This is a genomic window from Gracilibacillus sp. HCP3S3_G5_2, assembly GCF_052063305.1.
Lineage (GTDB): Bacteria > Bacillota > Bacilli > Bacillales > Amphibacillaceae > Gracilibacillus.
The window spans coordinates 1-94,222 of the sequence record NZ_JBQHXU010000013.1 but is presented as its reverse complement, the minus strand read 5'-3'; the positions used below and the strand labels follow the sequence as shown (position 1 = coordinate 94,222).

104 protein-coding genes, 1 rRNA gene and 2 other annotated features are annotated in these 94,222 nt (G+C 37.4%); of the genes, 91 read left to right on the top strand and 14 right to left on the bottom strand.

Annotated elements, in window-relative coordinates:
- The 62 genes from rrf to rplQ all read left to right on the top strand — a co-directional run.
- Positions 1-105 (top strand): 5S ribosomal RNA (rrf, locus tag ACTNEP_RS17505); the annotation flags it as partial.
- A 194-nt stretch (positions 106-299) separates the two neighbouring features.
- Positions 300-995: an MgtC/SapB family protein gene (locus tag ACTNEP_RS17500; protein ID WP_441163265.1), complete on the top strand. Its 696-nt coding sequence runs from the start codon at positions 300-302 to the stop codon at positions 993-995.
- A 122-nt stretch (positions 996-1,117) separates the two neighbouring features.
- The gene (locus ACTNEP_RS17495; protein ID WP_441163264.1) at positions 1,118-1,582 is read left to right on the top strand and encodes a CtsR family transcriptional regulator; all 465 of its coding nucleotides are present in this window, start codon (positions 1,118-1,120) and stop codon (positions 1,580-1,582) included.
- Between the two features lie 12 nt (positions 1,583-1,594).
- A complete protein-coding gene (locus ACTNEP_RS17490) occupies positions 1,595-2,137 on the top strand; it encodes a UvrB/UvrC motif-containing protein (protein WP_441163263.1) in 543 nt (180 codons plus the stop codon).
- On the top strand, positions 2,134-3,210 hold the full coding sequence (locus ACTNEP_RS17485) for a protein arginine kinase (RefSeq protein ID WP_441163262.1): 1,077 nt from the start codon (positions 2,134-2,136) through the stop codon (positions 3,208-3,210). Before ACTNEP_RS17490 ends, ACTNEP_RS17485 begins: the two co-directional genes overlap by 4 nt.
- A 1-nt stretch (position 3,211) precedes the next feature.
- A complete protein-coding gene (gene clpC, locus ACTNEP_RS17480) occupies positions 3,212-5,641 on the top strand; it encodes an ATP-dependent protease ATP-binding subunit ClpC (protein WP_441163261.1) in 2,430 nt (809 codons plus the stop codon).
- A gap of 339 nt (positions 5,642-5,980) precedes the next feature.
- A complete protein-coding gene (gene radA / locus ACTNEP_RS17475) occupies positions 5,981-7,351 on the top strand; it encodes a DNA repair protein RadA (protein ID WP_441163260.1) in 1,371 nt (456 codons plus the stop codon).
- Positions 7,352-7,488: 137 nt separating this feature from the next.
- The gene (locus ACTNEP_RS17470) at positions 7,489-8,592 is read left to right on the top strand and encodes a PIN/TRAM domain-containing protein (protein WP_441163259.1); all 1,104 of its coding nucleotides are present in this window, start codon (positions 7,489-7,491) and stop codon (positions 8,590-8,592) included.
- 264 nt (positions 8,593-8,856) lie between these two features.
- Positions 8,857-9,552 (top strand): 2-C-methyl-D-erythritol 4-phosphate cytidylyltransferase, encoded by a 696-nt coding sequence (ispD, locus tag ACTNEP_RS17465; protein ID WP_441163258.1) that lies wholly within the window; start codon positions 8,857-8,859, stop codon positions 9,550-9,552.
- Positions 9,552-10,028 carry a 2-C-methyl-D-erythritol 2,4-cyclodiphosphate synthase gene (ispF, locus tag ACTNEP_RS17460; protein ID WP_441163257.1) on the top strand — a complete coding sequence of 159 codons (477 nt, stop codon included), beginning with the start codon at positions 9,552-9,554 and terminating at the stop codon, positions 10,026-10,028. Before ispD ends, ispF begins: the two co-directional genes overlap by 1 nt.
- Before the next feature lie 85 nt (positions 10,029-10,113).
- Positions 10,114-11,580, top strand: coding sequence for a glutamate--tRNA ligase (gene gltX / locus ACTNEP_RS17455; protein ID WP_441163256.1), 1,467 nt, complete (start codon positions 10,114-10,116; stop codon positions 11,578-11,580).
- A gap of 38 nt (positions 11,581-11,618) precedes the next feature.
- Positions 11,619-11,834, top strand: a binding site (T-box leader).
- 164 nt (positions 11,835-11,998) lie between these two features.
- Positions 11,999-12,658: a serine O-acetyltransferase gene (gene cysE, locus ACTNEP_RS17450; protein ID WP_441163255.1), complete on the top strand. Its 660-nt coding sequence runs from the start codon at positions 11,999-12,001 to the stop codon at positions 12,656-12,658.
- Positions 12,648-14,048, top strand: coding sequence for a cysteine--tRNA ligase (gene cysS, locus ACTNEP_RS17445; RefSeq protein WP_441163254.1), 1,401 nt, complete (start codon positions 12,648-12,650; stop codon positions 14,046-14,048). The genes cysE and cysS overlap by 11 nt, the downstream gene beginning before the upstream one ends.
- Positions 14,049-14,050: 2 nt before the next feature.
- Positions 14,051-14,458, top strand: coding sequence for a Mini-ribonuclease 3 (locus ACTNEP_RS17440; protein WP_441163253.1), 408 nt, complete (start codon positions 14,051-14,053; stop codon positions 14,456-14,458).
- The gene (rlmB, locus tag ACTNEP_RS17435) at positions 14,455-15,201 is read left to right on the top strand and encodes a 23S rRNA (guanosine(2251)-2'-O)-methyltransferase RlmB (protein ID WP_441163252.1); all 747 of its coding nucleotides are present in this window, start codon (positions 14,455-14,457) and stop codon (positions 15,199-15,201) included. The genes ACTNEP_RS17440 and rlmB overlap by 4 nt, the downstream gene beginning before the upstream one ends.
- Positions 15,201-15,710 carry an NYN domain-containing protein gene (locus ACTNEP_RS17430; protein WP_441163251.1) on the top strand — a complete coding sequence of 170 codons (510 nt, stop codon included), beginning with the start codon at positions 15,201-15,203 and terminating at the stop codon, positions 15,708-15,710. The genes rlmB and ACTNEP_RS17430 overlap by 1 nt, the downstream gene beginning before the upstream one ends.
- A gap of 109 nt (positions 15,711-15,819) precedes the next feature.
- Positions 15,820-16,464 (top strand): RNA polymerase sporulation sigma factor SigH, encoded by a 645-nt coding sequence (gene sigH / locus ACTNEP_RS17425; protein ID WP_441163250.1) that lies wholly within the window; start codon positions 15,820-15,822, stop codon positions 16,462-16,464.
- An 85-nt stretch (positions 16,465-16,549) separates the two neighbouring features.
- On the top strand, positions 16,550-16,696 hold the full coding sequence (rpmG, locus tag ACTNEP_RS17420; protein ID WP_083939084.1) for a 50S ribosomal protein L33: 147 nt from the start codon (positions 16,550-16,552) through the stop codon (positions 16,694-16,696).
- 40 nt (positions 16,697-16,736) lie between these two features.
- Positions 16,737-16,916, top strand: coding sequence for a preprotein translocase subunit SecE (gene secE, locus ACTNEP_RS17415; protein ID WP_100362639.1), 180 nt, complete (start codon positions 16,737-16,739; stop codon positions 16,914-16,916).
- Between the two features lie 137 nt (positions 16,917-17,053).
- Positions 17,054-17,590, top strand: coding sequence for a transcription termination/antitermination protein NusG (gene nusG, locus ACTNEP_RS17410; RefSeq protein WP_441163249.1), 537 nt, complete (start codon positions 17,054-17,056; stop codon positions 17,588-17,590).
- A 168-nt stretch (positions 17,591-17,758) separates the two neighbouring features.
- Positions 17,759-18,184, top strand: a complete 426-nt coding sequence (rplK, locus tag ACTNEP_RS17405) for a 50S ribosomal protein L11 (RefSeq protein ID WP_441163248.1) — start codon at positions 17,759-17,761, stop codon at positions 18,182-18,184.
- 261 nt (positions 18,185-18,445) lie between these two features.
- Complete coding sequence (gene rplA, locus ACTNEP_RS17400) at positions 18,446-19,141, top strand: 50S ribosomal protein L1 (protein ID WP_441163247.1); 696 nt, start codon at positions 18,446-18,448, stop codon at positions 19,139-19,141.
- 61 nt (positions 19,142-19,202) lie between these two features.
- Positions 19,203-19,362, top strand: a sequence feature (ribosomal protein L10 leader region).
- 35 nt (positions 19,363-19,397) lie between these two features.
- Positions 19,398-19,898 carry a 50S ribosomal protein L10 gene (gene rplJ, locus ACTNEP_RS17395; protein WP_441163246.1) on the top strand — a complete coding sequence of 167 codons (501 nt, stop codon included), beginning with the start codon at positions 19,398-19,400 and terminating at the stop codon, positions 19,896-19,898.
- Positions 19,899-19,962: 64 nt separating this feature from the next.
- Complete coding sequence (gene rplL / locus ACTNEP_RS17390; RefSeq protein WP_441163245.1) at positions 19,963-20,328, top strand: 50S ribosomal protein L7/L12; 366 nt, start codon at positions 19,963-19,965, stop codon at positions 20,326-20,328.
- Between the two features lie 536 nt (positions 20,329-20,864).
- Positions 20,865-21,458 carry a class I SAM-dependent methyltransferase gene (locus ACTNEP_RS17385; protein WP_441163244.1) on the top strand — a complete coding sequence of 198 codons (594 nt, stop codon included), beginning with the start codon at positions 20,865-20,867 and terminating at the stop codon, positions 21,456-21,458.
- 462 nt (positions 21,459-21,920) lie between these two features.
- Positions 21,921-25,463: a DNA-directed RNA polymerase subunit beta gene (rpoB, locus tag ACTNEP_RS17380; protein WP_441163243.1), complete on the top strand. Its 3,543-nt coding sequence runs from the start codon at positions 21,921-21,923 to the stop codon at positions 25,461-25,463.
- A 247-nt stretch (positions 25,464-25,710) separates the two neighbouring features.
- Positions 25,711-29,322 (top strand): DNA-directed RNA polymerase subunit beta', encoded by a 3,612-nt coding sequence (rpoC, locus tag ACTNEP_RS17375; RefSeq protein WP_441163242.1) that lies wholly within the window; start codon positions 25,711-25,713, stop codon positions 29,320-29,322.
- 210 nt (positions 29,323-29,532) lie between these two features.
- Positions 29,533-29,784, top strand: a complete 252-nt coding sequence (locus tag ACTNEP_RS17370) for a 50S ribosomal protein L7ae-like protein (RefSeq protein ID WP_441163241.1) — start codon at positions 29,533-29,535, stop codon at positions 29,782-29,784.
- 99 nt (positions 29,785-29,883) lie between these two features.
- Positions 29,884-30,297, top strand: a complete 414-nt coding sequence (gene rpsL / locus ACTNEP_RS17365; protein ID WP_441163240.1) for a 30S ribosomal protein S12 — start codon at positions 29,884-29,886, stop codon at positions 30,295-30,297.
- 41 nt (positions 30,298-30,338) lie between these two features.
- Positions 30,339-30,809, top strand: a complete 471-nt coding sequence (rpsG, locus tag ACTNEP_RS17360; RefSeq protein WP_018934207.1) for a 30S ribosomal protein S7 — start codon at positions 30,339-30,341, stop codon at positions 30,807-30,809.
- A 42-nt stretch (positions 30,810-30,851) separates the two neighbouring features.
- Entirely contained in the window at positions 30,852-32,930 is a 2,079-nt protein-coding gene (gene fusA / locus ACTNEP_RS17355; protein WP_441163239.1) for an elongation factor G, read from the top strand.
- Positions 32,931-33,046: 116 nt separating this feature from the next.
- Positions 33,047-34,237 carry an elongation factor Tu gene (tuf, locus tag ACTNEP_RS17350; protein WP_441163238.1) on the top strand — a complete coding sequence of 397 codons (1,191 nt, stop codon included), beginning with the start codon at positions 33,047-33,049 and terminating at the stop codon, positions 34,235-34,237.
- A gap of 838 nt (positions 34,238-35,075) precedes the next feature.
- Positions 35,076-35,384, top strand: coding sequence for a 30S ribosomal protein S10 (gene rpsJ, locus ACTNEP_RS17345; RefSeq protein WP_441163237.1), 309 nt, complete (start codon positions 35,076-35,078; stop codon positions 35,382-35,384).
- A 31-nt stretch (positions 35,385-35,415) separates the two neighbouring features.
- Positions 35,416-36,048, top strand: coding sequence for a 50S ribosomal protein L3 (gene rplC, locus ACTNEP_RS17340; protein WP_441163236.1), 633 nt, complete (start codon positions 35,416-35,418; stop codon positions 36,046-36,048).
- Between the two features lie 25 nt (positions 36,049-36,073).
- Positions 36,074-36,697 (top strand): 50S ribosomal protein L4, encoded by a 624-nt coding sequence (rplD, locus tag ACTNEP_RS17335; protein ID WP_441163235.1) that lies wholly within the window; start codon positions 36,074-36,076, stop codon positions 36,695-36,697.
- Complete coding sequence (rplW, locus tag ACTNEP_RS17330; RefSeq protein WP_441163234.1) at positions 36,697-36,987, top strand: 50S ribosomal protein L23; 291 nt, start codon at positions 36,697-36,699, stop codon at positions 36,985-36,987. The genes rplD and rplW overlap by 1 nt, the downstream gene beginning before the upstream one ends.
- Positions 36,988-37,013: 26 nt before the next feature.
- Positions 37,014-37,844: a 50S ribosomal protein L2 gene (gene rplB, locus ACTNEP_RS17325; RefSeq protein WP_441163233.1), complete on the top strand. Its 831-nt coding sequence runs from the start codon at positions 37,014-37,016 to the stop codon at positions 37,842-37,844.
- 57 nt (positions 37,845-37,901) lie between these two features.
- Positions 37,902-38,180, top strand: a complete 279-nt coding sequence (gene rpsS / locus ACTNEP_RS17320) for a 30S ribosomal protein S19 (RefSeq protein WP_441163232.1) — start codon at positions 37,902-37,904, stop codon at positions 38,178-38,180.
- Positions 38,181-38,199: 19 nt separating this feature from the next.
- Complete coding sequence (rplV, locus tag ACTNEP_RS17315; protein ID WP_441163231.1) at positions 38,200-38,541, top strand: 50S ribosomal protein L22; 342 nt, start codon at positions 38,200-38,202, stop codon at positions 38,539-38,541.
- A 3-nt stretch (positions 38,542-38,544) separates the two neighbouring features.
- Positions 38,545-39,186 (top strand): 30S ribosomal protein S3, encoded by a 642-nt coding sequence (gene rpsC / locus ACTNEP_RS17310; RefSeq protein ID WP_244741192.1) that lies wholly within the window; start codon positions 38,545-38,547, stop codon positions 39,184-39,186.
- Between the two features lie 17 nt (positions 39,187-39,203).
- Positions 39,204-39,638 carry a 50S ribosomal protein L16 gene (rplP, locus tag ACTNEP_RS17305; protein ID WP_441163230.1) on the top strand — a complete coding sequence of 145 codons (435 nt, stop codon included), beginning with the start codon at positions 39,204-39,206 and terminating at the stop codon, positions 39,636-39,638.
- Positions 39,628-39,831, top strand: a complete 204-nt coding sequence (gene rpmC, locus ACTNEP_RS17300) for a 50S ribosomal protein L29 (protein WP_035724125.1) — start codon at positions 39,628-39,630, stop codon at positions 39,829-39,831. Before rplP ends, rpmC begins: the two co-directional genes overlap by 11 nt.
- Positions 39,832-39,850: 19 nt before the next feature.
- Positions 39,851-40,114 carry a 30S ribosomal protein S17 gene (gene rpsQ, locus ACTNEP_RS17295; RefSeq protein WP_441163229.1) on the top strand — a complete coding sequence of 88 codons (264 nt, stop codon included), beginning with the start codon at positions 39,851-39,853 and terminating at the stop codon, positions 40,112-40,114.
- 42 nt (positions 40,115-40,156) lie between these two features.
- Entirely contained in the window at positions 40,157-40,525 is a 369-nt protein-coding gene (gene rplN, locus ACTNEP_RS17290) for a 50S ribosomal protein L14 (RefSeq protein WP_441163228.1), read from the top strand.
- Between the two features lie 39 nt (positions 40,526-40,564).
- A complete protein-coding gene (rplX, locus tag ACTNEP_RS17285) occupies positions 40,565-40,876 on the top strand; it encodes a 50S ribosomal protein L24 (RefSeq protein WP_441163227.1) in 312 nt (103 codons plus the stop codon).
- A 27-nt stretch (positions 40,877-40,903) separates the two neighbouring features.
- Positions 40,904-41,443, top strand: a complete 540-nt coding sequence (gene rplE, locus ACTNEP_RS17280; protein ID WP_441163226.1) for a 50S ribosomal protein L5 — start codon at positions 40,904-40,906, stop codon at positions 41,441-41,443.
- Between the two features lie 29 nt (positions 41,444-41,472).
- Entirely contained in the window at positions 41,473-41,658 is a 186-nt protein-coding gene (rpsN, locus tag ACTNEP_RS17275) for a 30S ribosomal protein S14 (RefSeq protein ID WP_441163225.1), read from the top strand.
- A 30-nt stretch (positions 41,659-41,688) separates the two neighbouring features.
- Positions 41,689-42,087: a 30S ribosomal protein S8 gene (gene rpsH / locus ACTNEP_RS17270; protein WP_441163224.1), complete on the top strand. Its 399-nt coding sequence runs from the start codon at positions 41,689-41,691 to the stop codon at positions 42,085-42,087.
- A gap of 30 nt (positions 42,088-42,117) precedes the next feature.
- Positions 42,118-42,654 carry a 50S ribosomal protein L6 gene (gene rplF, locus ACTNEP_RS17265; RefSeq protein ID WP_441163223.1) on the top strand — a complete coding sequence of 179 codons (537 nt, stop codon included), beginning with the start codon at positions 42,118-42,120 and terminating at the stop codon, positions 42,652-42,654.
- A 32-nt stretch (positions 42,655-42,686) separates the two neighbouring features.
- Positions 42,687-43,049, top strand: coding sequence for a 50S ribosomal protein L18 (gene rplR, locus ACTNEP_RS17260; protein WP_441163222.1), 363 nt, complete (start codon positions 42,687-42,689; stop codon positions 43,047-43,049).
- 18 nt (positions 43,050-43,067) lie between these two features.
- Positions 43,068-43,574: a 30S ribosomal protein S5 gene (rpsE, locus tag ACTNEP_RS17255; protein WP_441163221.1), complete on the top strand. Its 507-nt coding sequence runs from the start codon at positions 43,068-43,070 to the stop codon at positions 43,572-43,574.
- A 13-nt stretch (positions 43,575-43,587) separates the two neighbouring features.
- Positions 43,588-43,770, top strand: a complete 183-nt coding sequence (gene rpmD / locus ACTNEP_RS17250) for a 50S ribosomal protein L30 (protein ID WP_441163220.1) — start codon at positions 43,588-43,590, stop codon at positions 43,768-43,770.
- A 29-nt stretch (positions 43,771-43,799) separates the two neighbouring features.
- Positions 43,800-44,237 (top strand): 50S ribosomal protein L15, encoded by a 438-nt coding sequence (gene rplO, locus ACTNEP_RS17245; protein ID WP_441163219.1) that lies wholly within the window; start codon positions 43,800-43,802, stop codon positions 44,235-44,237.
- A complete protein-coding gene (secY, locus tag ACTNEP_RS17240) occupies positions 44,237-45,532 on the top strand; it encodes a preprotein translocase subunit SecY (protein ID WP_441163218.1) in 1,296 nt (431 codons plus the stop codon). Before rplO ends, secY begins: the two co-directional genes overlap by 1 nt.
- Before the next feature lie 44 nt (positions 45,533-45,576).
- Positions 45,577-46,227: an adenylate kinase gene (locus ACTNEP_RS17235; RefSeq protein WP_441163217.1), complete on the top strand. Its 651-nt coding sequence runs from the start codon at positions 45,577-45,579 to the stop codon at positions 46,225-46,227.
- An 87-nt stretch (positions 46,228-46,314) separates the two neighbouring features.
- A complete protein-coding gene (locus ACTNEP_RS17230; protein ID WP_441163216.1) occupies positions 46,315-46,650 on the top strand; it encodes a KOW domain-containing RNA-binding protein in 336 nt (111 codons plus the stop codon).
- Positions 46,628-46,846 (top strand): translation initiation factor IF-1, encoded by a 219-nt coding sequence (gene infA, locus ACTNEP_RS17225; RefSeq protein WP_018934234.1) that lies wholly within the window; start codon positions 46,628-46,630, stop codon positions 46,844-46,846. The genes ACTNEP_RS17230 and infA overlap by 23 nt, the downstream gene beginning before the upstream one ends.
- Before the next feature lie 30 nt (positions 46,847-46,876).
- Positions 46,877-46,990, top strand: coding sequence for a 50S ribosomal protein L36 (rpmJ, locus tag ACTNEP_RS17220; RefSeq protein WP_003156543.1), 114 nt, complete (start codon positions 46,877-46,879; stop codon positions 46,988-46,990).
- Positions 46,991-47,007: 17 nt separating this feature from the next.
- Entirely contained in the window at positions 47,008-47,373 is a 366-nt protein-coding gene (gene rpsM, locus ACTNEP_RS17215) for a 30S ribosomal protein S13 (RefSeq protein WP_441163215.1), read from the top strand.
- Positions 47,374-47,396: 23 nt separating this feature from the next.
- Positions 47,397-47,786, top strand: a complete 390-nt coding sequence (rpsK, locus tag ACTNEP_RS17210) for a 30S ribosomal protein S11 (protein ID WP_441163214.1) — start codon at positions 47,397-47,399, stop codon at positions 47,784-47,786.
- A gap of 206 nt (positions 47,787-47,992) precedes the next feature.
- Positions 47,993-48,937 carry a DNA-directed RNA polymerase subunit alpha gene (locus ACTNEP_RS17205; protein WP_441163213.1) on the top strand — a complete coding sequence of 315 codons (945 nt, stop codon included), beginning with the start codon at positions 47,993-47,995 and terminating at the stop codon, positions 48,935-48,937.
- Positions 48,938-48,980: 43 nt separating this feature from the next.
- The gene (rplQ, locus tag ACTNEP_RS17200; RefSeq protein ID WP_441163212.1) at positions 48,981-49,334 is read left to right on the top strand and encodes a 50S ribosomal protein L17; all 354 of its coding nucleotides are present in this window, start codon (positions 48,981-48,983) and stop codon (positions 49,332-49,334) included.
- 379 nt (positions 49,335-49,713) lie between these two features.
- Here the strand turns inward: rplQ and ACTNEP_RS17195 are convergent, their stop codons facing one another.
- On the bottom strand, positions 49,714-51,093 hold the full coding sequence (locus tag ACTNEP_RS17195) for a VWA domain-containing protein (RefSeq protein WP_441163211.1): 1,380 nt from the start codon (positions 51,091-51,093) through the stop codon (positions 49,714-49,716).
- Between the two features lie 238 nt (positions 51,094-51,331).
- Between ACTNEP_RS17195 and ACTNEP_RS17190 the strand changes: the two genes are divergently transcribed.
- The 6 genes from ACTNEP_RS17190 (at position 51,332) to rpsI (ending at position 55,660) form a co-directional block, all read left to right on the top strand.
- Positions 51,332-52,165 (top strand): energy-coupling factor transporter ATPase, encoded by an 834-nt coding sequence (locus tag ACTNEP_RS17190; RefSeq protein WP_441163210.1) that lies wholly within the window; start codon positions 51,332-51,334, stop codon positions 52,163-52,165.
- The gene (locus ACTNEP_RS17185) at positions 52,141-53,010 is read left to right on the top strand and encodes an energy-coupling factor transporter ATPase (RefSeq protein ID WP_441163209.1); all 870 of its coding nucleotides are present in this window, start codon (positions 52,141-52,143) and stop codon (positions 53,008-53,010) included. The genes ACTNEP_RS17190 and ACTNEP_RS17185 overlap by 25 nt, the downstream gene beginning before the upstream one ends.
- On the top strand, positions 53,007-53,807 hold the full coding sequence (locus ACTNEP_RS17180; protein WP_441163208.1) for an energy-coupling factor transporter transmembrane component T family protein: 801 nt from the start codon (positions 53,007-53,009) through the stop codon (positions 53,805-53,807). Before ACTNEP_RS17185 ends, ACTNEP_RS17180 begins: the two co-directional genes overlap by 4 nt.
- A 12-nt stretch (positions 53,808-53,819) precedes the next feature.
- The gene (truA, locus tag ACTNEP_RS17175; protein WP_441163207.1) at positions 53,820-54,572 is read left to right on the top strand and encodes a tRNA pseudouridine(38-40) synthase TruA; all 753 of its coding nucleotides are present in this window, start codon (positions 53,820-53,822) and stop codon (positions 54,570-54,572) included.
- Positions 54,573-54,809: 237 nt separating this feature from the next.
- On the top strand, positions 54,810-55,247 hold the full coding sequence (gene rplM, locus ACTNEP_RS17170; RefSeq protein WP_441163206.1) for a 50S ribosomal protein L13: 438 nt from the start codon (positions 54,810-54,812) through the stop codon (positions 55,245-55,247).
- Between the two features lie 20 nt (positions 55,248-55,267).
- Positions 55,268-55,660 carry a 30S ribosomal protein S9 gene (gene rpsI / locus ACTNEP_RS17165; RefSeq protein WP_441163205.1) on the top strand — a complete coding sequence of 131 codons (393 nt, stop codon included), beginning with the start codon at positions 55,268-55,270 and terminating at the stop codon, positions 55,658-55,660.
- Positions 55,661-55,728: 68 nt separating this feature from the next.
- Here rpsI and ACTNEP_RS17160 read toward each other — a convergent pair whose 3' ends face one another.
- The 5 genes from ACTNEP_RS17160 to ACTNEP_RS17140 form a co-directional block, all read right to left on the bottom strand.
- On the bottom strand, positions 55,729-56,793 hold the full coding sequence (locus tag ACTNEP_RS17160) for a tyrosine-type recombinase/integrase (protein WP_441163204.1): 1,065 nt from the start codon (positions 56,791-56,793) through the stop codon (positions 55,729-55,731).
- A gap of 79 nt (positions 56,794-56,872) precedes the next feature.
- Entirely contained in the window at positions 56,873-57,067 is a 195-nt protein-coding gene (locus tag ACTNEP_RS17155) for a helix-turn-helix domain-containing protein (RefSeq protein WP_067844239.1), read from the bottom strand.
- Between the two features lie 5 nt (positions 57,068-57,072).
- Positions 57,073-57,906 (bottom strand): rolling circle replication-associated protein, encoded by an 834-nt coding sequence (locus ACTNEP_RS17150; RefSeq protein WP_441163203.1) that lies wholly within the window; start codon positions 57,904-57,906, stop codon positions 57,073-57,075.
- A gap of 116 nt (positions 57,907-58,022) precedes the next feature.
- Positions 58,023-59,285 carry an FtsK/SpoIIIE domain-containing protein gene (locus ACTNEP_RS17145; protein WP_441163202.1) on the bottom strand — a complete coding sequence of 421 codons (1,263 nt, stop codon included), beginning with the start codon at positions 59,283-59,285 and terminating at the stop codon, positions 58,023-58,025.
- A 35-nt stretch (positions 59,286-59,320) separates the two neighbouring features.
- Positions 59,321-59,647, bottom strand: coding sequence for a hypothetical protein (locus ACTNEP_RS17140; RefSeq protein ID WP_441163201.1), 327 nt, complete (start codon positions 59,645-59,647; stop codon positions 59,321-59,323).
- 190 nt (positions 59,648-59,837) lie between these two features.
- On the opposite strand from ACTNEP_RS17140, the gene ACTNEP_RS17135 reads away from it, so the two are divergent.
- From ACTNEP_RS17135 to ACTNEP_RS17090, 10 genes are all read left to right on the top strand, one after another.
- Entirely contained in the window at positions 59,838-60,683 is an 846-nt protein-coding gene (locus tag ACTNEP_RS17135) for a helix-turn-helix domain-containing protein (RefSeq protein WP_441163200.1), read from the top strand.
- A 151-nt stretch (positions 60,684-60,834) separates the two neighbouring features.
- Positions 60,835-62,760: a DNA methyltransferase gene (locus tag ACTNEP_RS17130; RefSeq protein WP_441163199.1), complete on the top strand. Its 1,926-nt coding sequence runs from the start codon at positions 60,835-60,837 to the stop codon at positions 62,758-62,760.
- Between the two features lie 2 nt (positions 62,761-62,762).
- Entirely contained in the window at positions 62,763-65,462 is a 2,700-nt protein-coding gene (locus ACTNEP_RS17125) for a DEAD/DEAH box helicase family protein (RefSeq protein ID WP_441163198.1), read from the top strand.
- 166 nt (positions 65,463-65,628) lie between these two features.
- Positions 65,629-66,906 (top strand): AlbA family DNA-binding domain-containing protein, encoded by a 1,278-nt coding sequence (locus tag ACTNEP_RS17120; RefSeq protein ID WP_441163197.1) that lies wholly within the window; start codon positions 65,629-65,631, stop codon positions 66,904-66,906.
- 810 nt (positions 66,907-67,716) lie between these two features.
- Positions 67,717-68,247, top strand: a complete 531-nt coding sequence (gene sigY / locus ACTNEP_RS17115) for an RNA polymerase sigma factor SigY (protein WP_441163196.1) — start codon at positions 67,717-67,719, stop codon at positions 68,245-68,247.
- Positions 68,234-68,572 carry a YxlC family protein gene (locus ACTNEP_RS17110; RefSeq protein WP_441163195.1) on the top strand — a complete coding sequence of 113 codons (339 nt, stop codon included), beginning with the start codon at positions 68,234-68,236 and terminating at the stop codon, positions 68,570-68,572. The genes sigY and ACTNEP_RS17110 overlap by 14 nt, the downstream gene beginning before the upstream one ends.
- 302 nt (positions 68,573-68,874) lie before the next feature.
- A complete protein-coding gene (locus tag ACTNEP_RS17105; protein ID WP_441163194.1) occupies positions 68,875-69,078 on the top strand; it encodes a PLDc N-terminal domain-containing protein in 204 nt (67 codons plus the stop codon).
- Positions 69,078-69,983 (top strand): ABC transporter ATP-binding protein, encoded by a 906-nt coding sequence (locus tag ACTNEP_RS17100; protein ID WP_441163193.1) that lies wholly within the window; start codon positions 69,078-69,080, stop codon positions 69,981-69,983. The genes ACTNEP_RS17105 and ACTNEP_RS17100 overlap by 1 nt, the downstream gene beginning before the upstream one ends.
- Positions 69,980-70,759, top strand: a complete 780-nt coding sequence (locus ACTNEP_RS17095; RefSeq protein WP_441163192.1) for an ABC transporter permease — start codon at positions 69,980-69,982, stop codon at positions 70,757-70,759. The genes ACTNEP_RS17100 and ACTNEP_RS17095 overlap by 4 nt, the downstream gene beginning before the upstream one ends.
- A 523-nt stretch (positions 70,760-71,282) precedes the next feature.
- A complete protein-coding gene (locus ACTNEP_RS17090; RefSeq protein WP_441163191.1) occupies positions 71,283-74,273 on the top strand; it encodes a phosphatase PAP2 family protein in 2,991 nt (996 codons plus the stop codon).
- A 399-nt stretch (positions 74,274-74,672) separates the two neighbouring features.
- Here ACTNEP_RS17090 and ACTNEP_RS17085 read toward each other — a convergent pair whose 3' ends face one another.
- Both ACTNEP_RS17085 and ACTNEP_RS17080 read right to left on the bottom strand, forming a co-directional pair.
- Positions 74,673-75,449 (bottom strand): SDR family NAD(P)-dependent oxidoreductase, encoded by a 777-nt coding sequence (locus tag ACTNEP_RS17085; RefSeq protein WP_441163190.1) that lies wholly within the window; start codon positions 75,447-75,449, stop codon positions 74,673-74,675.
- 110 nt (positions 75,450-75,559) lie between these two features.
- Positions 75,560-75,928, bottom strand: a complete 369-nt coding sequence (locus ACTNEP_RS17080; RefSeq protein WP_441163189.1) for an ArsR/SmtB family transcription factor — start codon at positions 75,926-75,928, stop codon at positions 75,560-75,562.
- A 271-nt stretch (positions 75,929-76,199) separates the two neighbouring features.
- On the opposite strand from ACTNEP_RS17080, the gene ACTNEP_RS17075 reads away from it, so the two are divergent.
- Positions 76,200-76,916, top strand: a complete 717-nt coding sequence (locus ACTNEP_RS17075; RefSeq protein ID WP_441163188.1) for a dihydropteridine reductase — start codon at positions 76,200-76,202, stop codon at positions 76,914-76,916.
- A 597-nt stretch (positions 76,917-77,513) separates the two neighbouring features.
- Positions 77,514-78,365, top strand: a complete 852-nt coding sequence (locus ACTNEP_RS17070) for an AraC family transcriptional regulator (RefSeq protein ID WP_441163187.1) — start codon at positions 77,514-77,516, stop codon at positions 78,363-78,365.
- A gap of 252 nt (positions 78,366-78,617) precedes the next feature.
- Here ACTNEP_RS17070 and ACTNEP_RS17065 read toward each other — a convergent pair whose 3' ends face one another.
- Positions 78,618-79,349, bottom strand: a complete 732-nt coding sequence (locus ACTNEP_RS17065) for an SDR family oxidoreductase (protein ID WP_441163186.1) — start codon at positions 79,347-79,349, stop codon at positions 78,618-78,620.
- On the bottom strand, positions 79,349-79,624 hold the full coding sequence (locus ACTNEP_RS17060; protein ID WP_441163185.1) for an Atu4866 domain-containing protein: 276 nt from the start codon (positions 79,622-79,624) through the stop codon (positions 79,349-79,351). Before ACTNEP_RS17060 ends, ACTNEP_RS17065 begins: the two co-directional genes overlap by 1 nt.
- Before the next feature lie 264 nt (positions 79,625-79,888).
- On the opposite strand from ACTNEP_RS17060, the gene ACTNEP_RS17055 reads away from it, so the two are divergent.
- Both ACTNEP_RS17055 and ACTNEP_RS17050 read left to right on the top strand, forming a co-directional pair.
- Positions 79,889-80,770, top strand: a complete 882-nt coding sequence (locus tag ACTNEP_RS17055) for an AraC family transcriptional regulator (protein ID WP_441163184.1) — start codon at positions 79,889-79,891, stop codon at positions 80,768-80,770.
- Between the two features lie 190 nt (positions 80,771-80,960).
- On the top strand, positions 80,961-81,473 hold the full coding sequence (locus ACTNEP_RS17050) for a type 1 glutamine amidotransferase domain-containing protein (RefSeq protein WP_441163183.1): 513 nt from the start codon (positions 80,961-80,963) through the stop codon (positions 81,471-81,473).
- Between the two features lie 74 nt (positions 81,474-81,547).
- Here ACTNEP_RS17050 and ACTNEP_RS17045 read toward each other — a convergent pair whose 3' ends face one another.
- Both ACTNEP_RS17045 and ACTNEP_RS17040 read right to left on the bottom strand, forming a co-directional pair.
- Positions 81,548-82,459 carry a VanW family protein gene (locus tag ACTNEP_RS17045; protein WP_441163182.1) on the bottom strand — a complete coding sequence of 304 codons (912 nt, stop codon included), beginning with the start codon at positions 82,457-82,459 and terminating at the stop codon, positions 81,548-81,550.
- An 89-nt stretch (positions 82,460-82,548) separates the two neighbouring features.
- Positions 82,549-82,896, bottom strand: a complete 348-nt coding sequence (locus ACTNEP_RS17040) for a winged helix-turn-helix transcriptional regulator (RefSeq protein WP_441163181.1) — start codon at positions 82,894-82,896, stop codon at positions 82,549-82,551.
- Between the two features lie 185 nt (positions 82,897-83,081).
- Here ACTNEP_RS17040 and ACTNEP_RS17035 point away from each other — a divergent pair, with 185 nt between their 5' ends.
- From ACTNEP_RS17035 to ACTNEP_RS17005, 7 genes are all read left to right on the top strand, one after another.
- Positions 83,082-84,137, top strand: coding sequence for an LLM class flavin-dependent oxidoreductase (locus ACTNEP_RS17035; protein ID WP_441163180.1), 1,056 nt, complete (start codon positions 83,082-83,084; stop codon positions 84,135-84,137).
- A 13-nt stretch (positions 84,138-84,150) separates the two neighbouring features.
- Positions 84,151-84,717 (top strand): NADPH-dependent FMN reductase, encoded by a 567-nt coding sequence (locus ACTNEP_RS17030; protein ID WP_441163179.1) that lies wholly within the window; start codon positions 84,151-84,153, stop codon positions 84,715-84,717.
- Positions 84,718-84,888: 171 nt separating this feature from the next.
- On the top strand, positions 84,889-85,929 hold the full coding sequence (locus tag ACTNEP_RS17025; RefSeq protein ID WP_441163178.1) for a TAXI family TRAP transporter solute-binding subunit: 1,041 nt from the start codon (positions 84,889-84,891) through the stop codon (positions 85,927-85,929).
- Positions 85,919-86,491, top strand: coding sequence for a DUF1850 domain-containing protein (locus tag ACTNEP_RS17020; RefSeq protein ID WP_441163177.1), 573 nt, complete (start codon positions 85,919-85,921; stop codon positions 86,489-86,491). Before ACTNEP_RS17025 ends, ACTNEP_RS17020 begins: the two co-directional genes overlap by 11 nt.
- A 25-nt stretch (positions 86,492-86,516) precedes the next feature.
- Positions 86,517-88,739, top strand: a complete 2,223-nt coding sequence (locus ACTNEP_RS17015) for a TRAP transporter permease (protein WP_441163176.1) — start codon at positions 86,517-86,519, stop codon at positions 88,737-88,739.
- Between the two features lie 575 nt (positions 88,740-89,314).
- Positions 89,315-90,031, top strand: coding sequence for an N-acetylmuramoyl-L-alanine amidase CwlD (gene cwlD, locus ACTNEP_RS17010; protein WP_441163175.1), 717 nt, complete (start codon positions 89,315-89,317; stop codon positions 90,029-90,031).
- A gap of 78 nt (positions 90,032-90,109) precedes the next feature.
- Positions 90,110-91,156: a P-loop NTPase gene (locus ACTNEP_RS17005; RefSeq protein ID WP_441163174.1), complete on the top strand. Its 1,047-nt coding sequence runs from the start codon at positions 90,110-90,112 to the stop codon at positions 91,154-91,156.
- A gap of 156 nt (positions 91,157-91,312) precedes the next feature.
- Here ACTNEP_RS17005 and gerD read toward each other — a convergent pair whose 3' ends face one another.
- Positions 91,313-91,984: a spore germination lipoprotein GerD gene (gene gerD, locus ACTNEP_RS17000; protein ID WP_441163173.1), complete on the bottom strand. Its 672-nt coding sequence runs from the start codon at positions 91,982-91,984 to the stop codon at positions 91,313-91,315.
- Between the two features lie 142 nt (positions 91,985-92,126).
- Here gerD and ACTNEP_RS16995 point away from each other — a divergent pair, with 142 nt between their 5' ends.
- Positions 92,127-92,714, top strand: coding sequence for a KinB-signaling pathway activation protein (locus tag ACTNEP_RS16995; protein ID WP_441163172.1), 588 nt, complete (start codon positions 92,127-92,129; stop codon positions 92,712-92,714).
- An 18-nt stretch (positions 92,715-92,732) separates the two neighbouring features.
- Here the strand turns inward: ACTNEP_RS16995 and ACTNEP_RS16990 are convergent, their stop codons facing one another.
- Positions 92,733-93,503: a polysaccharide deacetylase family protein gene (locus ACTNEP_RS16990; protein WP_441163171.1), complete on the bottom strand. Its 771-nt coding sequence runs from the start codon at positions 93,501-93,503 to the stop codon at positions 92,733-92,735.
- A 161-nt stretch (positions 93,504-93,664) separates the two neighbouring features.
- Between ACTNEP_RS16990 and ACTNEP_RS16985 the strand changes: the two genes are divergently transcribed.
- Positions 93,665-93,886 (top strand): hypothetical protein, encoded by a 222-nt coding sequence (locus ACTNEP_RS16985; protein WP_441163170.1) that lies wholly within the window; start codon positions 93,665-93,667, stop codon positions 93,884-93,886.
- The last annotated feature ends 336 nt before the right edge of the window (positions 93,887-94,222 follow it).

Below are 94,222 nucleotides of genomic sequence, written 5' to 3'. Positions count from 1 at the left end.
AGCGGAGAGGTCACACCTGTTCCCATGCCGAACACAGTAGTTAAGCTCTCCAGCGCCCATGGTAGTTGGGGCTCGCGCCCCTGCGAGAGTAGGACGTTGCCAGGCAATTGAAAGACTTCTTAGTCATAGGACTAGGGAGTTTTTTTGTATGTTAAAATAGGGTAACTATTTCAAGGAAGGGATATTCATGAGTAATATTCTGCTATATACTCTTTATTCTATTTATTAATTATTTTACGCAAGTTAAGATGTGTGAATTAATTGTGTTGATAAAAAATCTTGTACAGGGGTGTGTTTTTATGTGGAGTAATTTCTTTGACCCGGAATTTTTAGAGTCTGTTACCAAGCTAATGATTGCACTAGTTTTATCAGGTTTAATTGGTTTTGAGAGGGAAGTTAATAAGCATTCCGCTGGTTTTCGTACTCATATTTTAGTTGGTGTCAGTTCTTGCTTAATGATGCTTCTTTCCATAAATGGTTTTCAGCATTTTATCGAAAATTACGATAATATTCAGTTTGATCCGGCTCGGATACCTTCCTATGTAATCAGTGGTATTGGTTTTCTTGGAGCAGGTACCATAATTGTAAATGGTGGAACTATTCGCGGACTGACCACGGCCGCTTCTATTTGGGCTGTTGCCGGACTAGGACTGATTGTTGGAATTGGCATGTATAAAGAGGCTGTTGTGACTACACTCATAATCCTTATAAGTTTGGTTGTTTTAAATAAATTTGAAAAAAGACTTCATAGGAAGAATCATCATATTATTTTTGAAGTAAAACTTACGAAGGAAAATAACACTTCTTCTTTTATTGAACGGGTACAATCCTATCCAATCGAAATTCGTGAATTTGATATTTCTAACGAGAGTCCAGAAATAACTAAAATAAAAATGTATATTGACGCGATTCATCAAAAGAAACGAGATAATTTATATGAATGGTTGTTAAAACAGGAAGAGGTAAAAAAAATTAAGATCCGTTTTCGAGCGTAAAGGGTTTGAGACAGCGTAAGAAAGGTTATAATAATGAAGACCAAATAGTTTTCAACCAAGCTGATATACAGTATAATAAATATATAGTCAAATATAGTCAAAGTCAGATTGGAGGAGGGAAAATGCGTAATATTTCAGATATTATAGAAGAATATTTGAAGGAAATCATGCATAACAATCAGCACAAAATCATTGAGATAAAGCGTAGTGAAATTGCCGATCGCTTCGAATGTGTTCCTTCTCAAATTAATTATGTCATCAATACACGGTTTACTTTAGAGAAAGGGTACTTAGTGGAAAGTAAACGTGGTGGCGGGGGCTATATTCGTATTAGTCGCATTACTAACGAAGATAAAGCTAAATTAATAGATGAAATTATTGAAATGATTCAGCCAAAGATCTCACAGCAAAAGGCAGTGAATATCCTAGAACGCCTTTTGGAAGAGGAATTAATTACGGAACGCGAAGCGAAGTTAATGGTTGGTGCGATTGATCGAAATACGCTCTCCTTTCAGTTGCCAATTCGTGATGAGATTCGAGCCAGAATTTTGTCCGCAATGCTTAATACCTTAAAATATCAATTTTAGGAGGTGTGCGGTATGGAGTGCCAAGAGTGCAAACAAAATCCGGCCACCGTTCATTTTGCACAAGTGATAAACGGTGAGAAAACAGAAATTCATGTCTGCCAGCGATGTGCAAAGGAAAAAGGTTATGTATCTCAAGAAGAAGATGCCTATTCCTTGCACCACCTTTTATCAGGACTGTTTAATCCAAAATCTAATGCAATGCACCACCAATCACTACAATCAAAAGAAAAAGAGCTACAATGTGAAAAATGCGGGATGACGTATCAACAATTTGCTAGAATTGGGAAGTTTGGATGTGCCTCATGCTATCATACTTTCTCCGAACATTTAAATCCGCTATTTCGCAAAGTGCATAGTGGTAACACGACACATGAGGGGAAAGTCCCAAAACGTGTAGGTTCTGATATTTATCAACGCAAAAAGCTAAGAGATTTAAAGATTAGGTTACAACAAGCAATCGCGGAGGAAGCCTTTGAATCTGCTGCGGAAATTCGCGATGAAATAAGGTCATTGGAAAAGAATCTAAATCGCTATGAGGAGCGTGATGATTCGTGAGTTTAGAGCAATTTATGAATGAAGCGATTAGCCCTTGGCTGAAAGAGAATGGACCTGACAGTGATATTGTTATGAGCAGCCGCGTTCGGTTAGCCCGAAATTTTGAACAGTCACCTTTTCCATTAATTGCTGAAGAAGAACAAATGGATAACATCCTCTATTTTATGGAAAAGGAATTTAACCATCGCTCTTATTTACAATATAAGGATTTCGAATTTGTTAAAATGTCTGATTTAAAACAAGTAGAAAAGCAAGTATTGGTGGAAAAGCATTTAATCAGCCCACACTTAGCCGAAAAGTCAAAAAATGGTGGAGCGTTAATCTCTAAGAATGAACAGGTATCGATTATGATTAATGAAGAAGACCATATTCGAGCGCAGTTATATTTTCCTGGTTTACAATTAGAGAAAGCATTGGAACAGGCTTTTCAATTAGATGACTGGCTAGAAGAAAAAATCGATTATGCCTTTGATGAAAATAGAGGTTACCTCACCAGTTGTCCTACAAACGTTGGTACCGGATTAAGGGCTTCTGTCATGATGCATTTACCTGCACTTGCATTAACACGAAAAATTAATAGAATGATCCCGGCAATTAATCAGTTAGGATTAGTGGTCCGCGGTATTTATGGTGAAGGTAGTGAAGCTTTAGGGAACATTTTTCAAATTTCCAACCAGATAACGTTGGGACGTTCTGAAGAGGATATTATCGAAGATTTAAAAGGTGTGGTTGATAAGTTAATTGAACATGAGAGGCATGCTCGAAACTTACTTATGGAACAATCAGAGTTGGAATTAGAGGATCGAGTATTTCGTTCCTATGGTATTTTACAGCATAGTCGAATTATTGAATCAAAAGAAACGGCAAAGTGTTTGTCCGATGTCCGTCTAGGTATTGACCTCGGATTCATTGAGAATATATCTAAATCGATTCTGAATGAATTGGTTGTCTTAACACAGCCGGCATTTTTACAACAATATGCCAAAAAAATACTGACACCGAATGAGCGGGATATATTTCGTGCATCCTTAATTAGGGAACGATTTACATTGGAGCAGAAGGAGGAATACTAATATGATGTTTGGACGCTTTACAGAAAGAGCACAAAAAGTATTAGCATTATCACAGGAAGAAGCGGTACGTCTTGGTCATAATAATATTGGCACTGAACATATTTTATTAGGACTGGTAAGTGAAGGGGAAGGAATTGCAGCAAAAGCACTTCATGCGATTGGACTTGGTGCTGATAAAATTAGAGCTGAAGTCGAATCTTTAATCGGAAAAGGTAACGAAGTATCTCAAACGATTCATTATACACCAAGGGCGAAGAAAGTTATTGAGTTATCAATGGATGAAGCTAGAAAATTAGGTCATTCGTATGTAGGTACTGAGCATATTTTATTAGGTCTTATTCGTGAAGGAGAAGGAGTAGCTGCTCGAGTTTTAAATAACCTTGGCGTCAGCCTCAATAAAGCACGCCAACAAGTCTTACAGCTGTTAGGGAGTTCAGAATCCGGGGGTTCTCAAAACGGACGGAATACGCAAAGTAATAACAATGCCAGTACTCCTACGTTAGATTCACTAGCACGTGATTTAACGTCGATTGCCAAAGAAGGCAATATCGATCCTGTTATTGGTCGAGAAAAAGAAATTGAGCGAGTCATTCAAGTTTTAAGTCGTCGTACAAAAAATAACCCTGTTTTGATTGGAGAGCCAGGTGTTGGTAAAACTGCAGTAGCGGAAGGCTTGGCGCAGCAGATCGTTCAAAATGAGGTACCGGAGATACTTCGCGATAAACGGGTAATGACACTTGATATGGGTACAGTAGTTGCTGGTACGAAATATCGTGGTGAATTTGAAGATCGCTTGAAAAAAGTAATGGAAGAAATTCGCCAGGCTAATAATGTGATCCTTTTTATTGACGAATTACACACCTTAATTGGAGCTGGTGGTGCTGAAGGTGCTATTGATGCTTCAAATATTTTAAAACCATCGTTAGCACGTGGTGAATTACAATGTATCGGTGCAACAACATTAGATGAATATCGCAAATATATTGAAAAAGACGCTGCATTAGAACGTCGTTTTCAACCAATTCAAGTGGATGAACCATCTGTTGAAGAATCGGTACAAATTTTGCAAGGCCTAAGAGATCGTTATGAAGCACATCACCGTGTGACGATTACAGATGAAGCAATTGAAGCAGCAGCAAAGCTGTCAGACCGTTATATCACAGACCGCTTCTTGCCGGATAAAGCAATTGATTTAATCGATGAGGCTGCCTCTAAGGTACGCTTGCGTTCTTACACTACTCCTCCTAATTTAAAGGAATTAGAACAGCAATTAGAAGAAGTACGCAAAGAAAAGGATGCCGCCGTTCAAAGTCAAGAATTCGAAAAGGCTGCGGCATTACGAGATGATGAACAAAAATTAAAAAAGGAACTAGAAGAAACAGAAACAAAGTGGAAAGAAAAACAGGGCCAAGAGAATTCTGAAGTAACAGTAGAAGATATTGCTAGCGTTGTATCAACATGGACGGGAGTACCGGTATCAGCGCTTACTAAGGATGAGAGTGAAAGATTATTGCATATGGAAGATATTTTGCATGATCGGTTAATTGGCCAGGAAGAGGCTGTTAAGGCAGTTTCCAAGGCAATCCGCCGTGCAAGAGCCGGTTTAAAAGATCCTAAACGCCCAATTGGTTCATTTATTTTCTTAGGCCCGACTGGTGTTGGGAAAACAGAACTTGCACGTGCATTAGCAGAATCCATGTTTGGTGATGAAGATGCCATGATTCGAATCGATATGTCAGAGTATATGGAGAAGCATGCAACCTCACGACTTGTTGGTTCACCGCCGGGATATGTCGGCTATGAAGAAGGCGGACAGCTAACAGAGAAAGTACGTAGAAAGCCATATTCTGTTGTCTTGTTAGACGAGGTAGAGAAGGCACACCCAGAAGTATTTAATATATTACTCCAAGTATTAGAAGATGGTCGTTTAACCGATTCTAAAGGACGTACCGTTGACTTTAGAAATACTGTTTTAATTATGACATCCAATGTCGGCGCAAATGAACTAAAACGCAATAAATATGTTGGTTTTAGTCTTGGGGATGAAGAACAGAATTATAAAGATATGCGTTCAAAAGTAACGACAGAATTAAAGAAAGCCTTTCGTCCGGAGTTCTTAAACCGTATTGACGAAACCATTGTTTTCCATTCACTAGAGAAAAAACATATGAAAAACATTGTTGAGCTAATGGTAAAAGAGTTACAGAAGCGTTTAACTGAACAGGAAATAGACTTTGTATTATCAGATAAGGCAATCGAAAAGATCGCAAATGAAGGATTTGACCCTGAATATGGTGCTAGACCATTACGTAGATCCATTCAAAAGAATGTGGAAGACTTATTATCAGAAGAGTTGTTAAAAGAAACCATCAAAAAAGGCGAAAAAGTAACGATTGACCTTGATGAATCAGGCGAATTCAAAGTCGTGTAAAAGCTAAAAATCGGAAGGATACCCCTTCCGATTTTTTCAACATTTACACTTGATGAAAATGACAAGTAGTTAGATGTAGTACTCACTCCTACTCCGAGCTCTCGGTTTCTTTGCTATTATCCATGGGAAACAGCACGTAGATCAAAGGTAGTAAATGGGACTTTTATGGAGATGCGGTTTGTGTGATATGAGGCAAGAATACCATCACCGTATAAGTAAGGAAGGAGATTTAAAGATTATCCTTTTTTTACACTTTTTACATACATCTTTAACTAAATTGATAGATCTCTGTAACTTATAAGAGGGTCTTTTCGTATATAATGAAAGGGAGCGATACTTTTGGCTAAGCGGAAATCTAAATTTGTTTGTCAATCCTGTGGTTATGAATCAGCTAAATGGATGGGGAAATGCCCAGGGTGTAACGAGTGGAATACATTAGTAGAAGAAGTGGCAGCTGCAAAAACAGTACGAGGTAATTGGGCAACAGGCACTGTCACAGCTCAAAAACCGGAAAAAATATCTAGTATTCAATCACAGGAAGAACCAAGAATTAAAACGAAAATGCAAGAGTTAAATCGTGTCCTCGGTGGCGGTATCGTGCAAGGTTCTTTAGTTTTAATCGGTGGTGACCCTGGAATCGGTAAATCTACGCTATTACTTCAGGTTTCCAGTCAATTAGCACAGCGCGACGTAGATGTGTTATACATTTCTGGAGAAGAATCAGCAAGACAGACAAAACTGAGAGCAGACAGATTAGCTATTTCTTCAGAAAGACTATATGTACTTTCTGAAACGAATCTAGTAGATATTGGAAATCAAATTGATCAATTAAAACCAGGGTTTGTGGTGATTGACTCTATTCAAACCATTTATAAAGAAGAAGTGACAAGTGCACCTGGTAGTGTTTCACAAGTACGAGAATGTACTAGTGAATTGATGCGTATTGCTAAGCAAAACCATATACCTATTTTTATAGTTGGGCATGTTACAAAGGAAGGATCTATTGCCGGTCCACGATTACTTGAGCATATGGTAGATGCCGTCTTATATTTCGAAGGGGAAAGGCACCATACTTTTCGGATATTGCGAGGTGTAAAAAATCGATTTGGCAGTACCAACGAAATGGGCATATTTGAAATGAGAGAAGAAGGATTGGCAGAAGTATTAAACCCTTCTGAGATCTTCCTAGAAGAACGATCACAAGGTGTTGCAGGTTCAACAATTGTTGCATCAATGGAAGGAACGAGACCGGTCTTAGTTGAGATACAAGCATTAATATCCCCTACGAGTTTCGGTAACCCTCGACGAATGGCAACAGGAATTGATCATAATCGAGTGCCGCTATTAATGGCTGTTTTAGAAAAAAGAGTTGGCTTAATGTTGCAAAATCAAGATGCATATGTGAAAGTAGCGGGTGGTGTAAAATTAGATGAACCTGCGATAGATTTAGCAGTTGCGATTAGTATTGCTTCAAGCTTTAGAGATAGAGCGCCACATACAGATGATGTGTTAGTTGGTGAGGTAGGACTTACCGGTGAAGTACGCAGAGTATCTCGAATTGAACAACGTGTACAAGAAGCAGCTAAATTAGGATTTAAGAGAGCGATCATTCCTGCAAAAAATATAGATGGATGGACGGCCCCTTCATCTATTGAACTTATTGGGGTAAACTCTGTCCAAGAAGCAATCAAGATAGCTTTGGGAGATTAAAAGTTATATGTTTATCTTTTTATATATATCATTTTCATTTGCGCTCTCCTTACGAGTAATGGCAGTTTAATAAAAAGCATAAACAATGTTTAAAATGTTAATAAATAGGAGAGACTAAATTATAGGAGGTGACTGTGGTGCTAAAACGATTCGTGCAACTATTTTTTATTATTGCAGGTGGTACCGCTGGATATTTATATATTCCAAGATTGTTGGAATTAATAGGGTTTGCTGAAGGTACATGGCTGATGTCTGACTATGTAGCGCCTTATGTTGGGTTAGTAGTAGGAGCAATTATTTTATTTATTGTGTCTATATGGATTTCTGATTATATTTTGAGTTTCTTTGCTTGGATTGAAGAGATGTTAATGAAAGCCCCAGTATCGGATTTATTATTTGGCAGTTTAGGTATTATTATTGGTTTAATTATTGCATATTTCTTAAATGATCCGATTCAATCGATTGATATACGAGTTGTTTCACAGGTAGTGCCAATTTTCTTAAGTTTCTTACTTGCCTATTTTGGATTCCAAGTTGGGTTTAAAAGAAGAGATGAATTTTTGCAATTATTTACGCTACCTAAAAGGGAAAAGAAAAAGTCCTTGATACCTGAAGAAGCTCATCTTGAATTGCCAAAACCAAAAATATTAGATACGAGTGTAATCATTGATGGACGAATTGCGGACATATGTCAAACGAGTTTTTTAGAAGGGACAATTATTATTCCTCAATTTGTTTTAGAAGAATTGCAGCATATTGCTGATTCTTCAGACGCATTAAAACGAAATCGTGGGCGCCGAGGTTTAGATATTCTAAATCGCATCCAGAAGGACTTACCGATAAATGTGGAGATTTATGAAGGGGATTTTGAGGAAATTCAAGAAGTTGACAGCAAATTGGTGAAACTAGCAAAAGTAATGAACGGTATTGTGGTAACGAATGATTTTAACTTAAATAAAGTATGTGAATTTCAAAAAGTACCTGTTTTAAATATTAACGATTTAGCTAATGCTGTTAAACCGATTGTATTGCCAGGTGAGGAACTGGCAGTACAGGTAATTAAAGACGGTAAAGAACAGAACCAAGGTGTCGCATACTTGGATGATGGTACTATGATTGTAGTCGAAGAAGGTAAAAACTATATCGGACAGAATATCGAAGTCGTGATTACAAGTGTACTGCAAACATCAGCAGGTCGAATGATCTTCGCCAAACCAAAATTGCTTGAAAAAGCACTCTAAAAAAGGTATAACTTATAAAGGATAGACAAAAGTGATAACATGATTGTTATCACTTTTTGTTAGTTTATTATTGCATTTTCAGACTTTCGAACAAATAGTATTTTCACTAGTTCGCAGTTGTTATCTACCTTAGAAGGGGAAAGTGAAGTCAGATTCATTTTGGTCTTTGAAGATGTTACCATTAATGGAGTAAAATCACAAAAACCTCTGTTACGAGATTGGAATAGAACTATAAGCTAGTTAATTAGAGATTGGGGTGGCCGCATGGTAAAATATAATGTGATCGTGTTAGCGGCAGGTCAAGGAAAACGCATGAATGCAGGCAAGAATAAACAATTTATTGAACTACTAAATGAACCTTTGATTATACATACTTTAAAGAAATTTATTCAGGACAACTGGTGCCAACATATTTACTTAGTCATCAACCCAAATGAGCAGGAACAAATGGAACATTTAATAGCTGCCTACCAGTGGCAAAACCAAATTACATTTGTTCACGGTGGGAGAGAACGACAAGAGAGCGGCTATAAAGGGTTACAGGCGATCAGCGTTAAATGTCAAGACATGGTTGTCATGATCCATGATGGAGCAAGACCATTTGTTGGAGAAGCACAATTACACGAGCTTGCTCAGGTAGCAAAAGAGAAAAAAGCAGCATTGCTGGCCGTGCCAGTTACCGATACAATAAAAAGAAAAAATGGGGACAAAATAGAGACATTGGATCGCTCATTATTGTGGGCTGCACAAACACCGCAAGCTTTTGACTATCAATTAATTAAAAAAGCTCATGAAAAGGCAATAGCAGCAGAATATCTTGGAACGGATGATGTGTCACTTGTGGAGGCTTTAGGAGAACCGGTAGCTATCGTCCAAGGTACTTATCAGAACGTTAAATTAACTACGCCAGAAGATATTATGCGAGCAGAGATGATCTTAGAAAGACAGGAGGAGAAATGATGTTTCGTATCGGACAAGGTTTTGACGTACATCAATTGGTCGAAGGAAGGCCTTGTATTATTGGAGGGATCGAGATACCGTATGAATATGGTCTATTAGGGCATTCTGATGCAGATGTGTTATTACACACAATTGCGGACGCTTGCCTTGGAGCCATTGGTGAAGGAGATATCGGCAAGCATTTTCCTGACACAGATCCGGCATTTAAGGACGCTGATTCCCAGACGTTATTACAGGAGGTATGGGAAATCGTTGAACAGAAAGGGTATAAGCTCGGCAACTTGGATTGTACGGTGATAGCCCAAGCACCTAAGCTTGCGCCATATGTTGCACCAATCCAGGAAAATATAGCTCGACTTTTGAAATGTGACAAAGAGCAAATTAATGTTAAAGCGACGACAACAGAACAGCTTGGTTTTACTGGTAGAAAAGAAGGAATAGCTGCACAAGCTGTTGTACTCCTAATGAAGAAATAAAAACGTAACACTTTGTCGAAAATAATGATAAAATAAAGATAATTGGTGAAAAAGACCGTTAAACAATAATGGAGGGACAATGACAATGGGAAATGAAGTACGTGTTCGTTATGCACCAAGTCCAACAGGGCATTTGCATATCGGTAACGCAAGAACAGCTCTTTTTAATTATTTATATGCGAAACACCTAGGTGGATCATTCATTATTCGAACTGAAGATACGGATGAAAAGCGTAACGTAGAAGGTGGCGAAGAGAGTCAATTACGCTATTTGAAGTGGCTTGGATTAGAATGGGATGAAGGTGCTGATATCGGTGGTGAATATGGTCCCTACCGTCAAACAGAACGTTTAGACATCTATCAAAAATATGTGGATGAGCTACTAGAGCGTGGTTTAGCATATAAATGTTATATGACAGAGGACGAATTGGAAGCAGAACGTGAAGAACAACGTGCTAATGGCCAGGTACCGAAGTATTCTGGGGCACACCGTGATCTAACTGAGGAGCAAATAAAGCAATTTGAAGCGGAAGGAAGAAAGCCTAGTATCCGATTCCGTGTACCAGATAACAAAACATATACGTTTAATGATATTGTACGTGGTAACATCACATTCGAATCCGGAGATTTCGGTGACTGGGTTATGGTGAAGAAAAACGGGATTCCAACTTATAACTTTGCCGTAGCGATTGATGATTATCATATGAAAATAAGCCATGTATTACGTGGGGAAGAGCATATATCGAATACACCAAAGCAGATGATGATCTTTGAAGCTTTTGGCTGGGATACTCCCCAATATGGTCATATGACATTAATTTTAAACGAAAACCGTAAGAAATTAAGTAAACGTGATGAGCACATCTTGCAATTTATTGAACAATATAAAAATCTTGGCTACCTACCAGAGGCTTTGTTTAACTTTATTACATTGCTTGGTTGGTCACCGGTAGGCGAGGAAGAACTATTTACACAGGAAGAGTTTATCAAAATGTTTGATCCGGCTCGTTTATCCACATCACCTGCGATCTTTGACCCAGCAAAGTTAAAATGGATGAACAATCAGTATATTAAGCAAGCTTCTTTAGACGAAGTGGTAGAATTAAGCTTGCCACACTTGATAGAAGCGGGAAAACTCCCTGCAGAGATGAGCGAAGAACAAAAAGAGTGGGCAGTAAACGTAATTAGTTTATACCATGAACAACTATCCTATGGTGCTGAGATTGTCGAGTTAACAGAGCTTTTCTTTAAAACCGATATTGACTATAAGGAAGAGGCAATGGCGGTACTAAAAGAAGAGCAGGTACCAGAAGTTTTGGAAGGCTTTTTGGAACAGTTCAGTAATATAGAGGAATTATCGCCGGAAGCAATTAAAGCTAGTATTAAAGACACACAAAAAGCAACAAAACAAAAGGGTAAAAAGCTATTTATGCCAATTCGTGTGGCGACAACAGGAGAAGTCCATGGTCCTGAATTACCGAATGCGATCTATCTTTTAGGAGAAGATATTGTCAAAGCAAGACTGAAAAATGTATTAGAGCTAATCAAATAAGTAGCAAATTTTAACAAATATACTATAATAGTAAGTAATAAGGTACGTTGACGAGGAGAAGTAAAAGAAATCTTGCTTGTTCAGAGAAAACCATCACAGGCTGAGAATGGTTGAAGCACATTTCTTTGAAATGCACCTCAGAGTTTCTTCCTGAATGAAGTACGGAAGAACGGTTTACCACCGTTATCGGTCAAAGTTGAGGGAAGAATCATTCCCTAAACAGAGTGGAACCGCGCAGCAAAAGCGTCTCTGAGTTATCAAACCCAGAGACGCTTTTTTTATTTTAAAAAAACTGTTTTAATCCTACTATATCTTTTCTTAGGGAGTGCTTGATTATCGCTCCGGCAGAGCACTCAACAAAATCAGAGTCTGTCTAGTTCGTAGTTTGACTTATATACAATAGGGGGAATGATAGTCCGTGGGTTTTTTCAAGTTACTTAAAGAAGACATCGAAGTCATCTTTGATCAAGACCCAGCAGCACGCACCTATATCGAAGTTTGTTTAACTTATTCCGGATTACATGCGATCTGGTCACATCGAATCGCACATGCATTTTATCGAAAAAAATTCTTTTTTATCGCGAGAGTTATCTCTCAAATCAGCCGTTTCTTTACTGGAATTGAAATTCATCCAGGTGCTAAAATAGGCAGACGATTCTTCATAGACCATGGAATGGGAGTTGTCATAGGTGAAACATGTGAAATCGGCGATAATGTGACGATATATCAAGGTGTTACATTAGGAGGGACAGGAAAAGAAAAAGGAAAACGACACCCGACTATTAAAGATAATGCACTGGTTGCTACAGGAGCGAAAGTACTAGGATCGATTACAATTGGAGAAAGCTCAAAAATCGGTGCCGGTTCAGTAGTATTAAGAGATGTTCCGGATCATTCAACGGTTGTCGGCATCCCTGGAAGAGTCGTTATTCAAAATGGTGAGAAAGTACGTAAGGATTTAGATCACCACAAGCTTCCTGATCCAATCAGTGAAGTGTTAAAGGAAATGGAAGATGAGATACAACGATTAAAAAACGAGGTAAAAGATTTAAAAGGAGAGAATCAACATGACCATTAGGATATACAATACACTTACACGAAAAAAAGAATTATTTAAATCGATAGAAGCCAATCGTGTCAAAATGTATGTTTGTGGTCCAACAGTGTATAACTACATTCATATTGGAAATGCACGTCCTGCTATTGTTTTTGATACGGTAAGAAGGTATTTTGAATATAAAGGCTATCAAGTAGACTATGTGCTCAACTTCACCGATGTCGATGATAAACTGATCAAGGCTGCTAATGAATTAGGAGAAGAAGTGCCAACCATTGCAGAACGCTTTATTAAAGCTTATAAAGAAGATGTCGGCGTGCTTGGAGTAAAAGAAGCCGTTCACCATCCTAGAGTTACTGAAACAATGGATGATATTATCAAATTCATTTCTACCTTAATAGATAAAGGTCATGCTTATGAAGCAGACGGAGATGTGTACTTTAAAACGAGATCGTTTGATGAGTATGGAAAGCTGTCACATCAATCAATAGATGAATTACGATCAGGTGCACGTATTCAAGTAGGGGAGAAAAAACAAGATCCGTTAGATTTTGCCTTATGGAAGCAAGCGAAAGGTGGAGAAATATCTTGGGATTCGCCATGGGGGAAAGGGCGTCCGGGCTGGCATATTGAATGCTCAGCAATGGCTAAAAAATATCTTGGTGATACGATTGATATACATGCTGGTGGTCAAGACTTAACATTCCCTCATCACGAAAATGAGATTGCTCAATCTGAGGCATGTAATGGCACCTCATTCGCAAATTATTGGATGCATAATGGGTATATTAACATCGATAATGAAAAAATGTCGAAATCACTCGGTAATTTTGTTTTAGCACATGATCTTATACAAAAACACGATCCGAAAGTTTTACGTTTCTTTATGCTAAGTGTACATTATCGTAACCCGATCAATTTTAGTGATACGTTATTAGAGAGTGCCAAAAATAGTTATGACCGAATTGAAAATGCGTTAACTAATCTGGAGCATCGTAAAGAGTCAAGTGTTAATTTAGCAGACGATAACGAAAATTGGTTGATAAAAATCGAAGAGTTGAAACAACAGTTTGAAAAAGAAATGGATGATGACTTCAATACAGCTAATGCCATAGCAGTTATCTTCGATTTAGTGAAAGAAGCGAATGTATACTTGCAATCAGACCATACGCATGTTGAAGTCCTAGATGCGTTTATTGCTACACTAACCACTTGGTTAAACGTGCTAGGCATTCCGGAGACAGATGAAGATGAATTACTCGATGAAGAGATTGAAGCCTTAATAGAGAAAAGAATCGAAGCAAGAAAAAACAAAGACTTTCAAATGGCAGATAAAATTCGGGATGATCTGAAAGAACGCAATATCATTCTGGAGGATACACCACAAGGCACAAGATGGAAGCGAGGTTAATAATGACAACACAGCAACCGCGAGAAATGAAAAGTCTTGCCCTCGCTTATATGGGGGATGCAATTTATGAAAAATATGTAAGAGAATATGTGATCAATAAAGGGACTGTGAAAGTGCAAGAATTGCATCAGCATGCTGTCAAGTTTGTAAAAGCAACAGCACAGGCAAAGGTAGTTCATGAATGGATGGAAACAAACGAGCTCACTACAGAAGAATTAGCTATTGTGAAAAGGGGGCGGAATGCCAAATCTGGTTCCGTTCCTAAGAACACAAGTGTACAAGCATACAGGTACAGCACAGCATTTGAAACACTGATTGGTTTTCTGTATTTGGACCAGCAGCATCAACGGTTAGAATTACTTATCAAACAAGCAATTAACATTACGGAGAAAGGAGATGGTCAAGCATGAGCGGAGAATGGATTATTGGAAAAAACACAGTATTGGAAGCTTTGGAATCTGACCGTTCTATCCAAAAATTATATCTGGCAGAAAATCTGAATGCTTCTTTAGTAAAGAAAATTCAAGGTTTAGCTAAGGCAAAAAACGCACCAGTCCAACGAGTACCAAAAAAGAAACTTGATCAATTGGTTGATGGTAATCATCAAGGTATCGCAGCAATGGTTGCTGCTTATGACTATGCCTCATTGGATCAGTTATTCGATATAGCAGAAAAAAGGGATGAACCGCCATTCTTTTTAATTTTAGATGAAATCGAAGACCCGCATAATTTAGGCTCTATTCTTCGTAGTGCAGATGCAACAGGTGTTCATGGCGTTATTATCCCAAAACGAAGAGCAGTAGGTTTAACCGCTACTGTGGCCAAAACATCAGTTGGTGCAATTGAACATATACCAGTAGTGAGGGTAACCAATATTGCACAAACAATTGAGGAATTAAAGACACGTAGTGTGTGGGTTGTCGGAACAGAAGCAGAAGCAACAGAGGACTATCGCAAGTTAGATGGTCAACTACCGATTGCGCTTGTTATTGGCAATGAAGGAAAAGGAATTAGCCGTTTAGTGAAGCAAAAGTGTGATTGGACAGTTAGTTTACCAATGGTAGGCTCCGTTTCATCGTTAAATGCATCGGTTGCAGCAAGTATACTAATGTATGAAGTATTTAGAAAAAGAGACGAACATGGTGAATCCTGATGGATGTACTGTTAGTGGATGGGTACAACATGATTGGTGCCTGGGAGGAATTAAAATCTTTAAAGGAAACGGATTTAGAGCAAGCTAGGTTGTTACTGATTGACAAAATGGCGGAATATCAAGCATACCGTAAAAGAAAAGTAATTGTTGTCTTTGATGCTTATGAGGTAAGAGGTTTAGAAAATAGGCAACAACAATATAAAGTAGAGGTTATTTTCACGAAAGAAAATGAAACAGCTGACCAATGTATTGAACGACTTGTCAAAGAATTTAAAAATGTACGGACAAAGGTGTTTGTAGCGACTTCTGATTATACAGAACAACGTACGATTTTCGCACAAGGCGCATTCCGAATTTCTGCTAGAGAACTGGATATTGAATTGAAAAATATTCAAAAAGAAATAGAGGTAGATATAATAGAACATCAGCAAAATAAAAGAAAAAGTAAGATCCCTTTGGACGATAAGGTGTTGAAAGTATTCGAGGAATGGAGACGTGGTAATAAATAAAAACAAAAAGACCAGTTGACGTAAATTAAGCGCTTCCTGTATAATGTTGCTAATGTAGTCTGCAATACCTAATTTTTGGCAATAAGCCGGGAGGAGTCCCAATAATCACATGCGAGTAGAAAATGGAGATACTGACTTTCAGCAATTAGACGATAATGAATTAGTATTGCTAGTGCAGAGCGGAGACACCCAAGCGCTCGAATTTTTAATTCACCGATATAAATCATTCGTTCGAGCCAAAGCCAAAACGTATTTTCTAGTAGGAGCTGATCATGAGGATATTGCACAAGAAGGAATGATCGGGCTGTATAAAGCCATTCGTGATTTTCAAGAGGACAAGCTATCTTCCTTTAAAGCATTTGCAGAATTATGTATTACCAGACAAATTATCACCGCTATTAAAACAGCAACAAGGCAAAAGCATATGCCATTGAACTCTTATGTTTCTTTGGATAAACCTATCTATAGTGATGATTCCGAGAGAACATTATTAGATGTTCTAGAAGCTACTATCGCAATGGACCCACAAGAATTGCTAGTAAATAGAGAGCGTTATGGAGATATGGAAAATAAACTTGCAGAGCTCCTGAGTAAATTAGAGCGTGAAGTGTTATTGCTTTACCTTGAAGGAAAATCCTATCAGGAAATTTCTTCTGAATTAAATCGCCACGCTAAATCAATTGATAATGCCCTTCAGAGAGTAAAGAGAAAACTGGAGAAATATTTAGAAGCGAGTGGTATACATATAACATAGTCCATTCTAGTATTAGGACATTGACAGTATTCATTAACCATGCTACATTATAAGAGTTGTAATAACCCATTAAGAGGTGGGAAGATTGGGTAAAAAAATAGCACTTGCGTGCGAGGTTTGTCATAGTAGAAATTATAGTACAGAAAAGAATCCATCGATTTCTGATCGAATTGAAATAAAGAAATTTTGTAAGAGATGCAATCGGCATACCATTCATCGCGAAACAAAGTAGACTTTGACGGTAGTTAGTAGATAGTTTGGAGGTACCTTCTGTGAAACCAGTTACTTTTTTAAAGAATGTCAACCGGGAAATGAAGAAAGTTTCATGGCCAAGGGGTCGTGAATTAACTCGTTATACCATTACAGTAGTTTTTACCGTTGCTTTTGTAACAGTTTTTTTTGCGCTAATTGATTTAGGTATTACTCAACTTCTTAATATGTTATTTGAATAATTCACTATTATATATGTTATACTGTAACTAAATATGTAAGAGAAGAACCCGTTTGGCGGGTTTTTTAAATGCAAAGAAATCGACCAAAGGAGAAGTTAAATTAAGGGAGGGAAGGGCGAACAAAAGCCCTCGATATTATGGAAAAAAGATGGTATGTCGTGCATACTTATTCAGGTTACGAAAACAAAGTAAAAACCAATTTAGAAAAACGTTTAGAATCTATGGGGATGGAAGATAAGATTTTCCGTGTATTAGTCCCTGAAGATGAAGAAACAGAAATTAAGAACGGAAAAAAGAAAGTGGCGAAAAAGAAAGTATTTCCAGGGTATGTGTTAGCGGAAATGGTTATGACGGATGACTCTTGGTATGTTGTGCGCAATACACCGGGAGTTACAGGATTCGTAGGGTCTGCTGGTTCAGGTTCCAAACCTACGCCGTTGCTTGAAGAAGAGGTAGAAGCTATTTTGAAGCGAATGGGTTATGATGAGCCTGTTACAGAAGTAGACTTCGAAATGAAAGAAACAGTGGAAGTAACAGATGGTCCATTTAACGGTTTTTCTGGTACGATTGAAAACATAGATTTAGATAAACAAAAAGTAAAAGTCCATGTTAATATGTTTGGTAGAGAAACACCAGTGGAATTGGACTTTTCACAAATAAAGAGGCTATCCTAAGATTGCTCACTGTGTAAAAATATTGGAAAACCACTTGCATTTTTATTTATATAATGCTAAAATTCTTATGTTCTTTATGCCTCGAGTATAAGGTTATTTTTGCATATGTAATCGAGTGGGAGGGCAATAGCCCTATTACCACATCACGGACTTAAGGAGGTGTGTCTCGTGGCTAAAAAAGTAGATTCAGTTGTAAAACTTCAAATTCCAGCAGGAAAAGCAAATCCCGCACCACCAGTTGGACCGGCATTAGGTCAAGCAGGTATTAATATCATGGGATTTTGTAAAGAGTTTAACGCTCAAACCCAGGATCAAGCTGGTATGATTATTCCAGTAGAAATCACGGTGTATGAAGACCGTTCATTTACATTTATTACGAAAACTCCACCAGCAGCAGTGTTGCTTAAAAAAGCAGCTGGTATTGAAACTGCGTCAGGTGAACCAAATCGTAACAAAGTGGCAACACTTAAACGCGATAAGGTTAAAGAAATCGCAGAATTAAAAATGCCAGACTTAAATGCTGCTGATGTTGAAGCTGCAATGCGTATGGTCGAAGGTACTGCACGTAGTATGGGTATCGTTATCGAAGACTAATCTCACAGCGTTGTACAAAAGCGTAAGGTTGCGGTAGTGGAGAAATGCTTCATCCCCCCGCAACCTTTATCTTTGAGGTTTAGTTAGGAAGAATGGAACGAGTCTGCAGGATGTCAATCGTTTCAGCGGTTTGAGTCGGGTAATCTTACGTAATGAGATTGTCCTCCAACCGCACGGGAGAAATCCCGTTTAATAATCTAACTTTTCCGCTTAAGTAAGTGGGAGGTATAACCGTTAAAACCACAAAAGGAGGAAATAAAAATGGCAAAGAAAACAAAAAAACAACAAGAAGCATTAAAACTTGTTGACCGTACAAAATTGTACGATGCAAAAGAAGCTTTAGAATTAGTACAAAAAGCTTCTACAGCAAATTTTGACGAAACAGTTGAAGCTGCATTCCGTCTTGGAGTAGATCCGAAGAAAGCAGACCAGCAAATCCGTGGAGCGATGGTGCTACCACACGGTACAGGTAAAACACAAACAGTTCTTGTATTCGCAAAAGGGGATAAAGCGAAAGAAGCAGAAGCTGCTGGAGCTGATTATGTAGGAGATCAAGACTTAATCAACAAAATCAACCAAGGTTGGTTCGAATTTGATGTAGTTGTAGCAACTCCGGACATGATGGCTGAAGTAGGTAAGCTTGGTCGTGTATTAGGACCAAAAGGACTTATGCCAAACCCTAAAACAGGAACAGTTACTTTCGAAGTAGAAAAAGCTGTTAATGAAATTAAAGCAGGTAAAGTAGAATACCGTGTAGATAAGCAATCAAATATTCACGTACCAATCGGTAAAGTATCATTTGATCTTGATAAGCTTGTTGACAACTTTAATGCATTAGCAGAGACTGTTGTAAAAGCAAAACCACAAGCTGCAAAAGGTACGTATATTCGTAATGTAGCAGTTTCATCTACTATGGGGCCTGGTGTTAAAGTAGATTCATCCACATTTGCTAAATAATTTACTTGACTTTCGTTAAAAGGTTTATTATAATTCTTAAGGGTCAAGTTGACTATTTTTTAAAAAATAATACATTATACCGTAGACAGTAGGTGCTTCTTGAGCTTAATATCCTACCGAGGTGTGTCTGATATAATTAACAGAAACCCACTTATGGGTTTACTGTGTACAGTCATAAACCTCCATGTCTACTATAGGCATGGAGGTTTTCGTTTTGTACGGACGGTATAATGATCGCGTTCTAGGAGGTGGAATCATGTCAAAGGTTATTGAACAAAAGAAACAAGTTGTTTCTGAAATTGCGGAAAAACTTCGCGAAAGCCAATCAACGATCCTTGTAGACTACAGAGGTCTTGATGTTGCAGAGGTAACAGAATTGCGTTCACAATTACGTGAAGCAGGCGTGGAATTTAAAGTGTATAAAAACACAATGACTCGTCGTGCGGTTGAAGAGGCTGAACTTACAGGTTTGAACGATATTTTAGTAGGACCTACAGCTATCGCATTCAGTAAAGACGATGTTGTCGCTCCGGCAAAAGTTATAAATAACTTTGCGAAAGAGCATGAAGCATTAGAAATTAAAGGTGGCGTGGTTGAAGGATCAGTGGCAACTCTTGATCAAATTAAAGAACTTGCAGATCTTCCAAACTACGAAGGAATGCTTTCTATGCTACTCAGCGTACTACAAGCACCAGTACGAAACTTTGCATATGCGACAAAAGCTGTTGCAGAGCAAAAAGAAGAGCAAGGTGCGTAAGAGTTTTTTATCAGAAGACAAATTATGTTCGTAAAATAATATAAACAATTAGGAGGAATTGAACATGTCTAAAGAGCAAATTATTGAAGCAATCAAAGAAATGTCTGTTCTTGAATTAAATGACTTAGTAAAAGCAATCGAAGAAGAATTTGGAGTAACTGCAGCAGCTCCTGTAGCTGTAGCAGGTGGAGCAGCTGGTGGAGATGCAGCAGCTGAACAAACTGAATTTGATGTAGTACTTGAAAGTGCTGGATCTTCTAAAATCAAAGTGGTTAAAGCAGTTCGTGAAATCACTGGTCTTGGACTTAAAGATGCTAAAGATCTTGTAGACAACGCACCAGGAGCAATCAAAGAAGGCGTTGCTAAAGAAGAAGCAGAAGAAATGAAAGCTAAGCTAGAAGAAGCTGGCGCATCAGTAGAATTAAAATAAGAATGACTCACAAAAAAGCTCGCTATGAATAATGGCGAGCTTTTCTTTAACAACAAAGGATTTTTTTAATCTGTATACAAAACATACACTGGGGACTAACTCTCCCGAGGATTTACACATTACTGTCCAAGAGAGTGCTCTAATACCGCTCCGGCAGAATATTCCGCTTTCCGTGGGCACGGCTTCAGCTCGTGCTGTTCTCACAGGAGTCTCCATATTCTGCCTCCGCTAATTTTAGTGTTCTGACTATGATAAGAATAGGATTTAGGAAACTATACTTTCGGATTTCCTGTTATTTTATTAGAATACTATGTTAAGCAGCGGAAAAAATGCGAGACTCCTGTGGGAAAGGAACAGTCTGAGGACCCCGCAGTCAAGCGTACTTTGCTTGTTGAGGAGGCTGAAGCGTTCCCCTGCGGAAAGCGAGTATTTTTTCCGCTGCGACGGGTTAGCACTCGGTTATAATCCACGGGAGAAATCCTTTCGCGGTTTGTATCTAAAGAAATGAGATTTAAGAATGGAAGGTTGGTGTGGAAATGGATCAGTATTTTTCGCAGTCACCTGATGTAGAGAGTGATCCGCAAACGTGGAGTTATCAACTAAGGGGACAGACATTTACTTTTACAACAGATAATGGTGTTTTTTCGAAGAACGAAGTCGACTTCGGTTCGTGGGTTCTTATTGAAGCCTTTCGTCCACCTGATTTAGATGGCCCTATATTAGATATCGGTTGTGGTTATGGTCCCATTAGTATTTCTTTAGCTGCAGCATTTCCCGAGCGAACAGTTATCGGAGTAGATGTAAATAAAAGGGCATTGAAATTAGCAGAAAAGAATGCCGAACAAAATAAAATTGCCAATGTTTCCTTTAAAGAAAGTGATATATTATCCAATGTAACAGATCGATCATTTGCAGCTATTTTGACAAATCCGCCGATCCGAGCAGGTAAACAGGTGGTACACAAAATGTTTGAAGAAGCTAAAAAAGCATTATTACCAAATGGTGAGTTGTGGGTTGTTATTCAAAAGAAACAAGGAGCGCCTTCCGCAAAGAAGAAGTTGATGGCTTTATTTAAAGAGGTGGAGGTAGTAACGAAAGAAAAAGGATATTTTATTTTTTGTGCAAAATAATTTGACTCTGAAAGGTGTTTGTGGTAGTATTGAAAAATGCCAATAGGACGGAAGGTTTGTCAAGGGAAAAATTGAAAAATGTATATTTTTTTAAAAAATAGGCAAAACTACTCAATATGATGATTTTTTTATAGCTTGACATCTTTGTGTTACTATCAACGGCTATTAGCTAATAGAGATTATCTACTTAACCTTTTTAGAATCCTTTTATTATTCTCCACAGTACTATTAGTAATTGAATAACATTTGCACCTTGCAAATGTCTATATAAAACTTGTGTCATATATGTTCACAAGTTTGTTCGGTATGTTAGCCGAACGAGTGTTTAACACTTACTAAATTTATACGATCTATAGAAAAATGTCAAATGCCTATAGTAAGTTTTGTATAAATGGTAAGTGTGGTTTCATTTGTGCTATTTTTATAGCAACTATCTTTAATATTGATCGAGGGGTGAATCAGTTGACAGGTCAACTAGTTCAATATGGACGACACCGCCAACGCAGAAGCTATGCGCGTATCAGCGAGGTATTAGAATTACCAAATTTAATTGAGATTCAAACTGCATCCTATCAATGGTTCTTAGATGAGGGCTTAAGAGAAATGTTCCAGGATATTTCTCCGATTGAGGATTTTGCCGGCAATTTGTCACTAGAATTTGTTGATTACAGCCTTGGAGAGCCAAAGTATCCAGTCGATGAATCCAAAGAAAGAGATGTAACATACAACGCTCCTCTTCGAGTAAAGGTTCGTTTATTAAATAACGAAACAGGTGAAGTGAAAGAGCAAGAAGTTTTTATGGGAGATTTCCCGTTAATGACCGAAACAGGTACCTTTATCATTAATGGTGCAGAACGTGTTATCGTTTCACAGCTTGTTCGTTCACCTAGTGTTTACTTTAACGAAAAGATTGATAAGAATGGAAAACGTGGCTATGGTGCTACTGTTATTCCAAATAGAGGTGCTTGGTTAGAATTCGAAACAGACGCAAAAGACGTTGTACACGTGCGTATTGATCGTACTAGAAAACTACCTATTACGGTCTTACTTAGAGCGCTAGGTTTCGGTGATGATCAAGAAATCTTAGAGTTATTCGGAGAAAACGAATATCTTAAAAATACGCTAGAAAAGGACAACACGGAAACAAGTGAAAAGGCACTGCTAGAAATTTATGAGCGCCTTCGTCCTGGTGAGCCGCCAACAGTAGAAAATGCTAAAAGTCTATTAGTTTCAAGATTCTTCGATCCGAAAAGATATGATTTAGCACATGTTGGTCGTTATAAAATAAACAAAAAATTACATTTAAAAAATCGTTTATTTAACCAGATCCTTGCCGAACCACTAGTGGATCCCGAGACAGGTGAAGTGATCGCGAATAAAGGAGATAAGTTAGATAGACGCTTGCTAGATAAAATCTTACCAATACTGGATTCTGATGAAAATCGTTTTGGTGAAAGAGTGCTCGAGCCTAATGAAGGTGTTTTAGAGGATCCAATCCGCGTGCAGTCAATTAAAATTATGGATCCGACTGACCCTGAAGGAGAAAGAACACTTACAGTATTAGGTAATTGTAATGTTGACGAGGGAATTAAAAACATTACGCCTGCAGATATTCTTTCTGCCATCAGTTATTTCTTTAATATCTTGCATGAGGTTGGAGATACAGACGATATTGACCACTTAGGAAATCGACGTCTTCGCTCAGTAGGAGAATTATTACAAAACCAGTTCAGAATTGGTTTATCACGTATGGAACGTGTGGTTCGTGAGAGAATGTCTATTCAGGATACATCTTCGATCACACCGCAACAGTTAATTAATATACGTCCGGTCATTGCATCTATTAAAGAGTTCTTTGGTAGTTCGCAGTTATCACAATTCATGGACCAAACGAATCCATTAGCAGAGCTGACGCATAAAAGACGTTTATCTGCATTAGGGCCAGGAGGTCTTACTCGTGAACGTGCAGGTTTTGAAGTGCGTGACGTTCACTATTCACACTATGGTCGTATGTGTCCAATCGAGACACCTGAGGGTCCAAACATTGGTTTAATTAACTCGTTATCATCTTATGCGAAAGTAAATAAATTTGGTTTCATTGAAACGCCATACCGCAGGGTAGATCCAGAGACAGGTAAAGTTACTAATCAAATGGATTACTTGACAGCTGATGAAGAAGATAATTATGTTGTGGCCCAAGCAAACGCCACACTAAATGAAGATGGTACATTTGCTGACGAGGAAGTAATTGCAAGATTCCGTGGTGAAAACACGATTGTCAAACGTGAAAAAATAGATTATATGGATGTTTCACCTAAGCAGGTTGTATCAGCTGCGACAGCATGTATTCCTTTCTTAGAGAATGATGACTCTAACCGTGCGTTAATGGGAGCGAACATGCAGCGTCAAGCAGTACCGCTTATGCAGCCTAAATCTCCGATTGTCGGTACAGGAATGGAGTATGTATCAGGTAAAGACTCTGGTGCAGCAGTTATCTGTAAGCACGAAGGTATTGTTGAGCGAGTAGAGGCGAAGGAAGTTCTTGTTCGTCGTATAACCGAAGTAGACGGAAAAGAAGTGGAAGGTGACTTAGATCGCTATCGTCTACAGAAATTCGTTCGTTCCAACCAAGGTACCTGCTATAACCAACGCCCAATTGTATCAAAGGGTGATCGTGTAACAAAAGGTGAAATTTTAGCGGACGGTCCTTCGATGGAAAAAGGTGAATTGGCTTTAGGTCAGAACGTACTTGTCGGATTTATGACCTGGGAAGGTTATAACTACGAAGATGCGATCATTATGAGTGAGCGCCTTGTAAAAGATGATGTATATACTTCTATTCATATTGAAGAGTATGAATCGGAAGCACGTGACACGAAATTAGGACCTGAAGAAATCACGCGTGATATTCCTAATGTAGGGGAAGATGCTTTGCGTGACTTAGATGAACGAGGTATTATCCGAGTAGGTGCTGAGGTAGAAGATGGTGATCTACTAGTTGGTAAAGTTACACCAAAAGGGGTCACAGAATTATCAGCTGAAGAGCGTTTATTACACGCAATCTTTGGTGAGAAAGCACGTGAGGTTCGTGATACATCACTTAGAGTACCTCATGGAGCAGGCGGTATCGTATTAGATGTTAAGATCTTTAACCGTGCTGATGGTGATGAATTACCGCCAGGTGTAAATCAGCTAGTTCGTGTATATATCGTTCAAAAACGTAAGATACACGAAGGCGATAAGATGGCAGGTCGTCACGGTAATAAAGGGGTAATTTCGAAAATTTTACCTGAGGAAGATATGCCATTTTTACCAGACGGTACACCAATCGATATCATGTTAAACCCATTAGGGGTACCATCCCGTATGAACATTGGTCAGGTTTTGGAGTTGCACTTAGGTATGGCGGCAAGACAGCTTGGCATTCATGTTGCATCACCAGTATTTGACGGTGCGCGTGAAGAAGATGTATGGGAAACATTAGAAGAAGCAGGTCTGCCACGAGATGCCAAAACGATCCTTTATGATGGACGTACAGGTGAGCCTTTCGATAACCGTGTATCTGTAGGTGTGATGTATATGATCAAGCTGGCACACATGGTTGACGATAAGTTGCATGCTCGTTCAACAGGACCTTATTCACTAGTTACGCAACAACCACTAGGTGGTAAAGCCCAATTCGGTGGTCAGCGTTTTGGTGAAATGGAGGTATGGGCATTAGAGGCCTATGGTGCTGCTTATACATTACAAGAAATCTTAACGGTTAAATCCGATGACACCGTTGGTCGTGTAAAAACTTATGAAGCGATCGTTAAGGGAGATAATGTTCCTGAGCCTGGAATTCCAGAATCGTTCAAAGTATTGATTAAGGAATTGCAAAGTCTAGGTATGGATGTGAAAATGTTGTCTGGAGATGAACAGGAAATCGAACTTCGTGATGATGAAGAAGATGAATCACAATCAGCAGATAACTTTAATCTGGAAATCGAAGAAACTACTAGTTAATAAACTTATTATATTCAAACCCGAATCCTCTAGTTAGAGATGATCGGGTGAGAATAGTCTATAAAGTGACACGCTCATCAGGGTGGGGTGAACCCCACCATTGATGGTTAGTGAAACTTATCAGGAAGTTAGCGTCCATTATCCCCACTTTGCTTATTTGAATATGGAAGTGGGGTTTACGGACGTTAGCGCCGTGATAAAACTTGAAGTGAACGAAAACCCAAAGACTAAAAGGGAGGTTTACCCCTTGTTAGATGTGAATAATTTTGAATATATGAAAATCGGATTAGCTTCACCAAACAAAATCCGTTCATGGTCATTTGGTGAAGTCAAAAAACCTGAAACTATTAACTACCGTACATTAAAACCGGAGAAAGATGGTCTGTTTTGCGAGCGTATCTTCGGTCCACAAAAAGATTGGGAATGTCATTGTGGTAAGTATAAGCGTGTAAGGTATAAAGGTGTCGTATGTGATCGCTGTGGTGTGGAAGTAACAAAAGCGAAAGTACGTCGTGAGCGAATGGGTCACATTGAATTAGCTGCTCCTGTATCACATATTTGGTATTTCAAAGGGATTCCAAGCCGAATGGGCTTAGTATTAGATATGTCGCCTAGGGCACTGGAAGAAGTTATTTATTTTGCTGCATATATCGTAACAGACCCAGGTGATACAGCTTTAGAGAAAAAACAATTATTGTCTGAGAAGGAATATCGTGCTTATCGTGATAAATATGGTAATTCCTTCAAAGCCCAAATGGGTGCGGAAGCCATCAAGAAAATTCTACAAGATATTAATCTTGATAAAGAAGTAGAAATCTTACGAGAAGAATTAAAATCTGCACAGGGTCAACGTAGAACTCGTGCAATCAAACGTTTAGAAGTGCTAGAAGCATTCCGTAATTCAGGTAATGATCCAAGCTGGATGATTATGGACGTTCTGCCTATCATTCCGCCAGAGTTAAGACCTATGGTGCAATTAGATGGTGGACGTTTCGCGACGTCTGATTTAAATGATTTATACCGTCGTGTAATTAACCGTAATAATCGTCTGAAACGATTGTTGGATCTTGGAGCACCTAGTATTATCGTGCAAAATGAAAAACGTATGCTCCAGGAAGCGGTAGATGCGTTGATCGATAATGGACGTCGTGGCCGTCCGGTAACTGGACCGGGTAACCGTCCGTTAAAATCTTTATCCCATATGTTAAAAGGGAAACAAGGTCGTTTCCGTCAAAACTTATTAGGTAAACGTGTTGACTATTCAGGTCGTTCCGTAATCGTCGTTGGTCCACATTTGAAGATGTATCAATGTGGTCTGCCGAAGGAAATGGCTGTAGAGTTATTCAAGCCGTTTATCATGAAAGAATTAGTAGAGCGTGGCTTAGCGCATAATATTAAATCAGCAAAACGGAAAATTGAGAGATTACATGAAGAAGTATGGGATGTATTAGAAGATGTTATTAAAGAGCATCCGGTATTACTAAACCGTGCACCAACTCTTCACCGTTTAGGTATTCAAGCATTTGAACCGACACTTGTCGAAGGACGCGCCATTCGCTTGCATCCACTTGTATGTACGGCATATAACGCAGACTTTGACGGTGACCAAATGGCAGTACACGTTCCATTATCAGCAGAAGCACAAGCAGAAGCACGCATTCTAATGCTGGCAGCACAAAACATCCTAAATCCGAAAGATGGTAAGCCAGTTGTTACGCCATCACAGGATATGGTGCTTGGAAACTACTACTTAACAATGGAACGAGAAAATGCTATCGGAGAAGGTATGGTGTTTAAAGACTTAAATGAGGCATTAATAGCCTACCAAAATGGCTTTGTGCACTTGCACACACGTGTTGCGATTCAACCATCTTCTCTAAATAAAGAAGCATTTACGGAAGAACAGAAAAATAAATTAATGATTACAACAGTTGGTAAGCTAATCTTTAATGATATGCTTCCAGAAACATTCCCATATATGAACGAACCAACGCAACAAAACTTAGAAGTGGCAACACCAGATAAGTATTTTGTTGAGCCTGGAGTGAATATTACAGAGGAAATCGCCAAACGCGACCTTATATCACCATTCAAGAAAGGAATTCTTGGGGATATCATTGCGGAAGTATTCAAGAAGTTCAAGATTAGTGAAACGTCAAAAATGCTAGACCGTATGAAAGATTTAGGTTTTGCTTATTCGACGAAAGCTGGTATTACCGTAGGTGTATCTGACATCGTCGTGCTTGCTGAAAAAGAAGAGATTTTAGCAGAAGCACAAGATAAAGTAGATAAAGTATTGAAACAATTCCGTAGAGGTTTAATTACCGATGAGGAACGCTATGACCGTGTCATTTCTATATGGTCACAGGCAAAAGATACTATCCAAGATAAATTGATGAAATCCTTGAACCCACGTAACCCGATCTTTATGATGAGTGACTCTGGTGCACGTGGTAACGCATCTAACTTTACACAGTTAGCAGGTATGCGTGGATTAATGGCAAACCCGGCTGGCCGAATTATTGAATTACCGATCAAGTCAAGCTTCCGTGAAGGCTTAACGGTACTAGAATACTTTATTTCTACACACGGTGCTCGTAAAGGTCTTGCCGATACAGCCCTTAAGACAGCAGACTCTGGTTATTTAACAAGACGTCTGGTCGATGTTGCGCAGGATGTGATTATCCGTGAAGAAGACTGTGGAACAGATCGTGGTTTAACTGTATCTGCTATTAAAGAAGGTACAGAAATGATCGAACCGCTTATCGATCGTCTGATCGGTAGAACAGCATTCCAAAATGTGAAGCATCCTGAAACAAATGAGATGATCGTTGCAAAAAATGAAGTCATCTCTGAAGATACCGCAAAAGAAATTGTGGAAGCAGGAATTGAAGAAGTAAACATTCGAACTGTCTTCACATGTAACACAAAACATGGTGCATGTAAAAAATGTTATGGTCGTAACCTGGCTACTGGTGAAGAAGTAGAAGTAGGCGAGGCAGTTGGTATCATCGCTGCTCAATCTATCGGTGAACCAGGTACACAGTTAACGATGCGTACATTCCACACTGGTGGGGTAGCAGGTAGCGATATTACCCAAGGTTTACCGCGTATCCAAGAAATCTTCGAAGCGCGTAATCCAAAAGGTCAGGCAGTTATTTCCGAAATTTTCGGTACTGTCGAAGATATAACGGAAGTGAAAGACAAACAAGAAGTGGTTGTTCGAGGTGCGGTTGAAACAAAAACATACACAGCACCTTATGGTTCACGACTTAAAGTTTCTATCGGTGATGAGGTAGAAGCAGGTCAGGCGTTGACAGAAGGGTCTATCGATCCAAAAGAACTCTTAAAAGTTAAAGGTATAGACGGTGTACAATCTTATCTATTGAAAGAAGTACAGAAAGTATATCGGATGCAAGGGGTGGAAATCGGTGATAAACACGTCGAAGTAATGGTACGACAAATGCTTCGCAAAGTACGTGTTGCTGATTCCGGAGATACAGAAGTTTTACCAGGATCACTATTGGAAATCCATCAGTTCAAAGATGCGAACAAACAAGCGTTAGTAACTGGTGGTCAACCGGCAGTTGGTCGACCGGTATTACTAGGTATTACAAAAGCATCTCTTGAGACAGATTCATTCCTATCAGCTGCTTCTTTCCAAGAGACGACAAGAGTCTTAACAGATGCAGCGATTAAAGGAAAACGAGATGAATTACTTGGTCTCAAAGAAAATGTGATTATTGGTAAACTTGTTCCTGCAGGTACCGGTATGCAACGTTATCGCCGTATCCAGGAAAAATTAAAAGTTGACCCTGCTCAAGTAGAAGAGACAGATTCAGAAGAAGTAATTCAATAAGAAAAGTCGATATCTACTTGTTCAATAATAAAATTGGATTGCCTGCCAATTATGCAGGTAATCCACCTTTTACATTTACTTGATAGAAAACAAGGGCGAAACACTTTAAATATTTATTTATTTTTATAAATAAAAGTTGACATTGAATTTTTGTGATGATAGTATATTTAAGGTGCTTCCGTTATCCTTGTTACTTTGGAGGATATGCAGATGTCTTATGAAAAAGTGGCACAGGTAAATACTGAAAAGATAATCGGAACGAAACAAGTCTTAAAAGCCATTAAAAATGGTCATGCGAAAGAAGTGATCATTGCTAGTGATGCAGATGCGCATATTACTAGTAAAGTTTTGCAAGTTGCATCTGAACATAATGTTCCTTTTTCCTATGTTGATTCTATGAAAGAGCTTGGGAAAGCTTGCGGAATAGATGTTGGTGCAGCAACTGTAGTGATCAAACAATAAAGTTTTGGCAATTTTTTGCGAAGACTTTGTTTTTTGCTCTATTATGAACCACCTGGATGTGTGGTATTACATCTTAAGAAAAGAGAGGAGGAAAAATAGATGCCAACTATTAATCAATTAGTGCGTAAAGGTCGTGTGTCTAAGGGTAAAAAATCAGACTCACCTGCTTTAAATAAAGGGTACAATAGCCGTAAAAAAATTGCGACTGATCAATCTTCCCCGCAAAAGCGTGGTGTATGTACTCGTGTAGGGACATTAACACCTAAAAAGCCGAACTCTGCACTTCGTAAATATGCACGTGTTCGTTTGTCAAACCAAATCGAGGTTACAGCTTATATTCCTGGAATTGGTCACAATCTACAAGAACACAGTGTTGTGTTGATTCGTGGTGGTCGTGTAAAAGACTTACCAGGGGTGCGTTATCATATCGTACGTGGTGCACTTGATACTTCAGGTGTTGAAGGACGTATGCAAGGTCGTTCAAAATACGGTGCGAAAAGACCTAAAAAATAAACTTTTCTTAATAAAAAACATAATAGAAAGGAGGGGAAGATATGCCACGTAAAGGACCAGTACCAAAGCGTGATGTCTTACCAGATCCGTTATATAATTCAAAACTTGTTACACGTTTAATCAATCAAATCATGATTGATGGAAAAAGAGGTAAAGCACAAAAGATTCTTTATCGTGCTTTCGAATTAGTTCAGGAGCGTAGCGGACAAAACGCTATGGATGTATTCGAACAAGCTATGAAAAACGTTATGCCTGTACTTGAAGTACGTGCACGTCGTGTTGGTGGTTCCAACTACCAAGTACCAGTTGAGGTTAGACCAGAACGTCGTCAAGCATTAGGATTACGTTATATTGTTAACTATTCTCGCCTTCGCGGTGAAAAAACAATGGAAGAGCGTTTAGCGAATGAAATTCTAGATGCTTCAAATAATACAGGTGCATCTGTTAAAAAACGCGAAGATATGCACAAAATGGCAGAAGCGAACAAAGCATTTGCTCACTATCGCTGGTAATCATCAAACTAACAATATTTCAAGTAGGAAGGAGAAAGATTCATGCCTAGAGAGTTCTCCTTGGAGAAAACACGTAATATCGGTATCATGGCCCACATCGATGCTGGTAAAACAACTGCAACAGAACGTATTTTATTCTATACGGGACGTATCCACAAAATTGGGGAAACACACGAAGGTGCTTCTCAAATGGACTGGATGGAGCAGGAACAAGAACGCGGTATTACCATTACCTCTGCAGCAACAACTGCTCAGTGGAAAGGCCACCGTATTAACATCATCGATACACCTGGACACGTAGACTTCACTGTTGAAGTTGAGCGTTCATTACGTGTACTTGATGGTGCGGTAGCTGTATTAGATGCACAGTCTGGTGTAGAACCGCAAACAGAAACAGTATGGCGCCAAGCAACAACATACGGTGTACCACGTATTGTTTTTGTAAACAAAATGGACAAAATCGGAGCTGATTTCCTTTATTCAGTAGGAACATTAGGAGATCGCTTAGGAGCTAATGCTCACCCGGTACAACTTCCAATCGGTGCTGAAGATGACTTCGAAGGAATCATTGACCTTATCACTATGGAAGCTTACTACTACCTTGATGATCTAGGAACTCGTGCAGAAGCGAAGCCGATTCCAGATGAGTACAAAGAACAAGCCGAAGAGTATCGTACAAACCTTGTTGAAGCAGTAGCTGAATTAGATGAAGATCTAATGGAGCGTTACTTAGAAGGTGAAGAGATCTCTAACGATGAGTTAAGAGCAGCTGTACGTAAAGCTACATTAAGTGTTGAATTTTATCCTGTATTCTGTGGATCTGCTTTCAAGAACAAAGGGGTACAATTATTAATCGACGGTGTTGTTGATTACTTACCATCACCATTAGATATACCTCCAATTGAAGGTATTGTTCCAGGTACTGAAGAAGAAGTAGTACGTAAAGCGGACGATAAAGAGCCTTTCTCTGCGTTAGCATTTAAAGTAGCTACTGACCCATTTGTAGGTAAACTTACATTCTTCCGTGTGTATTCTGGCTCATTAAAATCTGGCTCATACGTGAAAAACTCTACGAAAGATAAACGTGAACGTGTAGGTCGTATCCTACAAATGCACGCAAACTCTCGTGAGGAAATTGCTGAGGTTTACGCTGGAGACATCGCTGGTGCTGTTGGACTTAAGGACACTGGTACAGGGGATACGCTATGTGATGAAAAGAGCTTAGTTATCCTAGAATCAATGGAATTCCCTGAGCCGGTTATTTCAGTAGCAATCGAGCCTAAGTCAAAAGCAGACCAGGACAAAATGGGTATTGCATTAGGTAAACTTGCAGAAGAAGACCCTACTTTCAGAGCTGAAACAGATCAGGAAACTGGTCAAACAATTATCTCAGGTATGGGTGAACTACACCTTGATATTATTGTGGATCGTTTGAAACGAGAGTTTAAAGTAGAAGCTAACGTTGGTGCTCCACAAGTATCTTACCGTGAAACATTCCGTGGTTCAGCGGAAGTGGAAGGTAAATTCGTTCGCCAATCTGGTGGTCGTGGGCAATATGGTCACGTTTGGGTGAAATTTGAACCTAACGAAGAAGGTGCCGGTTTCGAGTTTGTTAATAAAATCGTTGGTGGTGTAGTACCACGTGAATACATTCCATCTATTGAGGCTGGTATTAAGGAATCAATGGAAAATGGTGTACTTGCTGGATACCCATTAATCGATGTAAAAGCAACACTTTTCGATGGAAGCTATCATGATGTTGACTCTAACGAGACAGCATTTAAAGTAGCAGCATCAATGGCACTTAAAGCTGCCAAAAACAAATGTAACCCTGTCATTCTTGAACCGATGATGAAGGTTGAAGTAGTTATCCCTGAAGAATACATGGGAGACATTATGGGTGATGTAACTTCTCGTCGTGGACGTGTAGAAGGTATGGAAGCTCGTGGATCAGCACAAGTTGTTAAAGCATTTGTTCCACTTGCTGAAATGTTTGGTTATGCTACTGCGCTTCGTTCAAACACACAAGGTCGCGGTACTTATACAATGCACTTTGATCACTATGAAGAAGTTCCTAAGAGTGTGGCGGAAGAAATTATTAAGAAAAATGCTGGTGAATAATTGATTTTTTTCGCAATCTAAAGTATAACTTGTATTATAGGCTTAGATAACTATTGTCTAAGCCGAGATACATGAAAATATAAAAACTTTTTACTTAATTAAAGGAGGAAATATACATGGCTAAAGAAAAATTTGACCGTTCCAAAGACCACGTTAATATTGGTACTATTGGACACGTTGACCATGGTAAAACAACTTTAACTGCAGCAATTACAAACGTTCTTTTCAACAAATATGGTAGCGGGGAAGCTCGCGCATATGACCAAATCGATGGTGCTCCTGAAGAAAAAGAACGTGGAATCACAATCTCAACAGCACACGTTGAATATGAAACAGAAAGCCGTCACTATGCACACGTTGACTGCCCAGGTCACGCTGACTATGTTAAAAACATGATCACTGGTGCTGCACAAATGGACGGAGCTATCCTTGTAGTATCTGCTGCGGATGGTCCAATGCCACAAACACGTGAGCACATCTTACTTTCTCGTCAAGTAGGGGTACCTGCGATCGTTGTATTCTTAAACAAATGTGACATGGTAGATGACGAAGAGCTTCTAGAACTAGTTGAAATGGAAGTACGTGATCTATTATCTGAATATGATTTCCCTGGCGATGATGTACCAGTAATCAAAGGTTCAGCTCTTCAAGCACTTGAAGGTGACGAAAAGTATGTGAATGCAATTCTTGAGCTTATGGATGCAGTTGATGAGTATATCCCTCGTCCAGACCGCGATACTGAAAAACCATTCATGATGCCAGTTGAGGACGTATTCTCAATCACTGGTCGTGGTACTGTTGCAACAGGACGTGTTGAGCGTGGTGTTGTAAAAGTAGGTGACGAAGTAGAAATCATCGGTCTTGCTGAAGAAGCTTCTAAAACTACTATCACAGGAGTAGAAATGTTCCGTAAGCTTCTTGACTATGCAGAAGCTGGTGACAACATTGGTGCACTTCTTCGTGGTGTTGCACGTGAAGAAATCAACCGTGGTCAAGTATTAGCAAAGCCTGGTACAATTACTCCACATACAAAATTTAAAGCGGAAGTTTATGTACTTTCTAAAGATGAAGGTGGACGTCACACGCCATTCTTCTCTAACTATCGTCCGCAATTCTATTTCCGTACAACTGACGTAACTGGTGTTATCGAGTTACCAGAAGGTGTGGAAATGGTAATGCCTGGTGATAACATCGAAATGACAGTATCTCTTATTTCTCCTATCGCGATCGAGGATGGAACTAAATTCTCAATCCGTGAAGGTGGACGTACAGTAGGTGCTGGTGTCGTAGCAGAAATCATGGAGTAATCCATGAAAATATAAAAAGCAGGTAGCCAAGCGCTACCTGCTTTTTGGTTTATACCAAAGCTAGCTACTAAATATAGTAAGGATTATGTTCGGTAAACTGCTATATCTCTATGTATTAATTTTGAAATGAGGATAGATTTTCATTACCGCTCCGGCCGATTGCTTCGCTTTCCGTGGGGACGGCTTCAGCAAATTTTAAAAAATAAATTGCATTTATTTTTTAAAATGGATCTTCAGCTCGCCCTGTTCCCACAGGAGTCTACGCAATCGACCTCCGCTAAATTACTATACACAGATTATGACAGTTAATACTTTGAATCTATGTACCTAAACGTTACATGAGATGTAGAACTTATAATAGTGGAGGCCGCCCGCTTCAACTCCTGTGGGACTGTTTTCTCTGAAGATCCACTTTTCCAAAGCGACTTTTGCTTGGAAAAGTTAGCTGAAGAGAAAACCCCACGGAAAGGCAAGCGGGCAGCCGGAACGAATTTCAGGCAGAACATATATTTCAAAATTACTCCAATATAAAAGTCTACTGAACATAATCCATATTATCAGTATGACATGTAGTATTTTCGTTGGAAATGTGTGTAAGGTTTATTTGAATATTGTCTATTAAATTAGTTCCGTATTATGTACTAAAAAAATCTTAAAAAATATGCATAAAATGTTGCATTCGCCTTCGAAATTCTATATAATAAACAATGTTGGTCATAAAAACAGGCGATGATGCGGAAGGTTGTTGGCACACCCGGCCCCTTTGCCATGGCTAGTGTGTTAAGGAATTTTCGCGGAGAATGTCTATTATCTAAATGGGCGAAAAGGAGGGAAAATAATGGCAAAAGAAAAAATTAGAATTCGTTTAAAAGCGTATGATCACCGTATTTTAGATCAGTCTGCAGACAAAATCGTAGACACAGCAAAAAGATCTGGCGCAGGAGTTTCAGGTCCAATTCCGTTACCAACGGAAAAATCAATCTATACGATCTTGCGAGCAACTCACAAGTATAAAGACTCTCGTGAGCAATTCGAAATGCGCACACATAAACGTCTAATTGATATTGTGAGTCCAACACCAAAAACGGTAGATGCTCTAATGCGTCTTGATTTACCGTCAGGTGTAGATATTGAAATTAAACTATAATATAAATTTACCATTCTAGGAGGTGTAACGGATGACGAAAGGAATCTTAGGTCGCAAAGTTGGCATGACTCAGATTTTCTCAGAAGAGGGCGAATTAATCCCAGTAACAGTTGTAGAAGCTGAACCAAACGTTGTGCTACAAAAGCGTACAGAAGAAAATGATGGCTATGAAGCAATCCAAATTGGTTTTGCTGACGGAAAGAAAAATCGTACAAATAAACCAGAGCAGGGACATGCTGAAAAAGCAAATACTACTCCTAAGCGCTTCGTTCGTGAAATCCGTGACGTAAATCTTGATGAATATGATTTAGGTCAAGAGATAAGCGTAGAGGTTTTTGAAGCAGGAGATAAAATTGATGTAACAGGTACTTCTAAGGGGAAAGGTTTCCAAGGTGCAATCAAGCGCCATAATCAACAACGTGGACCAGAAAGTCATGGTTCTCACTACCACAGAGCTCCAGGTTCAATGGGAGCTGCCGCTGACCCAGCGAGAGTTTTTAAAGGTAAAAAACTTCCTGGTCAAATGGGTGGACAACAAATTACTATTCAGAACTTAGAAGTAGTTAAAGTAGATGCAGAGCGTAACCTTCTATTAATCAAAGGAAACGTTCCTGGTGCAAAAAAATCATTCGTGAAAATTACGAGTGCAGTAAAGGCTAACTAATTATTAATTGAAGGGAGGATATGTCATGCCTAAAGTAGCACTATATAATCAAAGTGGATCACAAGTTGGTGATGTAGAAATCAACGATGCAGTATTCGGAATCGAACCAAATGAACATGTACTACATGATGCTGTTTTAATGCAGCGCGCATCTTTACGCCAAGGTACACACGCGGTAAAAAACCGTTCTGATGTACGTGGTGGTGGACGTAAACCATGGCGCCAAAAAGGAACAGGTCGTGCACGTCAAGGTTCAATTCGCTCGCCACAATGGGTAGGTGGTGGAACTGTATTCGGACCAACACCAAGAAGCTATAGTTATAAACTACCTAAGAAAGTACGTAGATTAGCGCTTAAATCTGCTCTTTCTTCTAAGGTGAAAGAAGATAGCTTAGTAGTTCTAGAAGGAATTGCTATTGAAACACCAAAAACAAAAGAAGTTGTTTCAATGCTTTCTTCATTAAACGTGGATGCAAAAGCATTAATCGTAACAGCTGACAAGGATGAAGTATTAGCGAAATCTGCTAACAATCTTCAACATGTTAAAGTATTAACTGTAAGTGAAGTAAATGTATTAGACTTGCTTACGCATGACAAGCTGATCTTAACAAAAGAAGCAGCTGAAAAAGCAGGGGAGGTGCTTGCATAATGGCAGATGCACGTGATATTATTAAGCGCCCAATCATTACTGAACACTCTGCGGATTTAATGGCAGAAAAAAAATACACTTTTGAAGTAAGTAAGGAAGCGAACAAATCACAAATCAAAGATGCAGTAGAAGAAATCTTTGGTGTGAAAGTCGTAAATGTAAATACATTGAACAAAAAAGGTAAGTTCAAGCGTATGGGACGTTATGGCGGATATCGCCCTAACCGAAAAAAAGCAATTGTTCAATTATCTGAAGACAGTAAAGAACTAGATTTCTTTGAATCGATATAATCTGACTAATAAAGGAGGGAAAACAGATGGCGATTAAAAAGTATAAACCAACTTCTAATGGTCGTAGAGGTATGACGGTATCAGACTTCGCAGAAATTACAACTGATCAGCCGGAAAAATCTCTACTTGCACCATTAAGCAAACGTGGTGGTCGTAACAATCAAGGTAAGTTAACAGTTCGTCATCAAGGCGGTGGACACAAGCGTAAGTATCGTATAATCGATTTTAAACGTGACAAAGATGGAATACCAGGCAAAGTTGCTACAATCGAATACGATCCAAACCGTTCTGCAAACATCGCATTAATCCATTATGCTGATGGAGAGAAACGCTATATCATTGCACCAAAAGGTATTCAAGTAGGTCATGAAATAGAATCTGGACCGAATGCAGATATCAAATTAGGAAATGCTTTACCACTTGGAGATATTCCAGTAGGTACAATCATTCATAACATTGAATTAAAACCAGGTCGTGGTGCTCAGTTAGCAAGATCTGCAGGTGCTCAAGCACAAATCTTAGGTCGTGAAGGTAAATATGTATTAGTGCGTTTAGCTTCTGGTGAAGTACGTCTAGTATTAGCAACTTGCCGTGCGACTGTAGGTCAAGTAGGTAACTTGGAGCACGAATTAATCAATGTAGGTAAAGCGGGACGTTCTCGTTGGTTAGGCAAGCGCCCAACAGTTCGTGGTTCTGTAATGAACCCTAATGATCACCCTCACGGTGGTGGTGAAGGACGTGCACCAATCGGACGTAAATCACCAATGTCACCTTGGGGTAAACCAACACTTGGTTACAAAACACGTAAACGTAACAAACAATCTGATAAATTTATTGTACGTAAACGCAAAAAATAACGGGGTTGAACGACGGGCGTTAATTCCCGTCCGACAATCGCGAAGGGAGGCTTATCCATGGGTCGTAGCTTAAAAAAAGGACCTTTCGCAGATGACCATTTATTGAAAAAAATCGACAAGTTAAACGAGGATGACAAAAAGACAGTAGTGAAGACTTGGTCTCGTCGTTCTACAATTTTTCCTAGCTTTGTCGGTCATACGATTGCGGTATATGATGGTCGCAAACATGTGCCAGTATACGTGACAGAAGATATGGTTGGACACAAATTAGGTGAATTCGCTCCAACTCGTACGTATAGAGGGCATGCTGGAGATGACAAGAAAACAAAACGTTAATTGAGAGGAGGTACTCCTAATGCAAGCAAAAGCTGTTGCAAAATCAGTTCGTATTGCTCCTCGTAAAGTCCGCCTAGTGATCGATTTAATTCGCGGCAAAGAAGTAGGAGAAGCAATTGCGATTTTAAAACATACACAACGCGGTGCATCACCAGTTGTGGAGAAATTATTAAACTCTGCGATCGCGAATGCAGAGCACAATTATGAATTGAATCCAGATAATTTAGTAGTGTCAGAAGCGTTTGTAAACGAAGGTGTTACATTGAAACGTTTCCGCCCACGTGCACAAGGTCGTGCAACACAAATCAATAAAAGAACTAGCCACATTACAGTGGTTCTATCTGAGAAAAAGGAGGGATAATCTGTGGGTCAAAAAGTAAATCCAACTGGTCTTCGTGTAGGAGTTATTCGTGATTGGGAATCAAAGTGGTATGCAGGTAAAGATTATGCAGACCTTTTACATGAAGATATTAAAATTCGTGAATATATTGAAGAACGATTAAAAGATGGTGCTGTATCTAAAGTTGAAATCGAAAGAGCAGCAAATCGTGTTAACATCTCCATCTCTACAGCTAAACCAGGTATGGTCATCGGTAAAGGTGGTTCTGAAGTAGAAGCTCTACGTAAGTCACTTAACCAACTTACTGGTAAAAGAGTACACATTAACATTGTGGAAGTGAAAAAAGCTGATTTAGATGCTAAATTAGTTGCAGAAAATATCGCTCGTCAATTAGAAAACCGTGTATCATTCCGTCGTGCACAAAAGCAAACGATCCAACGCGCAATGCGTGCAGGTGCGAAAGGTATTCGTACACAAGTATCAGGTCGTCTTGGCGGTGCAGATATGGCAAGAGCGGAAAGCTATAGCGAAGGAACTGTTCCACTTCATACTTTACGTGCAGATATCGATTATGGAACTGCAGAAGCAGACACAACTTACGGTAAACTAGGTGTTAAAGTATGGATTTATCGTGGAGAAGTCCTTCCAACGAAAAACAATAAATAAGGAAGGGGGCAAGCATTATGTTAATGCCAAAACGTGTAAAACATCGTAAGCAACATCGTGGTAATATGAAAGGTAAAGCGAAAGGCGGTACACAAGTAGCATTTGGTGAATACGGTCTTCAGGCTGTTGAAGCTTCTTGGATTACTAGCCGTCAAATCGAAGCAGCTCGTATAGCGATGACTCGTTATATGAAGCGTGGTGGTAAAGTTTGGATTAAAATTTTCCCAGATAAACCTTATACAGCTAAGCCTCTTGAGGTTCGTATGGGTTCCGGTAAAGGTGCTCCTGAAGGATGGGTAGCAGTAGTAAAGCCAGGTAAGATAATGTTTGAGATTGCAGGTGTATCGGAAGAGGTAGCGCGTGAAGCACTTCGTCTGGCATCTCATAAATTACCAATCAAAACGAAATTCGTAAAAAGAGAAGAAATTGGTGGTGAAATCAATGAAGGCTAATGAAATTAGAGAACTAACCACTGCCGAAATTGAACAAAAGATTAAGTCATTAAAAGAAGAGCTTTTCAACTTGCGTTTCCAACTTGCAACAGGTCAATTGGAAAATACAGCACGTCTACGTGAAGTTCGTAAATCAATTGCACGTATGAAGACTGTTGTTCGCGAAAGAGAGCTAAGCGTAAATAACGGATAATAAAGGAGGTTAGCCTCAGATGAGTGAGCGTAATAATCGTAAAGTCTATACTGGACGTGTCGTATCTGACAAAATGGATAAGACTATCACTGTTTTAGTTGAAACATATAAATTTCACAGTTTATATGGCAAACGTGTTAAATACTCAAAAAAATTCAAAGCACATGATGAAAACAATCAAGCCAAAATTGGTGATGTTGTTCGCATCATGGAAACTAAGCCACAATCTAAAACAAAACGTTTCCGTTTAATAGAAGTTGTGGAAGAAGCAGTAATTATTTAATAAAGTTCGCTCGGATAAGTTCCGAAGGGAGGGTGCACGAATATGATCCAACAAGAATCTCGTTTAAAAGTAGCAGATAACTCTGGTGCTCGTGAGGTACAAGCGATTAAAGTATTAGGCGGTTCTGGTCGTAAGACAGCGAACGTTGGTGATGTAATTGTTTGCTCTGTGAAACAAGCAACACCAGGGGGCGTTGTTAAAAAAGGTGAAGTAGTAAAAGCAGTAATCGTACGTTCTAAAAGTGGAGTAAGACGTAAAGACGGTTCTTATATTCGATTTGATGAGAATGCAGCTGTCATCATTCGTGATGACCAAAGTCCAAGAGGTACTCGTATTTTTGGACCAGTTGCACGTGAATTGCGTGATGCGAAATTCATGAAAATCGTATCTCTAGCTCCAGAAGTATTATAAGCACGTTACGGAAAAACCGTGTAAGGAGGTGCGGATAGCATGCATGTCAAAAAAGGTGATAAAGTACAAGTAATTTCAGGCAAAGATAAAGGAAAGCAGGGTACTGTTTTAGCTGCATTTCCGAAAAAAGATCGTGTGCTTGTAGAAGGTGTTAATGTTGTGAAGAAACACGCAAAACCTTCTCAGGAAAACCCACAAGGTGGTATCTTGAATCAAGAAGCAGCGATTCATGTATCAAATGTAATGCCATTAGATCCTAAGTCTGGCGAGCCAACTCGTGTTGGATATGAAGTACGTGATGGAAAGAAAGTTCGTATCGCTAAAAAATCTGGTGAATCTTTAGATAAATAGTCTTAGCGATGAAAGGAGGTTTACGTGATGAACACTTTAAAGGAAAAATACAATAATGAAATTGTTTCTTCATTAGTTGAGAAATTTAATTATAAATCAGTAATGGAAGTACCAAAGGTCGAAAAAATTGTTGTGAACATGGGTGTTGGTGATGCAGTACAAAACTCTAAGGCACTAGATTCTGCAGTAGAAGAATTGTCACAAATCACTGGTCAAAAACCTGTCGTAACAAAAGCAAAAAAATCAATCGCAGGCTTCCGCTTACGTGAAGGAATGCCAATTGGTGCAAAAGTAACATTACGCGGTGAGCGTATGTATGACTTCCTTCAAAAGCTTATTGATGTTTCACTACCACGTGTACGTGACTTCCGTGGTATTTCTAAAAAAGCATTTGATGGCCGTGGTAACTACACATTAGGTGTAAAAGAACAATTAATTTTCCCGGAAATTGATTATGACCAAGTAAACAAAGTAAGAGGGATGGACGTAGTTATTGTTACAACAGCTAATTCTGATGAAGAAGCTGCAGAACTCCTAACTCAACTTGGCATGCCTTTCCAAAAATAAGCGAAAAGCTCGTATAAGGAGGGAAAAGAGTGGCTAAAAAATCAATGATCGCAAAGCAGAAACGCAAAGCGAAATTCAAAGTACAAGAGTACACAAGATGTGAACGTTGTGGACGTCCGCACTCGGTAATCCGTAAGTTCAAGCTTTGCCGTATTTGTTTCCGTGAACTTGCATATAAAGGTCAAATTCCTGGTGTTAAAAAAGCAAGCTGGTAAATCCCCGAATAGGGAAGGAGGTAATGAGAAATGGTTATGACAGATCCAATTGCAGATATGCTTACTCGTATTCGTAACGCTAACATGGTCCGCCATGAAAAATTGGAGTTCCCAGCGTCGAATCTTAAGAAAGAAATTGCAGATATTCTAAAACGTGAAGGGTTTATCCGTGACTATGAATTTGTTGAGGATAACAAACAAGGAATCCTTCGTATCTTTTTGAAGTATGGTACAAACGATGAGCGTGTAATCACAGGTTTAAAAAGAATCAGTAAACCAGGTTTACGTGTTTATGCAAAAGCAGATGAGCTTCCTAAAGTATTAAATGGTTTAGGAATTGCGATCGTTTCTACTTCAAAAGGTGTATTATCTGATAAAGAAGCACGTGCACAAGCAATCGGTGGCGAAGTGCTAGCATATATTTGGTAAGTTATTCTCACAAGACAGGAGGTGTAGTAGATGTCTCGTATAGGTTTAAAACTTTTAGAAATTCCACAAGGCGTGGAAATTAAAGTAGATGGTAATAACGTAACAGTTAAAGGACCAAAAGGTGAATTAAGCCGTTCTTTTAACAGTGAAATGAAGATCAAAATCGAGGATAATGTATTGACTGTTGAGCGTCCAAGTGATAGCAAACAACATAAAGCATTACACGGTACAACTCGAAGCATCATCGGTAACATGGTCGAAGGTGTTCATAAAGGCTTCGAAAAAGCTCTTGATATCCAAGGTGTTGGTTACCGTGCACAATTACAAGGCAAAAAGCTTGTAGTTAATGCTGGTTATTCTCATCCGGTAGAAGTGGAACCAGTTGACGGAATTGACATTGAGGTTCCATCTAATACAAGAGTAGTGGTGAAAGGTATCGACAAAGAATTAGTTGGTGCTGTTGCAGCAAATATTCGCGCTATTCGCCCGCCTGAACCATATAAAGGTAAAGGTATCCGCTATGAAGGTGAATATGTACGTCGTAAAGAAGGTAAGACTGCTAAGTAAGGTTAGGTAGCAAGCAGAAAGGAGTGACCTAGATGATCACAAAGCCTGATAAAAATAGTGTACGTAAGAAAAGACATCAGCGTATCCGTAAGAATCTATTCGGAACTCAGGAGCGCCCTCGTCTAAACGTATTTCGTTCAAATAAACACATCTACGCACAACTAATCGATGACGTGAACAATGTAACATTAGTTAGTGCATCTACAGTAGATAATGAGTTAAACTTAGAAGCAACTGGTAATGTAGAAGCTGCAAAGCAAGTTGGCGAGCTTATCGCTAAACGTGCTATTGATAAAGGATTTAAAAATGTAGTTTTTGATCGTGGTGGATATTTATATCATGGTCGAGTTAAATCTCTAGCAGATGCTGCTCGTGAAGCAGGTCTTGAATTTTAATCAAAAAAGGAGGGACATATGTTGCGTACTAACATCGACCCAAACAAATTAGATTTAGAAGAACGCGTTGTAACAATCAACCGTGTAGCAAAAGTAGTAAAAGGTGGACGTCGTTTTCGCTTTGCTGCATTGGTAGTAGTTGGAGATAAAAATGGTCATGTAGGATTTGGTACAGGTAAGGCACAAGAGGTACCAGATGCTATTAAAAAAGCAATTGATGATGCAAAGAAAAACTTAATTACTGTACCGATCGTTGGTACTACTATTCCACACGAAATTCACGGACAATTCGGTGCTGGTAACATTCTAATGAAACCTGCAGTAGAAGGTACCGGGGTTATCGCGGGTGGACCTGTACGTGCCGTCTTAGAACTTGCTGGTGTAGGTGATATTTTATCTAAATCACTAGGTTCTAATACACCAATTAACATGGTTCGTGCTACAATTAATGGACTAAGCGAATTAAAACGTGCTGAAGAAGTAGCAAAACTTCGTGGTAAGTCTGTAGAAGAATTGTTAGGATAAGGAGGGAAAACAAATGTCTAATAAATTAGAAATTACCCTCAAACGCAGTGTCATCGGTAGATCCGAAGTACAAAAAGCTACTGTTCAAACACTAGGTCTTAAAAAGATGCATCAATCAGTAGTGCGTGAAGATACTCCTGTCGTGCGAGGCATGATTAACAAAGTATCACATTTAGTTGACGTAAAAGAAGTTTAATAAAATTAGTTGTAAGAGGAGGTGCTCGCATGAAACTTCATGAATTAAAACCAGCTCAAGCGAAGAAAGAACGTAATCGCGTTGGTCGCGGTATGTCATCCGGTAATGGTAAAACCTCTGGACGTGGTCATAAAGGTCAAAAAGCACGTTCTGGCGGAGGTGTGCGTCCAGGATTCGAAGGTGGACAAATGCCACTTTTCCAACGTTTACCGAAGCGAGGATTTACAAACATTAACCGAAAAGAATTCGCAATTGTTAACCTTGAAACATTGAATAACTTTGACGAGGGTACTGAAGTGACACCTGAGCTTTTACTTGAATCAGGTACCATTAGCAAGGTGAAATCTGGCGTTAAGATTCTTGGAAACGGCAAGTTAGAAAAGAAATTAACAGTAAAAGCTCATAAGTTTTCTGCTTCCGCAAAAGATGCGATTGAGGCAGCGGGCGGTCAAACTGAGGTGATTTAATGTTTCGTACAATCTCCAATTTTGTGCGTGTGGCTGATATTAGACAAAAGATTATTTTCACACTTCTCATGTTAGTAGTATTCCGTATTGGAACGTTCATTCCTGTTCCTTTTACTGATCGGACTGCTATCGACTTTATGAATGAACAAAATGTATTTGGGTTACTCAATACATTTGGTGGTGGAGCATTGCAGAATTTCTCCATTCTTGCAATGGGGATTATGCCATACATCACGGCATCGATCATCATGCAATTATTGCAAATGGATGTCGTTCCGAAATTCACGGAGTGGAAAAAGCAAGGCGAAATGGGACGAAAAAAATTAGCACAGGTTACTCGTTATGCAACTATCGTGTTAGCATTTATTCAGGCTTGTGCAATGTCTGTAGGATTTAACGCTATGTCAGGAGGTCTTTTGATTAGTGATCCTGATGTAGGTAAATTCCTCGTAATTGCCATAGTATTAACAAGTGGTACTGCATTTTTAATGTGGTTAGGGGAACAAATTACTGCACACGGTGTAGGGAATGGTATCTCTATCCTCATTTTTGCTGGTATCGTTGCAGCCATTCCGAATGGCGTTAATCAAATTTACGCACAATATTTTGGATCTGGTGCAGGAGATGAGCTTTTCCTAAATATTATCATTGTACTATTAATTGTATTGCTTGTGATTGCAGTAACGGTAGGTGTTATTTTTATTCAACAAGCTTTACGAAAAATACCGGTACAATATGCGAAACGTTTAGTGAATCGTTCGCCTGTTGGAGGACACTCTACACATTTACCATTGAAAGTAAATGCTGCTGGGGTAATTCCAGTCATTTTTGCCATTTCATTTATCATTGCACCTCGCACGATAGCAGGATTCTTTGAAAATAATGAAATTGCGATGACCATCTCTAATATATTTGATTATACAAACGTAACTGGTATGATTATTTACGTTGTGCTAATCATCGCATTTACGTATTTTTACACATTTGTTCAAGTTAATCCTGAACAAATGGCTGATAACTTGAAGAAGCAAGGTGGCTATATCCCTGGTATTCGTCCAGGAAAAACAACGGAGACTTATTTAACACGTGTTATGTATCGACTAACATTTGTTGGATCCATTTTCTTAGCTGCGGTATCTGTCTTACCTTTAATATTGGGCGATTTGGCAGGTTTACCACAATCCGTTCAAATCGGTGGAACGGGGCTTCTAATTGTGGTTGGTGTAGCATTACAGACAATGAAACAATTAGAAGGGCAGCTAGTCAAACGTAACTATAAAGGCTTTATTAAATAAAGTGCTTGATAGATCGGACTAGACAGAGAGCGAGGGGAAATTCGTTGAATCTAATCCTTATGGGACTTCCTGGTGCTGGTAAGGGTACGCAGGCAGAAAGAATTGTAGAAAAATATGATATCCCTCATATTTCAACAGGAGATATGTTTCGGTTAGCTATTAAAGAGGGAACAGAGCTTGGACAAAAAGCGAAGAGCTACATGGATGAAGGTGCTTTGGTTCCTGATGAAGTTACAATTGGTATCGTAAAAGAGAGATTAAGTAAAGATGACTGTCAAAAAGGTTTCTTGCTAGATGGGTTTCCACGTACTTTAGCTCAAGCTGAAGCGTTAGATGATCTACTTTCTAGCATGAATCGTTCGATTGATTATGTATTACACGTAGATGTTGAGAAGGATGAATTGATCCAACGCCTCACTGGGCGTCGTATTTGTCCTGAATGTGGCACTGCTTATCATGTAATCTTCAATCCTCCTAAGGTAGAAGGTGTATGTGATAAAGACGGAGCAACACTTATTCAACGTGAAGATGATCAACCTAGTACAGTAAAAAATCGTTTAGAGGTTAATCTTGAACAAACACAACCAATGTTAGATTTCTATTCTAATAAAGGTGACTTAGTAACAATTAATGGCTCTCAAGAAATTGACAAAGTATTTAGCGATATTGATGAGAAATTAAAAACAATTTCTTAATGAAATGTCGTGAAAGTTGGTATAATAATACTAGCAATGAACTTGATGAAAATAGGTAACGTAAAACCTAAATGAAGGTGATGATGGTTGAGCGAAACGGAGAGTTATCCGGAATTAGGTCAGGTTGTTCAAATCCTACAGGGACGCGAAGCAGGTCAGTTTGCAATTGTAATTGGAAAAGTAGACAGTCGTTTTGTGTTGTTGGCGGATGGAGATAAGCGCAAATATGATCGACCGAAGAAGAAAAATGTCCATCATATTGCGTTTACAAGCTTTATATCTCCTGAAGTTCAAAGAAGCCTTCTCGAAACAGGGCGCGTAACCAATGGTAAGTTGCGTTATGCTATAAATAAATTTGTCGAAGAATTGGAGACAGATTTGAAGAAGGGAGATCAACTCGATGGCGAAAGACGATGCAATTGAAGTCGAAGGTACGGTAATTGATACATTACCGAATGCAATGTTTAAAGTAGAACTAGAGAATGGTCACACCGTATTAGCACATGTTTCCGGTAAAATCAGAATGCACTTTATTCGTATTCTACCAGGTGACAAAGTAACGGTTGAACTTTCTCCATATGATTTAACAAGAGGTCGAATTACGTACCGTTATAAATAAAATGCTCCGATACAAGAGGAGGTATGGAAGATGAAGGTAAGACCATCTGTAAAACCAATTTGTGAAAAATGCAAGGTTATTCGTCGTAAAGGAAAAGTAATGGTAATTTGCGAAAACCCTAAGCATAAACAAAAACAAGGATAAGGAGGTGTAATCAGTCTATGGCACGTATTGCTGGTGTAGATGTTCCGCGTGATAAGCGCGTAGTGATTGCTTTAACCTATATTTACGGTATTGGAAAAACAACTGCTAAAAAGGTATTGGAAGAAGCTGGTGTTAATGAGGACACTCGTGTTCGTGATTTAACAGAAGAAGAACTAGGACAAATTCGTCAAAAGATCGATAACTTTACTGTAGAAGGAGATCTTCGTCGTGAAGTATCCTTAAACATTAAGCGTCTGATTGAAATTGGTTCGTATCGTGGTGTACGTCATCGTCGTGGTTTACCTGTTCGAGGACAAAAAACGAAAAACAATTCACGTACTCGTAAAGGTCCAAGAAAAACAATGGCTAACAAAAAGAAATAAAATAAAAGGAGGTTTGCTTACTTATGGCTCGTAAAACTAATACACGTAAACGTCGAGTGAAAAAGAATATAGACACGGGTATTGCGCATATTCGTTCTACATTTAACAACACAATCGTAACGATTACTGATGTGCAAGGAAATGCGCTTAGCTGGAGCAGTGCAGGAGCGTTAGGTTTCAAAGGTTCTCGTAAATCTACTCCTTTTGCAGCGCAAATGGCTGCTGAAGCTGCAGCGAAAGCAGCACAGGATCATGGAGTGAAATCTTTAGAGGTTACTGTGAAAGGACCTGGTGCTGGACGTGAAGCAGCAATCCGTTCACTTCAAGCAGCAGGGTTAGAAGTAACTGCCATTCGTGATGTAACACCAGTTCCTCACAATGGTTGCCGCCCGCCAAAACGTCGTCGAGTATAATCACACAGTATATTATTTGTTAATCTGTCTATAATGGTTTATGATAGCTTAATAAAGTTTTTTACATGTTTATTAATGACACCATTGCTTTCGACAGACACAAAATCACAATTGCATAGTGCAGAAACGGGAACTGCCACCTGGGGAATTTCGGTTAGACCCCGAGTCTAACCGGGGTTTCGACGTTTTAGAGGAGGGTTTAATAGATGATCGAAATTGAAAAACCAAAAATAGAAGCGGTAGAAATCAGTAATGATGCTACTTATGGCAAATTCGTTGTAGAACCACTAGAGCGTGGATATGGTACTACACTTGGTAACTCCTTGCGTCGTATCCTATTATCTTCACTTCCTGGCGCTGCGGTTACATCTGTTCAAATTGACGGAGCATTACATGAGTTTTCAACGGTTGAAGGAGTTGTCGAAGATGTGACAACTATTATCTTAAACTTAAAGAAACTTGCTCTTAAAATCTATTCAGATGAAGAAAAAACTCTAGAAGTTGATGTGCAGGGAGAAGGGGAAGTTACGGCTGCGGATATCATTTTTGATAGTGATGTCGAAATTTTAAATCCGGATCTTCATATTGCTACAGTTGGTAGTAATGGCCATTTGAAAATGAAAATTTCAGCTCAAAGCGGCCGAGGATACCGCCCAGCTGACTCTAATAACCATGAAGATCGTCCAATTGGTGTGATTCCAGTGGATTCTATCTTTACTCCAGTATCAAAAGTAACCTATCAAGTAGAAAATACCCGTATTGGTGAAGATGCCAATTATGATAAACTTACTTTTGATGTGTTAACAGACGGAAGTATTCGCCCGGAAGAAGCAGTTTCTTTAGGAGCTAAAATCTTTACGGAGCATATGAATATATTTGTTGGCTTAACAGACGAAGCGAAAAACGCCGAAATAATGATTGAAAAAGAAGAAGATCAAAAAGAGAAAGTTCTCGAAATGACGATCGAAGAGCTTGATTTATCCGTGAGGTCATATAACTGCTTGAAGCGAGCAGGAATTAACACCGTACAGGAATTAGCTCATAAATCAGAAGAAGATATGATGAAGGTTCGAAACTTAGGTCGTAAATCACTAGAAGAAGTGAAGCATAAATTAGAAGATCTAGGTCTAGGACTACGAAACGAAGATTAATCTCAACACCTTTTAGAGATTTCGAACGAAGGAGGGATATGCCATGGCTAGAAAATTAGGACGTACAACGGATCAACGTATGGCTTTGCTTCGAGGTTTAGCTACTGATCTTATCATTCATGAACGTTTAGAAACAACAGAAGCTAAGGCGAAGGAACTACGCTCTGTTGTTGAAAAAATGATTACACTTGGTAAGCGCGGTGACCTTCATGCACGTCGTCAAGCTGCATCATTTTTATATAATGCAGAAGCGAGTGAAAATGAGGATGCTGTTCAGAAGCTTTTCAATGACATCGCAAGCCGCTATGAAGATCGCCAAGGTGGATATACAAGAGTGCTTAAATTAGGACCTCGTCGCGGTGATGGGGCTGAAATGGCAGTCATTGAGTTAGTATAAATTCAATAGCAAAGAAAGCAAGGGCAGGAGCAAATCTCTTTAAGAGGTGCATCCAAGCCCTTTTTTTGTGGGCTTCTAAAGCTATCAAATTTACTTGAAACTGTGATAAGATAAAGATGGCTATGTGGATACGTATTCTCTGTTAGAAAAAATAATTAAAAAAGGAGCATTCCCCAAACGAGAACGCTCAATAAAAGTCTTGTATTAACTAATGAATGGGGAGATGGCCATGTCTACCAATAGGCAATGGTGATGAACGAGCTATTAATTCATGACCATCTTAGTGAACTAGTAAAAAAGGTTGTAGAATACTTACACACTTTTCTTGAAAAGTCCAAGCCGGCTAGTCTCTAACCCTTCTCAGTTTAGATTTTCTCCTCTACTGCTCGTTTTTCTTTTTAATTGTTTCACTAATTTTATCGTTACCTTCATCTACAAATTCTGACCACGATTCATTGCCACTATCGACACTTTTGGACCATAACCTGTTGCCTTCATCCACACCATAATTCCAAATCTGATTTGCATAATCAATAATCGGTGAAAAAGTCTGACGGGTTGCATGATCATAATCATCATAAAGGCTCTGAAGATATTCCTGAGCCTTTTTGAGTCGTTCTTTTTCCAGTTCTGCTTTCTCTTTTACGCTCTCTTTCGTTTCTGTAGCTAATTGTTTCTTTTCCTCTTTTAGAGTGAAAGCTTGCTCTTTTCCTTGCTCTTTCCATTCATACCAAGCGCTCTTAATTTCTTCATATTGCTCCCTCATATAGTCTTTCAATTGTGTTTCTGAATTAACATAGACAAACTCACCATTTCCTGCAGTAGCCACTTCTTTCAGTAATTGCTGCCCCTCATTGTCCACATCAAAACCAATAATATTAACAACGGTCTCAATATCATTCTTGATAAGGTTGTTAGCAGCTTGTACCGGATCACCATCACAAGTTTCTATTCCATCACTGACAACATAAACTACTGTTTCCCCAACATTCACAGGAATATCTTCGATACTAGATTCCAAAGCAAGCGCTATAGGAGTCCAACCAGAAGGGTCTATTTTATTAAGTGATTCCTCAAAATCTGTGCCATTATAATTTCCATTATAGATACTTTCTGTACTGGTGCAGGATAGCTCCTTATCCGCACTATTGCTTGAGCCTTCATGGCCGTATACTCTTAATGAAATAGTGGCTTCAGATGGAATCTCTTCTGCAAAATTAACAACTGCTTGCTTCGCTGCTTCCCATTTGCTTATTCCTTGTACTTCTGCATGCATGCTTCCGCTCGCATCAATTAGTATGGCAAAGTGGGGAAACTTTAATGCCGGTTGTTCAACATCTTCATCTGGTCGCTCTATATCGACTGATACGTCTGAGTTAAAATTAGCAAATGTTTCGATTTCTTGATGATAATCTTCAGCCAATAAATAAATCAATTCATGGACATACTCATCAGCCGTTAGATCTCCAGGTAATTTATCAATGGCAGTTTGTACTGCCTGCTCATCATAATTATCTCCACTATACGGACCTGGCTTGCGTAAAAGCTCCTGTTCGAGCTCTGATAACGATCTTGCTGTTTCTCCAATATCATAATATTCAAATTTACTTGGTTCAAATGAGGTGTCTTCTTCTACTTCCGTCTCACTAGTATCCGTCTCTAATTCTGAAGTATCAACTGGGTCCATTTGCTTCTTTGAACTGCATGCAGCTATTACGCTAAATGAAAAGAATAATATTAATATCAATAATTTCTTCATCCTATCACCATCCTCTCAAAACTGATTCGCCTTCCAAAAATACCCAAATAATTTCATGATTACTAAATGGTGCACTGAATTTTTATACGGTTTAAAATAGTAAGAAGTTTCATTTAAAAACTAACTTAGTAAAACTAACTCAACTAGTTTTTTGAAAGGTTATCTAAAGTGTGTAATATGGTACAATAATAACGGATGTATATTACCCGGGAAATAATGATTTTAAGGAGAAGTAACTATGCCTGCAATAGAATTTCGAGATGTATATTTTCGATATAATGAAGATGCCCCATGGGTTTTAAAAAAATTCAATCTAAAGATTGAGGAAAATGAGACGGTTGCCATTATAGGACATAATGGATCAGGAAAATCGACGATAGCAAAACTAACGAATGGCTTACTCCTACCACAAGCTGGGGAAATATTAATTAACGGCAGGAAATTAACGAATTCAAATGTGTGGGAAATAAGACGAAATATTGGTTTGGTGTTTCAGAACCCTGAGAATCAATTTGTTGGAACTACGGTAAGAGATGATGTAGCCTTTGGTTTAGAAAACCGTGGCATACCTCGTGAAGAAATGATTGAACGAATCCACACAACGCTTAAACAGGTCGAAATGGAAAACTATCAAAACCATGAACCGCATAATCTTTCAGGTGGACAAAAGCAGCGGGTTGCCATTGCTAGTGTCATGGCAACATATCCAGAGATTCTTTTACTAGATGAAGCTACTTCGATGTTAGATCCAAAGGGTAGAAAGGAAATTCTCTCAACGATAAGTCAATTGAAAGATGAATTGGATCTTACCATGGTAATGATTACACATGATCTACAAGAAATTATATTAGCGGATCGTATTATTGTCATGAATCAAGGACAAATTTATAAGGATACAACCGTTGATCAATTATTTACTGACTATCAAGCGATCCAATCCATTGGTTTATCATTACCATTAACTGTTCAGCTTGCGATAGAATTAGAGCAATATGGTCATCATTTTACAACATATCCAATAGATAGTGAGGAGTTTTTGGAAGCATTATGGACATCCAATTTGAAAGAGTAAGCTATACGTACCAAATCAATACACCTTTTTCCTTTCATGCGCTTAAGGATATTAACTTGAAAATAAGAACAGGTGAGTTTGTCGCGTTTGTTGGCCATACAGGTTCAGGTAAATCGACATTACTTCAGCATATAAATGGATTGCTCATCCCTACTGAGGGGAAAGTAAAGGTAGGCGACTTTCATTTATCAAGAGAAAATAAGAGGCAAGATTTAAAGAAATTGCGGGAAAAAGTAGGTATTGTTTTCCAATATCCAGAACATCAATTATTTGAAGAAACAGTAGAGCGTGATATAAGCTTTGGCTTAAAGAACTTTAAGATCCCACCTGAAGAAATTCAATCAAGAATAACCGAGTCTTTGGAGAAGGTTCACCTTTCAACTGATATTCTAAAACAGTCGCCTTTTGAATTAAGTGGAGGACAAATGCGAAGGGTAGCGATTGCCGGAGTGCTAGCAATGCAGACGGACGTATTAATATTAGATGAGCCGACTGCAGGCCTTGACCCTAAAGGACAAAAAGATGTAATGAATATGTTTTATGATTTGCATAAAGCAAAGGAAATGACTACGATTTTGGTCACCCATCAGATGGATCAAGCATTACAGTATGCAGATCATATTTTTGTGCTTGCAGCAGGCCGAGTGCTTACGGAAGGAACGCCTGAACATATCTTTTCACAAGCAGAATTGCTGGAAGAGGCAAATCTTGAAATACCGGATTTCCTCTCATTAATTAACCGAATGAATCAAAAGTTCGGTGCGAACATTACGTATCGTCGTCAGAGTCCGGCAGAATTAGCTAAAGAGATAGCGGATATATTAAGGGAGAACAAGCAATTATGAAGTCATTCATGATTATAGGACAATTTGTACCAGGTAATTCAGTGATTCATCGCTTAGACCCTAGAACGAAATTAATGGTTATTTTTACGTTTGTTATTATTGTTTTTTTTGCTAACAACAGTTTCAGCTACGGCTGGTTAACATCATTTGCACTTATATTAGTTTTATTAACTAAATTACCGATCAGCTATATCCTAAAAGGAATTACACCTGTCTGGTTTTTAATATTGTTCACCTTTATCCTTCATCTCTTTATTACGAAGGATGGAGCTGTTTTAGTCGAAATAGGAGGCTTTACCATTCACCAAGGCGGAATGATCCAAGGTTTGATCATCTCCTTGAGGTTTTTCTTACTGGTGCTAGTAACATCTCTTTTAACATTAACAACATCACCAATGGAAATCACGGATGCGATCGAAGAACTGTTAGCACCATTAAAGAAAATAAAAGTACCAGTTCATGAACTAGCACTGATGATGTCGATCTCACTCCGGTTTATTCCGACGCTACTAGATGAAACAGAGAAAATTTCGAAGGCACAAGCATCAAGAGGGGTGGACTTTCGGACAGGTTCGCTGAAAGATCGTATATATGCTGTTGTTCCACTCTTAGTGCCATTGTTTATCAGTGCTTTTAAGCGAGCAGAAGAGTTAGCAATGGCAATGGAAGCAAGAGGATATCATGGAAGTGAAGGAAGAACAAAACTAAGACAATTACAGTTTGAAAAGATAGATTATACTGGCATGATAATCTATCTATTCATCATACTAATTTTTTTAGGCTTACGAAATTATTAAGGGGCAAGTAAAATGAGATTAAAAGCAATTATTCGATATGATGGGACGGCATTTTTAGGCTATCAGATACAGCCTAATGGGCGAACTGTACAAGGGGAAATTGAAAAAGTGTTAACAAAAATGCATAAAGGAAAATCTGTGCGAGTAACGGCCTCAGGCAGAACCGACCAAGGAGTTCATGCCATGGGACAGGTTATTCATTTTGACACAGATTTAAAAATTCCTAATGAAAGTTGGTTACGTGCTTTAAATACCATGCTTCCCGATGATGTAGAGGTTGTGTCGATTACGAATGTTTCAAGTGACTTTCATGCCCGCTATGACGTTCGTGAAAAGGAATATCGTTATTATATCCTCAATACGAGTGAAAAGGACTTGTTTCGTCGACATTATACTCATTTTGTCAAAGAGAAACTGAATGTCAACACCATGCATGATGCCAGTCAATTATTCCTTGGCAGCCATGATTTTAGCTCTTTTTGTGCAACAAATAGTAACGTTAAAGGAGATAAGGTACGGACCATCACAGATATTGCGGTCGAACAGACTGGGAAGGACATTATTATTCGTGTTAGAGGGACAGGCTTTCTCTATAACATGGTGAGGATCATCGTTGGTACGTTGATTGATATCGGATTAGGTAATAGAAAACCAGAAGAAATTCAAAAGATTATAGCAGCTGAAGATCGGTCAAAAGCTGGGAAAACAGCTCCTCCACAAGGTTTATACTTATGGGAAGTAAGTTACGACGAAAAAAGCGGATAAAAACAACGAATCCTTGCGTGCAATCTATTGACAATTAAGGCTATATATTATATTATGGTCTATGGCATTTTATTTTCTAAACCACGAATAGCCCCGGAAAGTTACTCGTGTTAGAATATAAATTCGGACATAGAAAAGCGTAAGCGCCCATTTCAGAAACGTATTAGTTTTTGGGCACTCAGAGCGAAACAAATGAAGAAAATTCTTATGAATGATTGATTTAGGAGGTAACCGATCATGCGCACAACTTTCATGGCAAATGAAAATAACATCGAACGCAAATGGTTTGTTGTCGACGCAGAAGGTCAAACGTTAGGTCGTTTAGCAAGTGAAGTTGCTACAATCCTTCGCGGTAAGCATAAACCAACATATACACCGCATGTTGATACTGGTGATCATGTGATCATTATCAATGCGGAAAAAATCGAACTTACAGGTAAAAAACTTAGCGATAAGTTATATCACCGTCACACTAATCACCCAGGTGGTTTAAAAACACGTACAGCTAGTGAAATGCGTGAAAAATATCCTGAACAAATGTTAGAACTAACTATTAAAGGGATGCTACCAAAAGGTAAATTAGGACGTAAAATGGGTAAAAAGCTACATGTTTATCGTGGAGCAGAACATAAGCATGAAGCACAACAACCAGAAGTTTACGAACTTCGCGGATAATTAAAAGGAGGTAACGAATAGTGGCACAAGTACAATACTACGGTACCGGACGCCGTAAAACTTCAACTGCACGTGTACGTTTAGTTCCAGGTACTGGGCGTATCGTTGTAAATAACCGTGATGCGGAAGATTACTTCCCATATGAAACACTACGTACAATTATTAAGCAACCATTAGCAGCTACTGAGACGGAAGGTAGCTATGATGTATTAGTAAACGTTGATGGTGGAGGATACACTGGTCAAGCTGGTGCAATCCGTCATGGCGTTGCTCGTGCATTGCTAGAAGCTGATCCAGAATACCGCACAACACTTAAACGTGCTGGATTCTTAACTCGTGATGCAAGAGCTAAAGAACGTAAGAAATACGGTCTTAAAAAAGCTCGTCGTGCACCACAGTTCTCAAAACGTTAAACGAAACATTGTTATATCAACGTTTACAAGCGTTTTTTGGTTCAAGTTGGTTCAAATCAGCTTAAACCTCACAATGAATTTAAGAGATTTAAAGCATCAGCATCTTGCTGGTGCTTTTTTTCTGGCATTAATTCTAAGTAGTAATTTTGGGTTGTTTGGATGTTGATGTGCCCTAATCGTTTAGATACATAAACTAGGTCAATCTCTTTAGCAAACAAAAAAGATGCATGTGTGTCACGTAAGCCATGAAAAGTGGTTTTAGGAATGTTTAGTTTTTCCAAAAGAACTTGTAACTGCTCTGACTGTTTAAATCCATTCCAATCGAAAACATATCCATTTTCTTTGACAGGAATTTTTTTAATTAGGTCATAAACTTCTTTGTTGATGGTTACATCACGTTTTGCATTCTCTGTTTTTAAAGATGTATCATCGGAAGTGGGACTAATTGATTCCCTAACCTTAATACCATACTCATAACCATCCTCCGTTTCTTTTTTGTAAATATATTCTGGTCTTATACCTAACAATTCACCTCTTCTCATTCCTGTTTCTAGTGCAAGTAATACTAATAAATGAAACTCATCTTCTGGATTATTGACTAAATACTTTCGTAACTTCCTAAATTCGGTAATCGATAAAGTTCTATTTCTTTTGGGTAAGGTTTTTCCACGTGTTTTTACTAAATTGGTAAAGTCATTTGCGATATAGCCCCTTGCATAGGCATCACGTAAAGCTGCTTTAATTTTCAATAATACTTCATGAACGGTTTTTCTTGAACGTGTTTCTGCATATTCATCAATTTTCTTTTGTACAACAATGTCATTAAGATCTTTCAATTGAATATCTTTAAATAAGTCTTTAACAACTGCTGAAGTGCGAACATAGTTTTGAAAAGTAGTTTCTCTGACATCATTCTTTTTTACAAGATATATCCAGTTCTCGAAGAATTCTGCAAAAGTAGTTGTCCTATAAGCTAGTTCTTTCCCTTGCCCTTTTAATAGCTCCATTTCTAACGCCCAAAGCTCAGCTTTTCTTTTTGTAGGAAATGTTTTTGTAAGCTTTTGGTTCTTTCCATTTTGGTATAAAGAAACTTGTGCCCTATATGAATTTCCTCTTTTTATAATACTAGCCATACAATCACTCTCTTTTAGATATAATTTATATAGAGTAGTAGCCTCAACTTAATAGTTAAGGCTACTAGCAAGATGTTTTTTAAATCGAATGTTCTTCGATAAACTTAATTAAAGAAGCAACCGTGTAGCGTTCATGTCTACCAATCATAAATCGTTCCAGCTGATCATGATACCGAATATATTTATCAAAACTCTTAGGGTCAATCCCTAAAAATTTAGAAGCTTGTTCCCGAGTTAAAAGATATGGTAGTTGCTTCTCCACTTGTTGTGTCATGATTATCACTCCTCCGCTTTCAATTTGGTATATCTAATTACATATTCTTCGTACTCACCATCCACTTTTTTATATCCAGTATATTCTTTTTGAAATAATACATCATCAGCATTAAACTCTTTAAATTTATCATTAAACTCATATGAAACATGAGGTTTTTTTAAGTTTTTAGATTTAAAAATTCTTTTTTTATTTATATATTTTAATAATGTCTTTGTATCATCGAGGTTTTTCTCGAAGTACTTTGAAATATATCTTCCAACGTTTTCTTTTTTATCTACATTTATTTTTTTAACATTAATTGACCCTAATGGCCATAATTCTTTTAATTTCTTATGTGCAATAAAAGGTAATGAAAAAAATATAATATGATAATGTATTGCACCACGTTTTTGTAATTCCCAGACTGCAATATATTTTAATTTTGCTTTTTTAGTTTTAAACAATCTATAATTTAATCTTTTAATAAACTTTTTAAATTCTGCATTTGCATATTCTATATCCGTTATATTTTCTTTAAAGGTAATCGTGATAAAGCTTGTCCTATTATCAAAATTTACATCAATTAATCTACTTAGTTCCCATCTTTGATTTTTATGATACTTTTTCATTCTTTTAATTCTTTCACTTTTCTGTTCAAGCGAAGCATCTTCAAAACTTGTATAAGTTCTTTCTTGTTCAACATCTACTTCATACCCGTGAGCAATAACCGTTTCGTACTCATAAATCTCCTTGAAGCTTGTTTCAACTATTTTAGTGTTATAGTAATTGATGCATGAACTCACCTCCTTTAAGTGAGTTTTCACCCCAAATTTGTATATATAACAAGTTAACAGCATTCGCTATCGCTCATGCTTTCAAGTATCAAAACAAACGTTCCACTTGCACGCTTCCAGCTTCTGCGACTCACGTCGCAGGCATTGTTTTGATACTTGAAATATAATCTAGCTAATCTTTAATTGTATTTTGATACAGCTTTGAATAAATCTATTTCATTGTTTTTAAACCATGGGGACTTGAAAGTTCTCGGCATTGACCAGCCTTCACCATCTATAAAGATGAAACCTTGTCCTTGGGATTGTTCACCGGCAGGCAACTCATCAAAATCATCACCTAAAGTCATTTTTAGACCTTCGCGATACATTTTTCCTAAGCTTACTCTTAAGGAAACTTGATCACGAATGCTTGTTGGAATTGTGTCAGCATCAGGTTTTTGAGTTGCTAATATAACAAAGACACCATATTGTCGGCCTTTCATAATGACTTGAGCTAATAACCTATCAATCTCTTTTGCTACTTTTAAATCATCATTTTTAACAACACTTATTTCATCGAATACACCAACAATAGGGGCTAAGTTATAATCACGATAATCTTTTCCAAAATCATTTAATCCACCCTGAGTCATTATTTCATTTCTTTTATCCATCTCTTCATACATGAGTCTTAGAATTTTAGCAATTCCATTTGCCGAACTTTCAACATATTTCTCACCAATTATATGCTTTAAAGAATATAAATCCTTTTGCTTTGGATCACCGATAAAAACTGTAGAATTTTGAGAAAGAAAAGATAGGATTAGATAGTAAATAAAATATGTTTTTCCTCCTCCAGTTTTCCCAGCGACAATAGCATGAGGATACTTACTGTAATTCCAAGATTTTTCACTATCTAAAGAGATAATTCCTTTTCTATTATTTTTAAACAACTCATGTTGAACATATATTCTACTAGGTTTTTTCTTTTCAAAAATATATGTGAAGCGATCTGCTTTATTATTTTGACTGTCGATTAATGATAAACTTAAAGTCGTTTCAATTACTTTTCCTAGTTTTTCTAATTTAGATAGATAATCGACACCTTTCGGATATGCTTCTACATATAAGTGTTTTTCTTTTGTATAAAATTTCATTTCTATTGAATCGTTTAAAAATACCCTTTTAATAAATAGTTTGTTATCTCTTATTACCTTTTTAAGTTTAGCTTTGATTCGCTGTGACTCACTAAGCGAAAATTCACTGGTGAAATACTCAAAGAAAACTGATATTAAGAAGATGATAACTATGGACCATTTAAATTTTCCAAAATATTCAACGTCAATATACATTGACAATGTTATTAATAATGCAAGAAGTATTAATAAAACTGCATAATAGTATAACTTGAATTTTAAGTTAACCCCGTAAAATTTCACCTTTATTTTTCTGTTTTTAAACATAGTTATCATCCTATCTTAATAATAAATTGATAAAATTAAACAATCGTGATTGATTTTGCTCTAAATGAAATACCCACGCGGTTGTTGAACGAATAAACAAAGGCCTGTAGACCTTCTAATTTAACCTCAATACTTTTTTCCTTTTCGATAACATCTTTAGAAATAGAAGGTTCGTCTTGTTCAATTTTGACCTCAATTTTTTCAAATAAAAATTCAGGTAGAACAATGCTATATTTATAACCCTCAATTTCTCCAGTATTCTTACCGTCAACAAATTTTGTGTAAGGCTCTGGTGGTTCGACAAGCATAAATTTTTTACCTATCTTGCTTAAATCTAAAAGGTCATTGACACGAATAGCCATAACTATCACCTCCTAATTATATTTTACACTTTACGTTAATGGTAAACGTAATTCTGAATATATAGTAACATAACTACAGTATTATGTAAAGAATATATTTGTTTATTGAAAAAATTATATAAAAGTCGTATATTCAAAGTACATTAATTAAAAATAGATAATGTAATTCTTCTTCAAAAGGAGAGATCGTATGTTTGAATATAATAAAAAGTCAATTGGTTCACGAATTCGTAAAATAAGAAAAAGTCAAAACATGACTTTAAAGGAATTCAGTGAAATATTAGATGTACCAATAAGTAGTATTAGTAGCTGGGAAAGAGGGGTAAATATTCCAAGTACGCAAAATTTAGAGTTGATATCTAACAAGACTGGGGTAGATAGCAATTGGATTTTATATGGGGATATTGCTGACTATATACAAGACGTATTTGATTATTATCAATTAAATGATATTGTAAATGAGTCTACATTTTTTGAATTAGAGCGAGCTTTAATAGATATGGAATTTACACCTGGTAATTTAAATGAATTTATAAAGATCGCAGAATTAATTATCCCAAAGTTTAAGAAACTTATTGAATATGAAGAGAATGATCAAACTTTATCTATACATATGTTAAATAACGAATTTCCTATATTACAAAGTAAGGAATTTCAAATGATTTTTTTACCTATGCTTCAATCATTGTTAACTGATGAAGATGAGAAAGAAAATAGAGATATTATCTTATTTTTGTTTGATTTATTATCAAGAATGAATAAAAGTACAAAGGCTAAAACAAAAACAGTTTTCAGAGATATTAACTGGTTACTAAGCAATAATATATTTAGATTAGAAAGAAAGTATCAAAGTAATGAACCATCATTTGGAGGAATTAGTTCAGCTGATGTTTATAATAAGCAGACTGAACGAAGTTATGAGAATGTAAAGAAGGATAGTGATGAAATAATAAAAGAAATTAGCAATCAATTACAAGAAATAGTTGAAATTAATTATAAAGAGTTTCAAAAGAGAGAACATAAATCTATTTTTTAAATTAGAAAGGAATTTTTTATAGATAATATTATAAAAAATTAAAATTTGTCGAAAAGCATGGTAAAAATTCCATTTAAAGGAATAGGCATTCTTTTTCAAATTTAAAATGAATGTAACAATATACTAAAGTGTTGATAGGGAGTGGACTGTGATGAGAACAAAAATAAACGAAGCATTAGAAAACGTATTAAAACAATTTGGTGAGAAGTACTTTATTGATGGTGTCGTTAATAAAAGTAAAGTAATTCAAGATTTGGATACATATGACGAAGAGCTTTTAACAGCATTTCTATCGAATAAAATATTAAAGGATAACTTTACGATGGATATCGCTGGAAATACTATCTTACAAACGAATCAATTAATTGATCTATTGGAAGCGGATGAGTATTGGCAAGACTCTTATACTAAATATTCGAAGAAAATAGGTTTAACTGCAGGTGGTAAATTTATTGATGAAAATGAAGATGTAGTATTAGATTTCCCATATAAAGATACAATTCTAAAAGCAAGTATGAGTAAAGAAGATACGGACAAGAACGACTTACGCCCAGATGAACCTTTTTTAAATGAAGTGATTGCAAAAGAAGAAATTGACGTATTATTAGACGAAAAAATTTTCAATAATATTGTTAAGTATTATAGCGATGGAAATTATGAGACTGTTAATGAATATATGGAGGAAAACTTATTAATAAAAGGTAATAATCTAATAGCTCTCCATTCTATTAAAGCTAAGTTTTTAAACTCGTTTGATGTTATTTATATTGATCCACCATATAATGTAACTTCTTCGAACAATACATTTATTTATAATAACAACTTTAATCATTCAAGTTGGTTAACATTTATGAAAAATCGATTAGATGTAGCCAAGGATTTATTAAAGAAGGAAGAAGGAGTCTTAATTGTTGCAATAGATGATAATGAAGTGAATTATTTAGGTGTATTGCTTGATGAGATATTTAAGGATGGATACGAAAAGCATATGATTACTGTTGTACATAATCCTCGTGGAGTCCAAGGAACTAACTTTTCATATTCTCATGAATATTTATACTTTGTATTTCCACAAGGGAAGAAATTAATCGAAGATAGTGAGTTATCTGAAGATGAAATTAGTTATACAAACCTTCGTAATTGGGGTGGTGAATCTCTACGAAGTGACGGTAGAAATACGTTTTATCCAATCAAAGTAGATGTAAAAACAAATGAAATAATCGGATTTGGTGCTATATTAGAGGATGATATTCATCCTAATCAGACTGAAATTAAAAACGGGATTGCCTACGTATATCCAATCGATAATAAAGGGATTGAACGTAAGTGGAGATATGCGCGTCAAACGATAGAGAGTGTAAAGGATATGTTAAAAGCAGTAAAGAAAAATAACAACACTTATGAAATAATGATAGGGAAAAATTTCGGGCAGTATAAAACTGTATGGCAGTCACCTAAATATGATGCAAGTGTCCATGGAAAGCAATTACTAGGTAGACTTGTTCCAAATAATGATTTTTCCTTTCCGAAATCAGTTTATGCAGTTTATGATGCACTTAAGGCTGTAATAAAGAATAGGAAAAATGCGAAGGTGTTAGATTTTTTCTCAGGATCAGGAACTACTGCTCATGCTGTCCAAATATTAAACAAGGAGGATAATGGAAATAGAAAATACGTAATGATAGAGCAGATGCCTTATATTAGGACAATCCAAATAGATAGATTACTCAGTGAAGACGAAAGTAAATTAAATGATGACTTTATATATATGGAATTAATGGAAAAAAACAAAGGGTTTATTGATGCCATTCGAAAGTGTGACACACAAAATGATATCGACCAATTATTTAACTTTATGTTAGAAGAGGCGGAAATTGATTTTCGTGTTGATTTAGAAAAAATCAAAGATACATTACACCAGTTATCTCTCGACGATCAAAAGCGGACCTTATTTAAGATTATTGAAAAGAATCAGCTCTACTATAACTATTCAGAAATTGATGATGAAAACGTGAGGGATTTGATTTCAGATAGTGATTATAAGTTTAATAAGAGCTTTTACGAAGGTGGTGAATAATTGTGACGAAGAAAAAACGATTGTCATTACCTTTATATGATGAATTAGTATCTTTAAATCAAAGTCTTTTTAATGAGGAAGGGGCATGGGAAACTCCTGAGTACATTGTAAACAATATGGTGCACAGATTCAGGTATTACCAAGATGCAGCGTTAAGATTTTTTCATTACTCGCAAGTCGCAGAGGAATTCAAGCACCGTAATATCAACCATGTCTTATTTAACATGGCAACAGGTAGTGGGAAAACGGACTTAATGGCCGGACTTATTCTATATTTATATCAAGAACATGGCTACCAAAACTTTTTATTTTTAGTAAATACGAAAGGTGTTTTAAATAAAACAATCGATAACTTAATTAATGTGTCTTCTGATAAGTATTTATACGTACCAGATATTGAAATCGAAGGGAAAAGAATTGATATTCGACAGGTGGATGTATTTCCTAAGAATCCTAATGAACATACCATCTATTTAAAATTAGCTACTGTGCAACGAGTAGCGAATGATATTTACATTCAAAGAGAAAATTCTATGGGAGAAAAAGAGTATGCGGAAAATAAACTCGTCATCTTAGGGGATGAAGCCCACCATTATTCTGCATCCACAAAAAGAGAAAAAGAAGATGAACAATCTTGGGAACATGCGATTAACACGATATTAAATGCCCGAGAAGATAATAAACTATTAGAGTTTACCGCAACCATCGATTTGGAAAACAAAAACATATATGAAAAGTATAAAGACAAAGTCATTTATCGATACGCTCTTGATCGGTATATTCAAGATCGATATTCTAAAAACGTGAAACGGATTCAATCGAGTAACGCAGACATAGATAATATGTTAAATGTTGTTTTGTTGAGTGAATATCGAAGAAGGTATGCCTTAGAAACATATGGAACTTATATCAAGCCGGTCATTATGTTTAAATCCCAAAGAATTCAAGCATCGAATGAAGCCCATGGAAAATTCAATGATCTCATTGAAAACTTGACAGCCTCTTCTTTATTAGACTTTATTCAGCGTCAATCATATTTACGTACGGAAGAAGAAAGTGAAACGTTAAGCATGGCGCATCAATATTACTTAGACAATAAAGACGATTTACACGATATCGTTCGGGATATTAAACGAGAGATGAATCCGAATCGTATTATCAATGCGAATGATACGAGTCAGTCGGGAATCTTAGAAAAAGGACATTATGAAGCATTGAATAGTTTGGAAAGTCCGACCAACTTATATCGAGTTATATTTGCAGTTGCTCGTTTAACGGAAGGATGGGATGTTTTAAACTTATATGATATTGTTCGATTAAGTGATGACCCGAAAGTTAGAGGAACTAAAGCAACAACGATGTCGGAAGCACAATTAATCGGACGGGGTGCTAGGTATAACCCATTCTTATTGCATGGCGAACGTTCCTTTAGGCGGAGATTTCATGATGATAGTAAAGACAGTTTAATTTTAGAAACCCTTCATTATCATACGATTAATGAACCGCAGTACTTGAAGAACCTCGTTAATGCCTTAGATGAAATGAATTTACCAACTGGGGAAGACAAGAAAAATCCGTTAATTGATATAAAAGTAAAACCATCTTTTCAGCGGACAGATGTATGGAAACATGGCAAGATTTATTATAATGAAACGGTTGAAGTGGATGACGAATACTATGATTCATTAGAAAAGTATGGGATTGATACAGAAGAAAATATTGTCATTCCTTATTTGTCTACTTTAAGAGAAGTCAGTTATCGCGATACAGATGTACAAATGGATTATACAAAAACATCAAACGTAGCCATTACCTTTGATAAAAGATATTTAAATAAAGTGATGGATCGCAATAAATTTTTCCACTTTAATAACCTAAAAGAATATGTGCCTTTAGTAAAGTCTCGTGAGGATTTTTTAGGAGAAAAGTGGTTAAATATATTTAATCGGACGGTATATGCGACGTTGCCAACAGTAATGGATGAAAGTGAGTTAACCCCGATTGAAAAGATAAATATTTTAGAAATTTATTTTAAAGATGTGGAGAAGAAGATTAAATCAGGATATAGCAAACGACGAGGAACAGGTAAATTTATAGGTTATCCGATTAGAGATTACATTACAAACTATCGTAAACGTGTACCGAATTATGATACGGGTAAAAAGTTTATGGGGAGCGTTCCACAGCATATCGACCCACATGAAGTGAAAGAAGATTTCTATGTGTATGATGCAGCAATCGTAAATTTAACTGAAAGACAGTTAATTGAACGGATTGCTGAACGAATTCCTGAACTTAAGGAAAAATATGAGAACGTCTACTTAATTCGAATGGATGAAAACATGCATAGAGAATCTGCCAAGAGTGATGACTTAAAACTTCACCAATTTGGTTCAGGTCATCGAGAAGTAAATTTGTCAGGCTTCCAACCAGACTTTATTTTATATTTACAGAATGAAAACTATATTATCCAAATTTTCATCGAACCAAAAGGACATAATATCGAAGAAGAACAATGGAAAGAAGATTTACTCATGTATATTAATAATCATGAAGCTGAAATCATTATTGATGAAGAAATCAATGATGTAAAAATAAAAGGTGTGAAGTTTTACACGATTAATGATAGCCGAGGAACAATCAAGCAGATTGGAAAAATCGCCCTTAGCAAAGAGTTTAAGGGATTAAGCTTAATTGAATAACAAATACTTTACAACTGAGACAAAATAACATCAAGTTTATTTTGTCTCTTTTATTTTGAATCTCGGTATTCAATATAAAGAACTTAAGTTCAAAAATGAAAAGAATAAAATTATCTAATAGATCTTGTTATAAAATATACATGTAAGATTTTTTTGGAGGGGAAATATGAGTATTTTAAATAACCTATCTATTGAAGATGAATTAAAAGAGTTCTTTTCTTATACAAATGGTAACATTCTAAATAGACGAGAGAGCGGAACAGTAGAATTTAAAGAGATCTTTAATTGGGAAAATAATAAAGCCAGATCAAAATATATTAAAACGATGGGAGCATTTGCTAATACAGAAGGAGGGTTAATGATATTTGGGATTGGTGATTCTCCTAGAAAGATAGTAGGAATAAGTAATTTTGATTCTGTAGATGATGCAGAAATAAGTGAGGAGTTAAACAATAACTTTAATCAAGAAATTAAGTTTAGGAAATACACATATACTTTAAAGAATAAAGCTTTGGGGATTATACATGTACTGAAGTCAGCTTATAGACCAATAATATGTACTAGAGACAGTTCAGCAATGAAAAAAGGTGAGATTTATTATAGATACAACTCAAGAACAGACAGAATATCCGCTGGTGATTTGAGTAGAATAATTGATGAGCAAGTTGAAAAAGAAAAAGAGAAATGGGTCTCTCTTTTAAATAATATTGCAAAAATTGGAATTGATAAAGTAGGATTTATGAATTTAGAAGATGGAGACATTAATTTTGCAGGGAATAGAGTGATAATTGACGAGAGCTTATTGTCTGAATTAAAAATTATTGATGAATACTCTATTGTAAAAGATGGTGCTCCGGCACTTGAATTAAAGGGTACAATTGACACTAGTGCTCGAATTATTAAGGCACCATTGTTTGTACAAATCGAAGATGTTTACAAAGCCTTTTTAAATTTGGCGAGTGTTTATGACCCATTACAATATATAAAAGTTATATCATCACAACAATCAAGGTATATTCCTATTTGGTTTTTATTAAGAAGGTTGGGTGAAACTAAAAGGACAATAGAAGACAAGCTCAAAAGCATTAAATCAACAAAATTTGGTTATGAGACCTTATTAGAAAGATTGCAAAAGGATAAGATTGGAGGTCGACACTTAAATGAATATACAATGGACGACTCAGCACTTCGAGGTCCATTAAGAAAGGATGTTTACCAAAGATTTATAAGAGATGATGATATTAACTTTTCTGATGTAGAAGAATCTAGAACTCTTTTAGAAGCCCTTACTAATTTAAATACAAATGAGGTAGGATTTGAACAAGTTCAACAAACATTAGGAAGAATCTTTACAGAATGTTATCCTTTTGAAAAAGAACAATATAATTATTTGTTTAGGCGAGTTCTAACATTAGTAGATTATCTTTATTTTTCAGATATATGAGAAAAACGAAAATAAATACTTAAATGATGAAGCCCTAATTATTGTATTCAACCAGCATCCATCTTTTGGTTCAAATTGGTTCAAGTAACACGAGTTTTTATCCATTTTTATAATTTCAAGTCCATTTTAAAAGCTTGCAAATGTTGATATAAAGGGATTTCCATGTTTCAGAAATCCCCTGAGTTAATCAATATATTTCTCAAAACGTTAATATTTCAATATTTAAAGCACCTACCCCAGTTTGGGGAAGGTGCTTTTTTATGCTTAAAAACTGCTTGTGACTAGCTATATTTATTTTTCATTTACTAGTTGAGGAATATGTTTTGTTCCGATAGCAATATAAGCGCTATAACACTTAGTGGTAAATAGTGATAACTGTTCTACTAGCATGAAAGAAAGAGGCTATATTTAAAAGAGAGAACTGACTACCTTTTTCTTCCAGATGAATTTATATATTCGTAAATGTAGGCTTTGGTAGTATGGTTATTCGAGTTAATGTATCATACAGAATATGAAATCATTACGTATTGAAGTATTTTTATTCAATGAAATTCTCGAAGCATAGTTAAAGAAGTACTAAAACAAATCATACAAGTAGTTTGATAATACTATTATAATTAAACAAGTATTCTGAACTCGTTGAATGCGCAACAATACTTTGGTTTTGGTCAAATATATAACATTCAAGTAAACTTAATAAATACTAATAGGTGGCTAAACGTTTTTGTTGTCTTTCTTTATTTTGAAAATGAACGATATATGCCAGTTAATCGTATTACATATAAATCATTAGTGTATGGAGTAGATCACATGGATGAAAAGGATTTAATTCGAAAGGCGAAAAAAGGAGATACATTGGCTCTTTCGAAACTGCTACAACAGAATTATTCGTTCCTCGTAAAGTATTTAATGAAAGTTACCCTTCATCCACAAATAGCAGAGGACTTAACACAAGAGACGATGATGAAGTGTATTGAAAAAATTCAACTGTATAATGGTGAATCCAAGTTTTCCTCATGGCTCATCACAATCGCAACGAACCTTTTTATCGATCAACAGCGTAGAAAGAAGCGGGAGAAAAACTGGCTAGAGCAGGAACAAGCGCTCCGAAAAATGAAATGGAATGCAGCCAATAGGAACGGAGAATGGAATGATGTACTTGATGTGCTTGCTAGAATTAATGAAGAAATACGTACGCCAATCGTGTTAAAGCATTATTACGGATATTCATATAAGGAAATTGGAAAAATGATGGGTATTGCAGAAGGAACAGTAAAATCTCGAGTTTCAAATGGTCTAAAAAGTGTACGAAAGGAGTTGGCTGGACTTGAAGAAGTATGATTCTAAAAATAGTAATTCTATGTTGGAAGATGAATTAACGGTTAAGCAATTAATAGATGGTTTAGAAAAACTGGATGAATGGAATCCAGTATCTACTCCAAACTTGCAATGGTTTCAGGCAAATGTTGAATTAGAGAAAAAAAGAATACGAAAAAAACAATGGAAAGATCTCCTCTCGTTTATATCTGTTGCAGTATTTGTGCTTTCGGTTATGATTGCTGTCGTTTATCGTCAGCCAGTTCTTTTTCTTTATTTTCAGCTTGTGGGGATTATCTTATTACCCTTAGCTCTTATTAAAACTAGAAAGAAGGTCAGTAATGAATGAACTCAAACGAACTAAGTAGCATGCCGCTTTGGTTATGGATCGTGATTGCATTCATTCTGATTTGCCAGAGCTCATGGATGTTTTGGGATGCACGTAAGAGGGGACACAATGCTTGGCTATGGGGCTTTTTAGGCCTTATTCAATTTCCAACGTATCTTATTATCTATCTTATTTTTGCAAGGAAAATATTTAAAAAAAAGGTCTCAGGATCAAATTCCTGAGATTTTTTAATTTATTGTTTCGTGAGTGAACGATTAGAGGAACGTAATCGTATTAAGGGTAAATAATTTGGAGGAGAAAAAATGAATGAACTGTTAAATGGAATCCCATGGGGAGCGATTGCGCCAATTATTGTCTTACATTTAATTCTTATGATTACTGCATTAGTTTCTTGTATTAGAGAAGAAAAAACGAACGGACCAAAATGGTTGTGGATCCTTATTATTCTCTTTATCAACTTAATAGGACCAGTGCTTTATTTCGTTGTTGGAAGGAGAAATGATTAATGGAGTTATTAAAGGCAAGTGATTTAGTAAAAAGATTTGGAAATACGAATGCTGTTAAAGGAATCAATTTTCATATTGAAGAAGGCAGGTGCGTTTCATTACTTGGACCAAATGGAGCAGGGAAAACAACGACATTAAAAATGCTATCGGGATTGTTGGAATCGACTTCAGGTAATATTGATTTTAAAGGAGAAAAAGCAAAGGATTTAAGGCAGTTTATTGGGTATTTACCTCAATATCCTACTTTCCATAATTGGATGAGTGGAAAGGAGTTTCTTGTTTTCGCAGGACAATTAGCAAAGCTAAATCGTAAAGAAGCAGAAAAAAGAAGTGATGAATTACTTGAACGAATGGGCCTAACAAATGCGAAGAAAAGAAAAATAGGGAATTATTCTGGAGGAATGAAGCAGCGCCTTGGATTGGCACAAGCACTAATTCATCGTCCGAAATTACTTATTTTAGATGAGCCTGTTTCAGCACTTGATCCACTTGGGAGACGGGAAGTGTTGGACATGATGAGAGAGATTAAAGAGGAAACAACCATTCTCTTCTCAACTCATGTCCTTCACGATGCAGAAGAAATAAGTGATGACATTCTTATCATGCATGCCGGGGAAATTGTGATATCAGGTAGCCTGGGAAGTGTAATGGAAGAGTATCGACAACCTATTTTACAAATTGAATTTGAATCACAGGTTACCGATTGGCTAAAGAGCATAGCGAGTTATAGCTTTGTATCTGAAGTAAACATTCAAGGTAATAAAACCAGTATCGTATTAAAAGATATGGTAAATGGGAAGCAAACATTATTAAAAGATATCGTGGATAGAAAACTTCCGATTCGTAAGTTCGAGATTTCTCAAACAACATTAGAAGATTTATTCATGAAGGTGGTGAAGGCATGACACAATGGACTGTTCTTTATCGAAAAGAAATGATGGAAATGGTGCGAAATTATAAAATTTTATGGATTCCAATTGTCTTTATTTTGCTAGGTGTGATGCAGCCGGTTAGTTTGTATTATATGCCGGAAATATTAGACACTTTTGGTGGCCTTCCAGAAGGTACAATCCTTGAAATGCCTACTCCCACTGGGGAAGAAGTATTAATGCAAGTTATATCTAATTATGGGATGCTTGGTGTACTTATTCTTGTTTTGAGTGCAATGGGTGTCGTTTCTGCAGAAAGACAGAGTGGAGTAGCCGGTATGGTCATGATTAAACCAGTGCCTTATTCCTCGTATATATTATCGAAATGGACTGGGCTAGTTACCATTACGCTCATTTCATTGTTTCTCGGATATGTAGCTTCTTGGTATTATACGAGTTTACTCATTGAACCAGTTGCTTTTGAGCGTATTTTTCAAAGTGTAGTGATCTATAGCATATGGTTAGTTTTTGTTGTTACATGGACGCTTTTTTTTAGTACGATAATGAAAGGAAATGGCAGTGTCGCTTTTGTTACAATTTTTTTGGTCTTTGCCATTTCGACGGTTACATCCCTTCTAGGAAAGTATATGAAATGGAGTCCGGCTACGATGACTGAGCATACAGGACAGGTCTTGTTGTCAGGAGAACTAGATTCTAGTTTCTTGCTAGCTTTTATTACAACAATTGCTATAATCATCGTCGTTCTCATCTCATCCATCCAAATCTTTAAGCAAAAAGAGTTATTGGAATAAAAAAGGTATCCTACCGTGTGGTATTCTTTTTGTAAGGTTTGTGCAACATTGTACACTATTTCATACAAAGCAATAGATTATATTAGCAAAATGTATTCAACTAAAACCTATCATGTTGGTTCAAGTAATGTCATTTTTAGTCCTTTTTCATACACTTAGGAATATCTGTATATTTCTCAAAACGCTAAAAACCTTACATATCAAGGTTTTACCCTCTTTGATCTTATTGAGCAGAGAGGGCTTTTTTATGTTAAATTTAGAATTGAATACTCCAAGCTATGTACTTTTGGAACATCTCGGCTACTTACCTCCCACACCAACCAAGAAGTAATTATATTAGATTAACATTTTTCTCTACTAAAACGGAACTCATTAATTTTCGTCATAAGACTCTTCCCTTCTACATAAAATTCACATAATTTTAACATTCTTCCTACATTCAATTAACATACAGTCATTAAAGTGAAACTAGTGTGGTTAAGTGATTTAAAAATCTGCAAAAAAAGGAGAAATGAAAAAAGGTATGAAATTCATGAAAAAAATATCGATAATACTACTACTTGCAGTGTTAACTATCACATCTTTTGAGCTTCCTGTTCAGGCTGCTAGTCAATATTCTGAAAAGGAACATTCAAAACCTGCAAAGCCACAAGGGACTAGTGAAGAAATAAATACAGATGCTCCTGAAGTCGAGCGACCTTTACCAGCAGTGGATAATGGCGGAAATGCTAACGATTCTATCTTAAAGAATATAGCTAGGACTAATCCTTTTATACATATTTTAGATGGTTTTGATCAAATATGGTCTATGAATCAACCAGATTGGAGAGATGGAACAGCGTTAACTATACCAGGTGCAAATGGTGAGATTGCAAATTATGGTGATGGACCTACCGTTTATTTTGATGGATATAAAAATGATAAGACAAAGATAGTAGCAGACAAGAAGACATATGCTAACGAAGAAATCAGAGATCCAGAGACTTGGAAAGCTAATATAAGATATGTAGAAGAGGTTACTAAAAATAGAACGGATGAAGAAGCGTTAGCGGCCTATTATGATGATCAGCGAGATAAGATATATAGTATGATGGACGCTTATGGGCCTTTAGCGAATGCCTACGTAGAGATCGTTAACCCGATCACAAGTGTTGTCAGATCAGCAGAGGAGATGAATAAAGTATTGGAAGAAGCGACTGTTGAAGACGAAGCACAAGGGATGGGGCAATGGGAGGGATCTGCACTAGCAGATGCGATGGATTTAGTTCATTTAATTAGGTTTAGGAATCCCTCTTCGTCTAATCCTGCTAAATACTTTTTTTCTTCTCCAAGACCTTACAGAATGAATGCAAATGGAGAAGTGAAAGAAGTTGTGGATGAGAACGGATTACCTGTTTGGGACACAATCGGCAGTGGTGAAAGTACAGTAGAGGAATTACCTTCAGGTGGTAAAAAAGAAACGGGAGAAAGACATTACCAGCAATATGAAACGAATGTAAAAGTAATTCCTGCATTAGAATATGTAAAAAGAAAAGCGGAAGACGGGAGAGGTAAAGACGGAGCTTTTCCAAGCGGGCATACAAGTGCAGCATATTTATCAACATTCGGATTTGCATACGCAACACCAGAAAGATATGCTGAATTTTTAACAAGAGCAGCTCAAATGGGAGAAAATAGAATAGTGACCGGTATGCACTCTCCACTTGATGTTATAGGAGCAAGAATACAAGCTACAGCAATGACTGCCTATGCATACAATCTTACAGAAAACCAAGAGGTATTGGATAAGGCTTATCATAATGCTGGAGAAGTATTTGGTGAATTAGCTGCATCAAAAGAAATGAGCTTGTACGAATATGCACATACGGTAACAGAGGAGTATACGTTTGAAAGTGCGTACGATGAAGAAAAGTGGGAAGATCATGAAGCCAATAAAGCATTTTATCGGGAAAAACTTACATACGGATTACCTCAAACAGGCACAAAAGGTTTAGACCCTGTAGTACCTAAAGGGGCTGAAGTTTTATTGGAAACTCGTCAGCCTTATTTGACCGATAAACAACGTAGAGAAGTATTGTATACCACAGAAATTGAATCAGGCTACCCTGTAATAGATGAATCAAATGGTTGGGGAAGACTTGATTTGGTAACAGCATCTGATGGATATGGTGCGTTTTTAAGCAATGTAACAGTGAATATGGATGCTTCAAAAGGAAGATTTAATGCCCATGACTGGTGGAGAAATGATATAACTGGCAGTGGTATGCTTACCAAGCAAGGGACAGGAACACTTACATTGACAGGAAATAATAGTTATACAGGAGGCACATTGCTACAAGGAGGGACGTTAGAAGCTACTTCTAAGACTGCTTTTGGTGAAGGTGATCTTTATGTAGAAGATGGTACAGTTTTAATTAATGTAGATGATGAACCTTTGCATGTAAATGGTAACTTAACAATAGAAGCTGGAAACCTAGATATTGCAGTGGATAATGATAAAACTCAACTAAATGTAGCTGGGCTGTTATACCTTGATGGTGGGGATCTGAATTTAGATCTTTCTCATTATGAAATAGACAAGGGTGCAAATATTACTTTAATGACCGCCGACAAGGTGAAAGGTAAATTCGATCATGTAACTGCAGATGATTACGAGGTAACTGTCACTTATAATAATAATAGTGTTGTTGCACATATCAAAGCAATCGATCCTTCAGATCCAGTTTCACCAGATCCTGAAGATCCTGAGAATCCTGTTAAACCGGAAGATCCTAAAGATCCCAAAGACCCAAAAGACCCTGTCGCTCCAGAAGATCCTGAGGACTCAAAAGACCAGGAGAAACAAACCAGTGTTACCTTAACACCTGACGTTACCAATGGCGAAGCAACGATCGAAACAGACTCGCTCTATCAGCTAGCTGATCAAGGTGAATTATTTATAGATTTACATGATCATAATGATTCTGTTAACTTAGCATTTACTTCTGACCAAATAAAATGGCTGAAGGAGCACCGTATAACGATCATCATTCAGTTAAAAAATGTTAGCTTGCAACTAGCTGCCTCCAATTTCACTAATGGATCCAAGGCTGCAACAATCCAGTTAGAGCGTTTAGCTGACATTGATCAAGCATTGAGTGTGGTCTATGACTTTGAAATCAAACAAGGCGAAAAACGATTAAATACCTTTGACGAAAAAGTGACACTGACTTTTTCTGTTGATAGCGACAAAGTAAATAATAAAGATCAAGTGCAACTGTTCTATTGGAATCCAGAAACCGAAGAATGGGAAGCAATCGGCGGAGAATGGCAAGATGGAAAAGTGACAGCACAAACTGATCACTTCAGCACCTATACCGTTTTTGAACAAGAAGCAATGGAACAACAGCCTGTTACGGATGACGGACAAAAACTACCGGAAACTGCCACTACGATTTATCAGTACTTATTAGCAGGGTTTTTACTCTTCTTAAGTGGTGTGTTCTTCCTCTTCATGAGAAGAAGAAAAGCTTAATCGTTTATGTTGAGAAATATATGAAAATATCAGAATGTATAAGTCATGGTCAGAAATAAAATAACTTCGTATTGTATGCAACTAACATCTCTCATTTTGGTTCAAGTTGGTTCAAATCAACTTGAACCTTATAAAGCACTTAACAGATTTAAAGCATCGGCATCTTGCTGGTGCTTTTTTCTGGTTTTAATTCCAGATAATAATTCTGTATGGTTTGAATATTAATGTGACCTAATCGCTTTGATACATAAGCAATATCTATATCTTGAGCAAATAAAAATGATGTGTGCGTAGCTTTCAAATCGTAAACGTCGTTTTTTTAATGTCAAGTTTCTCTAATTTTTGAACCAACTGTTCAGATTGCTTAAATCCCCCAAAACTAAATATATATCAAAATATTTATTTCTTTAACATGTTAGCAGCCATGTTTAGAACCGTTTTTCGAGGAAGCAGCCGAGAAAATAGGGAGATAATGTAGTTTGTTTTACCGGCAACTTGATAACTATTTCCTTTTTCTATTCCTCTAAAAGCGGCTTTCACTACTTCAATTGGTTCCATTCTATTTCCACTTAAATGGTCTGAGCCCGATGAGGTATGAAATGAGCTTTTTGTTTCACCAGGACAAAGGGCTAAAATTCTTATACCCTTCCCCCTGTTTTCCGCCCATAATGCTTGTGTAAAAGATAATACATAGGATTTAGTAGCTCCATAAACCGCCATGTAAGGAGTCGGTTGAAATGCTGTCATAGAAGCTACATTAATAATAATACCATTCTCCATTTTGATCATAGGGTCAAGAAATAAATGTGTCAGTTCTGTTAATGAAGTAATATTTAGCTGGATTTCATTTAGTATCCGTGATGGATTGATTTGATTAAAAGATTCCAATGTGCCAGCACCTGCATTATTCACAAGTATATCGATATTAATACCACTTTGTTTTAACTCGCTCCATATTAATTTCGAAGCAGTGCTATCGGTCAAATCCATGGGTAAACTTATAGCTTTTATTCGATACTCGGACTCCAATTTACTAGATAAACTATCTAGTTTATCTTTTGAACGAGCAACTAAAACGAGGTTACATCCTTTTTTGGCAAGCTCTTGTGCAAATACCTCCCCTATTCCTGATGATGCTCCAGTTATTAAAGCGGTCTTTTTTTCATAACGATTCATTTACTATTTCCCCCTTATAATCAAATGTTTAAACTTTTAAACATTAAGTGAAGAAATAATACTTCCTCAACTATTTAACTGAACGTGGAAAAGTATTATTTCGTTTCTCTTTAGAAGCTGTCATGTTTCTTATCGGGATGATTGTCAATTTCTTCAACTATGGATATGATTTTTTTTAGCTGCTTCACAATAGAGTCATCAGCTGTTAACCAGTAAAATACTTCCGTGGCTTCTTTTCTCGAATCAAGAAGGCCAGCCATTTTCATTATTTTAAGATGATGAGAAATTGTTGGTCTGGACATAGGCGACTGTTCAACAATTTGTGTCACGTTAAGACGCTTAGACACCATAAACATCAGTAGAATATCTTGCCTAACTGGATCGGCTAAGGCCTTAAAAATCTCCGTACAATCTTGGAGTGCATTATATAAAGCTTCTTTTTTCTTTAGAAGTAAATCTTTTTCAATATAATCAGGCATCCTAATCCTCCAAATATCATTTAATTATCAAACGTTTAAACTTTTCGACATTATAAAATGATTATAAAACAATCTTTATTCAAGGTCAATCTCTTTTCATACTCAGAAATGGCAATGGTCATGAATCCGTTACTCGTCCATGGCCAGCTGAAAAATGGTACAAAAAATGTTGTTAACGAATCTGAAATAATCAATCCTTTAATTGATAATTATTTTCAATTACTGTATATTGATAGTAATGATGTATATAATTAAGGAAGGAGAATTTATAATGCAAATATACTGGACGAAAATAAATAAAATTATTGATGAAACACCTGAGGTTAAAACGTATCTGCTCGACTGTCCGGAAAACTTTACATGGGAAGAGGGTTCCCATACCCACTTCGCACTGCAAGGTTTTAATGCTGGAGATAAACCGAACCGTAGCCTAATTCGCCATATGTCAATTTCCACTTTACCGCACGAAAATTCAATTGGTATCACCACACGCATCAGAGAGCAGTGCTCTGAGTTTAAAACGATTTTAAGAAATCTTGAAATCGGTAATAAAGTTGCAATATTTAAAACGCATTCGAATGTACCACTTAAAAGAGAGGACAAAAATGTTTACCTGCTGTCATCAGGTGTTGGCCTTGCAACTTTCAGACCGCTTGTACTTGGTTATTTTGAACGTGCTGACAACGTCAATCAAGTTCATTCCCTGAACATCGATTCATCAAAAGATTTCTTATTCACTAATATTTTTGAATCCGTACCTGACAAGAAGTTCACATCAAAGTTCGTCGATAACCGTAAAGACTACTATGAAGAAGTGAAAAATTTTGCTGCAGACAAGGATGGGATCTTCTATGTTGTAGGCAGCGATGAATTCCTTATGCAGAACATTGAAGTACTCCGTGAGCAGGACATCAAGCCAGAACAGATTATGCTCGACAAGCATGAACAACAACTGTCTGAGTTTTTATCATTGGATTTGTCCATTTAAGCGAGACAAACTATTTTTTTGGATAAATACTAAAATAACTGTTCCATTAATGAACGCTTTTCTTAAATAAGAAGCGTTTTTTTTCTAATCAACCAGATATGCTATACCTAAATCTTGAGTAAATAGAAATAATGCGGATGTCTTAAACCGTAAAAAGTAGTTTTTTCTTTATGTTTAGCTTCATCAATAATTTTGCTAATACTTCTGCGTGTTTACTTCCTCCAAAGCTATAAATATATCCATTATCTTTTATAGAAAATTTTTAATAAGGTTATATGATTGTTTAACTTCAAAGGAAATTATGTAAAATGCAATATGATAGAATAGAAGCAGAAAGTTACGAAATGGAAGTAATAAAGGTCCAATACTTTAACCTCCATATTCAAACGAAATAGATTAAAAAAGTCTTCTTGAAAACGACCTATTCAAATATGTGACTAATATGATTGAAATTAATTAATGGGTATTTGGATAATTGAGTTGAAAATCTATATCGTTAAATTATTGTTTTAAATTTCCTGAATGGTCCGAGCAAAGCACTGGAAGACAGTATTAATAGATAATGCTCTGTTAGGATTTAAATAAGGAGTGAGTGACATGACGTGGGTTGAATCATTACAGGCAGCAATAGACTACATGGAAGAACATTTACTTGATGACCTTTCGATTGAAAGTATTGCCAAACAGGCTAATTTTTCAGTTTTTCACTTTCAGCGTACATTTGCGATATTGACTGATATATCTGTTGGTGAATATCTTCGACGTCGTCGCCTTACATTAGCTGCCTACGAGTTAACAAGATCAAAGACAAGGATTATTGATCTTGCCCACAAATATGGTTACGACACTCCCGAAGCTTTCTCAAAGGCTTTTCGGCGGCAACATGGTGTAACACCAAGTGAAGCACGAAAGTACACGGGAAAGCTAAAGTCTTATAACCGCCTGGTAGTACAGGTAAGTCTGAAGGGAGCAGAACCAATGCAAGTCAAATTTGTTGAATGTGAGGAATTTCAGGTTGTAGGGATTAAACGGGAGTTTTCATTGGTTAATGAGGAGAACCTAGTGGGGATCCCACAAATGTGGGATAAGATAAACAGAGAGGGTACTGATGAGCGGTTGTTTAAATGGAACAATGGTCCGGTTGAAGGGGTAGTAGGTGTATGTGTTGAAAAAAATTCTCAAACGATTGATTATTGGATAGGTACAGCACACGAGGGAAGTGCGCCTGATGGATTATCAACTTTGAAAATACCCACATCCAAATGGGCTGTTTTTGAGGTTCATGGCCCTATGCCGGATGCTATGCAAAAAGCGTGGAAACAAATTTTTTCAGAATGGTTTCCTTCCAGTGGTTACAAGCACGCAGGTACACCAGAGTTAGAGGTATACTCCGATAAAAATCCATTCAGTCCTGATTTATATTCAGAAATATGGATTCCTGTAAAGTAGGAACTTATACCAGGAGTGGATTACAACGTGAAACTACTGCTCAAGAAATAATCTTAATCCATATTCGTATACTTAAATATTAATCCTGTCTAAATCAACGCCCGCCATTTTTAAAAAATAGCCAAACTTTTAAGTTTGGCTATTTGTGGTTACTTCACTTTCCCCTATAAGATTAGTAAAACTGATAGGTGTGCAAATATCATTTTAGAAAAAACAATGGGCCTTCATATTGTTTCTCTGTAATAAGACAATCTACATTACGGGTCTAATTACCATTTCATTCACATCGACATTAGTGGGTTGCTCAATTGCATAGGCGATTGCACGGGCAATGGCCGACGCCGGCAGAGCGATACGCCGATATTCTTTCATGAGTTCTCTCGCCTCATTGTCAGTAATGCTATCAGCTAGTTCTGATTCTGTTACTCCTGGCGATACGAGGGTTACTCGAATGTCTTGCCCCGTGATCTCTTGCCGTAATCCATCGGTAATTGCCCGAACTGCAAATTTGGTAGCACAGTACACAGCACCTGTCGGGACCACCTCGTAAGCACCGGTAGATGCTATGTTAATGAAATGTCCAAATCCTTGTTTCTTCATGACAGGTAAACCGGCTGCAATACCATGGAGAACGCCACGAATATTGACATCAATCATTCGGTTCCATTCCTCGATTTTTAAGGCTTCCAACGGAGATAGTGGCATCACGCCAGCATTGTTTACAATTGCATCTATTCGTCCAAAGCGACTTTGGGCTACTTCGATGATTTCCTGCATTTGTCTAAGGTCTGTTACATCAAGCTGTTGAACGATCACAGAATTACCTTCTGCACGAATATCGGAAGCTAAAGCCTCTAGTCTTTCCAAACGTCTTGCTCCGATCACAATATTAGTACCTTTGCTAGCGAGCAGCCGTGCAGTTGTTTCGCCAATTCCACTACTTGCCCCTGTAATAACAACAACTTTTTCATTAAGTGCTGACATCATTCATTTCTCCCTTCACTGAGTTCTTCCCGATATAGGACCATACCTGCATGGTACAGCACGCCGTTAACAACGTCACCGTCGGCATTAAAGCCTGTATCATCCACATATTCGATATGATCCCCTTTGACGGTGTAATTACCTTGATAAGCGCTTTCGCGGTCCTCGCGACCTTCGTCGTATCTTCCATTTGGCAGTAACTTGTGCCGAATTAATCCATCTGAGGTCACCCACATGCCGACATAGGGATGCGAATTTACATGGACTTTTGTCATTTCACTATCTCCTTTCACGTTTAAGTCGAAGTTGGACTAGGATCTTTGCCAGATTGAATCATTAATAGACTGAAAAACAGACACAGTAACAGAATGCTGATCAATTCCTAAACCTCCAATTGAAAAATTTGAACACAAATTTATTATAAATCGATATAAATATAGGGCGGTAGCTGGAAAATACACAATCATTGCCTAATCCTCCAAAAGATAATAGTATAAATAGCAAGAAACCATGAACTGGAAAAGGTGGAGGAGTAATCCATGAAACGAAACAAGGAATTAGCTGAGTTAATGGAGAGATTTGTTATAAACGATGGTATGCATGAAACGGCTATTCCAGGTTTGCGCTTTGTACGTGCATCCCATGTTTCTGAACCGATTCATTCTGTTTACGAGCCATCTTTGTGTGTGGTGGCACAGGGATCGAAGGTAGTCATGCTTGGGGAAGAGAGCTATAAATATGATTCGGCTAGTTATTTGACCGCTTCCGTTCATTTGCCAATAACGGGTCAGGTCATAAAGGCTTCACCAGAAAAACCTTATTTATGTGTAAATCTACAGCTTGATATGAATCAGATGTTCGAAATCATTCAATCCTTGAATCAAGCAATTCCGAAACGTTCATCTAGACGAGGACTGGTAATCAGCCCAAAAAGTGAATCGCTCCTCGACGCCGTTATACGGCTTATCAAGTTGCTAGAGACTCCACAGGATATTCCAGTACTTGCGGCCAGTGTCAATCGTGAGATCATTTATCGGGTTCTTCAGAATGACCAGAATGGTACCCTGAAGCATTTCGCGCTTGTTGGCAGTCAATATCAGCGGATCGCAAAGGCGATTGAGCTACTGAACTATGAATTTGCAAAGCCTTTGAAAGTGGAGGAATTGGCCAAGGAAGCTAGAATGAGTTCTTCTTCCTTATACCATTATTTCAAGGAAGTTACAGGCATGAGCCCGATCCAGTACCAGAAACAAATCCGGCTCCAAGAGGCGCGCCGACTACTTTTAACAGAAAATTTAGAAGCTGCCGAAGCAGCGTTCCAGGTAGGTTATGAAAGTCCCTCTCATTTTAGTCGCGAATACCGTCGAAAGTTCGGTTTGTCCCCCAAGAAAGACTTGAAAAGACTTCGAGAAATTTTTTAACCAACTAATGCTGAAATATTCGTCTCGTTAGTTGGATAACTAGAGCCATCCTACTGTTACGCCTTAGACTATTCTTGATTCGCTATAGTATTAATAGTAAAAGAACTGTAATGTTTACCAAAAACTCACATGTGGTATATTTCACTACAAAGAGAATACTAAGTCTATAACATAAGGAGGAGTGCTTGTAATGGCTAAAATTGCTACAGTAATGACAGACATGTTTGAAGATGTCGAATATACGTCACCAGCGAAAGAATTCGAAGGTGCGGGACATCAAGTCGTAACAATCGAAAAGGAAGCAGGCAATAAGGTAAAAGGGAAACAAGGAGATGCGACTGTAACCATCGATCAAGGAATTGAAGATGTGTCGCCAGAGGATTTTGATGCTTTGTTCATTCCGGGAGGATTTTCACCAGACATTCTAAGGGCGGATGACCGCTTTGTAAAATTTGCTAAGCATTTTATGGATGAAAAGAAACCGGTATTTGCTATCTGTCATGGCCCGCAGCTATTAATTACTGCCAAAACACTGGAAGGTCGCGATGCTACAGGTTACAAATCGATTCAGGTTGACTTAGAATATGCCGGTGCTAATGTGCATGATGAAGAAGTGGTAGTTTGCGGTAAGCAATTAGTTACTAGTAGACAACCGGACGATATTCCGGCGTTTATTCAAGAATCACTTCAATTATTGTCATAAACGATACAACCCCCGTAGGTGATTTAGCTTACGGGGGATGTTTCATATTTTTGCTTTATTTAGCTCCGGCTACATTACCTGAATATCTCTATTTCTTTAGGAAGTCGTTTTGAAGCATTAGGTACTTCACGTGGAGTATAATCAATAATATCGGAAGAGTATACTTCAATGATCATTTTACCACCTATTGCCTTAGACCGGATAAGTAATGGTTGATTAAAATTATTTTTGAACGTGAAATCTGGCCCATACCAGCTAACCGTTGCGTCACGTCCTGGGGGTACATAAGGAACCTTTTTACTATGAGAATAGCGCTCCAGAATTTGTGCACTAGCACGGTCAATTGCATTAAATAGGGTTGAAGACACCTGACAAATTCCCCCACCTATACCTTCTGTTAATTCACCTTGAACAATTTCAGGTGCAGGCAAATAGCCTTTTTCTTTTGTTCTTTTTCCAACAACCTTGTTAAAAGAAAAGGTCTTTTCAGGAAATACAACATAGCTATCAATTGCTTCTGCTGCAAGAGAGATATTATGTGATCTTTCCTTATTATTGGCATTAAAGTACGTAATATAGTGACCTATGCGTTGTGTACGAATATTTGCCAGTAACTCACTGTCCACATTGGGATGAATAGTAAGGATAGGAACTTCTATATTGGCAGGCTCTCCTTGAAAAAAATAGCTATAAAATAATTCATGAAATTTCTGGCGATGTAATTTATGGCCAACTTCTCCAGGAACTATCGTGCCATTTTGGTCGATCACGGCATTTATTGGTGCTTGGTAAATTTTTTTCTCCAGCTCCTTTACCAATTCGATATACTTGTCTTGGTCAATCACTGGTTCATCAAAAAATGGTACCATAAAATCTGCGCGACTGACACTTGTAATAGGTTCTCCATTATATGTCACCACTAGGTCACTAGGAATATTAGGTTCGCTAAAAAATAAAAATAGGATCGTTATATAGGTAATTTTCATATGCTAGTCTGCCTCCTAGCATTAGTATGTTTCGGAGGCGTGAATTCATGTAATAAATTGTTGATATAAGTATCTATATACGTGAGACTCTATCCATGCTGCTTTTTTAACTTCTCCTGCTTATGCAACGTATGTTTAACCCCCCACTCGTGCATGGCTTCCAAAATAGGCTGAAGGCTTTTACCATATTCTGATATCGAATATTCTACCTTCGGAGGTACTTCTGGATAGACCACTCTATTGACAATATCCTCCGCTTCTAGTTCACGTAACTGCTTCGTTAACATTTTTTGTGTAATGCCGGGCATACTTTTCTTAAGTTCATTAAAGCGTTGTGTTCCATGATTCAGTAATTGTAACAAAATGATAGGTTTCCATTTACCGACCAGAATACTTAAAGCATCTTCTACTCGACAGGCATTCGGTTCATATTTCATCATTGTTCCTCCTTTGTGCTCTTTCATTATTCTGAAAGGGAAAATAAAGGCAGGTAGTTATGTTGCTCCGGCTATAGTATCTTTTTAGATACTATATTACTTTTAAGTGCGTACTTACATTTTTCGCTTCTATGATTCATAATAACATGTGATAGCAAACTTTGATAACAGAAAGGTTGTTTGGAATGGAAAAATTTCGCATCGATCCAAAGAAAGGATTAGAGTTTGGATTATATACATTAGGTGACCATTTGCCGAATCCAGAAACGGGTGAAAGGATTTCGGCTAGTCAACGCTTAGATGAAATTATTGAATTAGCGAAACTAGCAGAAGATGCTGGTTTAGATATTTTTAGTGTTGGGGAGAGCCATCAGGATTATTTTACAACCCAAGCACATTCTGTAGTCCTTGCGGCAATTGCACAAGCAACCGAAAAAATAAAAATTATCAGTTCTTCCACTATTATTAGTACACTTGATCCGGTGAGAGTGTTTGAAGATTTTGCCACAATAGATTTAATTTCAAAAGGCCGTACGGAAATTGTTGCAGGTAGGGCTTCGCGTGTCGGAAATTTTGAGCTTTTAGGCTATGATTTACACGACTATGAAGAACTATATGAAGAAAAATTTGACCTTTTATTACAGATTAATCAAAACGAATATGTAGATTGGGAAGGCCGGTTTCGAGCTCCACTCAAAAATGCCCATGTTCTACCACGACCTTTCAATGGTCCTTTACCAATTTGGCGAGCGGTTGGGGGACATCCTTCCAGTGCTGTTAAGGCAGGTTATGCTGGTGTACCGATTTTCGTTGCCATGTTAGGAGGACCAGCATCCGTGTTTAAACGGACAATTGATTCGTATCGTGGAGCACTTGAGCAGGGAGGTAATGATCCTAAGGATTTCCCGATTGCAACAGCTGGTTTCTTTTATTTAGCAGAAACTACCCAGCAGGCGCAGCGGGAAACGTACCCATTTATCAATGAAGGGATGAAAAAGACCAATGGGAGAGGTTTTTCAAAACAAGTCTTCGCTCAAGGAGCTCATCCGCACGATATCATGAACATCGGCAGTCCGCAAGAAGTAATTGAAAAAATATTATATCAGCATGAAACATTTGGTCATCAACGGTATATTGCCCAAATGGATTTTGGTGGCGTCCCATTTGATAAGTTACGTAAAAATATTGAATTAATTGGCAAAGAGGTCTTACCAGCAATTCGTAAATACACAGCTAAATAAGGAGGTCCAGTCAATGAAGGTGGTCGCAATAGCAGGTTCCATTGTCGGTTCCAAAACAAAAACAGCAATCCAATATGCAGTAGATATGCTTTTAGATAAATATCCAGAAGCAGAGGTGACATTGCTTGACTTAGCAGAGCTAGATATTCAGTTCAGTGACGGAAGAAATTATCTCGACTATCAAGGAGATACGAAAACAGTGACCGAAACAATTATGGAAGCTGACACTTTAATTATCGGCACTCCAATATTTCAAGCATCTATTCCAGGTACGTTAAAAAATATCTTTGATTTATTGCCTGTGGGTGCTTTAGAAGGTAAAGTGGTAAGCATGATTGTAACAGCTGGTTCACAACGACATTATTTAATTCCTGAACAGCAATTGAAACCCATTCTCGGATATATGAAAGCACAGGTAGTGCAAAGTTACGTTTATATTGAAGATGTCGATTTTTATCGGAAGGAAATTATCAATGATGATGTCAAATTTCGAATAGAACGACTTCTAGAGGATACCGTTACATTAACGAAAACCTATCAAAAAATTCGAGAAGAGAAAGATGCTGAATACGATTTTTAAAGAAGAAAAGTGCTTGGTTTTAAAGAAACCAAGCGCTTGCTCATGTCAAGTTTCCTAACTTTTTGTATCGAAATTATTTCAATTCTTTATATAATTAGGTATAATATATTCTACAAACGGATACATACACCGTCGTGCAGAATCATAAATAGTATTAAGGGGGTTTTAACTTTGAAAAAGTTTAGTTTGTTTTTTATCTTATTTTTATTACTAGGTGTCGTATTAGCAGCATGTGGTGATGCATCAGATGACGCCATTGATGATGAAGGAACAACTGAAGAAGCAGCACCTGAAGAAGGCGATGCGGAAGAAAGTGAAGAAGGTGGAGAAGCTTCAGAAGATTGGGTGGAAAATATTACTGTATTAACTGGTGGAGAAGCTGGTGTTTACTTTCCGCTAGGTGTTGCAATGGCGGAAATTATGGATCAGAACGTTGATGGCGTTAGTGCAACAGGTATTTCCAGTGGTGCATCAGTTGTTAATGCTAATGAGTTAAGTGATGGCCAAGCTGAATTTGCGCTTATTCAAAATGATGTTGCTTATTATGCTCAAGAAGGTACGAATATGTTTGAAGAAGTCGTTGACGGCTTTAGTGGTGCATTTACTATCTATCCGGAAACAATTCAAATTGTCACATTAGCTGATAGTGGTATTGAAACAGTAGAAGATTTAGAAGGTAAACGTGTAGCAGTCGGTGACGTTGGTTCCGGTACTGAAGCGAATGCGGAACAAATCTTAGCTGCACATGATATGACATTTGATGACATCAGTCCTGAATGGATGGACTTTGGTGATGCATCAACAAACGTACAAGATGGTAACATTGACGCTGCATTTGTAACTGCAGGTACGCCAACGGGAAGTATTCAGGAATTAGCTGCAAGTGCAGATATTAAAATTGTAAGTATCAATGAAGATAAAATTGCCCAATTAGAAGAAGAATATCCATACTATGTAAGAGAAGATTTAGATGAAAATACGTATGAAAACTTTGACGCAACAGCAACAACAGTAGCAGTTCAAGCAATGTTGATTGTAAGAGATGATTTGCCTGAAGATCAAGTTTATGAATTAGTGAAGTCTATTTTCGACAATTTAGATGCCATGCAAAATGCCCATGAGCGAGGGAACGATCTAACAATTGATACGGCACAAGATGGTATGTCAATTGATTTACACCCAGGGGCACAGCGCTATTTCGATGAACAATAAAAGAGCAACTGTTACAAACAAAAAAAGGGCATTGCTACTGAGCAATGCCTTTTTTCCGAAATTTATGATCGTAATAGTTGTAGTGATTACTCTTTTGTTAAGCTTACTTTTATGGCATCGACCTCAATATCTCCTAGTTATTACAGACATGAATACCGGAGAAGCTTTGTGGACAAGTGAGATAGACCAAGGTGAAACATTCTCCCACGAATATATTCATTCAGTAGAAAAATCTCCTGTAAAAGAAGTATTTCAATTCTCCACTTCGGGTGAATTGGTGACGATGGAAAGTTGGACAAAGTCATTTGGAGCGGGAATGCCCTATCAGAGGGAAGGTGATGTTGAGTTGAAAGACGGTTTTTATGTAATGAGAAATATAAACCGTCCTATTCATGGAGGAGTATTAAGAATGAAACCTTCCAACCTGTATCCACACACATTTTCCTTTCGTGATCAAACCATTTACCTGTCTAAAGAACCCTTTGTTAAAAAAATTATCGAAATCGATGTAATCGACTTATCCTGGTGGGAGGGATTTGTACGGACTTTCACAATTAAGTAAATTTATGTAGAAAGAGGGATGTAAGATGGATGACAGCCAGAAGAAAATGCTCCAAGAGTTAGAGGGGAGTGACCGTGAACTACGTAGTTTTTGGGCTATAATAGTATTAGCCATTAGTGTTTTTTTATCTGCTTTTCATTTATATGTTGCTGGGTTTGGATTACCCGGTATAGGATCCAAAACATTTTTAATATTGCATTTAACAATTGGATTAATCCTAGTTTTTTGTATTTTTCCAATTAAAAAAGGTCTCAGCCAAACATCTATACCTTGGTATGACGTTGGATTAGCAATTATCTCTTTGGGGGTTGGAACCTATATTATTCAGAAGCAAACGGCAACCTCTATTATGTCAGGACGACCTACAGACTTGGACCTATTTGTTGGTCTGCTTTTAATTATTTTAGTGCTGGAAGCAACAAGGCGTGTAGTAGGGAAACCACTCGTTATCATTGCCCTTGTTTTTATCGCTTATTTCTTTTTGGGGGAGTACATGCCAGGTCAATTTCACCATACACGAGGTGATTTTGAGCGATTCGTTTATGAAATTACTTATCGTAACAATGGTATTTTTGGAACCCCAATCTATGCATCAGCCCAGTTTGTCTTTATATTTATTCTTTTTGGAGCCATACTTGAATCGACAGGTGCTGGAAAGATGTTTATCAATCTGGCGTTACGACTGTTTGGCCGATATAAAGGTGGACCAGCTAAAGCTAGTGTTGTAGCAAGTGGTTTGATGGGGAGTATTTCGGGAAGTTCAACAGCAAACGCTGTAACTACTGGTACTTTCACGATACCTTTAATGAAACGAGTTGGTTTCAAACCGCACGTTGCTGGTGGTGTAGAAGTTGCTGCATCGTCGAGTGGACAATTTTTACCGCCTATTATGGGGGCGGCTGCCTTTATTATGGTTGAGTTCACAGGAATTCCTTATTATGAAATTATTCAAAGTGCCATTATTCCTGCGTTATTAGCCTATGTTGGAATTTTATTCATGGTTCATTTTGAAGCTTCCAAACACGGTATAACAGGGATGGATCGGAGTGAATTAGCGTCAGGTCGGAAGCTCTTAATGCAGCAAGGTTATTTATTAATACCGATAATCGCATTGCTGTATTATCTCGTATATGTTCGGGTTTCGGTTAATAACTCGGCATTCTTCTCGATTATTGTGCTATTAGTTCTAGCAGTTTTTGTGCAACGTTTCAAAGACAACCTTGGTCGTACAGCGCTTATTGCAGCAGGGGTAATCGTCGTCACATTATTGCTACAACTTTTAATGGACCCGATTAATCAAGGTTTACGAGCATTAAATGATATCTTTAACATCAATTTCTTTAGTGCGGAGACAATTAGGTGGAAGTCAGAGATATTAATTTTGCTATTAATTAGTTTAGGGATTGCCCTGATCTTTGCTTTATCGCAAAAGAAAATGAAAATAGATTCACCACCGGTTCATTTTGGTTGGAAGCAAACGTTAGCAGGTTTTGAAACTGCTGCACGAAATGCTTTATCAATTATTGTAGCATGTGCGACTGCTGGTATCCTTATTGGTGTGATCACAACGTCAGGTTTATCTACTAAATTTACAAGGATTGTCATTGGTTTTAGTGAAACATTAACTAATGCTATGCCAAGCTTTTTAGTAACAGATAATACACAATTATATTTTGCGTTAATTTTAACCGTATTTGCATGTTTACTATTAGGTTTAGGCCTACCAACAACGGCAACTTACGTTGTATTGGCAGCAATTGTGGCTCCGGTATTAACAGATATGGGTGTTCATGTTTTAATTGCACATTTATTTGTCCTTTACTATGGAGTATTAGCAGATGATACACCACCGATTAACTTACCAGCCTATGCTACAGCTGGGATAGCTAAAGCAGGACCTGTGCGGACTGGTGTTCAAGGGTTTAAATATGATTCTGCTGCTTTGTTATTGCCATTTGTATTTACTTTGAATCCGACTATTTTATTGCTTACGGATGTGAGCTGGTATGAGATGATTTGGGCAATCTTTACCGCAACAGTGGGGATGATTGCATTTGCATCATTCATTCAAAATTGGTTGATAAGAAAATATCATTGGATTGAAAGAATACTTGCGCTGGTGACTGCTTTATTATTTATCCAGCATAATTTGCTGACAGATATTATTGCGGTAGCGATACTGGCCATTATCCTTGTTTTACAACTGTTTTTTTCAAAAAATCGAAAAAACAAAGAGCAAATAGCATAATAAAGTAAAGGATGCTGAAATAAAAGAAATGTATAAGCACAAAAATCCAAACGATTTTCAAATAGACCTTGAAATCGTTTGGATTTTTTTCATATTTATAGGAACATACTATGCACTAACTTATGTTGCTTCGTACTAATTGTTGAGAGGCTATAGCTGCGTAACAATCGCTCCGGCTGTTCACTTTCCTTTCCACGGGTTTTTGCCCCTCGGAAAGCGAAATGATCAGCCAGAGCGGATGCTTTGCACTCGATATCATAAAACGTAAGTTCATGAAAAGTATCCCTATATTGTGCAATAATACGTAGTTGATGTGAAGAGATTAGGTTACGTCCCAATCTCTTTGTTTTTTATGAGATAAAGTATCGTTAAACCGTGATGTGCTTGCTATGCTTCTTCGTAATTCAGGCAAAAAATCGCTTTTATAGTGTTTTCTATGCAGTTGGGCTATTTCCTGCAGGGCTTTCAGGTGGTGCTGTTTGTTTGGTTTTATCGATATTCTTTTCATAATATCGGCATAACTTTTCCGCTTGTCCCATATAGTGATTACAGGAGAATAATAGGGGGAAAATCGGATGCCGAAGATATTTAAAGTTGTCCTGTGGTTAGTTGGTTTATTCTTATTGATTATACTTATGCAATACCCGATGCAGCGATCGTTGGACTCATGGCAAACATGGTCACTACCACTTGCTGGAAAAACTATTGTTCTTGATCCGGGTCATGGTGGTGTCGATGGTGGTGCTGAAGCATCGGATGATACACAGGAGAAGGATATTGCCTTGGATGTTTCGAATATGCTCAAGGATTATCTGCAACAGGCAGGAGCCATTGTCTATCTCACGAGAGAGGGTGACTATGATTTGGCTCAGGATGAAACCAAGGGCTTATCGCGACGAAAATCCGAAGATATTCACAACCGTGTAGCTTTTATTGAGGAGAAAGAAGCCGACCTTTTTCTTAGCATTCACTTAAATGCGCTACCTAGTAAACAATGGAGAGGCGCGCAAACCTTTTTTCATCCTGGGAAAGAACAGAATGAATTATTAGCGAAAGCCATTCAAGCAGAAATCCGCCGTAATTTAGAGAATACCAATCGAGAAGCGTTGGCCATGAGTCAAGTATACATTCTAAAATATACAGAAACAACTGGCGCTTTGGTAGAAATTGGATTTTTGTCGAATGAGGATGAAAAAGAATTATTAAAGTCCCCAGACTATCAGAGAAAAATGGCGGCAAGCATATATGAAGGTATTTTGCAGTATATGATAGAACAAACGGATAACAGTTGATGCATCTCACTAAGATAATGCTTAAATTATGTTATACTAGCAAATAGGATTAAATAGTTTATATCGAGGTGACCTATTTTGCTAACAGAACAAAATGTAATCGATCTTTTGTATAAAATGAAAGACCCTTTCCTCCATAAGACTTTTAAAGAAACTAATGGCATTGTGGAGGTCTCCATTAAGGAAGAAAAAAATCACGTCAGTGTTAAGTTAGCTATAGCTAAGACAAATACAGCAGAACAAATGCAGCTGCAACAAGAATTAGTTGGAGCGTTAAAACAATTGGGAGCAGCGACGGTTGGGCTACGGTTTAGCCAGTTACCAGAAGAAGTAATCGCTAAATTCCAGCCAACAAAGGAAGAAGATCCCTCTTTACTTAGCAAAGCTTCTCAAACAAACTTTCTTGCCATTGCCAGTGGTAAAGGTGGTGTCGGCAAGTCAACTGTTACAGTAAACACTGCAGTTGCTTTAGCTAGACTAGGAAAAAAAGTTGGTATTATTGACGCTGATATCTATGGATTTAGTGTTCCAGATATGATGGGAGTTGAAGAAAGGCCGAAACTGAAAGGCAATAAAATTGTGCCGGTAGAACGCTTTGGTGTCAAGATTATGTCGATGGGCTTTTTTGTAGAAGATAATTCCCCTGTTATTTGGCGTGGCCCAAGACTTGGTAAAATGCTAACAAGCTTCTTTAAAGAGGTAGAGTGGGGAGAGCTTGACTATTTATTGTTGGACTTGCCTCCAGGCACAGGAGATGTAGCTTTAGATGTACACAATATGATACCGTCATCGAAAGAATTAATTGTTACTACGCCACATCCCACTGCGGCATTTGTTGCAGCTCGTGCTGGTCAAATGGCGATTAACACCGACCATGAAATATTAGGCGTTATTGAAAATATGTCTTATTTTGAGAGTAAAGTAACTGGTGAAAAGGAATTTGTATTCGGTAAAGGTGGGGGAGATAAGCTAGCGGAAGTGCTCGATACGAAAGTAATTGGCCGACTTTCCCTACAACAGCCATATGAAGAAGAAGGAGTATTTGCTCCATCTGTATACCAGAAAGACCATCCTAATGGTAAAGAATATTTAGAGGTGGCAAAACAAATTATGAACCAATTTTAATGAGGAAATGTGTAAAGCAACGTATGAAATCGAATGAACCAAAAGGAAACCACGGCCGGTTTGGCTATAACAAAAACTAGCCTTTTTTCTAATAAGAAGGAAGTGGAGCCATTTTTTAGCTCCACTTTTTTTTAGTAGTCACAGTTCATAGCCTTTTTAGCTGCCTTGTTGCTGTCCTTGTCCCTGCCCTTGTCCTTCTTGCTCTTGCTGCTGTCCTTGTTCATCGCTAGAGCCACCGGATTGTTCGGATCCAGAACCTTGGCCTTGTCCAGAAGGTTGCATTTCTTTGGCAGCATTTAATAGTAAATCTGCAATTTTTGCTTGGAACATAGGTGAATTAAACGTTTCTTCAATTACTTTTTCTAAATGTGAACGAAATTGTTGGCTTGTCAAAACGGACATTGTTTGTTGTTCCATTTCTGGATTGCTGAGTATTTCGATTAATTTCTTCTGATATTCGGAGTCACTCATTAAATTTTTGGTGACATCTTCTTGTTTATCCTGTAATGACGTCGCGAAGGATTCTACAAACTTGGGGTCTTGAAACATCTTCTCCCAAAATTCTTTCCCTTTATCAGAGGAAAGCGTCTCTGTTATGGCATCTTTTACTACTTTTGAATCGACCACGTAAGTTTGTTGCATATCATCACTAGACAAGACTTCCGTAATCGCCTTTTTTCCTTCATCTGTTTTAAGAATATCTGCGACCATTTGTTTTGTTCCTTCATAGCCATCATTTTCGTTATTTCCTGTAGTGTTACCACCACCACCGCCGCAGCTTGAAAGCAGCAGTAGAGAAATAAATAGTATATATAGAAGTCGGTTCATATTTACCGCTACCTTTCTTATAAAAAAATAACCTGTATTTATAATATGGAGTCATTTATAATTTAATATGTATGGCAAGCGAAAAAAAGTGAAGTTCGTGGTAAAATACTTAACGAGATATAAATAGTAGGGGGATTTTATTTTGAAAAGTCGTAATGTTGTTCGATTGTTCTTTTCTACGTTACTTTTAGGAGGATTTTCCACCCTGATTGTAAGTTTTTTTGTTAAAGCAGGCGTTTATGCAGAGAATCTGAATCCTTTTGATTGGTTTGAAATATTAGGTTTATTAATATTTTTCATTGGTATGGGTTTTGTTTTTAGCTTGATTAGTCAAATGGGCTTTTTTGCATATTTAACAGTCAATCAATTTGCTTTAGGGGTATTTCGTGGTTACTGGCCAACCGTTCAAGTTGTTATCATTGCGTTTGCTCTCTTTGATCTGGTTTATTTCCGCTATAGAAGTGTGGAGGATGGCACGATTACACCATTCTTGTTAACTGCTATTGCATTATTTGTTTATAGTTGGATTATAGCGGGAATAAAAGCGAAAGAAACAAACAGAAAGGCGTTTATTCCTGCACTTTTCTTTATGGTTGTTATTACTTCGATTGAGTGGGTTCCAGGTTTACGCACGCAAAATGGAGATTATGCCTGGTTGATGATTGTACCGTTGATTTTATGTAATACATATCAGCTGTTAATTCTCCATCGGTTAACCGAAAAGAAATAGACCTTCCATGGGAATGGTCTATTCTTTTTCGGATTGAAGTTCTTCTTGATTAGTTTCTGCTTGGGTAATTAACTCCGAAATAGTCAAAAATTCTTTATCATTTTTTATCTTAGGAATAACATTTTCAAGTGCCTTCTCTGTTTGTTTTACGCTGTCAGAAGCATGGAGTAAAATAATGTCTCCATTGCCTACATTATTTAGAATATGATTGGTTATCTGCTCGGTTCCTGGATTTTGCCAATCATTTGGATTAATACTCCAATGAATCACTTTTAGGCCCTGACTTTCAGCTAAACCGATAATTTCTTCGTTCAAATGACCGTTAGGGGCTCTTAGCAAATAAATATCTTCGTAACCTAGTTTGGAGAAAATGTCCTTTGCTTTGTTCAAATCACTGCGTACTGCATCTATCTCTTGTTCTACATATGACTGGTATTGATAACCAAGCATCCCGATTTCATGGTTATCCTCTGCGATTTGTTCTAATATGTCCGGATGCCGTTCAGCCCATTCACCACTCACAAAAAAAGTCGCTTGAACATCTTCTTTTTTTAACCTTTCCAATATAGGGATAACTTGTTCACTGCCATGGCTGATGTTAAAGGTTAAAGCAATAGAAGCATGTTTTGTGTTTCCTGTATTTAACGCTCGTGGGTTGTCCTGATCCGAGAAAACAGTAGAGGTATAATTAAATTCTAAAAATAAAAACAGTGCAACAAATAAAGCAATTGGAATAATAAAGAATGCTTTTTTCTGTTTTTTAATATCTACAATATATAGACGTCTCACCGAAAATCATCCCTTCCATTTAGTGGGGCTTGTCTCTATCATATGATCAGTATTTCATTAATATGATGTCTAATTATGTTTATATTTGATAGAAAAAAGGAATATAGACATTAAATGACGGGGAGAGTAAATGGTAAATAAAGATAGCAGGGGTGGACAATATGTTAGGATTATTAATTAATGATAAGGAGCAACATGAACTGCAGTATGTCATTAAAAGAGAACTTGAAGAACTGCTTATGGATTTAGAAGATCATCGAATAGATAAAATAGTGAAACAGGCAATGCGTGAAAGGTATAAGGTTATGTTTCAGTTGTTTACACGTGTGGGAAGTGAAGAGGAGATTAAGAAGTATATACCGAAGAAAGTGAAAATTGAATAGCAGCAAATAAGATACTATCTCTCTTTATTTATATAAGAGAGATAGTATTTTTTTAATAAAAATATTTCATAAAACCTCTTGCTTGCTACATAAGTTTATGATATATTATCTCTTGTCGTCGTTAGAAAACGAAGAAATGAACGAGTAAAGAAAAAATCAAAAAAAGATATTGACTTCCTTTTTGATACGTGATATATTATATTTCGTCGCAAAAAACGACACAACATTGATCTTTGAAAACTGAACAAAACAACCAGTATGATTTTAAACATGAAACAAGCTAGCTTATAGAAGCGAGTGCAAGTCAACTTTAATTGAGAGTTTGATCTTGGCTCA

Coding starts and splice junctions, on each gene's coding strand:
- rplF (WP_441163223.1), top strand. CDS start 42,118: ATGTCTCGTATAGGTTTAAAACTTTTAGAAATTCCACAAGGCGTGGAA.
- rpsS (WP_441163232.1), top strand. CDS start 37,902: ATGGGTCGTAGCTTAAAAAAAGGACCTTTCGCAGATGACCATTTATTG.
- ispD (WP_441163258.1), top strand. CDS start 8,857: ATGGTAAAATATAATGTGATCGTGTTAGCGGCAGGTCAAGGAAAACGC.
- cwlD (WP_441163175.1), top strand. CDS start 89,315: ATGCCGAAGATATTTAAAGTTGTCCTGTGGTTAGTTGGTTTATTCTTA.
- rplJ (WP_441163246.1), top strand. CDS start 19,398: ATGTCAAAGGTTATTGAACAAAAGAAACAAGTTGTTTCTGAAATTGCG.
- rpsK (WP_441163214.1), top strand. CDS start 47,397: ATGGCTCGTAAAACTAATACACGTAAACGTCGAGTGAAAAAGAATATA.
- ispF (WP_441163257.1), top strand. CDS start 9,552: ATGTTTCGTATCGGACAAGGTTTTGACGTACATCAATTGGTCGAAGGA.
- gltX (WP_441163256.1), top strand. CDS start 10,114: ATGGGAAATGAAGTACGTGTTCGTTATGCACCAAGTCCAACAGGGCAT.
- rplR (WP_441163222.1), top strand. CDS start 42,687: ATGATCACAAAGCCTGATAAAAATAGTGTACGTAAGAAAAGACATCAG.
- ACTNEP_RS17035 (WP_441163180.1), top strand. CDS start 83,082: ATGGAAAAATTTCGCATCGATCCAAAGAAAGGATTAGAGTTTGGATTA.
- rpsE (WP_441163221.1), top strand. CDS start 43,068: ATGTTGCGTACTAACATCGACCCAAACAAATTAGATTTAGAAGAACGC.
- rplB (WP_441163233.1), top strand. CDS start 37,014: ATGGCGATTAAAAAGTATAAACCAACTTCTAATGGTCGTAGAGGTATG.
- ACTNEP_RS17075 (WP_441163188.1), top strand. CDS start 76,200: ATGCAAATATACTGGACGAAAATAAATAAAATTATTGATGAAACACCT.
- rplA (WP_441163247.1), top strand. CDS start 18,446: ATGGCAAAGAAAACAAAAAAACAACAAGAAGCATTAAAACTTGTTGAC.
- ACTNEP_RS17370 (WP_441163241.1), top strand. CDS start 29,533: ATGTCTTATGAAAAAGTGGCACAGGTAAATACTGAAAAGATAATCGGA.
- ACTNEP_RS17180 (WP_441163208.1), top strand. CDS start 53,007: ATGAAGTCATTCATGATTATAGGACAATTTGTACCAGGTAATTCAGTG.
- rlmB (WP_441163252.1), top strand. CDS start 14,455: ATGAGCGGAGAATGGATTATTGGAAAAAACACAGTATTGGAAGCTTTG.
- ACTNEP_RS17195 (WP_441163211.1), bottom strand. CDS start 51,093: ATGAAGAAATTATTGATATTAATATTATTCTTTTCATTTAGCGTAATA.
- rpmD (WP_441163220.1), top strand. CDS start 43,588: ATGTCTAATAAATTAGAAATTACCCTCAAACGCAGTGTCATCGGTAGA.
- clpC (WP_441163261.1), top strand. CDS start 3,212: ATGATGTTTGGACGCTTTACAGAAAGAGCACAAAAAGTATTAGCATTA.
- rplE (WP_441163226.1), top strand. CDS start 40,904: ATGAACACTTTAAAGGAAAAATACAATAATGAAATTGTTTCTTCATTA.
- ACTNEP_RS17030 (WP_441163179.1), top strand. CDS start 84,151: ATGAAGGTGGTCGCAATAGCAGGTTCCATTGTCGGTTCCAAAACAAAA.
- rpmJ (WP_003156543.1), top strand. CDS start 46,877: ATGAAGGTAAGACCATCTGTAAAACCAATTTGTGAAAAATGCAAGGTT.
- ACTNEP_RS17065 (WP_441163186.1), bottom strand. CDS start 79,349: ATGTCAGCACTTAATGAAAAAGTTGTTGTTATTACAGGGGCAAGTAGT.
- ACTNEP_RS17095 (WP_441163192.1), top strand. CDS start 69,980: ATGACACAATGGACTGTTCTTTATCGAAAAGAAATGATGGAAATGGTG.
- ACTNEP_RS17130 (WP_441163199.1), top strand. CDS start 60,835: ATGAGAACAAAAATAAACGAAGCATTAGAAAACGTATTAAAACAATTT.
- ACTNEP_RS17145 (WP_441163202.1), bottom strand. CDS start 59,285: ATGTTTAAAAACAGAAAAATAAAGGTGAAATTTTACGGGGTTAACTTA.
- ACTNEP_RS17080 (WP_441163189.1), bottom strand. CDS start 75,928: ATGCCTGATTATATTGAAAAAGATTTACTTCTAAAGAAAAAAGAAGCT.
- rplO (WP_441163219.1), top strand. CDS start 43,800: ATGAAACTTCATGAATTAAAACCAGCTCAAGCGAAGAAAGAACGTAAT.
- rplP (WP_441163230.1), top strand. CDS start 39,204: ATGTTAATGCCAAAACGTGTAAAACATCGTAAGCAACATCGTGGTAAT.
- fusA (WP_441163239.1), top strand. CDS start 30,852: ATGCCTAGAGAGTTCTCCTTGGAGAAAACACGTAATATCGGTATCATG.
- rplD (WP_441163235.1), top strand. CDS start 36,074: ATGCCTAAAGTAGCACTATATAATCAAAGTGGATCACAAGTTGGTGAT.
- rplL (WP_441163245.1), top strand. CDS start 19,963: ATGTCTAAAGAGCAAATTATTGAAGCAATCAAAGAAATGTCTGTTCTT.
- ACTNEP_RS17135 (WP_441163200.1), top strand. CDS start 59,838: ATGTTTGAATATAATAAAAAGTCAATTGGTTCACGAATTCGTAAAATA.
- ACTNEP_RS17040 (WP_441163181.1), bottom strand. CDS start 82,896: ATGAAATATGAACCGAATGCCTGTCGAGTAGAAGATGCTTTAAGTATT.
- ACTNEP_RS17185 (WP_441163209.1), top strand. CDS start 52,141: ATGGACATCCAATTTGAAAGAGTAAGCTATACGTACCAAATCAATACA.
- rpmC (WP_035724125.1), top strand. CDS start 39,628: ATGAAGGCTAATGAAATTAGAGAACTAACCACTGCCGAAATTGAACAA.
- sigY (WP_441163196.1), top strand. CDS start 67,717: ATGGATGAAAAGGATTTAATTCGAAAGGCGAAAAAAGGAGATACATTG.
- rpsL (WP_441163240.1), top strand. CDS start 29,884: ATGCCAACTATTAATCAATTAGTGCGTAAAGGTCGTGTGTCTAAGGGT.
- ACTNEP_RS17045 (WP_441163182.1), bottom strand. CDS start 82,459: ATGAAAATTACCTATATAACGATCCTATTTTTATTTTTTAGCGAACCT.
- ACTNEP_RS17050 (WP_441163183.1), top strand. CDS start 80,961: ATGGCTAAAATTGCTACAGTAATGACAGACATGTTTGAAGATGTCGAA.
- ACTNEP_RS17495 (WP_441163264.1), top strand. CDS start 1,118: ATGCGTAATATTTCAGATATTATAGAAGAATATTTGAAGGAAATCATG.
- sigH (WP_441163250.1), top strand. CDS start 15,820: ATGCGAGTAGAAAATGGAGATACTGACTTTCAGCAATTAGACGATAAT.
- ACTNEP_RS17205 (WP_441163213.1), top strand. CDS start 47,993: ATGATCGAAATTGAAAAACCAAAAATAGAAGCGGTAGAAATCAGTAAT.
- rplN (WP_441163228.1), top strand. CDS start 40,157: ATGATCCAACAAGAATCTCGTTTAAAAGTAGCAGATAACTCTGGTGCT.
- rplM (WP_441163206.1), top strand. CDS start 54,810: ATGCGCACAACTTTCATGGCAAATGAAAATAACATCGAACGCAAATGG.
- ACTNEP_RS17440 (WP_441163253.1), top strand. CDS start 14,051: ATGACAACACAGCAACCGCGAGAAATGAAAAGTCTTGCCCTCGCTTAT.
- rpsH (WP_441163224.1), top strand. CDS start 41,689: ATGGTTATGACAGATCCAATTGCAGATATGCTTACTCGTATTCGTAAC.
- ACTNEP_RS16985 (WP_441163170.1), top strand. CDS start 93,665: ATGTTAGGATTATTAATTAATGATAAGGAGCAACATGAACTGCAGTAT.
- rplQ (WP_441163212.1), top strand. CDS start 48,981: ATGGCTAGAAAATTAGGACGTACAACGGATCAACGTATGGCTTTGCTT.
- secY (WP_441163218.1), top strand. CDS start 44,237: ATGTTTCGTACAATCTCCAATTTTGTGCGTGTGGCTGATATTAGACAA.
- rplX (WP_441163227.1), top strand. CDS start 40,565: ATGCATGTCAAAAAAGGTGATAAAGTACAAGTAATTTCAGGCAAAGAT.
- ACTNEP_RS17105 (WP_441163194.1), top strand. CDS start 68,875: ATGAATGAACTGTTAAATGGAATCCCATGGGGAGCGATTGCGCCAATT.
- ACTNEP_RS17070 (WP_441163187.1), top strand. CDS start 77,514: ATGACGTGGGTTGAATCATTACAGGCAGCAATAGACTACATGGAAGAA.
- ACTNEP_RS17490 (WP_441163263.1), top strand. CDS start 1,595: ATGGAGTGCCAAGAGTGCAAACAAAATCCGGCCACCGTTCATTTTGCA.
- rplW (WP_441163234.1), top strand. CDS start 36,697: ATGGCAGATGCACGTGATATTATTAAGCGCCCAATCATTACTGAACAC.
- ACTNEP_RS17100 (WP_441163193.1), top strand. CDS start 69,078: ATGGAGTTATTAAAGGCAAGTGATTTAGTAAAAAGATTTGGAAATACG.
- truA (WP_441163207.1), top strand. CDS start 53,820: ATGAGATTAAAAGCAATTATTCGATATGATGGGACGGCATTTTTAGGC.
- ACTNEP_RS17120 (WP_441163197.1), top strand. CDS start 65,629: ATGAGTATTTTAAATAACCTATCTATTGAAGATGAATTAAAAGAGTTC.
- rplV (WP_441163231.1), top strand. CDS start 38,200: ATGCAAGCAAAAGCTGTTGCAAAATCAGTTCGTATTGCTCCTCGTAAA.
- ACTNEP_RS17500 (WP_441163265.1), top strand. CDS start 300: ATGTGGAGTAATTTCTTTGACCCGGAATTTTTAGAGTCTGTTACCAAG.
- ACTNEP_RS17140 (WP_441163201.1), bottom strand. CDS start 59,647: ATGGCTATTCGTGTCAATGACCTTTTAGATTTAAGCAAGATAGGTAAA.
- ACTNEP_RS17055 (WP_441163184.1), top strand. CDS start 79,889: ATGAAACGAAACAAGGAATTAGCTGAGTTAATGGAGAGATTTGTTATA.
- rpsJ (WP_441163237.1), top strand. CDS start 35,076: ATGGCAAAAGAAAAAATTAGAATTCGTTTAAAAGCGTATGATCACCGT.
- infA (WP_018934234.1), top strand. CDS start 46,628: ATGGCGAAAGACGATGCAATTGAAGTCGAAGGTACGGTAATTGATACA.
- rpsQ (WP_441163229.1), top strand. CDS start 39,851: ATGAGTGAGCGTAATAATCGTAAAGTCTATACTGGACGTGTCGTATCT.
- ACTNEP_RS17160 (WP_441163204.1), bottom strand. CDS start 56,793: ATGGCTAGTATTATAAAAAGAGGAAATTCATATAGGGCACAAGTTTCT.
- gerD (WP_441163173.1), bottom strand. CDS start 91,984: ATGAACCGACTTCTATATATACTATTTATTTCTCTACTGCTGCTTTCA.
- ACTNEP_RS17085 (WP_441163190.1), bottom strand. CDS start 75,449: ATGAATCGTTATGAAAAAAAGACCGCTTTAATAACTGGAGCATCATCA.
- ACTNEP_RS17385 (WP_441163244.1), top strand. CDS start 20,865: ATGGATCAGTATTTTTCGCAGTCACCTGATGTAGAGAGTGATCCGCAA.
- tuf (WP_441163238.1), top strand. CDS start 33,047: ATGGCTAAAGAAAAATTTGACCGTTCCAAAGACCACGTTAATATTGGT.
- cysS (WP_441163254.1), top strand. CDS start 12,648: ATGACCATTAGGATATACAATACACTTACACGAAAAAAAGAATTATTT.
- ACTNEP_RS17020 (WP_441163177.1), top strand. CDS start 85,919: ATGAACAATAAAAGAGCAACTGTTACAAACAAAAAAAGGGCATTGCTA.
- ACTNEP_RS17015 (WP_441163176.1), top strand. CDS start 86,517: ATGGATGACAGCCAGAAGAAAATGCTCCAAGAGTTAGAGGGGAGTGAC.
- ACTNEP_RS17155 (WP_067844239.1), bottom strand. CDS start 57,067: ATGACACAACAAGTGGAGAAGCAACTACCATATCTTTTAACTCGGGAA.
- rpsM (WP_441163215.1), top strand. CDS start 47,008: ATGGCACGTATTGCTGGTGTAGATGTTCCGCGTGATAAGCGCGTAGTG.
- ACTNEP_RS17090 (WP_441163191.1), top strand. CDS start 71,283: ATGAAATTCATGAAAAAAATATCGATAATACTACTACTTGCAGTGTTA.
- ACTNEP_RS17060 (WP_441163185.1), bottom strand. CDS start 79,624: ATGACAAAAGTCCATGTAAATTCGCATCCCTATGTCGGCATGTGGGTG.
- ACTNEP_RS17430 (WP_441163251.1), top strand. CDS start 15,201: ATGGATGTACTGTTAGTGGATGGGTACAACATGATTGGTGCCTGGGAG.
- rplC (WP_441163236.1), top strand. CDS start 35,416: ATGACGAAAGGAATCTTAGGTCGCAAAGTTGGCATGACTCAGATTTTC.
- nusG (WP_441163249.1), top strand. CDS start 17,054: ATGGAAAAAAGATGGTATGTCGTGCATACTTATTCAGGTTACGAAAAC.
- rpsG (WP_018934207.1), top strand. CDS start 30,339: ATGCCACGTAAAGGACCAGTACCAAAGCGTGATGTCTTACCAGATCCG.
- ACTNEP_RS17150 (WP_441163203.1), bottom strand. CDS start 57,906: ATGCTGTTAACTTGTTATATATACAAATTTGGGGTGAAAACTCACTTA.
- ACTNEP_RS17190 (WP_441163210.1), top strand. CDS start 51,332: ATGCCTGCAATAGAATTTCGAGATGTATATTTTCGATATAATGAAGAT.